102 protein-coding genes, 1 tRNA gene and 4 pseudogenes are annotated in these 91,111 nt (G+C 57.3%); 48 read left to right on the forward strand and 59 right to left on the reverse strand.

Features of this window, described 5'->3' with window-relative positions; translation table 11 throughout:
• The 21 genes from A7D21_RS19245 to A7D21_RS19345 form a co-directional block, all read right to left on the reverse strand.
• The coding region (locus A7D21_RS19245) for a phage tail protein (protein ID WP_171902621.1) at positions 1–336 on the reverse strand (336 nt) is incomplete at its 3' end.
• Positions 329–937, reverse strand: coding sequence for a phage tail protein I (locus A7D21_RS19250; RefSeq protein WP_069552397.1), 609 nt, complete (start codon positions 935–937; stop codon positions 329–331). The genes A7D21_RS19245 and A7D21_RS19250, both read right to left, overlap by 8 nt.
• Position 938: 1 nt before the next feature.
• Positions 939–1,820, reverse strand: coding sequence for a baseplate J/gp47 family protein (locus A7D21_RS19255; protein ID WP_069552398.1), 882 nt, complete (start codon positions 1,818–1,820; stop codon positions 939–941).
• Complete coding sequence (locus A7D21_RS19260) at positions 1,817–2,143, reverse strand: GPW/gp25 family protein (protein ID WP_069552399.1); 327 nt, start codon at positions 2,141–2,143, stop codon at positions 1,817–1,819. Before A7D21_RS19260 ends, A7D21_RS19255 begins: the two co-directional genes overlap by 4 nt.
• Before the next feature lie 5 nt (positions 2,144–2,148).
• Complete coding sequence (locus A7D21_RS19265; protein WP_069552400.1) at positions 2,149–2,427, reverse strand: hypothetical protein; 279 nt, start codon at positions 2,425–2,427, stop codon at positions 2,149–2,151.
• A 57-nt stretch (positions 2,428–2,484) separates the two neighbouring features.
• Positions 2,485–3,018 (reverse strand): phage baseplate assembly protein V, encoded by a 534-nt coding sequence (locus A7D21_RS19270; protein ID WP_069552483.1) that lies wholly within the window; start codon positions 3,016–3,018, stop codon positions 2,485–2,487.
• Positions 3,019–3,047: 29 nt separating this feature from the next.
• A complete protein-coding gene (locus A7D21_RS19275; RefSeq protein ID WP_069552401.1) occupies positions 3,048–3,563 on the reverse strand; it encodes a hypothetical protein in 516 nt (171 codons plus the stop codon).
• On the reverse strand, positions 3,563–4,222 hold the full coding sequence (locus tag A7D21_RS19280) for a hypothetical protein (protein WP_069552402.1): 660 nt from the start codon (positions 4,220–4,222) through the stop codon (positions 3,563–3,565). The genes A7D21_RS19275 and A7D21_RS19280 overlap by 1 nt, the downstream gene beginning before the upstream one ends.
• Positions 4,219–4,539: a hypothetical protein gene (locus A7D21_RS19285; protein WP_069552403.1), complete on the reverse strand. Its 321-nt coding sequence runs from the start codon at positions 4,537–4,539 to the stop codon at positions 4,219–4,221. Before A7D21_RS19285 ends, A7D21_RS19280 begins: the two co-directional genes overlap by 4 nt.
• Positions 4,540–4,541: 2 nt before the next feature.
• A complete protein-coding gene (locus tag A7D21_RS19290) occupies positions 4,542–5,537 on the reverse strand; it encodes a major capsid protein (protein ID WP_069552404.1) in 996 nt (331 codons plus the stop codon).
• Between the two features lie 62 nt (positions 5,538–5,599).
• Positions 5,600–5,938: a head decoration protein gene (locus A7D21_RS19295; RefSeq protein WP_069552405.1), complete on the reverse strand. Its 339-nt coding sequence runs from the start codon at positions 5,936–5,938 to the stop codon at positions 5,600–5,602.
• Positions 5,935–7,071, reverse strand: coding sequence for a head maturation protease, ClpP-related (locus tag A7D21_RS19300; protein WP_069552406.1), 1,137 nt, complete (start codon positions 7,069–7,071; stop codon positions 5,935–5,937). Before A7D21_RS19300 ends, A7D21_RS19295 begins: the two co-directional genes overlap by 4 nt.
• Positions 7,068–8,549: a phage portal protein gene (locus A7D21_RS19305; protein ID WP_069552407.1), complete on the reverse strand. Its 1,482-nt coding sequence runs from the start codon at positions 8,547–8,549 to the stop codon at positions 7,068–7,070. The genes A7D21_RS19300 and A7D21_RS19305 overlap by 4 nt, the downstream gene beginning before the upstream one ends.
• Positions 8,549–8,755, reverse strand: a complete 207-nt coding sequence (locus A7D21_RS19310) for a phage head-tail joining protein (RefSeq protein WP_069552408.1) — start codon at positions 8,753–8,755, stop codon at positions 8,549–8,551. Before A7D21_RS19310 ends, A7D21_RS19305 begins: the two co-directional genes overlap by 1 nt.
• Before the next feature lies 1 nt (position 8,756).
• On the reverse strand, positions 8,757–10,757 hold the full coding sequence (locus tag A7D21_RS19315) for a phage terminase large subunit family protein (RefSeq protein ID WP_069552409.1): 2,001 nt from the start codon (positions 10,755–10,757) through the stop codon (positions 8,757–8,759).
• A gap of 5 nt (positions 10,758–10,762) precedes the next feature.
• Positions 10,763–11,320, reverse strand: a complete 558-nt coding sequence (locus tag A7D21_RS19320; RefSeq protein WP_069552410.1) for a terminase small subunit — start codon at positions 11,318–11,320, stop codon at positions 10,763–10,765.
• 210 nt (positions 11,321–11,530) lie between these two features.
• Positions 11,531–11,821: a phage holin family protein gene (locus A7D21_RS19325; RefSeq protein ID WP_069552411.1), complete on the reverse strand. Its 291-nt coding sequence runs from the start codon at positions 11,819–11,821 to the stop codon at positions 11,531–11,533.
• The gene (locus A7D21_RS19330) at positions 11,814–12,179 is read right to left on the reverse strand and encodes a putative holin (protein WP_025856644.1); all 366 of its coding nucleotides are present in this window, start codon (positions 12,177–12,179) and stop codon (positions 11,814–11,816) included. Before A7D21_RS19330 ends, A7D21_RS19325 begins: the two co-directional genes overlap by 8 nt.
• A gap of 260 nt (positions 12,180–12,439) precedes the next feature.
• Positions 12,440–12,928 (reverse strand): hypothetical protein, encoded by a 489-nt coding sequence (locus tag A7D21_RS19335; protein ID WP_069552412.1) that lies wholly within the window; start codon positions 12,926–12,928, stop codon positions 12,440–12,442.
• Positions 12,929–13,256: 328 nt separating this feature from the next.
• Positions 13,257–15,947 (reverse strand): bifunctional DNA primase/polymerase, encoded by a 2,691-nt coding sequence (locus A7D21_RS19340; protein ID WP_069552413.1) that lies wholly within the window; start codon positions 15,945–15,947, stop codon positions 13,257–13,259.
• Between the two features lie 25 nt (positions 15,948–15,972).
• Positions 15,973–16,203: a hypothetical protein gene (locus A7D21_RS19345; protein ID WP_069552414.1), complete on the reverse strand. Its 231-nt coding sequence runs from the start codon at positions 16,201–16,203 to the stop codon at positions 15,973–15,975.
• A gap of 25 nt (positions 16,204–16,228) precedes the next feature.
• Between A7D21_RS19345 and A7D21_RS19350 the strand changes: the two genes are divergently transcribed.
• A complete protein-coding gene (locus tag A7D21_RS19350; protein WP_069552415.1) occupies positions 16,229–16,552 on the forward strand; it encodes a hypothetical protein in 324 nt (107 codons plus the stop codon).
• A gap of 19 nt (positions 16,553–16,571) precedes the next feature.
• Here the strand turns inward: A7D21_RS19350 and A7D21_RS19355 are convergent, their stop codons facing one another.
• The 3 genes from A7D21_RS19355 to A7D21_RS34505 form a co-directional block, all read right to left on the reverse strand.
• Positions 16,572–16,778, reverse strand: a complete 207-nt coding sequence (locus tag A7D21_RS19355) for a TraR/DksA C4-type zinc finger protein (protein WP_069552416.1) — start codon at positions 16,776–16,778, stop codon at positions 16,572–16,574.
• Positions 16,771–17,259, reverse strand: coding sequence for a phage regulatory CII family protein (locus tag A7D21_RS19360; protein ID WP_069552417.1), 489 nt, complete (start codon positions 17,257–17,259; stop codon positions 16,771–16,773). Before A7D21_RS19360 ends, A7D21_RS19355 begins: the two co-directional genes overlap by 8 nt.
• 139 nt (positions 17,260–17,398) lie before the next feature.
• Positions 17,399–17,596, reverse strand: coding sequence for a hypothetical protein (locus A7D21_RS34505; RefSeq protein ID WP_083272210.1), 198 nt, complete (start codon positions 17,594–17,596; stop codon positions 17,399–17,401).
• Positions 17,597–17,697: 101 nt separating this feature from the next.
• Here A7D21_RS34505 and A7D21_RS19365 point away from each other — a divergent pair, with 101 nt between their 5' ends.
• The 14 genes from A7D21_RS19365 to A7D21_RS19425 all read left to right on the forward strand — a co-directional run bounded on the left by A7D21_RS19365 (position 17,698) and on the right by A7D21_RS19425 (position 26,648).
• Positions 17,698–18,378, forward strand: coding sequence for a S24 family peptidase (locus A7D21_RS19365; RefSeq protein WP_069552418.1), 681 nt, complete (start codon positions 17,698–17,700; stop codon positions 18,376–18,378).
• 137 nt (positions 18,379–18,515) lie between these two features.
• Positions 18,516–18,716, forward strand: coding sequence for a hypothetical protein (locus A7D21_RS34510; protein WP_083272211.1), 201 nt, complete (start codon positions 18,516–18,518; stop codon positions 18,714–18,716).
• Complete coding sequence (locus tag A7D21_RS19370) at positions 18,713–19,294, forward strand: deoxynucleotide monophosphate kinase (protein ID WP_069552419.1); 582 nt, start codon at positions 18,713–18,715, stop codon at positions 19,292–19,294. Before A7D21_RS34510 ends, A7D21_RS19370 begins: the two co-directional genes overlap by 4 nt.
• Positions 19,295–19,305: 11 nt before the next feature.
• Positions 19,306–19,581 (forward strand): hypothetical protein, encoded by a 276-nt coding sequence (locus A7D21_RS19375; protein WP_069552420.1) that lies wholly within the window; start codon positions 19,306–19,308, stop codon positions 19,579–19,581.
• Positions 19,578–19,955 carry a hypothetical protein gene (locus tag A7D21_RS19380; RefSeq protein WP_047541807.1) on the forward strand — a complete coding sequence of 126 codons (378 nt, stop codon included), beginning with the start codon at positions 19,578–19,580 and terminating at the stop codon, positions 19,953–19,955. The genes A7D21_RS19375 and A7D21_RS19380 overlap by 4 nt, the downstream gene beginning before the upstream one ends.
• A complete protein-coding gene (locus A7D21_RS19385) occupies positions 19,952–20,194 on the forward strand; it encodes a pyocin activator PrtN family protein (RefSeq protein WP_069552421.1) in 243 nt (80 codons plus the stop codon). Before A7D21_RS19380 ends, A7D21_RS19385 begins: the two co-directional genes overlap by 4 nt.
• A gap of 54 nt (positions 20,195–20,248) precedes the next feature.
• The gene (locus A7D21_RS19390; protein WP_083272212.1) at positions 20,249–20,596 is read left to right on the forward strand and encodes a hypothetical protein; all 348 of its coding nucleotides are present in this window, start codon (positions 20,249–20,251) and stop codon (positions 20,594–20,596) included.
• A 51-nt stretch (positions 20,597–20,647) separates the two neighbouring features.
• The gene (locus A7D21_RS19395; RefSeq protein ID WP_069552423.1) at positions 20,648–21,469 is read left to right on the forward strand and encodes a YfdQ family protein; all 822 of its coding nucleotides are present in this window, start codon (positions 20,648–20,650) and stop codon (positions 21,467–21,469) included.
• 77 nt (positions 21,470–21,546) lie between these two features.
• Positions 21,547–21,897 (forward strand): hypothetical protein, encoded by a 351-nt coding sequence (locus tag A7D21_RS19400; RefSeq protein ID WP_069552424.1) that lies wholly within the window; start codon positions 21,547–21,549, stop codon positions 21,895–21,897.
• Positions 21,894–22,439, forward strand: coding sequence for a phosphohydrolase (locus A7D21_RS19405; protein ID WP_069552425.1), 546 nt, complete (start codon positions 21,894–21,896; stop codon positions 22,437–22,439). Before A7D21_RS19400 ends, A7D21_RS19405 begins: the two co-directional genes overlap by 4 nt.
• Positions 22,436–24,493, forward strand: coding sequence for a DNA cytosine methyltransferase (locus tag A7D21_RS19410; protein ID WP_069552426.1), 2,058 nt, complete (start codon positions 22,436–22,438; stop codon positions 24,491–24,493). Before A7D21_RS19405 ends, A7D21_RS19410 begins: the two co-directional genes overlap by 4 nt.
• Positions 24,490–25,344, forward strand: coding sequence for a DNA adenine methylase (locus tag A7D21_RS19415; protein WP_069552427.1), 855 nt, complete (start codon positions 24,490–24,492; stop codon positions 25,342–25,344). The genes A7D21_RS19410 and A7D21_RS19415 overlap by 4 nt, the downstream gene beginning before the upstream one ends.
• A complete protein-coding gene (locus A7D21_RS19420) occupies positions 25,344–25,580 on the forward strand; it encodes a DUF4224 domain-containing protein (protein ID WP_025856662.1) in 237 nt (78 codons plus the stop codon). Before A7D21_RS19415 ends, A7D21_RS19420 begins: the two co-directional genes overlap by 1 nt.
• 3 nt (positions 25,581–25,583) lie before the next feature.
• Positions 25,584–26,648 (forward strand): tyrosine-type recombinase/integrase, encoded by a 1,065-nt coding sequence (locus A7D21_RS19425; protein WP_069552428.1) that lies wholly within the window; start codon positions 25,584–25,586, stop codon positions 26,646–26,648.
• Between the two features lie 156 nt (positions 26,649–26,804).
• Here the strand turns inward: A7D21_RS19425 and A7D21_RS19430 are convergent.
• Both A7D21_RS19430 and A7D21_RS19435 read right to left on the reverse strand, forming a co-directional pair.
• A tRNA-Cys gene (locus tag A7D21_RS19430) sits at positions 26,805–26,878 on the reverse strand.
• Positions 26,879–27,090: 212 nt separating this feature from the next.
• Entirely contained in the window at positions 27,091–29,370 is a 2,280-nt protein-coding gene (locus tag A7D21_RS19435; protein WP_069552429.1) for an acylase, read from the reverse strand.
• 237 nt (positions 29,371–29,607) lie between these two features.
• On the opposite strand from A7D21_RS19435, the gene A7D21_RS19440 reads away from it, so the two are divergent.
• Positions 29,608–30,000: a fe2+ zn2+ uptake regulation protein gene (locus A7D21_RS19440; protein ID WP_069552430.1), complete on the forward strand. Its 393-nt coding sequence runs from the start codon at positions 29,608–29,610 to the stop codon at positions 29,998–30,000.
• Positions 30,001–30,027: 27 nt separating this feature from the next.
• Here the strand turns inward: A7D21_RS19440 and A7D21_RS19445 are convergent, their stop codons facing one another.
• Positions 30,028–30,222, reverse strand: coding sequence for a hypothetical protein (locus A7D21_RS19445; RefSeq protein WP_053255884.1), 195 nt, complete (start codon positions 30,220–30,222; stop codon positions 30,028–30,030).
• A gap of 172 nt (positions 30,223–30,394) precedes the next feature.
• Between A7D21_RS19445 and A7D21_RS35835 the strand changes: the two genes are divergently transcribed.
• The gene (locus tag A7D21_RS35835) at positions 30,395–30,532 is read left to right on the forward strand and encodes a hypothetical protein (RefSeq protein WP_167422764.1); all 138 of its coding nucleotides are present in this window, start codon (positions 30,395–30,397) and stop codon (positions 30,530–30,532) included.
• Positions 30,533–30,580: 48 nt separating this feature from the next.
• Here the strand turns inward: A7D21_RS35835 and A7D21_RS19450 are convergent, their stop codons facing one another.
• The 5 genes from A7D21_RS19450 to A7D21_RS19470 are packed head-to-tail and all read right to left on the reverse strand — an operon-like array spanning position 30,581 to position 34,996.
• The gene (locus A7D21_RS19450; protein WP_171902623.1) at positions 30,581–31,330 is read right to left on the reverse strand and encodes an ABC transporter permease; all 750 of its coding nucleotides are present in this window, start codon (positions 31,328–31,330) and stop codon (positions 30,581–30,583) included.
• Positions 31,331–31,347: 17 nt separating this feature from the next.
• Positions 31,348–32,547, reverse strand: a complete 1,200-nt coding sequence (locus tag A7D21_RS19455; RefSeq protein ID WP_069552432.1) for an ABC transporter substrate-binding protein — start codon at positions 32,545–32,547, stop codon at positions 31,348–31,350.
• Complete coding sequence (locus A7D21_RS19460) at positions 32,534–33,337, reverse strand: ABC transporter ATP-binding protein (RefSeq protein WP_069552433.1); 804 nt, start codon at positions 33,335–33,337, stop codon at positions 32,534–32,536. Before A7D21_RS19460 ends, A7D21_RS19455 begins: the two co-directional genes overlap by 14 nt.
• Positions 33,334–34,395, reverse strand: a complete 1,062-nt coding sequence (locus A7D21_RS19465; RefSeq protein WP_069552434.1) for an acyl-CoA dehydrogenase family protein — start codon at positions 34,393–34,395, stop codon at positions 33,334–33,336. Before A7D21_RS19465 ends, A7D21_RS19460 begins: the two co-directional genes overlap by 4 nt.
• A 40-nt stretch (positions 34,396–34,435) precedes the next feature.
• The gene (locus A7D21_RS19470; RefSeq protein WP_053255879.1) at positions 34,436–34,996 is read right to left on the reverse strand and encodes a carboxymuconolactone decarboxylase family protein; all 561 of its coding nucleotides are present in this window, start codon (positions 34,994–34,996) and stop codon (positions 34,436–34,438) included.
• A 102-nt stretch (positions 34,997–35,098) separates the two neighbouring features.
• Here A7D21_RS19470 and A7D21_RS19475 point away from each other — a divergent pair, with 102 nt between their 5' ends.
• The gene (locus tag A7D21_RS19475) at positions 35,099–36,004 is read left to right on the forward strand and encodes an AraC family transcriptional regulator (RefSeq protein WP_069552435.1); all 906 of its coding nucleotides are present in this window, start codon (positions 35,099–35,101) and stop codon (positions 36,002–36,004) included.
• 28 nt (positions 36,005–36,032) lie between these two features.
• Here the strand turns inward: A7D21_RS19475 and A7D21_RS19480 are convergent, their stop codons facing one another.
• Entirely contained in the window at positions 36,033–36,965 is a 933-nt protein-coding gene (locus tag A7D21_RS19480) for a LysR family transcriptional regulator (RefSeq protein WP_069552436.1), read from the reverse strand.
• A gap of 117 nt (positions 36,966–37,082) precedes the next feature.
• On the opposite strand from A7D21_RS19480, the gene A7D21_RS19485 reads away from it, so the two are divergent.
• From A7D21_RS19485 to A7D21_RS19510, 7 genes and pseudogenes are all read left to right on the forward strand, one after another.
• A complete protein-coding gene (locus tag A7D21_RS19485; RefSeq protein ID WP_069552437.1) occupies positions 37,083–38,078 on the forward strand; it encodes an aldo/keto reductase in 996 nt (331 codons plus the stop codon).
• A gap of 143 nt (positions 38,079–38,221) precedes the next feature.
• A pseudogene (locus tag A7D21_RS36650) lies at positions 38,222–39,355 on the forward strand (cache and HAMP domain-containing protein); the annotation flags it as partial.
• A 342-nt stretch (positions 39,356–39,697) separates the two neighbouring features.
• A pseudogene (locus tag A7D21_RS36655) lies at positions 39,698–40,216 on the forward strand (methyl-accepting chemotaxis protein); the annotation flags it as partial.
• A gap of 94 nt (positions 40,217–40,310) precedes the next feature.
• Positions 40,311–40,769, forward strand: a complete 459-nt coding sequence (locus tag A7D21_RS19495) for an SRPBCC family protein (protein ID WP_053255874.1) — start codon at positions 40,311–40,313, stop codon at positions 40,767–40,769.
• 82 nt (positions 40,770–40,851) lie between these two features.
• Entirely contained in the window at positions 40,852–41,298 is a 447-nt protein-coding gene (locus A7D21_RS19500) for a DUF411 domain-containing protein (protein WP_053255873.1), read from the forward strand.
• A 3-nt stretch (positions 41,299–41,301) separates the two neighbouring features.
• On the forward strand, positions 41,302–41,742 hold the full coding sequence (locus tag A7D21_RS19505; protein ID WP_069552438.1) for a YqaA family protein: 441 nt from the start codon (positions 41,302–41,304) through the stop codon (positions 41,740–41,742).
• A 123-nt stretch (positions 41,743–41,865) separates the two neighbouring features.
• Positions 41,866–42,618, forward strand: a pseudogene (locus A7D21_RS19510) (alpha/beta fold hydrolase); the annotation flags it as partial.
• Positions 42,619–42,713: 95 nt separating this feature from the next.
• Here the strand turns inward: A7D21_RS19510 and A7D21_RS19515 are convergent.
• Both A7D21_RS19515 and A7D21_RS19525 read right to left on the reverse strand, forming a co-directional pair.
• Positions 42,714–43,010 (reverse strand): hypothetical protein, encoded by a 297-nt coding sequence (locus A7D21_RS19515; protein ID WP_069552439.1) that lies wholly within the window; start codon positions 43,008–43,010, stop codon positions 42,714–42,716.
• A 642-nt stretch (positions 43,011–43,652) separates the two neighbouring features.
• Complete coding sequence (locus A7D21_RS19525) at positions 43,653–44,036, reverse strand: hypothetical protein (RefSeq protein ID WP_069552441.1); 384 nt, start codon at positions 44,034–44,036, stop codon at positions 43,653–43,655.
• A 1,052-nt stretch (positions 44,037–45,088) separates the two neighbouring features.
• Here A7D21_RS19525 and A7D21_RS19535 point away from each other — a divergent pair.
• The gene (locus A7D21_RS19535; protein WP_069552443.1) at positions 45,089–45,874 is read left to right on the forward strand and encodes a hypothetical protein; all 786 of its coding nucleotides are present in this window, start codon (positions 45,089–45,091) and stop codon (positions 45,872–45,874) included.
• 170 nt (positions 45,875–46,044) lie between these two features.
• On the opposite strand, the gene A7D21_RS19540 is transcribed toward A7D21_RS19535, so the two are convergent.
• Together A7D21_RS19540 and A7D21_RS19545 are read right to left on the reverse strand one after the other, a co-directional pair.
• On the reverse strand, positions 46,045–46,746 hold the full coding sequence (locus tag A7D21_RS19540) for a recombinase family protein (RefSeq protein WP_069552444.1): 702 nt from the start codon (positions 46,744–46,746) through the stop codon (positions 46,045–46,047).
• Between the two features lie 1,250 nt (positions 46,747–47,996).
• Entirely contained in the window at positions 47,997–48,542 is a 546-nt protein-coding gene (locus tag A7D21_RS19545; RefSeq protein ID WP_069552445.1) for a hypothetical protein, read from the reverse strand.
• A gap of 243 nt (positions 48,543–48,785) precedes the next feature.
• Between A7D21_RS19545 and A7D21_RS19550 the strand changes: the two genes are divergently transcribed.
• Positions 48,786–49,712, forward strand: a complete 927-nt coding sequence (locus tag A7D21_RS19550) for an FRG domain-containing protein (RefSeq protein WP_083272213.1) — start codon at positions 48,786–48,788, stop codon at positions 49,710–49,712.
• A 134-nt stretch (positions 49,713–49,846) separates the two neighbouring features.
• Complete coding sequence (locus tag A7D21_RS19555) at positions 49,847–50,185, forward strand: hypothetical protein (RefSeq protein WP_069552447.1); 339 nt, start codon at positions 49,847–49,849, stop codon at positions 50,183–50,185.
• A 35-nt stretch (positions 50,186–50,220) separates the two neighbouring features.
• On the opposite strand, the gene A7D21_RS19560 is transcribed toward A7D21_RS19555, so the two are convergent.
• The 22 genes from A7D21_RS19560 to A7D21_RS19660 form a co-directional block, all read right to left on the reverse strand.
• The gene (locus tag A7D21_RS19560) at positions 50,221–50,976 is read right to left on the reverse strand and encodes a Gp138 family membrane-puncturing spike protein (protein ID WP_069552448.1); all 756 of its coding nucleotides are present in this window, start codon (positions 50,974–50,976) and stop codon (positions 50,221–50,223) included.
• Positions 50,976–51,209 carry a hypothetical protein gene (locus A7D21_RS19565; RefSeq protein ID WP_069552449.1) on the reverse strand — a complete coding sequence of 78 codons (234 nt, stop codon included), beginning with the start codon at positions 51,207–51,209 and terminating at the stop codon, positions 50,976–50,978. Before A7D21_RS19565 ends, A7D21_RS19560 begins: the two co-directional genes overlap by 1 nt.
• 373 nt (positions 51,210–51,582) lie before the next feature.
• On the reverse strand, positions 51,583–53,901 hold the full coding sequence (locus A7D21_RS19575; RefSeq protein ID WP_069552451.1) for a hypothetical protein: 2,319 nt from the start codon (positions 53,899–53,901) through the stop codon (positions 51,583–51,585).
• A gap of 3 nt (positions 53,902–53,904) precedes the next feature.
• Entirely contained in the window at positions 53,905–54,321 is a 417-nt protein-coding gene (locus tag A7D21_RS19580) for a hypothetical protein (protein WP_069552452.1), read from the reverse strand.
• An 84-nt stretch (positions 54,322–54,405) separates the two neighbouring features.
• Entirely contained in the window at positions 54,406–54,744 is a 339-nt protein-coding gene (locus A7D21_RS19585) for a hypothetical protein (protein WP_069552453.1), read from the reverse strand.
• Positions 54,745–54,765: 21 nt separating this feature from the next.
• Positions 54,766–55,149: a hypothetical protein gene (locus A7D21_RS19590; RefSeq protein ID WP_069552454.1), complete on the reverse strand. Its 384-nt coding sequence runs from the start codon at positions 55,147–55,149 to the stop codon at positions 54,766–54,768.
• Between the two features lie 130 nt (positions 55,150–55,279).
• Positions 55,280–55,585: a hypothetical protein gene (locus A7D21_RS19595; protein WP_069552455.1), complete on the reverse strand. Its 306-nt coding sequence runs from the start codon at positions 55,583–55,585 to the stop codon at positions 55,280–55,282.
• Positions 55,585–55,827, reverse strand: coding sequence for a hypothetical protein (locus A7D21_RS19600; protein WP_069552456.1), 243 nt, complete (start codon positions 55,825–55,827; stop codon positions 55,585–55,587). The genes A7D21_RS19595 and A7D21_RS19600 overlap by 1 nt, the downstream gene beginning before the upstream one ends.
• The gene (locus tag A7D21_RS35840) at positions 55,827–56,003 is read right to left on the reverse strand and encodes a hypothetical protein (protein WP_171902622.1); all 177 of its coding nucleotides are present in this window, start codon (positions 56,001–56,003) and stop codon (positions 55,827–55,829) included. Before A7D21_RS35840 ends, A7D21_RS19600 begins: the two co-directional genes overlap by 1 nt.
• Positions 56,003–56,560, reverse strand: a complete 558-nt coding sequence (locus tag A7D21_RS19605) for a hypothetical protein (protein ID WP_069552457.1) — start codon at positions 56,558–56,560, stop codon at positions 56,003–56,005. Before A7D21_RS19605 ends, A7D21_RS35840 begins: the two co-directional genes overlap by 1 nt.
• Positions 56,561–56,594: 34 nt before the next feature.
• The gene (locus tag A7D21_RS19610) at positions 56,595–56,861 is read right to left on the reverse strand and encodes a hypothetical protein (protein ID WP_069552458.1); all 267 of its coding nucleotides are present in this window, start codon (positions 56,859–56,861) and stop codon (positions 56,595–56,597) included.
• Entirely contained in the window at positions 56,861–57,064 is a 204-nt protein-coding gene (locus A7D21_RS19615; protein ID WP_069552459.1) for a hypothetical protein, read from the reverse strand. The genes A7D21_RS19610 and A7D21_RS19615 overlap by 1 nt, the downstream gene beginning before the upstream one ends.
• A gap of 97 nt (positions 57,065–57,161) precedes the next feature.
• Positions 57,162–57,467: a hypothetical protein gene (locus A7D21_RS35440; protein WP_141718249.1), complete on the reverse strand. Its 306-nt coding sequence runs from the start codon at positions 57,465–57,467 to the stop codon at positions 57,162–57,164.
• Between the two features lie 1,399 nt (positions 57,468–58,866).
• Complete coding sequence (locus A7D21_RS19620) at positions 58,867–60,207, reverse strand: hypothetical protein (protein ID WP_069552460.1); 1,341 nt, start codon at positions 60,205–60,207, stop codon at positions 58,867–58,869.
• A 403-nt stretch (positions 60,208–60,610) separates the two neighbouring features.
• Positions 60,611–61,405 (reverse strand): phage baseplate protein, encoded by a 795-nt coding sequence (locus A7D21_RS19625; protein WP_069552461.1) that lies wholly within the window; start codon positions 61,403–61,405, stop codon positions 60,611–60,613.
• Between the two features lie 120 nt (positions 61,406–61,525).
• Positions 61,526–61,804: a hypothetical protein gene (locus tag A7D21_RS19630; protein WP_069552462.1), complete on the reverse strand. Its 279-nt coding sequence runs from the start codon at positions 61,802–61,804 to the stop codon at positions 61,526–61,528.
• 3 nt (positions 61,805–61,807) lie between these two features.
• The gene (locus A7D21_RS19635; RefSeq protein ID WP_069552463.1) at positions 61,808–62,257 is read right to left on the reverse strand and encodes a hypothetical protein; all 450 of its coding nucleotides are present in this window, start codon (positions 62,255–62,257) and stop codon (positions 61,808–61,810) included.
• 35 nt (positions 62,258–62,292) lie between these two features.
• Positions 62,293–62,730 carry a hypothetical protein gene (locus A7D21_RS19640; protein ID WP_069552464.1) on the reverse strand — a complete coding sequence of 146 codons (438 nt, stop codon included), beginning with the start codon at positions 62,728–62,730 and terminating at the stop codon, positions 62,293–62,295.
• A gap of 13 nt (positions 62,731–62,743) precedes the next feature.
• On the reverse strand, positions 62,744–63,139 hold the full coding sequence (locus tag A7D21_RS19645) for a hypothetical protein (protein ID WP_069552465.1): 396 nt from the start codon (positions 63,137–63,139) through the stop codon (positions 62,744–62,746).
• Positions 63,140–63,150: 11 nt separating this feature from the next.
• The gene (locus tag A7D21_RS19650) at positions 63,151–63,987 is read right to left on the reverse strand and encodes a hypothetical protein (protein WP_069552466.1); all 837 of its coding nucleotides are present in this window, start codon (positions 63,985–63,987) and stop codon (positions 63,151–63,153) included.
• Between the two features lie 47 nt (positions 63,988–64,034).
• The gene (locus A7D21_RS19655) at positions 64,035–64,982 is read right to left on the reverse strand and encodes a hypothetical protein (RefSeq protein ID WP_069552467.1); all 948 of its coding nucleotides are present in this window, start codon (positions 64,980–64,982) and stop codon (positions 64,035–64,037) included.
• A gap of 1,077 nt (positions 64,983–66,059) precedes the next feature.
• Positions 66,060–67,646 carry a recombinase family protein gene (locus A7D21_RS19660; RefSeq protein ID WP_069552468.1) on the reverse strand — a complete coding sequence of 529 codons (1,587 nt, stop codon included), beginning with the start codon at positions 67,644–67,646 and terminating at the stop codon, positions 66,060–66,062.
• Positions 67,647–67,731: 85 nt separating this feature from the next.
• Here A7D21_RS19660 and A7D21_RS19665 point away from each other — a divergent pair.
• From A7D21_RS19665 to A7D21_RS19765, 20 genes and pseudogenes are all read left to right on the forward strand, one after another.
• A pseudogene (locus tag A7D21_RS19665) lies at positions 67,732–68,001 on the forward strand (alpha/beta fold hydrolase); the annotation flags it as partial.
• Positions 68,002–68,027: 26 nt separating this feature from the next.
• The gene (locus A7D21_RS19670; RefSeq protein WP_069552470.1) at positions 68,028–68,981 is read left to right on the forward strand and encodes a D-2-hydroxyacid dehydrogenase family protein; all 954 of its coding nucleotides are present in this window, start codon (positions 68,028–68,030) and stop codon (positions 68,979–68,981) included.
• Between the two features lie 433 nt (positions 68,982–69,414).
• Positions 69,415–70,971 carry a glycogen synthase GlgA gene (gene glgA, locus A7D21_RS19675; RefSeq protein WP_078828405.1) on the forward strand — a complete coding sequence of 519 codons (1,557 nt, stop codon included), beginning with the start codon at positions 69,415–69,417 and terminating at the stop codon, positions 70,969–70,971.
• A gap of 19 nt (positions 70,972–70,990) precedes the next feature.
• Complete coding sequence (gene treZ, locus A7D21_RS19680) at positions 70,991–72,736, forward strand: malto-oligosyltrehalose trehalohydrolase (protein WP_069552471.1); 1,746 nt, start codon at positions 70,991–70,993, stop codon at positions 72,734–72,736.
• Positions 72,733–74,817, forward strand: coding sequence for a 4-alpha-glucanotransferase (gene malQ / locus A7D21_RS19685; RefSeq protein WP_069552472.1), 2,085 nt, complete (start codon positions 72,733–72,735; stop codon positions 74,815–74,817). Before treZ ends, malQ begins: the two co-directional genes overlap by 4 nt.
• Positions 74,814–77,582, forward strand: a complete 2,769-nt coding sequence (locus tag A7D21_RS19690; protein WP_069552473.1) for a malto-oligosyltrehalose synthase — start codon at positions 74,814–74,816, stop codon at positions 77,580–77,582. Before malQ ends, A7D21_RS19690 begins: the two co-directional genes overlap by 4 nt.
• Positions 77,583–77,605: 23 nt before the next feature.
• Positions 77,606–77,875 carry a DUF2934 domain-containing protein gene (locus tag A7D21_RS19695; protein ID WP_053255865.1) on the forward strand — a complete coding sequence of 90 codons (270 nt, stop codon included), beginning with the start codon at positions 77,606–77,608 and terminating at the stop codon, positions 77,873–77,875.
• 131 nt (positions 77,876–78,006) lie between these two features.
• Positions 78,007–80,163, forward strand: coding sequence for a glycogen debranching protein GlgX (glgX, locus tag A7D21_RS19700; protein ID WP_053255864.1), 2,157 nt, complete (start codon positions 78,007–78,009; stop codon positions 80,161–80,163).
• A gap of 1 nt (position 80,164) precedes the next feature.
• On the forward strand, positions 80,165–81,163 hold the full coding sequence (locus A7D21_RS19705; RefSeq protein ID WP_069552474.1) for an acyl-CoA dehydrogenase family protein: 999 nt from the start codon (positions 80,165–80,167) through the stop codon (positions 81,161–81,163).
• A complete protein-coding gene (locus tag A7D21_RS19710) occupies positions 81,160–81,918 on the forward strand; it encodes a PIG-L deacetylase family protein (RefSeq protein WP_053255862.1) in 759 nt (252 codons plus the stop codon). Before A7D21_RS19705 ends, A7D21_RS19710 begins: the two co-directional genes overlap by 4 nt.
• Complete coding sequence (locus A7D21_RS19715; RefSeq protein WP_069552475.1) at positions 81,915–82,514, forward strand: SAM-dependent methyltransferase; 600 nt, start codon at positions 81,915–81,917, stop codon at positions 82,512–82,514. The genes A7D21_RS19710 and A7D21_RS19715 overlap by 4 nt, the downstream gene beginning before the upstream one ends.
• Entirely contained in the window at positions 82,511–83,170 is a 660-nt protein-coding gene (locus tag A7D21_RS19720; protein WP_069552476.1) for a glycosyltransferase family 2 protein, read from the forward strand. Before A7D21_RS19715 ends, A7D21_RS19720 begins: the two co-directional genes overlap by 4 nt.
• A 188-nt stretch (positions 83,171–83,358) precedes the next feature.
• Positions 83,359–84,120 carry a PIG-L deacetylase family protein gene (locus A7D21_RS19725; protein ID WP_053255859.1) on the forward strand — a complete coding sequence of 254 codons (762 nt, stop codon included), beginning with the start codon at positions 83,359–83,361 and terminating at the stop codon, positions 84,118–84,120.
• A 306-nt stretch (positions 84,121–84,426) separates the two neighbouring features.
• Positions 84,427–85,047 (forward strand): LysE family translocator, encoded by a 621-nt coding sequence (locus A7D21_RS19730; protein ID WP_069552477.1) that lies wholly within the window; start codon positions 84,427–84,429, stop codon positions 85,045–85,047.
• A 30-nt stretch (positions 85,048–85,077) separates the two neighbouring features.
• A complete protein-coding gene (locus tag A7D21_RS19735) occupies positions 85,078–85,470 on the forward strand; it encodes an ester cyclase (RefSeq protein WP_069552478.1) in 393 nt (130 codons plus the stop codon).
• A gap of 19 nt (positions 85,471–85,489) precedes the next feature.
• Positions 85,490–85,972, forward strand: a complete 483-nt coding sequence (locus tag A7D21_RS19740) for a VOC family protein (RefSeq protein WP_053255856.1) — start codon at positions 85,490–85,492, stop codon at positions 85,970–85,972.
• Positions 85,973–86,076: 104 nt separating this feature from the next.
• Positions 86,077–87,054 carry an alpha/beta hydrolase gene (locus A7D21_RS19745; protein ID WP_069552479.1) on the forward strand — a complete coding sequence of 326 codons (978 nt, stop codon included), beginning with the start codon at positions 86,077–86,079 and terminating at the stop codon, positions 87,052–87,054.
• A 285-nt stretch (positions 87,055–87,339) separates the two neighbouring features.
• Positions 87,340–88,191, forward strand: coding sequence for a 4-hydroxy-tetrahydrodipicolinate synthase (dapA, locus tag A7D21_RS19755; RefSeq protein WP_069552481.1), 852 nt, complete (start codon positions 87,340–87,342; stop codon positions 88,189–88,191).
• Between the two features lie 143 nt (positions 88,192–88,334).
• On the forward strand, positions 88,335–89,711 hold the full coding sequence (locus tag A7D21_RS19760) for a cystathionine beta-synthase (RefSeq protein WP_053255852.1): 1,377 nt from the start codon (positions 88,335–88,337) through the stop codon (positions 89,709–89,711).
• The gene (locus A7D21_RS19765) at positions 89,708–90,874 is read left to right on the forward strand and encodes a cystathionine gamma-synthase (protein WP_069552482.1); all 1,167 of its coding nucleotides are present in this window, start codon (positions 89,708–89,710) and stop codon (positions 90,872–90,874) included. The genes A7D21_RS19760 and A7D21_RS19765 overlap by 4 nt, the downstream gene beginning before the upstream one ends.
• The last annotated feature ends 237 nt before the right edge of the window (positions 90,875–91,111 follow it).

The raw sequence follows: 91,111 nt of genomic DNA on the forward strand, positions 1-91,111 counted from the left end.
ACTCGGCGCGCAGTTAGCCACCGCCACCAGGTCGCCGTCTGCGTCGTACAGACCGATTTCGCGAATCCAGTGCCCACCCTCGTCGGCCGGGATAATCTGCTCGGCAATAATCACCGCCGGGTTCACCGGATCGACCCACACCTGATTCAAGGGACGGCGGCGCCATTCGTTGATCAGGCGAGTCTGTGCTGCACTGGGGATGGGGTCAGTGTTGTTAGCATCACCCACGCCCATGTCAGTGAACTTCCAGGGAATGCCGAGCGCGTCAGCGTTCGCCTGCTTAGCCATTCCCACGTTTGTGAGGATCGCGAAAAACTGCGAATTCGCATCAATCATAATAAACGTCCAGGGTGTCAATAGAGTGTTCGCGTCCGACCACGCCAAAAGCCCCGGTGACCTCAATGTCACGCATGACCGGCGGGTAAACGTCGATTTCGTCGCCTTCGTACAGGGCAACACTGATGTTCAAAAGACCTTGAGTTTCGAGACTGATCGCCAGCCCGGTCAGGTGCCGGCTGACGGGCTTGGCGTCATCAATCAGCCGCTCCAGTTCCTGATACATCTCCTCAGTGATACCGGTGTCGAGAACGCCAACTTTCAACGCGAAGGTGCCAGGGATGCCTTCCGGCACCATCTTGAACCACTCGATAATCTCGATCAGGTAGCCCAAGGGCTCGACCACACGACGCAATGCGCCGATGGTCCCTTTGTGGGCATGAATGTAGTAAGACGCCTTGATGGCCGCGCGCTTGGTCGCTTCAGTCCATCGGTAATCCCAGCGATCCACCGACCAGGCCCACGCCAGATGCGGCAGCAAATGAACCGGGCAGGTATCGGCGTTGTAGAGGTTGCGCAGCGGGGCAATCGTTTTCTCAAAAAAAGTAGCCTCCATGGCCCGTTCCAGTTGCGTGCTGTTGATCGGCAGTAGGCTTTTCATATCAGCCCGCCAGCGTCACGGTGTAACCCGTACAGAACGCCGCCTGCGCCTTGGTCGGGGCCAGGTCCAACCATCCAACCAGTTCGACCCGGGAGACGCCGGCAATGTGTAGCTGTGCATCCACGCCGGATCGTGCTACCTCGACGCCAAGCCGCTTGCGCGGATTGATCCAGGCAGCCAGTCGGGCTTTCGCCTCGACCAAACTGGCATCGGCTTCAGGCCCAGCGCTAGCCATGTGCAGAATCGCGTTAATTTGATAGCGGATCACCTGGGCGCTCTGCACCGTCACTCGATCTCCCACCGGCCGCACGTTTTCATCATTTAGCGCGGCGGTCACCGTAGCCAGCAGTGCGGGGGAAGCCACGCCTTCCCCTTCCAGACCCAACACCGTTACCGTCACGTAACAAGGCGCGGGGCTTTCTGCCGTTGCATCCGCCACCAGACCGGACGCGTTTCGCGCATGCAGGATGTAGCTGTTACGCGGGCCGGCCGTGGTCAGCCCCTCGTAGGCCAACTGAATACGCTCCCGAAACGGGTCGTCGTCCTCCTTGACCTCCGGTACCGGCGGCACCGCCAGCAGATCCTCGGCCTGAATAACCAGGCGCTTCAAATTGACGTTGGCTCCCAAGTGATCGAGGTCGCCACGTATGGCGTGTGCCAGCAGTACTGCCTTGCCGGCGTCATTGACCCGGGCGCGGTTGCCGACCTTGATGTAAGCGCCGACCTCCAACACCTTAACCACTGGGTCGCTTTCAAGCGCGGCGGTCCAGTTGCCACCCATATACCCGCGAAAAACGCTGAGCCCGTCCTGGTAAACCTCTTCGAAGTCCAGCGGCTCCAACACGGTCGGCGCCGGCAACGACGACAGATCCACAATACTCATACGGCCACCTCCAACGTGACGGCGTCGCCCAGGTACTGCCCGACGATCTTCAGATTGATTTGCCCGCCGATAACGGAAACGACGCGTACCTGATCCAGTTTCAAACGCGGCTCCCAACGCCCCAGGGCCCGGGCAACTTCCGCCTGTACAGCGCTTTTCCAGCCCTCGTTAACGGGCAAATCCACAAACCGCCGCAGCTTACTGCCGTAATCCGGCCGATGCCGGCGGCTGCCCAACGGCGTGCCCAAGATGTCTGGAACTGATTGGCGCAAGTGCGCGATGCCGGAAATGGGCTGGCCGGTATGGCGGTCCATTCCGATCATTGTGATTACTCCTTCAATTGCTCCAGATCCGGGTGCGCTTTCAAGAACGCATATTGATCATCGCCACATGCGGTGACGCGACCGGCAATAACAGGAAGCGTCTCGCCGCTGGGCAGGATCAGTGTTCGCGAGGTGAAAACCTTGTCGCGAAAGACACGCGCGGGGCCGATGGACTCCAACGCGTCAGCAGTCGCGGGAAAACCAAGCGGCGCGGGCTTCAAACCCACAACCGCAATCGCTTCGACGGACCCGGCCGAATCGCCATCGGTTCTAGACTTACTCATAAGGCAAACTCCAGGTGTAAAAAAACCCGCACTAGGCGGGCCGTTGGGGGGTTGAAATTAATGCGTGTGGTGATTGCTGTTACCACCGGCGTCAATGATCGCGCCGGCACTGGTGATGCCCTTTGTAACGTGCAATGCACCGTCGATCAGCACCGCCGCTTTCAGATTGATGTTGCCGGTGGTCACGTTCACGGCGCTGTCCGTGATAACCGCCTCTGTACTGGCGACTTTGATGGTCACCGTTCCGCTCGGCAGGGTGATGCTGTAGCTCTTGGCCTGCCAGTCGTAGATCAGCGAGCCACCATCGTCAAAGCGCCAGACTTCCACATGGTCACGGTTATCCGGTGGTGGGCCGGCATTGCCATACAAGCCCGGGATGAAGGTCCCTTGCGCCACGTCACCGCTGGCACTGACTAAAGCCCCCTGCTCACCCATGGAGGGCGCCCGCCAGTGCCTGGCCTTGCCGGCGGCAATACTGTGCCAGCGCACCCAGGCGCTGACCCATTCGCCATCGGACACCCGGCACACCGGCGGCGAGGCGGCCAGGTCGAGCGCCACCACATAACAATCCTTCACCACCCCGGCGAGCATGCGGTCGTGCTGGGCAGTGGCATAGCCGCTCACAAGTCCTCCGCAGGAACAAAGTCCTCTTTAACGTCGTTATTGAAGCCAAACAACAGCATCCCCGGCGGTTGGTCAGGCCAGGGCCATTCCTCGGGACCGACATACACTTGCTGCGTCCACTCCACCAGCCACACCGTGTAGCCATCCAATGCCGGCTGGGTCCAATCCTGCAACGCCTGAACGAACTCTGCTGGCTCGACCGCCAGCCCCCAGGTCTGTGCCCGCAGTTGAACGGCGAGCTGAGTAGCCAACTGCACCGCCTGTTGCTGATGCCGGGGATGAATCGGGTCAACAATGATGCGTGCCTCGAACTTGCACACCAACACGGTTTCACCCGTGCCGATGTCGGTACCCGGTTCAATCTCAGCCAGCTCCAGAAACACAGCCGGCAACGCGATACGATCTTCGATGTTCGGCCAGGCAGTTACGGCCTGAACTCCAGGCAGGTGACTCGACAGGTGTTGCTCTATCGCCTGATATAGCTGATCCAGACTAAAAGGTTCGTCAGCCATTACCCGATCCTCTTGAGGTATTTCTGCAGCTCAAAGTTGAGTTCCTGTTTCAGAATCTCCAGTAAGCGTTCATCGGCCTTTTGTACCCAGCTTTCAAAGTGGGGACGGGCTTGCTCCAGAGAGACCTTCGCCTTTGCCAGCGGAAAGCGACTGCCGTTTTCCGCCACCCATCCCGAACTCGGCCCGCGCCCCGGCGACACCGTGCTGTCAGGGTAATCGTCAGCGTTGAAGTGTTTGCTCGCGGTACGGATCCAGATGTCCGGCTTGTTGCCGTAAACCTTCTTGAGAAACGCACCTTGATACCGCCGCCCCGCCACCGACACACCGCTGCCTGTCTGCCGTGCGCGGCCGATCCGGCTGGACTCGATAGCGTTCAAACCAAACCACAGCTTGCCGCTCGAAGCCCCGCCGGACACCGGGTAACTGCGCAACCGTTGACGCACCGCCGCGACAGCAATGCGCTCTTGCCGACTAACCGCACGGGCGATGTGCGTACGCAGCCACCCCAGCGTCTTGTTGATGGCTCGACGGTGAGCAGTCGCAGCAGCCTTGGGCACCAGCTTGGCAAAGTCCTGAAACGCCTGCAGGTCCGCGGCTGACGACTGGATGGAGATCATGCCGCCGCCAGCCGAGGGCTTGTAGTAACTACCGATGCTCATGGGCGTAACCTCAGGATCAAGGCGACCAGACCGTCGCCACTCGGCTCCAGCTGCAGCAGGTCGTAATCGCCGCCGCCATCCAAAGCAGGCAAGTCGATGCTGACCAATAGCCCTCGTTTCAAGCCTTCCGAATCGCTGACGCGGATCTCAAACCGAGGCTCGCGCAAGCCGGTGTTGAGCTTGCCGAGCTTGGGCTGCAACCAGGGCGCCGCGAACATGCCGAGTACTGGTTCTTCGCGTCCCTCGATCCGTGCGGTATCGCCCAGTGTTTCGAACACCACCGCGTCGATGTCGTCGATCAGTTCGCGGAAGGCCACGGTCACATCTCCAGCAGGATCTGCGCCCGAGGCCGCGTGCACAGGTGCAGCGGGTTGGACTGGGCTTCACCGGCGACACCCTTGTTGAACGGCAGCGGCTCGATCTTGCTGTAGTACGGGATGCCCTGGGTGTTGACCGTTTCCATGTAGTCGGCCGGTGCAAAGCACGATATGTACAGGTCAGGAACGCCCTCGGGAACCAGCAGCGCCTTGTCGTCATGGACGAACGAAACGCCGGCAACCTTGCCGCGATAGCGCTCCCAGACAATGCCACCGAACTCGAAACTTTCACGAGCATCACCGCGCAGAGACGCGGCCTGCATGGTGTTGCGGTAGGTCTCCTTGACCGACTCATGGACGATCAGTTCGTTCCAGAAGTTTTTGCCGCAGAAGGCGCGGGAGCCGGTAGTAGTTACGTTGCCCAGCGCATCCTCCTGCATATCCAAGGCCACGCCACACTTAACACGGACTTCCGTACTCGGGTTACTCAGCTCCATGGGTAACCTCTGTCGCTTAACACCGAAACGATCATAAATGTCCAACAGAACCGTTTTGCCGTCCGCGTCCAGCACCACGCCGTTCATCGCACCCATGCGTTGAAATTCATGGGTGGCATCCAACTGACGGCGTGCCTTACCCAGGTGCTTGTTGACCACGTCCTGCACAGCCTGCAATTCGGTGAGCGTGCCGAAGGCGCGGATGCCCTGGATCTCATCCGCCCTGATGGTGAAGCGTTCGGGCAGGTGCACGGTATTGAACGGAATTAACGTACGCTTAGTAGCGCCAACCACCAGGCCCGAGGTACCGCGCTCGCCCGCTGGCACCAGCGCCAGGGTGTCGCCGTCCTTCTCGATCTGCACGGTCAGCGTGCTGATGCCCTCTTCGCGGAACAGGCCCAGGCTGCTGATGCGGCCTGGCAGGTATTCCTGGTCATTGATTGCAGCGGTCAGCGAGGAGACGCTAAATGCATCGTCTTCAAAAATTGCGATATCGGCCATGGGTACTCTCCAGAAACGAAAAATCCCGCACGCGGCGGGATGGATAAAAGAGGGTGAAAGTCTTAGCGGACGATCACGAAATGGGTAGCCAGGGCCTTTTCAGCGGCAGGATCAAGGCCCGTCAAATGCGCTTCACTGACCTCGGCCTGGCGCACTACGGCGCGACCGCGACGGACCACATCAGACTGCCCCAGTGGGCCGTAAAGAATTGCGATCGCGTTCTCAGAGCCGTCTTCAGCTGTCGGCTGATAGGGTGCGAACTCGCCCGTAGCGGTCACCAATCCGAGGATCTGGCCCGGTTCCAATGCCGGGCCGGCAGCAACGTTGATCGCTTCGCGGGAAATTGTGCCAGGGCCCTCGGACAGCAAAAACTCGCCCGCGTGCATCGATTCAGTTTTCATGCTTTTGCTCCTTTCGAGGTTCCGTTCTGTGCCGCCTGACGGGTGGCCCAGATTGAGTGGGTGTCGACCTGTTTGGCCTTGACCGTTTGGGCCGGGTCATCATCCAGCGGCAGGCTGTTGTTAATTTCAAAACCGCCGCCGCTGCTCACCAGCTTGTCGAACAACCGCGCGCGAACTGCCGCTTCGTCGAGGCCAGCGCTGATGAATTCGCCGGTCAGCTCTGGCAATCGTGCTGCTACGCACAGGCCGTGCAGGGCTTTGGCATTGGTCAGCGCGGCTTGGATCACGGCTTCGCTTTCCAACTTCGTCGCAGCGAGTATCGGATCCACCAGGTTGCTGATGCCCGCCGCCGCACACCCCTTGGTGACCATCAGCGCTAGCCCGGCCGCGTCCAGTACAGGTGCTGGTGGATCGACAGGCTCAGGCAGCTCCACTTCCGGCTCTTCATCAAGCTGGGCGAGCAGTTCGGCCGGGGCATTCTGGAAACGCTGCAGCACACTCCCCTGGCCGAGACAGGCGCTGACCTTGAGGCCGTCGCCGACTTCATCGGCCAAGCCCAGCGCCACCGCCTCGTTGGCCGTGAGCCAGGTTTCAGCATTGACCATGCGCCGCAGCTCGGCTTCGTCGATGTCCGGCGCCTTGGCCTTGTAGGCCGCGATGATCGCCTCCAGGGTCTGGTCCAGCACATCCGCAACACGGCGGAAGTCTTCGGCATCACCACCTGTAAAGGTGTAGGGGTTGTGGATCATCAGCATGGCATTGGCTGCGATCACCACTCGGTGAGCGCCGCACACTGCGACACTGGCAGCGCTCGCCGCCAGGGCATCAATGCGACCCGTGCAGCGCTCGCCGAGGCGCGAGAGCGCGTTGTGGATCGCCAGGCCGTCGAACAAGTCCCCGCCGATGCTGTTAAAGGCAACAATCACCGGTGACGCGCCGTCATCCATGGCGCGCAGGTCCTGAACGAACTGATTAGCGGTGACGCCCCAGGCGCCGATCTCGCCGTACACAAAGATTTCGATGCTGCGTTGCTCGGCTTCGCCGCTGGCCTGGAGGGTGTACCAGCTTTTGTCGGCGACCTTGACCTGCTTGCCCGCCTTGTCATAAATACGAGGTTTCGTTTTTTTGCTCATGGTTGTTCCTTGTCATCGAACTGCTCAATGGCTTCAAGAGTGCTGTAATTGAGACGGAGGTCTGTAGCCCTGGCGAGGTCGGCGGCGTTTTCCGTGTCGACCGTTTCCGCGTCGTAGCCCGTGCGCAACACCATCTCGCTGCGAGAGGCAAAGCCCGCTTTCACTTCCATCTGCCGCGCCTGCACGTCCTGCACCGGCTGGATATAGGCCCAGCCTTGCGGCACCCAACGCGTTCGCAGGTATTCACGCCGACGTTGCGCGTAGTCCTCCAGCACCAGGGCGCCGGACAGCACGGCCATGTCCAGCCAGGCAGCACGCACAGGGCGGCACAGCTGATGCACATAAACGCCGAATTGCAGTTGCTCCAGGCGGCGTCGGAACTCGTTAAGCACCACCCGCAGCGCCCGGTCGTTGACCTCACGCATGTCGCCGGTGAGGATCTCGTACGGCGTGCCCGAACCCGCCGCCGCAGCCATCAGCTGCTGCCGCATGAAGTCCGGGTAGTTGTTGCCGGCGTCCGGGGGTTTGGAGAACTCCACCTCTTCACCTGGCCCAAGCTCCTGCATGGTGCCGGGTTCCAGCGCGACCATCGGTGTGAAGCCGTCGCGGTCGGTGGTCAGCAATTGCCCCGTGACAGGATCGCGTGGCTGCTGCCCACTGTCCGGTGCCGGCCGCTTGATGAAGCCTGCGAACAGATTCGCCACCTCCTGGCGAAACAGCACCGCGTCGTCGTAATTGTCGAGGCTACGCAGCCGCTTCAACACGGGGGCCAAACGCGGCACGCCGCGCAACTGTCCGGGTTCCATTGGTTCGAAGATGTGCAGCACCTGCGTGGCCGGTACACGCACCAACTGGTTGTAACCGGCGTTTAGCGACGATGAGTCGCGTGGGTGCGAGAGATACATCCAGTACGCCACACGCTTACCTGCCGGGTTGAACTCGATTCCGGCGCGGATCACGTTGCCGTTTTTGGCCGTCTCGAACTTGTCGTGGGGAACAAATTCAGGAGCCAGCGCCTGCAGCTGCAGTGGCACCGCCAAGCCCTCACTAAGGCTACGTGGTCGCAACCGCACAAAGCATTCACCGGCGGTTTCAACGGTGCGTGCCACCAGTGCCTGCATGCCGTAGAAGTCGGTCAGCTCATCGGCATCCGCTTCGTCCACCCAGTCATCCCACAGCTGCTGCTGGAGTTTGCGCAGCTCTGCGTCATCCGTGGTCGGCCTGGGCGTGATGCCGGTACCGATCAGGTTGCTGACGCGCTTGTCAATTACGTTGAACGCATACGGATCATTGCGCACCGCCGCCCGCGAACGTGCCCGCAGGTTGCGCAGGGCCGGGGTATTGATGCTGTTGATGCCGTTGTCGGTGGCCTCCCAACTGGCCGAACGTCGGCCCTCACCGGCGCCTTCATAACTGGCCTTGATGTTCGACGGCAGCAAGAATCCGTTACGGGTCAGCGTCGGATAATGTCGGGCCATTAGATTCCCTTGCCTCCGTGGGTAAGCCGGATCACGCGAGAGCGCGGCCCGGCGGCTTGGCTCAGCGACGTGCGGATCTCGTCGCGGGCCTTGAGCAGTTCGTCGATGGAGCGGTACTCCACCGTACGGTCGGTGTAGCGCACGGTCTTTTCACCGCGTGCAATGGCGCGCTCGATGGCGTCGAGGTGCTTCGGGGTAAACGACATATCAGCGTCTCTTCAGGTAGCCGCTGGTGGAGCTGCGGCGTTGTGGGGGGGCGACTGGTCGCGGTTGGGAGACCGGTGCCACGAGTTGCTGCACCGAATCCGGTGTCGCGGGAGCCTGTACGGCAACCGTGACTCGCTCAGCAGCAACCACCTTTTCATCGAATAAACCGGCCTGGGCCAGCGAATTACGCACCCGGTCCCAGTCGTGTTCCTGATACCGGTTGATGCCGAGGTAATGCGCCATTGCCAGGCAATACACCATCAAGTCGAGCGCTTCGTTGCGCTCGGCCTTGCCCTTGATCCATTCGATCCGCTTGTGGCCCCGCACGTACTTGGCGACCTTGCGTTCGGCCACGCACTGGGCGAAAAACTCGTCCGGCAGGTCGTTGGCAAAGTGCAGCGCACCCGGGCCGGACTCGAACGGGTAGCGGTTGTAGATCCAGTCCTTCGCGGTGTCGGTGCCGACAAACCACAACTCGGCGCCGCCGCGTTCGGTCTGGCCCTTCCAGGTCACGTCGACCATGGACGGCCGTTGAGCGATTACCGGCTTACCGGGCTTGCTCGCCCCCTTGATGGCGAAGATGTTGCGCCAGCGCCGAACGCGGCAGAACTGGTACACCTCGTCGGTGTGGTGACCACCGGAGTCGACAGCGACCGCAAGAATGCCCAGGCCAACACCGCAGGGATGCCGGTACCGCTCTTTCAAAAGCTCATCCAGCACCGCCCAGGTGCGTTCGTCTGACGGGTCACCGGCGATCACCCGGTGATCAATGACCCAGCGCTCCATCCCGACGCCCCAGCCCATCGCCATAAACTCCAGGCGGTCGGCCTGTACGTCGACGGCGCCGGTAATCATCATCACGGCGGCGGGCATCGCACCGAGGGAGTACCCTTCTCGGCGCGCCCGCTCGATCAGCACCGATGCCTTGGTCTGCGCTTGCGCGCTGTCCCACACCTTAGCCAGACGGGTGTTGTAGAACACCTGCATGGGCTCCAGGTCGCCCTTGGCCTGGGCCTTTTTCGCCTTCTCGAATTGCTTAGCCAGCGACTTCCAGCCCGTCCAACCCAATGGTGAATACAGCGCGTTGAGGTGGAAGCCGACCGTTTCGCCATCGCCCTTCGCATGGGCGCGCCACTCACCACGGGCGAGCATGTCGCCCTTGTGGTGCTCTTCGATCAACACATCACAGTCAGGCCCGGCGCACTCGTAGTGCACCACGCTGAAGTCCTGGGAGTAATGCAGCCGCTCCCACTCCAGGGTCTGCATGTGCCCGCAGGTCGGGCACGGCACGTAGTAATAACGCTGGTCGCTGCCCTCGAACAGATCATCAATGCGCGAGGCGTCTTTGATCGTAGGCGAGCTGGAAAAGTAGAACTTGGCATTGCGCCCGAACGTGCTGCCACGCGTTTCCGCCAGCTCGATGGGATCGCCCTCTTCGCCGATATCTACCTCCCAACGGTCGATCTCGTCGCCATAAACATATCGCGCAGACAGTTCTGAAAGGTTGGCAGCGGAGCCTGCGGTGGTGACGTAGAGCGACCCACCCTCAAACTCCTTAGTGTCCATGGTGTTGCGTGAGTCACGCGACCGGCTGGAGGCAACACGCTCGCGCAGCACGGGCGTGGCCTTGATAGTTTTGCTGATCCGAGACGACACCCGTTTCGCCAGGCCCAGGCTGGGAAGCAGCGCGAGAATGTTGGACGGAGCCATATGGATTAAGCCGCCGATCCAATTCAACCCGATCTGCGTTTTCATTAACTGGGAGGCGACCATCGTTATCACGCGCTTGCAGGGATGAGCCGGCGATAGGCAACGCATGGGCTCCCGAGCATAAGGGGTACGCGAGGTTCGGTATTGGCCTGGCTCAGCGGCACCCGAGTCGCGCGGGATCCGCATGTATTCGTCAGCCCACTGGTCTATCCAAACGTCCGGATCAGGCTGGAGTCCACGGAAATACGCCTCACGGTACACCTCTGCACCATCAGGAAATTCCGTGTGCATGGGGGTCAACTCATGGTCAGTGCATGTTCAAGGTCAGAGGTAGACATACGTTCAGCGTCCTCCAGCGAACGCCGGATGGCAGCTGTTAAATGCCTTTCGATTATCCAAGGGTCGGTCATTGCAGCCAGCTCTGGCGCAAGCTGTGGGGGCATGCCAAGCAGTTGATCGCGCAGCAGACGGCCCGCATTGTAGGCACCGGTTTCCACTGCTTCGCGATCCACCAGGGTGCCTTGTTGCTTGCGATAGTTGTCTTGCTCCTGCAGAGCAAGGTAGTGCTCTCGCAGAGCGCGGGACTTCTGAAAGTCTACCGCCTGCCCAACTAGCGGCACCGCAGGTTCTTCGGTGGCTATTTTCGCCTCTCGCTCAAGACGAAGCCGGTTATGACGGTCGGCGACAGCGGCTTTACTGGGATCCGCAGACTCCGCCAGCAACGCCTCGGTAGCTTCCAGCTCTACCTTGCCGTCATCGGTCAGCACCAGGCGATCCTGATTCGCCAGCTTGGAAACATAAGATTTGGCCCAGCCACGTCGTGCCGCAAACTCCGTTTTGCTAATTACGGTCATGATGGAATCTCCTGTTCACCCAATGAATCCGGGTAGTTCACCTGTTCACCTCAGTTCACTAAGCTGGTGAACTGTCCGCTAACACTTTCCCGCGGGTTTCATGCCCCGTACCCCTCAAATGCCGGCAGGGTCCCCGGCAACTTTCGGCGCACCATTTTGATGCGCCGCCGAGGGCGGTCAGGTTGAACGCCGCCACCCTGGCCCCCGGCATCAACCCACCCTCCAGACCCGGGAGAGATTGCCCGAACTCTGACAAACTGACCCGACGAATACCGCCAGCAACACCACCAGCGGCCACGAATTCCGAGGCATGATCAACTGTCCTTTGCCGATGTAAACGACTACCGCGCCGGACGCCACCATCACCAACCATGCAAGACAACTCATGTCACGCCGGAAGCGAGCGCCATGGCGGCGGAAGGTAAACAGACGAACGAAGAGCGCCACGCACAACCAGAATGTGGCCTGAGTTAGCACTTCCGCAATCACGTGACTATCCATCCTGCCTCCCATGCGGTTCGGCATCGATACCGCGTCGCTTGATGATGGCGAGTGCGACCGTGACCACCAGTACCGACGCACCGAATGCAGCTGGCCCGGAATGCTTGAACGGCCGAATGCCCCACAACTCCAACTCGCCAAGGCTTGGGGCAAACAGATATCCCATGACGAAGGACACCAGAAGGAACACCACCCGCTTCCAGACCGGCAATTCTTCGGTGGTGGTAAAGAACACCAGGGCACCGGCAAGAGCGCCGATCACAGCAAGCGCATCAATTCCGGTAAACAACCCCGTTACAGCAGCACCGGCACCGCCGGCCACGACAACAGTTGCAGCCGTGCTCGCTGGCTCGCCCATGCTGATAACTCCATTGCAGACACCCATCGGGCAGAAAAAGAAAACCCCGCCGAAGCGGGGTGAAGTGACCGGTTTAGGGAAACCGGATAAAGCGTGCACAGCACGTGCGACGTCAGCGCCAAGGCGCAAATTCCATATCGTGGGGGCTTTTTACCCTGCTCCGGAAAAACCGAAAAGGGGTGTTTTTCGGTTGATACGCTCGACGCACCTTTGACGCACTTTGACGCAGCTTTGAGGCAATCCCTCTAGACGAACGGCAGTTAGTAAGACCTCATGCGGGCCACTGTTGATGCTCGCGTCAGATCAGTTGCCGGCGATTTCACGCGCATATTCCGTGCACGACCTGGCGCACTACGCACGGTCAAGATCACCTGTACCTGCTGGTGCAAAGCGTGGACCCAGTTCCTATACGTCCGATCCGCATCATCACCCAAGCCCAACAATGGCAACTGAGAGCGTACCGACCAGGCAGGCCGAGGCAGATAGCGATTACGCGCCAGTTTTGCGAGCAACGCCCCTTTTTCGGACTGCCGCTCCAGCTCCGCGAGGGCCGCTGCAACCTCCATTGCAGCGTGGTCCATCCCACCACCGGAAGCCATCATAAGATCGCGAGATCCTGGAGTTCCGCGAGGGGCAGAACCGCCCCACTCCATGATCGTCGCCATAGGGCTGCCCAACCCACCGCCATCACCAACCTGGTTGAACTGGTTACCCCAATGCTGCATGAGTTCTTCAATTTCTTCGATCATCACACCTCTCCCCCACCCAAAACCGACCCCAACACAAAAAACGCCGTACCCAACACAAACCCAACACAACTAAAACCTTTTAAAATCAATAGCTTTAAATCAAATGTGTTGAGTGTGTTGAGTGTGTTGGGTTTAACGGTTCTCGCATAAGAAAAAAATCTTGCTGTCGTTGGTTCAAATAACGTCGCCCATGCGCGTGCGCGACGACAAACCCAACACACCCAACACACAAGGCGGGAAGCCGCGAAATAGAAGGACTGAAACTGTGTGAGGTATCGAAAACCAACCCAACACACACCCGACACACCCAACACACTTTTAACCGGACTCATGCTGCAGCCGCCTTGATGTGGTCCCAATTGTCGACGTTCCACCCTGCCAGGCGCGCCGCAGCCCGCCACGCAACCACCGCTTTGCCCAGGTCGGCCGAGCTCAGTGATGGGGGCTGGGAAGCCTGCTCATCGCGGGGAAAGAAGAACGCTCCAAACTTGCGGTTGCTGCCATCGGTCCAGGGGATAGCGCGGGTCTTGTCTACCTCCGAGCCAATGAACAACGAGAACTTCGTCTGGCTCATCACGTGCTCTTTGTTGCGGTGGCACCATTCCAGGAACATCGCGTAGAGGTCGGTGGACAAACAGGCGCCCCACATATCACGCCCAAGCTCGCCGTACTGCCAAAGGAACAGGAAAGTTTGCCAGCTGGCCCGGCTCAACGCCACCAGCCGCTCACGCGCATCAGTGCTTGGCGGTCTGGTGCGCTGGTCGAAATCGCCCAGGTCAACGGCCAACAACCACGCGTACAACGCTGCAACACCACCATTCTCCAGCTCTCGGCCCACCGCTTTCTGGCGCTCCACCGGAAGCGTTTCCATCGGCCATAGCACCAACATTCGCCGGTCACTGGGCGCGATCGGCCAGGGCATAATCTCGTTACTGAGGAACGCGGCGTTCATGTGGTTGGCCTCCTCCCAACCGTTGATGAACTTGGATTCCATGCGCACTGTCTTGCCGGTGACCAGATGCTTGATCTTGCCTACCTGGTTATAACGCTGATCACGACTCACAACCTCTTCAAACACTGCCCAAAGCTTGCGGCTTTGCCAGGCGTTAAAGTTGCTTTCGAGCTGAGTCTGCCCGACCGTGGCCGCGTACTGTCCATAGAGCAAACCGAACGCATCGGCGAACAACAGGCTTTTGCCCGAGCCCTCCATGGTTGAGTGAGCCAGCACGGCCGTATCCATTTTCGCGCCTAGGTGCTGCAAAGGGTACGCCAACCACTTGACCAGCCAATCGCGCGAGGACTGATCGTGGTTGCACAGGAAGGAGATCAACCACCGCAGGTTCTCGCAAGCTGCGTCGTCGCGGCTGGGCTCCATTGGCAGTCCGTCGAAGGTATTGATGTAGACGTTGGGATCCTTCGTCATCGTCGGGTCGAACACAATGTTCTCCACGTCAACGACTCGCCGCTCCGGGCTGTTCAACCACATACCGTACATATCGCCGAGCGCCATCTTGACGGCGCCTTCCGCGATGCGGCGTTTCTTCTCCCGGTCCCACACGTCTTTGGTGCCGTCGATGTAGACATAGCGCTCAATCGGCTCCAAGTTCAGCGCACCGCCCTTCTTGCCCGCCATCTTGCGGGCTTGCTCGATCTCACTAACCTTGTCTACCGAGATCAACTTTTTGCCGGTGTCATCCATCCATTGTTTGGCCAGCGGCTTGCCAACCCGTGCTTCAAACGCGGTTTTCTTCATAATCCGTGACTTGTCGAGGTCCCACACATGGGTGGTGCCCTCGACCAACACGTACCGGCGAAGCACTTGCTCATAGGTCAACGACTCCCCCGCCCCCCCGTCAGCAGCCGGAGCGGCTTCACTGGGCTGCGTACTTGAGTCTTGCTCGCTGGCATCCGCCGATGGGGCCGGGGGAAGATCTTGTGAGTCTGGCCGCGATGCGTGCTGCATACCCAACATCCGAGCTGCGTCCTTTACTGCCTTCGACTGGTCGCCATCGTGGTCCAGCAGGCAAAACACCTCAAACGCGTCATTCTGGTGACCATTAGCCAGCGGATCCGCACCGTGGTGCGAATAGACCTTGCGGTCGGTGACAGTCACACCAGGTAGCCCGGTGCTGCTGTGTGGATATAGCCATTTGTTACCACGCTTGATGTAGTCGTGGGCACGCAATAGCTCTTCCACATCGTGGCACCGATTGAACTCATTGATCACCGAGGGTTTGCCGTCAGCAACTGGAGCACGCTTGATAGGTTTCGCGACGGGCTTCTTCGGTTTGGGCGCCCAAGGGCACGCGGCCTCGGCGCTGCGCTTGAAGACGTCCCAATTCTGCCAAATGTTCAACAGCTCGGTGGTAAGCACGGGCAGACCATCAGCTGCATTCGGCGGAGTTCGCCAGGTGTACGGCTTGCCAGTCCCCGGATGGATTGATGGCGGGAATACGTCCTGCACCAAGCCCGCGCGCAGCTCAAACACCGTGAAGCGCTTGTATTCCTCAGCCTCGGCTTTCGCTGCAGCCTCATCAGCAGTATCACCTCGCTCTTTCGCTGTCTTGGCCCGAGCCATCAATGCCTTGTGAATCGCCCCATCAGGGTCTTTCTCATTGGGCCAGGAAAGCGAGTGGCGTGTCAGCTCGATTTCATCCGGCATTTTGAATAGCACGCGAAACCGCAACGGGTTGCCCACGATGGTTGGATAAACCACCGCCATGGCGTCCAGATCGAGGCCCATCTGGTCGAACAACACAAACCGCGTCCACTGCACATCATCAACGTCCAATGAGCAGACACGGCTTGGCCCGAGCACGACGCCCAGGTTGTGGTTAGGATTACGTTGCCAGAATGCTTCGGCGGCGGCAGGGTCGGTGATGTAACCGCCCGGCTTGTTCCAGCCCATACCCTTCGGTGCCTTCTCGCCCGGGTCAATCGGGACCAGGGCAAGGTTAAAGGTGTCGATGTAGCGGCGAGCCCAGGACGATATCGGCATCCCACTAACCCCCGCACTCATAACGGACGCTCCATTTGCTCACGCGCTACTTTGCTTCGCGTAGCCGCTGTAGTGCTTCGGAAACTGAAATCACTTGAAATCCAACCGGCAAAGAAAAATTCTCGACGTTGGTAAGTACGAGGTCGCCATCCCTCAACGGGCTCCTGCCATCCCAATTGTCCACTACTCGCTTGCCTCCGAACGCGTGCAGGAACGCCTTCGAGTTTCTGGTCTTGCCGGAAGCCTGCGGTCCGGCGATGATCAATGGCTTGCCCATAACGCACCTCAATGGAGAAAAAAATATGCTGAAGGAAGAACTGCGCCACACCCATTTTCCATACTGTATTGCCAAGCAAGAGGACGGTACGTACGTCGTCACCAACCGCAACTACAAACCAATTGGTTTCTTGACAGGCGACTGGGTGGACTACAGCGACAGCCCAATCGGGGTGAAAATCAAAGGCCTCACAGCGAAGGTCGCCGCGAAGCTTGATCATCAGGGGAGAGAGGACCTCGATAACATCTATCTGTACGGCGACGGGTGCACTCCAACGTCGGATAAAAAATCCATGGACGCCTATCTCTCCAGGCTCGCGATACTGATGAAATTGAAAATAGGAAACTGACGCGCGCTGGGAGGTTGAATCACGCACGCTTCACCTCCCTGATCTGCTGGCAACTGACGCAGGTAGCACAGCCCTGAATCGTCTGCTGACGAAGTATCGGGATAGGCTCGTCGCAATCCTCACAGAATTGCGCGCTGACGGAGCATGTCGGCCGAGGACGGCGTGCCAAGGCAAGCTGTCGAAAGTGCTCGGCCGCATCGTTGGCGATATCGATATCATCAGACATTTTGGTGGGCCTCCATCGCTTCCCTGGCCCCTGCCATAATCCCTAGCACCGCACGGATCACATCGGCGCCGTGCTTCTCCAAGCATTCGACCTCGTGCGGTTCCCAGAGGTTGTCTGCCGCACCTTCGTGCATGCTGGAAACAAACAGCCCCGTCTGGTGCAGCACCTTGCTGACAGCCAGCAAAGCCTCCTTGGTCGGCGCCGCGGCTTCCGGCTTATACCAAACCATGCCCGCGGGGCGCATCAGGGCGTCCAACAGCAAGGGATGTGCCGTTAGGCGGATGACCTCCTCCAACTCATCAGGATCAAGCCAACGCTGCTCGAAATCGTGCTTGACCTTCTTCTGCAGGCTGTCGTAATCCATCACCATATCGAGCGCCAGAGCGGTAACACCGCCATGGTAATCATGCGCCGCCCGATAAATTGCCTTGCGAAGTGAAAGAACCGGCGCAATGGCCGGCGACTGTTCTATGCGATTCATAACCGTAAATTCCCCGTTTACGGTCTAGCCATAGAAACGGGCACGCCCTATCCTACGACCACGACCGATGTGCATGTGCTGTGTGTCGTCGTAGCCGGACTGGGGGATCTTTGGTGAGAGGCCCCAGTCCGGCACCCTTTCAAGCTGCGGACTTTAAGCCAGCTGCTTCTTTTTCTTGGGAATAAAGGCTCTCAATGGCCTTTCCCGTTACATACCGAACATCCGCACCTTTGGCTGCCCGATTAATTGTTGGCTGTGTCGTACCCACACGCTCTGCAATGACGCGCTGGGATAAACCAGTGCTCAGTAACTCCGCGAGCATTTGCTGAATAGTCATATCAATCACCGATGCGCTTTCGCATTGACCGCCACAATACACAAACGTATTGATCGATTCAATACACTTAGCGATACGTTTATGAATCAAGGTGAGAAAAAGTGATCGGCGATCGCATTGCTCAGCGTATGAATGAGATGAACTTGTCCGAAGGCGAGCTTGGCCGGCGCTCTGGGGTTCCCCAACCGACGATTCATAGGATTGTGACCAACGCCGTTGTCAGTCCACGCCACCAAAATGTCGAAAAGATTGCGAAGGCTCTCAAGGTCAGCAGCAACTGGCTTTGGAAGGGAGGCGATCAATCAGACCAGGGGGCCAAACACATTAACGGCGGCGCAGTCGCAGAGAATAATGTTGAGCCGGGTCCAACCATCAAAGGATATGTCCCACTGATATCTTGGGTTCAAGCCGGGGCATGGTGCGAAGTTACGGATGTAAAAACGCTCGATGATGCAGAGGTTTGGCTTCCCTGTGCCGCCTCTCACAGCAACCAAAGCTATGCTTTACGCGTGAGAGGACTATCGATGTTCAACCAGCACGAGCGCCGCTCTTTCCGCGACGGCGATATAATTTTCGTCGACCCTGCGAAAGATGCTGAAAACGGATCACTTGTTATCGCAAAACTAGTCGACAGCCAGGAAGCGACCTTCAAGCAACTGGTGATGGAGGGAAGCAGACGCTTTCTAAAACCGTTGAACCCCGCGTGGCCCGAACCAATTATTGAGCTGGGCACAGACGCTACAATTTGCGGAGTGGTGTTCTCCAAGCTCGAAATTTTTTAAGCACTTCTTCAGCGCGAAGGCACGCTTGATGCGTGCCTTTTTTACGCCTCGCTAAAAATCAATTCAAATACGCATTGACTCGATCAATACGTATTTGTATCGTTTGCATCGTTACCTCTCACCAAAGAGTACGAGCCATGCAAACAACACAGCACAGCACCACCCGCTGCCCTGTCTACCTCCACCCGGCTGCGGCGACCAGCCCCGGCGCGGTAGAGCGTATTCAGCGCTGCACCGGCCTGTTGGTCATCGTCAATCTGGGACGCGCCACCATGGCGCCCGCGCCGGTAACAATCGCTACCGATGACCGGGGTCCATGGGGAGGTGATGCAGCATGAGACCGATCCTGATTGGCCTCACCGGCCGCGCTCGATCTGGCAAGACCACTGCCGCCGAACACTTGGCGCGCACTTACCTGCTGGAGCAATACGCCTTCGCCGACCCGCTCCGCGATGGCCTGATGGCAATCTTCAACCTCGACCCGACCGACTTTGAAGGCGATCGCAAAGAGCTGCCGCTCGGCTGGCTGGACCGCTCACCGCGCCAACTTATGCAGTCGATGGGCACCGAGTGGGCACGCAACACCGTGCACCCGGATGTGTGGGTGAAGCTCGCGGAGCAGAACCTCGACTATATGAGTAATGCACTGGGTGCCGTTCTCGGATTCGTTGTCAGCGACGTACGCTTCGAAAACGAAGCAGAACTGATCCGCCGCAGGGGCGGGACGGTCATCCATATCATCCGGCCCAATGCCCTCACGGTGAACCCACACATCAGCGAGGCCGGTATCGCGGTTAATCCCGCCGATTTGACGCTGCCCAACTATGGCACGGTCGAGGCCTTCCTACGCTCGCTGGACGAGGTGTTCCTGACGATTCGCCGCCTGCAGCAACAGTCCGAACATATCTCTGCCTGAGGCCCGCCGTCATGAACCGCACCCTGGATCAAACAGCCGCTTTGCTCGGGCTCAAGCCCCGCGCCTTCCGCACCAGGTTGCGGGAACTCGGCGTGCTGAACTCGTCCGGCGACCTGGCCAGCGCACACCGCGAGCGCGGATACCTGTTCTCCGACCCGCGCAGCCGCTGGAATCCAACACTCCGCAACTACGCCCACTACTCCGTGGTGCTGGTCAAGGAAGCGGGTGTTGAGTGGATCGCCAAGAAGCTGGACATCGCCATCACCAAGAAGGACGCAGCAGCATGAAGACGCCGAACGCCATCAACTCCGCTGTAGGCGCCCTGAAATTGGTGCCGATGTACCTCAACCATCCAACGGTGATCAGTCGCGCCACGCTGATCGGCGCCTCTGCCGAAGCCGTCGCGCTGCTGGAGTCATTGCCCTGCGTGTCGGTCGAGTTGGCCGAAGTGTTCCGCTGCGTTGACGCAGTAATCGCGGAAGGTCAGATCGCCTACGTGACGCCGGTGAAGTGCCCGGAATACCCATACGGCGCTGTCGTCGCAGACGCCGAGGGCAACGTCCTCGCAGCGGCGAAGGGCAAGAGCAAAGAAGGTCTCGCCGAACTGATCCGCCTCAAGCTGGTGCCCCGAAAGGAGGGGCATGGGGAGGAATCCGCGTGACCACCACCCTGGAACAACTCCGGCGCCAGTTCGCCACGCCGTGCCCAACCTTGACCGCCGTGCGTGAACAGTACTTCACGCACATACGCACCGACCGCTACCTGCTGAGCGAAATCAAGGCAGGTCGTATCACGCTGGTGGTGAAGCGGCTGCACTGCTCGGCCCGTGCCAAGCCCGTCGTTTACCTCCACGACCTGGCCGACTATCTCGACGCCCAAGCGACGAAGCAAGCGGCCTGATTCAAACGGTAGCCCCTGCCGACCAGGGGCAACACAGCCAATGAGGCACAGCACATGAATACTAAAGCACGTCCCTTTATGGACACCCTGCGCGACATCGAGGCCGGTGGCCTGCTGGACGAACTCACCGAGGCGCAGCACAGCCTGATCGACGCCATCCGCATGACCGGCAAGGGCGGCGATCTGACCATCAAGCTTACCTACAAGCCTGATGGCGGCGGCCAGATGACCGTGAAGGCCGACGTAAAGACCAAAGAGCCTGTACTGGCGCGCGGAACGTCGCTGTTCTTCCTCACGCCCGAAGGCAACATCACCCGCCGCGACCCACGCCAGCAGGAAATCCCGCTGCGCAGTGTCGAGGATGAACCCGGACCTGGAGCTTTGCGCCAGATCAGCCAGTAACACCCGCCCCACCAACCTCTCACCAAATTTTCACCCACTGGAGCACATCCAATGCAACAAGCCCTACAGCACCTGGTCACCTTGGCTCAGTCCCTCGGCAAACCAATGGAGGTCCCGGGCATCCCTGCGCCGCTGGCACTCCTACCGAACGGGGTCAGCATCGAAAGCCTGGAACACCTGCTGCCCGCGCCTTCACGCATCAAGCAGAAGCTCACCGTGCTGGATGCCGAGTCGTTCATCAGCTACGTGAATCGTTTTTCCACTCAGGCCACGGCGGTGTTTTGCAACGGCCCCGAAGGCCGGACTTTCACGGCAGTCATCGACTACCACAATCCGGCTACACCCGCCTGGCGCGATCATGTAGCGACGTACCGCTGCCCGACCACCGTTGAATGGGGCAACTGGAAGGAAAAGGACCGCAAGCGCATGGACCAGGCCACCTTCGCCGAATTCATCGAAGACAACGTGAAGGACATCACCCACCACCCCGCGCACGAGAACACCCCAAGCGCTGCCGACATGCTCGAAATCAGCCGCACCCTGGAAGCCAAGAAGATCATCACGTTCCGCCAAGGCACCCGCCTCGACAACGGCCAGGTGCAACTGACCTACAACGAAGAGATCGACGGGCGCGCTGGCGAAGCTGGCCAGTTGCGTATCCCCGAAGAGTTCTTCATTGCGCTCAAGCCGTTCCTCGGCGGCGATACCTTCTGCGTGCCCGCCCGCTTCCGCTATCGCATTCAGGAAGGTCGCTTGGTCATGTGGTACGAACTGGTGCGCGCCGACAAGGTGCTCGAAGAAGCCTACAACGCCGTGCGCGCCAAGATCGAGGGCGACATCACCAACGTGCCGCTCTATGAAGCCACGTTCTAACTAACTCCCTGCAACACCCCGTCGTCGTCCTCTCACCAAAACTGTCCGGCGGCGGGCTCTAATGAGGCATACAGCACATGCAAATCGAAACTTACATCATCGTCGCCGGCCTGCTCGTAGGCTGGATTGCGAACGCTTTCTTCCTGATCAAAGCGAGCAAGAAAGCCTTTGCGCGCGGCTTTGATCGTGGCGTCAACCTGGCCCGCGCGCAGCATGCCGCTTCGCCCGCCTGCACCATCGACGACCACAAACTGATGACGAAGATCACCACGTCACTGGGACTAGCCCTGGAAACCTGGCAAGCGTTCCCAGGGACAGAAATCATGGTCGCCAGGGTGAACAAGCAGCGCCGACAGCTGACCGCCTTCGCCGCGAAGATGTGGTCAGCGGCCTACCCTGCACCACTCAATGCGGAGGATGCAGCATGACCTGGATCCTCACCCAAAGCGGCCAGCAGTTCGACCTGCTACGTCCGACCGCATCCATGATCAAGCCGGTGGATATCGCTCACGCCCTGTCGCGCTTGTGCCGATTCAACGGGCACACACGCGCTCATTACAGCGTGGCGCAGCACAGCCTGATTGTTGCCAGCCTGGTACCCATCGAGCACCAGCTGGTGGCCCTACTGCACGACGCGACCGAAGCCTACATCGGTGACATGACACGCCCGCTCAAGGCCGTAATGCCTGAATACCAGTTCGTCGAGAATCAGATCTGGCTCGCCGTGTGCGAGCGGTTCGACATCCAGATCGACCTGCCAGCCTGCGTGAAACAGGCCGATATGGTCGCCCTGGCCACCGAACGCCGCGACCTAATGCCAGAGCACCCCGGCGAATGGGATTGCCTACGCGGCGTCCAGCCGATGAAGGAGACCATCATCCCGTTTTCGGCCGAATCCGCATCAATGATGTTCTTCTCGCAATTGATGACGTCAATGCAGAGCTCTCACCGCCGGAGGTTATCGGCATGACCTCACTCAAGAAACAACCGTTCGACTTCAAAACCCAATACGGCCTGGGCTTCAACGCCCAAGACGATGAAATCGTCGTGGACTTTTTCTGCGGCGGTGGTGGCGCCGGTACCGGCCTGGAGATGGGCCTGGGTCGCCCTGTCAATGTCGCGAAGAACCACAACCCCAACGCTATCAGCATGCACACCATCAACCACCCCGGCGCGGTGCACTACACGACCGATGTGTTTGAAGGCGACCCCGACACCGAGTGCGGCGGCAAGGCCGTGGGCTGGTTCCACATGTCGCCGGACTGCACCCACCACAGCCAGGCAGCCGGCGGACAGCCGCGCAAGCGCGAGATCCGCAACCTTTCGTGGATCGGCCTCAAGTGGGCGGGCATGAACCGGCCACGAGTAATCAGCCTGGAGAACGTGAAACAGATCCTGCAATGGGGCCGCTTGATCGCCAAGCGCGACAAGGCGACCGGCCGCGTGGTCAAGCTCGGCGGCGAGATTGCCGCACCTGGTGAGGTGGTGCCGGTGGGTCAGCAGTTCCTGATCCCTGACCCAAAGCAGCGGGGACGCACGTGGCGCCGCTTCGTGGCCTTGCTGGAAGGCATGGGCTATGTCGTTGAGTGGAGAGTCATCAAGGCCTGCGACTTCGGCGCGCCGACCAGCCGGGAACGTCTGTTCATGATCGCCCGGTGCGACGGCCAGCCGATTGTGTGGCCGGAGGCGACCCACGCCAAGAACCCGGCCAAAGGTCAGCAGAAGTGGAAAACAGCCGCCGACTGCATCGACTTTACCGACCTGGGCAAAAGCATTTTCGGCCGCAAGAAAGACCTGGCCCCGGCCACCCTGCGCCGTGTTGCCAAGGGCATGAAGAAGTTCGTCATCGATAGCGCGGCGCCGTTCATTGTGCCGATTGCCAACTGGTCAGGCGAGACTGTGCAATCCGCCGACGAGCCGCTGCGCACCGTCACCTCCTACCCAAAGGGCGGCGCCTTCTCGGTGGTCAGCCCAATCATCGCACCGGCAACGCACCAGGGCAGCGATCGAATAAACGACCCACTCGAACCGCTGCCGACAGTTACCTGCGCGAATCGCGGTGAGCTGACGCTGATCAGCCCGACGCTGATTCAGTCGGGGTACGGCGAGCGCGCAGGGCAAGGGCCAAGGGTGCCGGGCCTGGATCAGCCGCTGGGGACGGTTGTCGCCGGTGGAGTCAAGCACGCACTGGCTTCGGCCTGCATCGTCCAGGCCGGTCACGGGGAAGGTTCTGGCGCGAACAAACGCCGATCCCACGGGGTGAACGACATCTGCGGCCCGATCGGCACTGTCACTGCCAGCGGTGGCGGGCAATCCGTCAGCGCCGCTGTGATGATCCAGGCCAATGGCGGATTCAACACAACGCACGCCAAGGGCATGCACGAACCCATGACCACGGTGACCAACACCGGCAGCCAGCAGCAGCTGGCGGTGGCGAACCTGGTGCACTTGCGCGGCAACTGCGATGCACGTGACGTGAACGACCCGCTGCACACCATCAGCGCCGGCGGCCAGCACCACGGGTTGGCCAGCGCATTCATGGAGCGGGCATTCGGCAGCAGTGTTGGCCAGGGCCTGGAAGATCCAGCGCCCACCATCACAGCCGGCGGCTGTGGCAAGAGCTCGCTGGTGTCGCTCACCCTGTCGCCCGAACACGAAGCCGGCGCTTTGCGTGTCGCCGCCTTTCTGATCAGCTACTACGGTACCGAGAACATCAGCGCATGCGACTCGCCGGCGCCGACGATAACCACAAAGGACCGCCTGGCCATGGTCACCGTGATGGTCAAGGGAACGCCCTATGTGATCGTCGACATCTGCCTGCGGATGCTCAAGCCGTCCGAACTTTACAAGGCCCAGGGCTTTCCCGCCGACTACATCATCAGCCACGGCGCCGACGGCAAGCCGTTCACCAAGACTCAGCAGGTGCACATGTGCGGCAACAGCGTCAGCCCACCGCCCATGGCAGCGTTGGCCCGCGCTAATGACCCGTGGGAAATCACCCTGCAACAGCGGGAGGCAGCATGACTATCACAACCCCCGTCATCCGCTACCACGGCGGCAAATTCCGACTCGCACCGTGGGTACTGCAGCACTTCCCTGCGCATACCTGCTATGTCGAATCATTCGGCGGCGCCGCCGGCGTTCTTATGCAGAAAAGCCGCAGCTATGCCGAGGTGTACAACGACATGGATGGCGATATCGTCAACCTGTTCCGCGTGTTCCAGGCCGAGCAATCGCGCAACGCCCTGGCCGAGCTGCTCGTGCTAACGCCCTACTCGCGCGAAGAGTTCGAACTCGCATGGGAACCCACCGACCACCAGATCGAACGCGCCCGGCGAACTATCATCCGCGCCCAGATGGGCTTCGGATCCGCAGGTGCGACTAAGGGCATCACCGGCTTTCGCATCGATACCAAGCGCAAATACGGGACGGCACAGTCCCTATGGACTAAATACCCGGAACAGATCGCCGTGATCGGCCAACGCCTGGCAGGCGTACTGATCGAGAACCGCCCCGCGATCGAGGTGATTAAGGCCCACGATGACTTCAGCACGCTGCACTACGTCGACCCCCCCTACATGCACGGCACACGCTACAAGAATGCAGTGTCCGGCCGCTATTACCGCTACGAAATGACCGACGCCGACCACCGCGACCTTATCAACACCCTGCTGGAGGCAGAGGGAATGGTCGCCCTTTCAGGATACGACGGCGAGATCTATCGCGAGATGCTCACCGGTTGGTCGATGAACAGCACTAGAGCGCGTATATCAGCGGGCAGAGGCACCAGCAGCAGGCATGAGTGCTTGTGGCTGAACCCTGCATGCATGAATGCCCTGCATCGGTCAGGCTTACAACTCGGAGCAACCGCATGATGGAATTTCAAAGCGAAACCCTGGCAGACGAAGAGCTGGCCACCATCACCGGCTACCAGATCCCCTCCAAGCAGATCCAGTGGTTGATCGATAACCACTGGGAGCATGTTCTAACCGGCGCCCGGCGCCCGATCGTGGGCCGGGTGTACGCCCGAATGAAACTGGCGGGAGTTACCCCTTCTGCCGTGAACCCAGCGGCCGAAACCTGGACGCTCGACCTAGCGAACGTGAGCTGACCCATGCGCAGGAAGAATGCAGCTAACCTGGACCTACCTCCGCGCATGATCCGCCGCAATGCCACACTCAAGAGCGGCAAAATATGGACGGGCTATTACTACAATGGCAGGGACGCCAATGGCAAACGCAAAGAGATTCCCCTGGGCGGTGATCTCGACCAAGCGAAAGTGGAATGGGCCAGGCTGGAGCGACGAGCACCCCCGAAGCCCAGCCACTTGCTGGGCTTTTTGTTCGACAGGTACGTGAAAGAGATCATCCCCACTAAAGGGCTGCGCACCCAATCCGACAACATGAAAGAACTCAAGCAACTCAGGAAGGCGTTTGAGAAAGCCCCCATTGACTCGATCACACCCCAGGTAGTCGCGCAGTACCGGGACGCCAGGACAGCAAAAGTCAGGGCCAACCGTGAAATCGCGCTGCTATCGCACATGTTTACGATTGCCCGTGAGTGGGGTCTGACCAGCAATGCCAACCCTTGCTTCGGCGTTCGCCGCAACAAGGAGACACCACGAGACTATTACGCCGGCGATATCGTGTGGAATGCGGTGTATGACGCAGCCGTTCAGGAACTCAAGGACGCTATGGACTTGGCCTATCTGACCGGACAGCGCCCGGCTGACGTACTCGCCGTTGCCACTACAGACCTGAACGCCGGCTTCCTAATGGTCAAGCAGGGGAAAACCGCAAAAAAACTCCGACTACGCCTGGAAGATGAAGGCGTGCAATCCGCGCTGAGCGCTTTCTTAATCGACCTGCAGGAGCGACGCGCACTCAACAGCATCAAAACGTCGCGGCTGATCACCAACGCGTCCGGCCTTCGGATGAGCCAGCAGATGCTGCGCAATCGTTGGGATGACGCGCGTGAGAATGCAGCAATCAAGGCTGGCGCCGCTGGCGACAACGCCCTGGCCGTGCTGATCCGCCAGTTCCAGTTCAAAGATATTCGCCCGAAGGCTGCTAGCGAGATCGAACTGACTCACGCCAGCCGCCTGCTTGGCCACAGCACCGAAGAGATGACCAAGAAGGTCTATCGCCGGGTTGGCGAGATCGTCAAACCTACAAAATAAACCCTTAAAACCTTCCCGCACCAGTTACGTTTCCGCATCCCCAACGCCTCCCAATATGGCCGGGGTTGCGGAAACGATCTTAAAAGTTGCGGAAACGATCCTAAATCGCAGGCAATAAAAAACCCCGTAGACCATTGATCTACGGGGCTTTAAGAGTGGAGGCCGAGGTCGGAATCGAACCGGCGTAGGCGGATTTGCAATCCGCTGCATAACCATTTTGCTACTCGGCCTCAAACGATCAATGTCATTACCATCAACATTCACCGCATAAAAACTTGAGTGGGCTATAGAACCCTGCCTCTACTCTAACTCATTGAATACATTGAAGTTTTTAATGCTTCGTTGCGTTCGATGGGCGCCATTATGTACTCATTTGCTTTTTGCTGCAACCCCTTGATTTCAAAAATATTTCGTATTGGCATCAAGGGGTTGCGCACCTGCCCTACTCCTTAATGACGTGCTCATGGTACTGCGGGTCGGCCTTTATCTGGGCTTCGGTGAAGGGCAGTCGGCGCAGCTTTTTCTCGGAGAAGGCTTGAGTCTGGTCCTTCGAGTGTTTCGACGCGGGATTGCTGGATTCGGAGAATGCCAACACGCCCAGGGCTTGGGGGCCTTGGTCGTCGAAGGTGACGATTTGCAGGTAGCTGGTGCCGCTGACCACTTCACGTTTGCCGTCGGCACGCGGCACGCTTTGCATGGCGTTGTAGATGCCCAGTTGCTGCGGGCCACCGTGCATGGGGGTTTGGCCGGAGATTTGGATGTCGCCCCAGCGGCTCAGGCCGTGTGTGCTGACGTCGGCGGTGGAGGCCAGCATGGCTTCGCGCAGGGCGTTGGCGACCGGCTCGCGCTCAATGGCCAGGCCGCGTGGCGTGGTCAAGGGGTGTGCGGGGTCGAAGGCGACGCGCCAGGCGTCAGGGATTTGCTGCAGGTGTTCGACCAGGTTGATGAAGTGCACCAGGCCGATACCGCTGTCGAGGTTGGCGTGCCGGTCCCAGGTTTTCAGGCCGGTGCACAGTGGTTCAAGCGCAGCCGCGTCAGCGCCCAGGTGCTTCGCGCAGAATTCAAGCAGGTCGGGCATCACCAGGCCCGCGAGGTACACCTCGTTGTCCATGACCATGTCTTGCAGGTCGGCCACGCTGATCGGTTGTTGTTCCAGGGACTGCAGGCGCTGCACGGCAAATCGCGCACGGGGGCCGAGGCCGATGTGGTCCTGGCTGATCACCGGGGAGAAACCGCTCAATGGCGCCTTGGGGTTGGCCATCCATGCCGAGTCGTTGGCGTGTTGCACATAGTCGGTACGCTGCAATTGCGGCAGTTGGTCGGCCGCGAAGATGCCCGGTTGCGCCGCCCGCGGGTCGATGTCCCAGGCACAGGCGCTGCGGGCGCCGTCGAGCATGATCAGTTGCAGGCCGGCGCGAGGATCGCTGCATTGCGCAAGTTTGGCGGCGCTGACGTTGGGCACCACCGACAGGTTCATGTACAGGCTCTGGCCCTGGTCATCGGCAGCCAGGGTGTTGACCCACGGGATACCTTGCAGGGTGTGCACCGAGGTTTGCAGCGCCTTGAGGCTGCCGGCGCGGTTCATCGCGTCCCACTGTTGCAGCACGCGGTCATTGCCCAGGTTGGCGTCACGCAGGCTGAACGCGTAATGGTTGTCCCAGTCGAGTTTGCCGGGCCACTGCACCACCGGGCCGAATTGCGAGCTGTAGACCGTATGGCTCACACTTTTGACGCTGCCGTCGGCTTGTTTGACCTGCACCTTGACGGAGGTCTGGTCGAGGGGAATGGACTTGCCATCCAGCACATAGCGCGTGGCATCCTTGGGGTCCAGGGTGAGGCGATACAGCGTGAAGTGCTTGGAGGTATCGACCGTGTGCGTCCAGGCCACATGCTGGTTAAAGCCGATGTTGATCACCGGCAAGCCGGGCAACGCGGCGCCCATCACGTCCAATTGGCCGGGGATGGTCAAGTGCATCTCATAAAAGCGCATGCCACCGGCCCAAGGGAAATGCGGGTTTGCCAACAACATGCCGCGACCATTGAACGAACGGTCACGGCCCACGGCCACCGCGTTGCTGCCCCTGTCCAGGGTGAAGCGCTGCTGGTGGGCGGCGGCCAATTCAAACGCTTTGGTGTTGGACGGTACGCTGGCGGTGGCTTGAGGCGGTGTCGCGCCGACCAAGGCTTCGGCGAATTGGCCGACACCGCCTTCAACCAACAACCTGCGCGTCAGCTTGACCAGGTCTTCAACGTTCAAGGGCCTTACCCACGCCGCCTGGCACTGCGCCGGCGCACCCTGCTCTTTAAGGTAGCGGTTGTAGCCAGCCACATAACCTTCAATACGCTGCTGAATCTGCGGCGGCTGCGCCTTCCAGAAAGCGGCAACGGCTTGCGGCGTATTCAGCCAGGTGAAAAACACATCACTGGCGAGGTTGTTACGCGCTTCCAGGGTCGACTGGTCGGGGCCGAAAAACCGTGCACGCTCACCGTTCACCGTGACCACTTCATTGGCCAGCAGGCACAGGTTGTCCTGGGCATAGGCGTAACCGATGCCGTACCCCAGGCCGCGCTCATCCGAGGCGCGAATGTGCGGTACGCCGAACGTGGTGCGGCGAATATCCGCCGACGTCTGTGCCACTGGCTCCCGCGCCGATGCGGCAACGCTCAACCCCAGCAACAGTCCCGCCACACACGCCCTGGACAACCCGTTGGAAATAATCACGCAAACCCCACAGTCAAATTGAACACCCTCACAGGGGGCTATTCCCCCCACATAGGGACGCAGACAGCCGGGAATAATTTAGACGTGAGCATGTTTATTGGCGGCGATTGACGTGTGACAAACAGGATACCGACAAATTTTCTACATGAAGGACTTCATGATTTCCGTGGCTGGTTCGTCTAATTAACCAAGAGCGCCATCATTTTCCTGATCAGGCTCTGATAAGGAGTTTTTCGCATGTACAACTCGCACCTGCCCACGGACGGACCTTCACCGGCGGCCGACGCCAATTTTGGCGGCGGCGCACACGCGTTCGGCAAAGCGCCGGGCAAGCAGCCCGAGCAACAGGGCAACCAGCGTATTCGCCACTTGCTCAAGTGTTTCGGTTTGCGCACCAGCCTGATTCGGCTCAAGGTCATCGACGCCCTCCTCACCGCTGCCGACAACCAACGCACCCTCGGCGTGCGTGGCGTGCACAGCCATTTGCTGGCGCTGGGCATTCCGTTGTCGTTTCTAAGCGTGCGTGAGGTCCTCAAGCGCCTGTGCGCCGAGGGCGTGATTACCCTCAATGCCGATAAAAGCTACAGCCTCCATGCAGAGGCCGCCAAACTCCTCAACGGGCACGCCTGACGCGCTTGGCCGAATCGCCTGGCGGACTCAGAAGTTAGGCTTGACCTTGCGACGCATGATGCCGTTGATCACCACCACAGTGACCGCAACGGCGATGGCAATGTACTGGAACGTTTTCTCGCTGATGACGCCGGTGTTCTGCAGGTAGGACAGGCCAAACATCGTCCCCAGTACCACCAGAGAAATCAGAATCGAATATTTCAAACGTTGCTTTTGGGTCATGACGGGGTCCTGAAGCTGATAAATGTATCCACTGTGTATCGCCGAGCATGCCAAGCACATACCCGGTAACGGGGATGGCGCGGGGTCGGCAGGGTCCTATGTTACAGGCGCTGAAATTTTTTGGCTTGTTCCACGCCTGATTGAACCTGTCGGTACTTTAGAGGATTTCAAAATGCTCCGTCGAATCACCCTGCTGATTCCATTGCTGATCATGCTGAGCATGAGCGGCTGCTTCTTTTTCCCCCACGGCGGTGGCGGTGGCTGGCACGACCACCGCTATGACGATGGCCACGGCTACGAACGCCGCTGATAGCCTGTGAGTCTCGCTTTGCATTGCGCAAAGCGAGACCCTTGCCGTTCAGCCGGCGTGCACCCATCGCTGGTGCAGCCACCGCGCAAACGCATCCAGGGCAAACCCCAATAGCCCGATCAACAGCACCATCGCCATCAACTCCGAATAGGCCAGGCGATCACGCGTGTCGAGAATGTAATACCCCAACCCGGCACTGACCCCGAGCATTTCGCACGGCACCAACACAATCCACAGAATGCCGATGGCCAGGCGCACGCCGGTCAGCACATGCCCCACTACGCCGGGAATAATCACCCGCCGCAAGGTTTCCCAGCGCGTCGCACTCAGGCTTTGACTCAACTGCAGCCACCGCGGGTCCAACTGCCGCACGCCCGCGGCCGTATTGAGCATGATCGGCCACACAGCGGCAAACGCCAGCAGGAAGTAAATAGGTGAGTCACCCACGCCCATCAACATCACCACGATAGGCATCCAGGACAGCGGCGAGATCATTCGCAGAAACTGAAAGGCCGGCGTGGTGGCCGCCTCCAGGTTGCGCGAGCTGCCCACCAGCAAGCCCAGTGGCACCCCCACCAGTAACGCGAGAAACAACCCGACGAAAATTCGCTTGAGGCTAACCGCGATGTGCAGATAGAGCTCACCGCGCCCAAGCAATTCCCACAGGCTGCTCAAGGTCGCCGCCAGCGAGAAACGTGCCGACAGGCCATCGGCCGCGCCAAACACCTTTACCCCCAGCCACCACAGCACCAGCAAACCTGCCAGGCCGCTTACTCCGAGCAACCAGCCAGGCCATATGACGGTTTTGCCGTTGTTCAAACGCCAATCTCCTCGTGCCGCTCGTAACCGTCCGGCAGGCCGAAGGTCTGCATGCCGCCCACCGACTCGATCGCCTGACGGACAAAACGGTCGTCGACCAGGTCTTTGGCCACGAAGGCCGGGTCCAGATCGGCGAGAAAGCGCTTGTCGCCTTCGATCAACGTGTCCTTCAAGCGCCGCACCAGTTCCTCGGTGTAGCTGGGGAACGGATAAGGTTGGAAGTCGATGCGGTGCTCATCCCAGTTGGCGTGCTGGATCGCGCCGTCGGCGAGGTAAGCGGCGCGGTCGGCAGCCGCCGGCGCGAGGACTTTGCTCAATACTGGTTCAGCATGCGGGGTGTAGCGGTTCGGTCCGTCCTTGGACAGCAGTTTCACCGCCTCTTCGCGGTTATCACGCGTCCACACCTGGGCCTTGACGATGGCATTCACCACCTTCTGCGACCATTCCGGGCGGTTGGTCAGGTCATGCTCGTGCATGAACACCACGCAGCACGCATGGTTGCGCCAGACGTCACCGGTAAATCGTTGCACACGCCCGACCTTGAGGTTTTCCGCCAGCGCGTTGAACGGCTCGGCGACGATATAGCCATCGATGCGTTTGCTGGCCAGGGCCGGCGGCATGTCGGAAGGCGGCAGCACGATCAGGTTGACTTCATTGGCCGCAATCTCAGTACCGGCAGCACGTGCCACGGGCGTCAGGCCGTTGTCGCGGAACAACTGCTGCACCACCACGTTGTGAATCGAATACCAGAATGGAATCGCCACCGACTTGCCGCCCAGTTGCTTCACCTCGGTAATGCCTGGCGACACGGTCAAGCCGGAGCCGCCGACGTGGTTCCAGGCCACCACTTTTGCCGGGACTTTGCTGCCGTAGCGTGCCCACACTGTCATCGGCGAGAGCAGGTGAATCACGTTGACCTGCCCGGAAATAAACGCCTCGATCACCTGGGCCCAACTGCGCAACAGCACAGGGCGCTCGGCCTTGATGCCCTCGGCTTCGAACAGGCCGTTGTTGTGCGCAACCAGCAGCGGTGTCGCATCGGTGATCGGCAAGTAGCCGATCCGCACCGGCGCATCCGGCTCGCTGGCGGCGCGGGCGTGCAGGCTGCTCAGCAGCGGCATGGCACCGGCGGCACTGAGCACGGCGGACAGTTTGAGAAAGTCACGGCGCGAGTGAGTGAGGTCATCCAGACACATGTGAGAACTCCGGTTGTTCAAGAGGGTTGGGTTGAGGGCGGCTCGCCTGCCGTAAGGTTTTCAGAATCTCGATACGCAGTGCGCCGATGGCCTCCACCTGTTCCTCGCGCGGTTGCGGCAGGTCGATGTGCCATTCGCCCAGGGTCCGCGCCGGGCGGTTACCCAGTAGCAGGATGCGGTCGGAAAGCAGCAACGCCTCATCAATATCATGGGTAATCAGCACCGCCGCCGAACCTTGCTCGCGGTTGACCTTGAGCAACAGGTGCTGCATGTCGGCGCGGGTGACTTCATCGAGTGCGCCGAAGGGTTCATCCAGCAGCAACACTTGCGGTTGCCGTGCCAGGCAGCGGGCCAACGCCGTGCGCTGGGCCATGCCACCAGACAACTGCGCGGGGAACTGCTGACGCGCAGGGTGCAGCCCGACCGCCGCGATAGCGTGGTCGACGCGGCGGCGGCGCTCTTCGGGACTCAGCTGCGGTTGGCGGGCGAAATCCAGGCCGAAGGCGACGTTCTTTTCCAGACTCAACCAAGGCAACAGGCTGGGGTCCTGAAAGGCTACCGCGACCCTTGGGTGCGGCCCGTTCAACGGCTCGCCCAGCACCTGCACTGTGCCGCCCTGGGGCGTCTGCAAACCGGCCAGTACGCGCAACAGGCTGGATTTTCCGACGCCACTGGGCCCGAGGATCGACACCACTTCGCCAGGCCGCAATTGCAAGTCGAACCCTTGCAGCACCGGCCCGCTGGCGTAGCCCAGGCAAATCCCCTGAGCACTCAATACCATCGGTGTCATAGATTGGCCTGTCGCTGCAACTCGGTGCGCAGTTGCACCAGGCTTGGCGTGACAATCGGCACAAAGGCCGACTCGCGCCAGCGCCGGGCAAAGCCGCTGCCGTGTGCGGTGAGGTACGCCTTGCCGCCGCTCGCCTGCAGTTCAAGTTGCACGGCGCTGGCGGCTGTTTCTGCCAGGGCAATACGCAGTTTGAACAGCGGCACCGGCTCTGCCGCAAACCGTCCGGCCAGCAACCCCTTTTTCAACTCGGTGACCAGATGGTCCAGCGTTACCCGCAAGGCCTCCAACTCATCACGCAACACCGTGCGGCTCGCGCCCAGGTGGTTGGCCACTTCCGCCAGCGAACGGCGCGCCAGGCCGATGGACATGCCACATTGCAAGCCCAGGAACGCCGGGCGTACTGCCGGCAAAAATTTGCGCGCGTCTTCATGCAGCAACCAGTCACGGCTCAGCTCGACGCCTTCCAGCCCCAGTGCCGCCGTGTTGCTCGATTGCAGCCCCATCAGCTCCAGGTCGCGGGAACGCTGCAACCCCGCCACCGAATCGGGGATCGCCAGGATAAACGGCGCGCCGCCACCGACCTGCTCGATCGCCGCCGCCGCAACAAACCCGTTCTTGCGCAGGTTGGTCACCCAGTGCAGGCGACCGTTGAGGGTCCAGCCGTGGTCGTTCGGCTCGGCGCTGATTTGCAGCGCCTCGATCCCCGAGAGAAACTTCATTGCATTCGACAGCCCCGTGGCGCCGGCCAGTTTGCCGCTGAGCAAGTCCGGCAGCAGCTGCTCGCGCAGCCGCTCATTCGGGCTCTGCAGCAAATACTCGATAAAGGATCGCTGGCCCCAAAAGACAAATGCGGCCGCCAGGGAATGGCTGGCGACATTGGCGATGGCGTCCACCGCACCGGTTACATCGCCGCCCAGCCCGCCGAGTGCTTTCGGCACGCCGATACGTAATACATTCGCGTCTGCCAGCCGTGGCAGCACTTCCTGTGGATCGCAACTGCCCACATCCAGGGCCTGCGCTTGAACATCGAGCCAACGGCTCAAGATTGGGTCAAGCATTCGTGTTTCTCCTTGTTACTGCAGGTGGACCATCGCCTATTCAGCTTGCCGGTTTTTCCCAACGGTATTGCGCCAACTCCGGGTTCAACGGGGTACGGGCAAACACGTTAGCGAAGTTGCACAACGTTGCCAGGCTCACCCCCAAAATAACTTCCAGTGCCTGGCCATCGGAATAACCGGCGGCACGGAATGCCTCGAAGCCGGCATCGCTGACATCGCCGCGGGTGGCGATCACTTCACGGGTGAAGGCGGCGAGTGTCTCATACCGGGCATTGGGCAATTCACCGCGCTGGCGCAACGCATCAATGACGTCTTCCGGCAGCTTGGCTTTGTTGCGGGCAACGGCTGTGTGGCCGGCGACGCAGAAATCGCAGCCGTGGGTGGTGGCGGCAATCAGTTGCACCACTTCGCGGTCGGCCAGGCTCAGTTCAGACTTGGCGTTGAGGCCGGACACCGTGATATAGGTTTCCAGCGCGGCCGGTGCATTGGCCAAGACGGCGAGCAGGTTGGGGATGAAACCCGAGCCCTTGAGGGCGTTTTCCAGGAACGGCTTGGCCGCTTCAGGTGCGGTTTCAGGGGTCAGCAACGGTACGCGGGACATGGAGTGGTCTCCTCATGGGTTGATGGCTCCAGTCTGTTGGTTATAAAAAATCCCCTCAATAGGCTAAAGTAGCGATTACTTGCTCTTGAGTCTTTACGTTAGATGAATTCGTCCAGTGCTCTCGTCGATTGGTTATTAGACAGCCTTGAGCTCAACACCAGTCTGTTCCACGTCGGGCGCTATTGCGGCGACTGGCATGCAAGCACCCATGGCCTGGCCAGCGCGAGTTTCCACTTGATTGTGCAAGGCCAGTGCTGGCTGCATATCGACGGAGAATCCGCCCCCCAGCACTTGAACAATGGCGATGCGCTGTTTCTGCTGCGCGACCTTGAATATCGGCTGTCCGGCGAAGCCACGGCGCAGGGCGCGCAGGAATCTCCACGCCGTGCGATGCTGGCGCTGGATAACGAGGCCAGCGATGGCGTCGGGCTGGTCTGCGGTTTCTTCCACTTCCATTCCGGCCTGTCGGCGATGATTGTCGACACCCTCCCCGCCTGGATCATCCTGCGTGCCGGCGACCCCTCGTTGACCGCCGCGCGCAACCTGTTCGACCTGATCCTGCAAGAATGCCAGCGCACGCCCGCGCCTTCCTCGGCGTTGCTTGAACGTCTTTGCCACTTGTTGTTTCTGTATGTGCTGCGCCAGCAAGTACTCGACAACACCGCCCTCGGCGGCCTGGCGGCATTGGGCCGGCAGCCGGCATTTGCGCACTTGCTGGAACAGCTTATCGCTCGCCCGGCTGAGGCCTGGATCCTGGAAAGCATGGCGGCCTGTACCGGGCTGTCGCGCTCGGCGTTTTTCAAACGGTTTAACGAGTTGTGCGGCCGCTCGCCCGGCCAGGTGCTGTTGATGATGCGCATGCGCCATGCGTGCCAGCTGTTCAAGCAAGACCAGACGGTGGCAGAGGTCGCGCTGGCGGTCGGCTACCAGTCGGTGGCCGCGTTTACCCGCGCATTCCACAAAGTAACCGGGCAACAACCGGGGGCCTATCGCAAGGCTCAGGCCTAGCGTTGCAAGCCATTGCCCGGCCGCAACGTCACTGCTGGCTTGTCTGATCCTGGCGCTGCAGGCCGGTGCCGGGCTGACTACACAGCTCGACCAACCAATCCACGAATACCCGCACCCGTTGCGACAACTGGCGGTGCGGCGGGTACAGCGCGGTGAGTGCCATGGTGGGTACTGGCAGCTGTGGCAGCACCGGCACCAGCGTGCCCTTGGCCAGTTGCTGCATGGCGTGATAGTGGGGAGCCTGGATCAGGCCATACCCGGCTTCGCACGCAGCGAAATACGCGTCGGAACTGTTGACTGCGACGACCTTCGCCAGGTTGACCACGCGCAACTCGCTGCCAACCTGAAACTCCAGGCCGAAGCGTTTACCACTGGCACTGGAAACGTATTCGACCATCTGGTGATGGGCCAGATCGTCCAGGCTCGCGGGCACGCCCATGCGCGCAAGGTAATCGGGGCTGGCCAGCGTGAGCTGATCCATCACCGCCAGGGGCCGCGCCACCAGCGACTCGTCCAGTGCCAGGCCACCGCGCAGCACGCAATCCACACCTTCACGGATCAGGTCCACCGGGCGGTCGTTAAGGCCGATTTCCAGTTCGATCTGCGGGTAGCACGCGGTAAACGTCGGCAACGCGGGGATCACGATAAGCCGGCCGATACCGGATGGCATGTCGATGCTTAACGTACCGCGCGGGTTCTGACGGCGGTTTGAAAACACCGCCTCGGTTTCTTCAAGGTCCGTCAGCAACTGCACACAGCGCTGGTAATACGCCGCGCCGTCCGGGGTCGGATTGACTTGCCGGGTGGTGCGCTGCAACAACTGCACGCCGAGGTGTGCCTCCAGTTGTTTGATCATGATCGTCACCGAGGCACGCGGCAGTTGCAGGCTGTCGGCGGCCTTGGCGAAGCCGCCCAACTCAACGATTCGGGTGAAGACGCGCATGGCGTTAAATCGGTCCAAAGCTGGGTAAACTCCAGGGATTATTTAGAAAATCATAATAGTGATAGCGGTTTTAGCCGCTTTATCCCTGAGTTGTCGAGGAGAACAATGGGCCTTTCCCATCAAGGAGCTCCCCCGATGCACACTCGTCAACTTGGCAAGAATGGCCCTCACGTCTCCGCCATCGGCCTCGGCTGCATGGGCATGACCGATTTCTACACCACCGGCAGTGATACCCAGGAAGCGCTTGCGACCCTGCACCGCGCCCTTGAGCTGGGCGTCACCTTGCTGGACACCGCCGACATGTATGGCCCCTGCACCAATGAAGAACTGATCGGCAAAGCCATCGCCGGCAAACGCGATCAGGTGTTCCTGGCCAGCAAGTTCGGCTTTGTGCGCGACCCGGCAAACCCCGCGGCACGCGGTGTGAATGGTCGCCCTGAGTACATCCGCACGGCGATTGACGGCACCTTGAAGCGCCTGGGCGTAGACACCCTGGACCTTTACTACCAGCATCGCGTGGACCCCGAGGTAGCCATCGAAGAAAGCGTCGGGGCCATGGCCGAGTTGGTCAAGCAAGGCAAGGTGCGTTACCTGGGCCTGAGTGAAACCTCGGCCGCCAGCCTGGAACGTGCCCACAAGGTGCACCCGATCAGCGCCTTGCAAAGTGAATACTCGCTGTGGAGCCGTGACCAGGAAGACAACGGTTGCCTGGAGGCGTGCGAGCGTCTGGGCATCGCCTTTGTACCCTACAGCCCACTGGGGCGCGGCTTTCTCACTGGCACCTTGAAAAGCCCGGAGGACTTCGCGGCCGACGACTATCGCCGCTCCAGCCCAAGGTTCCAGGGCGAGAACTTCGCAAAAAACCTGTTGCTGGTGGATAAGGTGCGGGCGCTGGCCGCCGAAAAAGGCGTTACGGCCGGGCAATTGGCATTGGCCTGGGTACTCGCCCAAGGCGATTACCTGATCCCGATCCCGGGCACCAAACAGCGCAAGTACCTGGAAGAGAACGTGGCGGCCGTCGACATCGTCTTGAGCCCTGCCGAATCGGCAGCGCTGACGTCGATCTTCCCCGCCGGCGCGACGGCAGGTTTGCGCTACAGCGAAGCCTCGATGAGCCTGGTGAATCAGTAGCCGGCGTGACCCGGGCGCCCGCGTGTGGGGGCGCCCGATTTTTCTTGCACCATGGTACCTAAAGGTCCGTCTTACCAAGCCGATAGCCCGATGAAGCTCTAACAAAGCCGCGTCGATAATAAACGCTTCGTAAGGACGACCTCATGCCCCCAATTCGCTCCATTCAAACCCGCTATACCCTGTTTCTGGTGCTGTTCGTCCTGGTGCTATTGGTGCTGACGGTGGTGGGTATCGGCCAGTTGGTGGCCCCCAAGCTACGGCTAACTGAAGAGCAGGTGGTGCTCAACCGCGTCGCTGAGGTGGCCGAACAGATCAAGGGCGAGCTGAACAAGGTCCAGGCCCAGCAACGCAGCATCACCCAAACCATCCCTCTGCTCGACAGCGATGCCATCGACAAAGTCCTGCCCGGCCTGGTGGACCAGTATGGCGAGCTGAAAGTATTCGGCGGCGGCATCTGGCCGCTGCCTAACCAACGTACGCCAGGGCGTAACAAGCACAGCACGTTCTGGCACCGCGATGCTTCGGGCAAGCTGGCCGTCAATACCTTCTGGAACAGCGACGCCGCGCCTAATTACTACGACCAGAGCTGGTACAAAGGCGGCCTCGCCTCGCCGCGCGGGCAATGCGCCTGGGCCGCCGCCTATAAAGACGATGCCAGCCAGGAGCCGCGCACCAATTGCGCCATGGCGATCCAGCGTGACGGCGCTGCCTATGGCGTCGCCACCATCGACGTGACACTGGGGTTCTTCAATGACCTGGTGGCCAACAAAGAGAAAGACATCGGTGGGCAGATGCTGATCGTTGAAGGCGACGGCAAGATCATCAGCAACAGTTCACGCATCAACAGCCCGGTGGTGTTGAAAAACATCAGCGAACTGGCCGGCACCTCGGCGTTTGCCGCTCAGGTCAGCAAAGCCCTCGCTCATCGCGACCAGGGGCTTCAACGCGCTGAGTTCGACAACCAGGGCGTGGCCAGCACCTTCTACCTGCGGGCGATCGAAGGCACCCCTTGGTTCCTCGCCACCGCCTTGCCGACGGCGCTGATCACGGCCCAGCGCGATGACGTGCTCGGCAGCCTGGCCATGCTGCAAATTCCCATGGTGCTCCTGCTGGTGCTGCTGGCGTTCTTTGCAATCCGCCAACTGGTGCAGCGCATGAAGACGCTGAAAACCAATATCGACGCGCTGTCTGCCGGCGATGCCGACCTGACGCGCCGCATTACCATTCGTGCCGAAGATGAACTGGGCGCCATCGGCCACTCGGTGAACCACTTTATCGTCTACTTGCAGAACATGATTGGTGAAGTCACCCAGGCCACGGGGGCCATGTCTTCGGGCCTTGAGCAACTGCAAAAAACCTCGGCGCACACCAACCAGATCCTGGTACGCCACGCCTCGGAGACCGACCAGACCGTCACCGCCATCACCGAAATGAGCTCGACCGCCGACACCGTTGCGCAAAACGCGGCGGAAACCGCCTCGTTCACCCAGCGCGCCAACGAGCACGCCGACCGCTCTCGCGTGGTTGTCGGCGAAGCGTCCAGCAGCGTCAGTGCCCTGATCGGCGAAGTCGCCAGCGCGACCCACACCGTTGAAAACATGCGCCAGGATGCTGCGCGTATCACCGAAACCCTTGGCGTCATCGGCGCGATTGCCGGCCAGACCAACCTGTTGGCACTCAACGCCGCGATTGAGGCTGCCCGCGCCGGCGAGCAAGGCCGCGGTTTTGCGGTGGTGGCCGACGAGGTCCGGGCGCTGGCCGCGCGTACCCAGGCCAGCACCTCACAGATCAACGAGATGCTGGCACGCCTGACGACCGGGGTAAGTTCGTCGGTGGCCGCCATGGAAAACACCCAGGCCAGTTGCCAATCGGCGGCGGATGCTACGGCGCGGGTCAACACCGGGCTTGACGAAATGGCGGGGTCGGTCAGCCATATCAACAACCTCAGCACCCAGATCGCCACGGCCGCCGAGCAGCAAAGCGCGGTGACCGAGGAGATCAACCGCAGCATGGTGCAGATCCGACATATGGTCGACGAGTTGGTGGAAAGCGGCCATGCCACTGAAACCAATACGCAAAGCCTGTTGAATGCGAATGGCCGGGTGATTGCGCTGATGAGTCGCTTTAAAGTCCGTTGATCAATTGCCTCAGTACTCCCGTGCAAAGCGCGGGAGTCGGACTATTCTGACAGCTGCGATAGGGTGCCAATACTCGCCACACAGGAGGTGTGTCATGCACGCTGCTGAGCCTTCGGTCCGCTTAGAACAGATCAGTCAGGAATGCTTTATTCAGGCGCCTCCCGAGGTCGTCTACGACTATGTGACCCAGCCTGATCGCTGGCACGAATGGCACCCCTCTTCCCTCAGTGCCGACACCGGCACCACCGGTTCGCTTGCGGTCGGCGCGCGCTTTAGCGAAATCATCGACTTGCTCGGCGTGCGCGTCCCCATGAGTTATCGCGTGCAGGTAGCCTGCCGCCCCAGTGAATTCAAAACCGTCTTCACCTCCCTGGCCGTCGACGGCACCATTCACTATGTCTTACAGGCTGACAGCGGCGGCACCCGGTTCAAGCGCGTGTTGACCTACGAGACCGAGTTGCAGCTTGCCACCTTGCATGAACGCATGGTCGCCCTGTCAGCCATTGCGCTGGACCAGCTCAAACATCGGTTGGAAAACACTGCCTTCGTATAATTTTGAAACATTACAACCGCGTCCTGCTGGAAAAAGCAGGGAGAATGCCCGGCTTATTGCCCTGCATTCAGTGAGACATCCCATGAAAACCACCTTGCGCCTGGCCCTGCTTTCAGCCCTGTTCACCACCACCCTGGCGCAGGCCGCCGACCTGATTGCCATTGACGTCCATCGCGACGCCAACTGCGGCTGCTGCAAGAAGTGGATCAGCCACCTGGAAAGCAACGGGTTCAAGGTCAATGACCATGTGGAAGCCGACATGAGCGCCGTCAAGCAGCGCCTGGGCGTAGCGCCGCGCCTGGGCTCGTGCCATACCGCGGTGATCGACGGCAAGTTCGTCGAAGGCCACGTGCCCGCCGAGCAGGTACTGGCCCTGCGCAAGCGCGACGACTTGCTGGGGATTGCCGCGCCAGGCATGCCCATGGGTTCGCCGGGCATGGAAATGGACGGCATGAGCGATGCCTATCAAGTCATCGGCCTGACCCGGGAAGGTCAAGACGTGGTGGTGGCCGACTACCCGGCCCGTTGATTGATGCTCGCCGGTTACCTGGGGCTATTTTTCGCCGCCTTCGGTGCAGCCACGCTGCTGCCAATGCAATCGGAGGCGGTGCTGGTGGGCCTCTTGATCAGCGGGCATTACAGTGTGTGGGGGCTGCTGTGCATCGCCACCGCCGGCAATGTACTCGGCTCGGTGGTCAATTGGTGGCTGGGGCGCTCGGTTGAGCGCTTCCAGACGCGGCGCTGGTTTCCGGTCAGCCCACGGCACCTGGAAAAGGCCCGCGTGCATTACCAGCGCTGGGGGCATTGGTCGTTGTTGCTCAGTTGGGTGCCTATCATCGGTGACCCGCTGACCCTGGTGGCCGGGGTCATGCGCGAGCCCTTCTGGCGCTTCCTGCTGTTGGTTACCGTTGCAAAAGGCGCCCGCTACAGCGTGCTGGCCCTGCTGACGGTGAACCACCTGGCAGCCGCATAACCCGGCTTGAATGCCTCTGACGGATCGCTGGCGCAGCGCCGGCCTATCTCGCTGCGCTGCGTTAATCCTCGCTTAATCCCCTCGCCACAGCATCCGGACACTGTTGTTTTCGGAGCCTGACCCATGACGCTGATCCGTTCACTGTGCGCTGCCGGCCTGCTGCTGGGCAGCGCCCTTCCCGCCTTCGCGGCCAGCGAAAGTCCCGCCTACGGCCCTGAACTGCAAGGGTTTCAATACCCCTACCCGGTCGAACACTTCACCTTCGAGTCCCAAGGCAAACCGTTGCAGATGGGTTACATGGATGTGCCCGCCGAGGGCAAGGCCAACGGGCGCACGGTGGTGTTGATGCACGGCAAAAACTTCTGTGCGGCCACCTGGGACGCGTCGATAAAAGCCCTCAGCGCCGACGGTTATCGGGTGATTGCGCCGGACCAGATCGGCTTTTGCACCTCCAGCAAGCCGGATCATTACCAATACAGTTTCCAGCAATTGGCGATCAACACCCACCAACTGCTTGAACATCTCGGCATTCAAAAGGCCACCCTCGTCGGCCACTCCACCGGTGGCATGCTCGCCACCCGTTACGCGCTGCTCTATCCGGCGCAAACCGAGCAACTGGGGCTCGTTAACCCCATCGGCCTGGAAGACTGGAAAGCCCTGGGCGTGCCCTACCGCAGCGTCGACCAATGGTATGCGCGCGAGCTTAAACTCAGTGCCGACGGCATTCGCCAATATGAGCTCAACACCTATTACGTCGGGCGCTGGAAGCCTGAATACGAGCGCTGGGTGGAGATGCTCGCCGGCTTGAATAAGGGGCCGGGGCATACCCAGGTCGCCTGGAACTCGGCGTTGATTTACGACATGATCTTCACACAAAAATCGGCAATGTGGGGATGAATGACGGAGCTTATCCGTATGGGGCGGGACGTTCAACGTGTAGCGGGGTGTTGCGGGGATATGGGCGGTTGGCCCTACTCGTATTTCTTACCAGTGATGACCAATGCTGATGGCCCCCACTGCTTCAAGAAGGTTTCAGACTCAGCACTGGTTACGCACCGGGTCTTAACTTCTATCTTCGGGTCTTTCACGTTGTTCTTCTTTGCGTCCTGCAAAATTTGCTCTGTGGTTTTCCTTTCAATCGAACTGACGCCTGTGTAGCAGCTAACCAACCCAAGATACTGTGTGTCTATCAACTTTTCTTGCTGACAATAGTTTTCATATCCTGTTGCTGAAACACAAAAACTAAACACAACATAAAAGAATCCCATCTACACCACTCCTTGGTTGTCCTAGAAAACAGGTTCACAGCATTCACATCTTTGCACGTAGTGTGTTAGTTGCTGACTAGCTTCAACAGTGATGATAAAAGCCGTCAGTCCAAACCTAGACGCACAATTCCTCAATGTTGCGGCTGTGTTGAAGGTTTTAAAGCTGTACATCTCATAAACGTTTGAATCATATCCCTTCTGAATGTAGACATTGTGGAGTTCATCCATAGTACCTCCTTTCATGTCTGGCACTACGTCGTGCAGTGCCTTGCGACACACACGAAAGGTAAAGCGACACACACAACATGTCAACAAGATAAGAACACAGAACAGACAAAACACAGGTTACAAAAACGAGAAAACCCGCTCATGGCGGGCTTCTGGCAAGCGTATTACAGAGCTATCGTTTAGTCTTGGGAATATGTATGTCTTCAATGCGTTGTGCCTGCTCTGAGGGCACACACGGCCCCACCATGTGAAACACTTCACTACCCGGCATTGTGTTACGCGCATCCTCTGCCGCTTGGTCAATGCACTCCTTGTATGTTGGAAAGTCACCACCTGATTTAGTCATTGGCAGGCATTCGCCAGTGCTAGCTATGCACATAGAAACAAGAAACGAAAACACAGTAATCTCCTACATCAATCAAACTTAGTGAGCTTGTCACGTGCTTTGATAAGGTCAGTCTTCACCCGGTCAAGCTCAACCTGTAGGTGCTGCTCCTGCTCTTCAAGGTTGGTAATGAGGGTTTCAATACTCTTCTTGTACGATGCTTCTACCTCATCAAGCGTAGAGGCTGTGACGATTCTAGGTGATTCCGTCTGTGCTGGTGTATGTGTCGCTGTGCTACCAATACTCTTTGAGGACTTTGGCTTTAACCAACGATCAAGCCCGCCATAGGTGATTTCAAGCTCTGTACCCTTGATACGCTCGTGAAAGCTCTTGCGTGACTCTTTATTGGCTTCAGCCTTACGCCATTCTGCAATGATCTTTGCCTTTACTTCTGGGGATTTTGCCTGTGCCATCGTAGAAGCTCCTGTGAGTGTCACACCCGGATGTTGTGTGAGCCGACTGTAACACACAAAATTGCACACGCACAAATCGAAACCCTCGGCAGCACACTCACATCAACCTTCGGGCGCTGTAGAGACGGGAGTGGTGAACCCTTTATGCCGAATGCCATGTGCACGTTCAGCACGTCTGACAACCAACCTAGCCTCAAGGGACGGGTGCTTTCGTTCGATACTCTCTTCATAGATGTAGTTGGTGTCTTCCCAGAAAAGACAAATCTTGTCTACAAAGTCCTCTAACATCTCTCTAGGGATTTGCATTGACTGCACTGAAGGCGCTTGGTCTGCCAACGTCGAGTGTAAGAACGTGTTATCAGGATCGTGGTACATAGGCCAAGATCATGGCGAACACCCCACAGTCTTGCACTAGAGTTGCCATCACCATGACGACACACATTGCCTACCAACATAAGAAGATCAAGTGACTCAAATGATGCGAATGAAGGGAGAGTGATATCCCGCAACCTTTCAAACACTGTATTCAGTTCATCACCCCAATACACAGTGTGAACAGAGTTCGCACCCCGGCGATTGGATACGGGGAACGGATTTATGCCCAACTCCTGCTGGCAACCTGCTAGGTAGGTTCGTATCTGCTGCTCCCAGAGAGACTGGATTGATAGACAGAACGTCATACGTGTTTTGAAGATCAACTCACTGAGGTCAGAAGTCATGAAGTGGGAAACCGGATCATCTGATTTGTCCCACTCTGCTACCTGAGCATCAAGAGCATCTAGCGAAGGATTTACAACAAGTGTTAAGAAATCCTTTGCAATCGACCCATACCGATATGTGTAAACATCGGCCATGCAGTTCTTCCATGTGAAAATCTCAGACATCACAGCATCCCCCTGATTATTAGCCCTTATACACCAAATAGAAGACTCGCCCTTGGGCCGTCAGTGTCTTAATCGCGTCCAGCCGACAGCTTTCAGCAGCATGTGGATGACTCCACCGAACGTCAGTATCATAAGCAGCAAAGCCCAACATAGAGAAAAGCGAAGCGTATGGACAGGAAGTGGATAATAGGGATTTCAGTAGCAGTTGTTGTGAGCATCCTGATTGCGATCGCACCGTGGGCTTACACATTCGGTAATTCGCCATTCAGTACGAACCCTGCTAACTGGGGAGTATTTGGGGACTACTTTGGCGGCGTGCTTTCCACCATTATCTCTATATTTGGCTTCGCTGCCGTAGTTGCGACTATAAACCTTCAAAGCAAAGGCATTAAAGAGCAACTCGCTGCCATCAGACGAGATGAGCAAGCTAGGGATGACGAGGTATACAACCGACAGGCTCTTCAATGCCTAGAAGAAGCTTTGAGAAAGCTTGATGATCCTATAACTGGCAAAATAAACGACACTAAGATAGGTTGGCTCGATTCTGCGAGACTAATACTAACCGCAGGAGAGCTAGCAAATCGTATACAAAGCGAAAGCATGCGAACGATTTACGCAGCATCCGCAAAATTGATCAGATCAAAGTTTCAGGTCCGGCTTGATCCAAGTACAAATCAGGAAACTCTTCAACCAAGTTATTTCAGTGGGCCGAACTGGGAAGATTTCTACCAAAATCGGGCGACTGGAGGCCTAGAGAAGCACTCTGTCTACATAGTTTATAAGTTCACTAGCTGGGACCCCGACGAAGCTGATGTCCTTGACTCAATCATCGGGAAAATCGATGTAGACAGGATTAGTAAAAGGTACTTCGGAGCAGTAACGTATCTAAGCGATGAAGAGAGAAATTCTCGAAATCCCCCGCCCCGCCGTAAAAAGAGGCCGCAAGGAAGTTAAACTCGGAATTTCGTCAGGAAATATAAGCTGGAGGGGTTGTGATGGGCGCTGTGGGTGTTGGAAAAGCCGGTTTCAAGCGAGGGGTATCAAGCAACAAACGACGACCAAAATGGGAATCGTTCTTAATTCTAAAATAAACCTGAGTGCCCCTGAGAGCCTGCCCAAGCTGTTTACTTCTTGAAGGTGACGTTGAGGCTTAACATAAGACGACGCACTGTTGTGGGAGTCCAAAGGCCACCACGTGAGGTGTGTTTACCCTTACTGTTCAGACAGTCAGCGAGAGACTGAAGTGTGTTACAGCCTTGGTAGAGACACGCCATTACATGAGGGGCTATGCCTTCACGGTGAGCATCAATCTTTTCAGCCTTGATGGCATTCATGTTGTCAGCGTTGCCCTTTGCACGGCCTTTAGAGAGAGCCTGTGAGCGGCGTTCCACTTTGGCTAAGCTCTCTTCACAGCCACTGTCTGCACGCTCCTGTAGAGCCTTGAGGGCGTCCTTTGTACGTTGGCTAATGAATGCACGCTCCTGTTCTGCCAGTGCTGCAAACAAGTGCAGTTGAAACTTGTCAGCTTGCGGCATGGTTGCCACCTTGAAGTCAACACGCTTCATCAGGCTGGCTATGTGCTCAACGTCCCGTGACAAACGATCAAGCTTAGCCACCACCAAGGGCAAACCCTGTGCAATCGCCTTGGAGCACTCAGGACGTTCTAGGGGTGGTGTTGTACCAGAGATTGTTTCAGAGAATTCAGCTACCACAGTCCAGCCATTTTGCTTGGCTGCTGTTTCAATGTACGAACGTTGAGCCTCAAGACCTAGCCCACTCTCGCCTTGACCTTTGGTAGAAACCCTGATGTAAGCCACAACGTTCATTGTCTGTATTCCTGTTCACTCTGTGTGTAGTTGTCATTCTACACATCACAAACACACATGACAAATGTATGAACAACCATTACCAGAAATGACAAAGAAAGATTACACAGTGTGTCGGCTCACACCTACGATCTTATGTCAACAGGATTAATTGTTTGTGTTCTATTTGTTGTGTGTTTGTTGGGAATCCTCTTGACTGGACACACCTTAATGTGAGTGTCCCTTAGGGTGTGTGGACCTTCATGCTCTCGCATCAAGAGGATTACCACTTGAGAGGTAATCCAATACAAACACCTAACATATCCATCACCAGCCAATCAGCGTACCCGCTGGAGCCGCCATAGGCTCAATGGTTTATCTGTTCATTGGAGATGAAGGGGAATACTGCTTATGCCTCGGGGCATGGGGCTGTGACTCTCTGAACGTCCGTTCAGGGGTTATATCATTGAGAGTTTGTCACAACCGCTCTGGACTGAGAGCCTTATAAACCGGGGCTTCCAGCCGAGTGAGACACATTTTTAGTGGACACTATTTCAGAACACCTTACGGCGTCTGAGAGAGAGTTTGCACAGAATGTGGTTGACACGTGCGCTAGGATGTGAATCCGTGGTGACTTCTTCGATTATTTTTCACTTTTGTGCAAAAATCTCTTGCATGTGCAAAATGATCCTGCTTAACAACACAGCACAAAGTGAAACTACCCTCAAGTGTCACCAGCACTGGCAATACGACACCAAGCTAACAAACCTCTCAAACACACTCCCATCAAGATATTCACACTCACGAGGTGGTATCCACAGAAAGGAATACTCTAACAGATAATAGATAGCAAGCTAACGATATTGCTACAGCCTGCCTGATGGATAGTTTTAACAGTAGTATTACTCTCTGAACGTTCGCTCAGAAGCTTAGACGCATTGTGTCGTGAGACACAGTGATAAACCAGTCAAACAAGAAACATAACAACCAACTACTAAATGAGCTAACCGCTCATGGATAGTGCAGAAAGCCTGTCAGGATGACAAAGAGTAAACCCGTGTCGGAACGACACAGAGTAATTATCCTTTGATGTTCTTGTTTTTATTATTTGTTGTGTGGGAACCACATCAGGCAAGAACACTTGAAGTGATATACCACTCTGAACTGACGTTCAGGGAACAGGCTTTTAGGTGCGAACTCAATTTAAACTTTGATATTCTAGCAAACCTATGATCCGCCTTTGATTAGCTCTTCTTATATCCTGCCGTAATTCAAGCAGCGTTGAATTCTTGCCATTCCCACTGTGCAAGCGAGTAGGAAGCGGCCACATCGTCAAGGTCGGGCCAACCCCCGTCATCACGCTGGGCGCGGTCACACTGCGCCTGTAGGCGCTTCACCAAGGCCGGGTTACGGTGGAAGTGTCGTTCTATCCCGCCAATGGCTAGACGTGCAGCAGCAGCAAGGTAGCGGGCTGTACGCTCGCAAATGGGATCACCTGTCAGTGCGCGAAACTTTGCCACCAGCTCAGCAGTGGAAATGACGTTGAAGCAGATAACCTTACGCACATCACGGGGACGCACATTCAACTTACCGCCACTATCACCGACAGCGATATAAAGACCAGCCATCACAGCGTCATCAATGAACGACAGTCCATTAGCCATAGCCATACGGATGAGGTGTGCTTGAGGATTGGGCTTCACTTTGGGCTTGGGGCCGCGCTTGGCCTTGGGCTTATCTTGGGTGTTGTCGAAATCTTGGTTGGCAGCAGTAGTGCCGGGTGCGAGGTGTAAAACGAAGGGCGTAGCAGATTGCATAGGGTTCTCCTGTAGTCAGTTCGGTATGTGGGTCACTTCCTTCGGCGTGTTCGCCGGGTTGGTGTTGATCGCCGGTATTGGCGAGGACGGATTATACTCGCAGATTGCCATCACGTCAATCGAAACATGTTGACGCGGTGTATACTAATACTGTAGCGAACAAACCAACAGGCTAGCCATTGAAGACGCCGCCAAATCGCCAGTACACTGAGGAACGACCAATGGAACTGGGGCCAAGGAACGATGACACCTCTCGAAATACCTTTCAGCACGGCTCGCCAGTTGTTCGACTACGTGACGCCTCTCAATCCAGTATGGGATATAGGCCGCTACATTTTCAGAGGTCAACCGAGCGACAGGTACAAACTCACCCCGTCTGTATGTCGGCGTGGGGCTGGATCATTCGCCTACGGTTCACCAAGAAGGATGTTTGACGCCTCAAGTTCTGGGCAAGTGTCGTTGGAGCTGGACATTCTCAAGAGGTTTTTAGACGGCTGTGACAGGTCTGGGTTGATCGTTCCGGGTTACACAGAACAACTGAAAAGCGTGTTCCACGATGGGCTGGACTCATTCCTAAGCCCTCACATTCCTTGGCCCTCTCCCGACCTTTACGAAATCATGGCTGTTGCACAACACTACGATGTGCCTACTCGCCTATTAGATTGGACAGAGAGAGCTTTTGTTGCGTGTTACTTTGCCGCGTCATCAGCTAACTTTGAGATTGATACTCGAACTGCACGTATCGCCATCTGGGCACTTGATACAACTTATGCCAAACATTGGACGACCGTGAAGGTAATTAGGACACCGGGCGGCACAAGCAAGAATCAGGCAGCTCAGTCAGGTTTGTTTACCACGCACAATGTAAAGGAATACAGCTTTAACGACTTCTACCAAGTGGAAGCTCTAGAGGAAGTGGAAGAGATTTACAAGGTGACTGGTGCTCATAATCCACTCGTCAAGATAACTTTGCCTGTCAGTGAAGCCCCAGACTTATTGAATCTGTGCTCACGATTTGGGGTTGATGGCTCAACATTGTTTCCCGGTTTTCATGGCGTGGCGAAGAGTGTAAGGGATTGGGCAAACGTTGAAGTAGGTGTTAGACCGTCTAGGTCACTTCAAGACGAATGTAACGCTGAAAGTTATGACGATGATCCTGACTTCCACTGAGCACCAAGGAGCCGAGTTTGGCACCAAGCCATGAAATTTCAGTCGAGCCATTGAAAAGCCACTATCCAGCCCCCATGTCTTGGTGACACCGTACCTAGCGGTTAATTGAGCCACACTAAGAAAGGATGCAACGGATGATTAGAGTGCTACTAACCCTCGACCTCATAAAATCAGAAGACGAACGAACGAAGTTCTATGCTTTTTTGAGTGAAAAGGGATGGAAAAAAACCAAAGACGTTGATACCGTTTGGACAATTACGTTCCCAGAACTTAACGACGGCATTGCAAGTTCACGCAAAGAGGCAAAAGTAAAAATCAGAGATATTTTTTATGAAGCCGCTAAAAAACTCAAGCTAAAAGAGATTTCCTACATTGCTCAAATAGGCAATCAGGAATTCATCAGCCGCGTCATCGAAAAGAGAAACGGCGAGTATGGTTGTTTTGCTAGGGAACTCTATCCATCTAAAGTTTAAACTAGGAGAAGCCCGGCGATAAGCGCCGCCGGGCTTCAAGCAGTTGGCAATCCAGATACACCATTACCCGGTGTAACTCCAGCGTGTTTATGTGTATCAAATGGAATCCCGTTGAATGTCCATGTTCCGCTGATAGTGGTGTTGCCTGTCCATGTTGTATTGGCAACATTCACTTTCAGAGAAGAGGCATTGATAGAGACACTGTTGCTTGCGTTCAGCTCAATGTCTTTAGCAATGACTTTCACTGTGAACTGTGAGTTGATTTCAACGTTGCCGTCTGCTTTGAGAGTGAAGTTTACTTCTGCACCAGTCCCTGTGTTGTGGATGATGGTTAGATCATTCGCATCTCTTGGGAGCTTCAAGCTCTGGAACTGCTGAGCGATAACACCCGGTGGAGCTAACCCCGGAAAGAATACAGCGTCCATCTCATCTTTCATTCTGTTGTTAGCTACTTTGGTAGGATTGGAGTTTGAAGCAATCTTGAAGTTATCAAGGCTGTTGTCAGCAACGTCGCACCAACCTTCGTCGCCAACCTTTACCGGAAACAGAATCGCGCTATTGTGAGTTCTGGTATGGGCAATAGGGACATTGAGAATGTGCAAGTCATCCATGTTTTCCCCGTCGTCGGTGTAGCGTTGAATCAAAGACTTCACTGTCACGGATGGAACAGCTGTGTTATTGACGCCAACTACAACAGCGGGAAAGCCTGTTCTAGCGTTGTCGTTGTGGTTATGAATCTCTGTTTTGATAACGTCGATATAGGAGGCATTTGGATAGGTGATGTTGAACATTAAGCCACCTTGCTTAGACGTACTGGGAGCGGAATCTCAGGAAGAGGGAGAGCATTCCCTTTGTTGTCTTGTAGAACAAAGTAGACTCCACCATTATCTGTCTTTGCACGGAACACTTTGGAAGTGTCGTAAACGTCTTGCTCTTGAAGGAACTCATCAGCAGCAGCCTCAGCCTCTGCTTGAGTTTTAAAATGGGATGGGTATGTGATACCCTCAATTATTACTGGGAACATGTTTGATTCTCCTGTGTTTACTTGGATTTGATTGTTGTGTTTGGGCTTGTTGTGATTGCTGGGTTTGCAGTTTGATTGATGTTAATAGGCGAAACACTGTAGATAGCGTCTCGGGCCTTCAATGGGACTTGAATGTCAATGTACTGCTTGAGTTGGTCGTTGCCGTTGTTAATCTGCATCCTGAAAGAATCAGATTGAGCAAGAGACGTTCTTACAATCTCTTGCCTCATCATGGCAATGTCTTGGCTTCTTGTGGTTTGGTACTCATTGAGCGTGATGTGGGCATTGACCGTTAAGATGCAACACCCAATCAGGACAGTGAAACAAGCTGCAAGAAGCCAACCCCAAACTTTGTTATCTAGGGCTGGTGACATTAGTTGCCTCTTGCTTGGGACTGTGTAGCAGCGGCTGTTGCTGGACTCAACTTGTTAACAATGTCCTGCATCGTTCTTTCAGTTTCTCGACGATGATCCTCAAGCACTCCTTTCATTTCTTCAGGAGCAACACCGTTCAGGGTGATTGGTGCTTGGTTGAGTGTGATTGTGTTAACAACGTTGTTATTCACGGCAGAAGCGGCGGCTTGTCCGTTTACAGCAGGTTGAACAAGTGGCGTCTTTGGAGTTGCACCCACCATGTTAGGGAAGGCTTTGGGGCCAGCGTCAGGAGCAACAACAGTATCAAGCTTTGGAATGTCGCTACCATCAGTTAGACGCCAAGGCGCTGTGGGATCAACATTGCCAGCAGGATTAGCCATAGGGCCACCGCCATTACGGTCAAGCTCTCGCCTTGCAACAATGTCTGCACGTTGCTTGTCGTCAACTTCACGCTGTTTAACAATCTGGTCATACTTGTCATCATCAATCTTACCAACAAAGTGCAAACCATCTTGAACCTTGCGTAGTAGGAATGTGATTGCATCAGCAAATGCAGCGATTGCATCAACGACAGCCGTAATCACTCCAATGAGAGTTTCACCTACAGTCTTGAACACACCAACATCATCAGCAATACCAAAGGCTTGCTTGATCGTGTGGTAGTAAGTGGTGAGGCTTGTCCCCAGCTCATCCATTGCAGAGCTGAAGTCTTGCATAAACTTAGGATCAAAGTAGCTCTTACCGTTGTTGAACCAGTTGGCAAGCTCGGTCAAACCTTTAACCATGCCTGTGACAGCCGTAAGAACAGTGTCAGAAGAACGGCCCAAAGCTTCAAACTGTGGCTCAATCGCTTTCAGAAACTCTACAAGGCTGCTGTACAGGGCAGGCATTGTGGATTGCAAGCCAGTGTTATCGAATGCAGAAGCCATGTTTGCTTGGTATTGGTTGCCAATTCGGTTATCCCAAGAATCTTGGGTGTTGCGGGCTTTATCCAACAAACCACCATCATTGGCGTGTTGATCCAATGTCTTACCAAGCTCCATCATGAATCTTGTAAATGCGTCACCACTAATCTTTCTGTCTTGACGATCCTTGCCGAAAGCTTTCAAGGCTTCATTACCAGTTAGTTTGCCACCGGATGCTTTCTGCCAAGCCTCAGCACCAAACTCGTTGGCGTGTGCCCCAAGGTGTTCTGCAATTTGGCCTGTCCATTCTTCAGAGAAGAGTTGACCTTTACCAAGGGCTTGACGCATACCAAGACTAATCTTAGACATGTTTTCGTTAGACAAGTGTTGAGCCTTACCATATCTGAGAATACCTTCAGCAGCGTCAGCAGCTTTATCAACTCCAACTTTAGAAGACAATGAACCAACGATTTTAGCGTAGTCTGCTCCAGTCTCTTTTGTAGATAGTCCTTCTGTTTGTGCGAAGTTCTCATAACGGTTGTTCATACGCTGAGCATTTTCTGGGGTTTTATCACCCACAGCTTGGAACTGCCCAAGGCGTTGGTTTCGAGTGTTGGCCGCTCTTTCAGCAGCTCGGGCAAACCCTGTAGATGCGGCAACGATTGCAGCGAATGCAGCCACTACCAGAGCAGCGGAACCAGCTACAGCGCCCAATCCCATTGCAGCCCTACCCAACCCACCTGCAAGACCTTCCAAGCCTCCCAGAGCGCCTTCAGCACCACCAGTAATGCCACCAGCGAAACGACCAACACCACCAAAACGGTGAATGGCGTGACCACCTACACCAAGCAAGCCACCGCCGTGAGCGGATCGTGGGCCACCGTGGGAAGGAGTGTTCGCCTGTCCTGCTGCACGTCTTGCCGCTGCATGCTGTTGTGCTGCTGCACGGGCTGCACGGATTTGGTGTTGTTGTTGGAGGTTGGCTAGACGAGACTGTTGAATCTGGTGTCCCAAGGCTTGAGCGTGTTGCTGTAGTTGGGCTTTGGCGGCGGCTGCCTGTGTACGTTGTGTTGCTGCTGCCAATTGAGCTTGTTTGATTTGCAATGCAACTTGTTGTTGCTGTGTCTTCAGAGCACCCACTTGGTTGGCGTTGTTGATCTTAGTAAACTTGGCATTCTGTAGCTGTGCTAGATGCTCGGCCTGTGTCCGTGCCTTCTGAGCAACAACCATGTTCTTTGCCGCCTGCCCTGCACTACCTGCACCCGCGTTCTTTAAAGCAGCGGTGATAGCCTTTCCTGTTGCCTTGGCTTGAGCCTCCAACTGTTTCAACAGTGCCTTAGCTTGATGGAATCCTCTTTGGTCAACCTTGAAACTAATCTTGGCCTGCAATTCTCCTAGTTGTTCATCGACCATAACTTATACCTTACGTTCATGAATCAATTGAAGTGCACGGCTCTGCACAGCATCACCAGCTTCAGCAATACCATTCAAAGCTGTCTCAGAATCCAACACACCAGATGTTAGATGCTGGGCCATCACTTCAATGTTTTTAGCATCGTCGGCAGTTGGTGCAATGAAGGCTAGCGCCTGCTCAATAGCGTAAGTGGAACGGATTACACGTTCGTCACTCAACACCTTGTCTGCATACTTCAAATCAGTGTAAGAAGCGTGTTTCAGCACTTCTTCACCAAAGCGTTTGCCGTATTCTTTGAAGTCAATCAGAGACAGGATGTAGTCAACGTCAGTGTGTTGGTTTGCAGCCTCCAAGCCTTGGCGGAATAGCTTCTCTACAAGATCAGAGAAGTAGGCTTGATGTGTACGTGTCATTGTCATTATTTTGTGTCCTTTATAAAGAAAGAGCCGACACGGAATGTCAGCTCTTGAAATTGGGTAAGAAAGGAAAGCTCAAAGCTGTAATCAAACAGCCTTCAGCTTTGCATTCTCTTCTAGTAGTTGTTCCATGCGGATGCGGAAACCTTCAGCTTGCATGTTGGTGTAGAACAACTCACGTTCCAGCTTGTCAGCTTGGCGAGAAAGAGTTTCCAGTTGGTCAACAATCAACTTACGATCATAAGCAACCTTGCGTGCTGCCTCACTACATATAGCGTTCTTTGCTTCCTCTTGCTCAAGTGTGCTCACCAACATCTGTACAGCGTAGAGTTGATCGGTTAGAACAAGATGGTTGATGATGTGGTGATAACTGGATGGTGTTGTGGCTTGATACTTTAGAATCAGTGCGTGTTGCCCGTCTGTCATTGTCTTAATCTCCTGTGTCTCTTATTTGCTGAAGTTGAAGGTCAGCCCTTCTTGTGGCTTCACTTTGCCGTAAGCATCAACACCCTTCTTTTCTTGCACCTCAATAGGAACCAAAGGCACAAACTTAGGGCAGTGTTCATTGAAGAATCTGCGGCAAACATCTTGCACAGTTGGTGTGCCTTTGGCTGGGCGTCCGGGTTTCTTCTTCTTGATTGGTAGTGTAACCACCTCAAAGCCAGCGATTGTTTTAGCTTCTTCAATCATGTGCTCAAGGCGGTGGATGTGGTCTTCTGGAAAGCCACACGCTTTGGCACGTGTTAAAGCTTTCTCAAGTGGGGCGATTATTTGTTTGTAGATGCGAGCAGCAAACTTTAGAAGCTGCTCTGCTGTCATAGCGTTGGACATTATTCTGTTTCCTCTTGTTCGTAACGACGTTTACCGTCCCTACGTTGAGAGCGGTTTTTGTCCTTGTGTTTTGGTTTTGACTTAGAAGGGGCAGCGCCCCATTCATCGTTTTCGTATTGGGCAGTGCTCATTACTTCTTGTATCTCTCTTGCAGCATCTGCATTGTTAGCTCAGCAGATGTTAGCTGCGGTGCTGCCTGTGTGAGCGTTACTGTATGTACAGTTGTCTTAGCTACAGACTTAGCGACTGCATTGGCCTTAGAAGCTTTGGCTTTCTGCACTGTCTCTTTCAGATAGTCTTGCTCTTCAACAAGGACTTTGTAGAACTGAAAGAATCCAGCGTCATCTAGGTTGATGGCTGAAGTGGCGAGCACTTCAGCAACATCAGCGTCAAACAGCTTGGCAATAAGCATCTTGCGGTATTGTTGTTCAGTCATCACTTGGCAGCCTTCAATTCTTCAATATCCTTAACAAGCATTGCTGTTTGTGCAGCACGGCCTTTAGCGATGTCTTGTGTTTGTTTCAAGGAAGACTCCAACTGCTCGACCTTCTTGGAAAGGCATAACTCTTCTGCTGTCGTTGCTTCGATCTTGTCATCCAGTTCTTTAACTTGTTCTTGTAGAAGCTTGATTGCATAGTGCAGTTGGTTAGACAATTGACACAGTTCTCGTTTAGTCATTACTTAACCCCCTTCGGCTTATTCAGCTTGACGGCGAACAGAGGGATAGTGCTTGGAGCTTTTGCAGGTACATAGCGGAACTCTTCAGTCAGTGTGTAGCCGTGGGCCAGATGCTCAATGACTTCGGAAAGGAATTTGTTGATTGTCACTTCTTGGATGTAGATATAGCTAGCCATTACTTAGCCCCTTTCATACGAGCACGTACACGCTTATCAAAATCAGCCTGTGCACGCTGTTCGTCTTCTGCACGTAGTTGAGCAGCAATAGCAGCTTCTTCAGCTTTCAAGGCTTCAGCTTCTTGTGCAAACACTTTCTCGTTGTGAGCGTCAATGTCTGCCGTGTACTGCTCATTCACTTCTTTAGTGATAGTCTTGATATCTTCAGCTTGCTCAGATTCTGGCTTAACGATGTAGAGAACTGCACCAAGCCCAAAAGTTCTAGCAATATCAGAACCGCCAGTGTAGAGCTTTGCACCAGCGTCAATACGAGCTTGAGCAGCATTAAGGGCCAGTTGCAGAGTTGTTCCAACAATCTCTTCCAGAGCACCTAGAAACAGCTTGCGTGGTGTCGTGTAGCCTTTAGCAGCGATATCAATCCCGTTATCAATGTCACGGTTGATCTTGGCGTCATCAACATCATGCTTTGCTACGCGGCTTTTGTATTGAGTCAGTTCAAAGTCAATCAGAGACTGAAGTTCATCTTTGTTTGCTTTGCGGATGGATAGGATAGTCATTGTTTGGTTTCCTTGTATTCGATTGGTTTGGTTATTAAGCAGCGTCAATGGCCGCATAGATTTCTTTGAGTTCTGCTGTTTGTAGCTTGGCTGGCTTTTCCATATACACCACTTGCACAACAGACCAGTTCATATTGCTGGCAGTGATGAAAGGATCAGGAGCACGCTTGTAGCCTTTACTAACAAGGTCGTCATACTTACGGAACATATCTACATGAAAGTTGGTGTAGATGATTTCGTACTTGCCTTGGGCTTCATACTTGGCTAAGGCTTCAGCCTTCAGTGTTTGTGTGTCGGTCATCAGAATTCGTATCCTTGTTCTTTGCACCACTGGGAATACTCTTCAAGCATTTCGTCTTCAGAGTCACCAGCGTAGCGGTTAGATTTGATAAACATGAAAGACTCATGTGTTAGGTCGCCTTCATCCAGAGTGGCAAGAAACTCTGTACGCCACATCTCGTTAGAAAGCTGTGTTTGTGTTCCGATTGCAAAAGTGTTTTCCATTGCTCAAGCCTTCTTGTTCAGGAAGTGGCATTGAAGAACACCGAGGGAGTAGCCAATAGCCAAAAAGGCAAAGCAGAAAACACCTACTGTGATTGGGTCAGACATTTTGAGATTCCTTGTTAAGCAGCTTGTAAAGCATGGATTGTTTTCTGTTCTTACTTTCCTCTGGAGTTTCTAGAATCAATGCAGCTACTGCACCTAGGATTTCAGAATCAGAGAGTTTGGAGATTTGTTGTTTGTAGAATTCGAAGATTGAAGTCTTGGCTTGCTCAATCTCTTTATCAGGGTCTTGGTTGTGTCTGTACGAATGGGAGCGGCAAGAGCTACTGCAAAAACGAGATGTTGAACGTTGTGCAGGGTAAAGCTCGCCACACCACCCGCACACTTTAGTAGTGTGCGCCATGTAGATTGTCCTTGTATGTCTGGGGTGTGAGCGGGAGTGGAACGGTAAAAGATAAGAGCACAAAGAAAAGCAGCACTTAGGCTGCTTCGCTCTGTACAAGGAATTAGTTAGGGTTTCGCACCAGCTACCCTGAAGCTGTGAAAAAGTTGCTGCTCACTGCTTATTGAGTTTTGCCCTGTGCTATCTTGTTGACTCATTGCGAATCAACATGAATCTGAATTAGGGGTAGTGGGCCACACCGTACTACCAAACGGCTCTTTCACCACTAAGCCAAGAACCACCAAGGCCGCTGTGATGTGTGTTCAAGTTACCGCATAAACTACTTGATAGAGTTTTTGAGGATGCTGTGTTTTGTCAGCATTGCGGAAAGACAGGCTATTCATCGCTAACCACCTGTTAGAGCTACTGGAAGACGTCCCCGTCTCGCGATTGCCTCTCGCCAAACAACGTTTAAAAGAAGGCGAGAGAATACAAAAGATGTCCGGGCTTTGAGCACCCGCCCGGAAGGCTTGGAGGCTTGGAGGCTTGGAGGCTTGGAGGCTGTAACATAGTGGGGCTATGTCACATTTGCTCATCACTGGTTGAAGAGGCCAGCGAGGCTACAAGATGTTTAGAAAGGAGGATAACTAAACAAAAAGTATTCAGGAATTTGGTAGCAGAAAAGAAAGCTCTATAACTTTCCCTCTCTACACCTATGTTATATCACAGCTTTGACAGTTGTCTACTACTTTGTGTCACTTTATGCAACTTTTTTGACAACTATTTTCACACTCGTTAATACAACCGCCATTTCTGTTTGTGTATCTGAAACAGGGAGCAGCAAGCTTGTTTGGTTGTTACGGTTTCTGTTGTGTTGTTGTCTCGCCACTTCAAGAGTTAACCCACGCTGTGAGGCTTTCTGCTGCCCTCTACAGGGCGAGAGATGTTTATTCTAAGCCTTGGACTGCTCACAGTTTAGAACTGCTCACACGTTGCCGTGTGCAGCCTCAAGGCTTATCGCATTTGAATGTGATTCACTTTAAAGCTGACTACCCTATCAAACAACAAACAACATAACATTCAAAAAGAGAGTAAGCCTCAAAGGGTTGTCTGCTGTGAACGATGTTCACAGTGTGCCCTTTGGCCTTGTGCCTAATGATGGTGGTTTGTATTGTTTGTTGCTTGAGGGAGTACAGACGACAACGCGGGTTGTCAGGGAATACCACTGTGAACGATGTTCACGGGTTACTACTTGAGGTGTTGTATCACGCTGTGGGTGTAACCTTCAGAGCGGTTATTCTGTGCAGTTTGTCACACTCTGAAATGGCTGGAACCCTTGATTGGCGAGGGTTACAGGGCATATGGGGTACACTTTTAGTGGACAACATTTCACAGCAGATAGAGCGGTATGCCTCAAGGTTTATGCAAAGATATGTTCTGCACGGTCAGACAGGTCACAGAAGTTTGCACCACCAATGAAAGCGTTGTAACCGTGAGCTTCAGCAGCCATACGGACAATCTGAGCTTCAATGCGGGAAGTGCGTTCTGCTTCAGTTTCTGGCAATGGGCAGAAGTCTGCACAATCGTTTTCATCACCGAAGCTAGCAAGGAAAGTTGCAGTGCTGGTCATACGCTTGACATGCTGCTCAGCATCCACAACAAGGCGCTGCACTGCTTCCTGAGCCTTTGTAGCAAGACGTTCTTGGTTACGTGCCAATGTGTCTTGTTGACGAGCTTCAGCAGCTCTCAGAGGTGCACGTAGTTCGAACTTCAGGCAATCAATCTCGTTGTCCATTGCATCGTTCTCAGAAACCATGCCGTGCATTAGATCGAACAGAGTATTCTGTGCATCTCTAGACAAGCCAATGTGTGCAAAGTCACCACGTGTATACTCTCTTGCAATGGATGCGAACTCTTCAAGCTCACAACGAAACTCAGCGTGGCGGATAAGCTCTTTAATCAACATGGCAGAGTTAGACAACTTCTGCCCTTTCATCATTGGTTTGAACTCTGCACGGCTTTGAATAGCTTCAACAGCAGCAATGATTTCAGGTGTCTTAGAAGTGGCGTCATCTAGGATGGCTGCAAACTTATCGTGTTCCTTGTTTGCACGGTCAACCAGCTTATCAAGTTTGGCAAGAGAGGCTTGGCGGCGGGATTCAGTAAGCTTAGCTTTCTTGCAGAAGGCAACGATTGTCTCTGTACCAATGAAATCGAAGATACGATCCAATACGCCAGCTTCATCAGAAGCAACGTAGAGTTTAGGAAGAATATCGGTACGGTACATGAACACACCAGCGTTGTTGCTGTGAGTGTTGGAGTGGCGACGGTTCAGATAGGCAGGAGCAACAATAAGGTTTTCAGCATTCATCAAACCAAGCACTGTTTCATGTTTGGTTGGGGCAACGTGACAGATGTGGAAACTGTCCTTGCCACTCATAACGTTGGCTGTCATACGGAGTTTTACAACGCTGTACAGGTCAACTAGGTTATCAACCGATCCTACAAGGGTGTCAAAGATTGCTAGGGTGCCAGCTCGTTGGGCTTCTCTTGTCAGGAACAGGAAGAAATGGTTAGAGCGTGGGATTGTGAACTCTTTTCTTCTGGAGACATTCTTGTTCAGAGATTTGCACGCTTCAGAGCAGTAGATTGTAGAGGCGTGAGCAGGACGGAATCTGTTAGAGCATCCTGTAGCTTTGCAGCGTACTTGTTTCTTAGCTGGGGATTTCTTAACGGCTGTTTGGGTTGTTACTGTGGTCATTGTTGCTTTCTCCTGTCAGGATCGAAAATTGGGATTTGGTTTTTGCAGCGTTGAACTGTTTGCGGCAGTCAGCAGAGCAGAACGGGTTCGGCTTAGCTTTGGCGTGAGTCGTCCCACAGTTGCGGCAAGTGCAGATTGTTGCGGACATAGAAGTATCTCCTGTGAGGGATGAGCCTAAAGGCTGTGTTTTGGTTTGGGCTTGTGTGTAACTGGTGGTGTTGCGTGGGAGGTACTAACATTGCGTTAGATAAATCCTTCCCTACATGTATATGTTAACACGGAAACTACCCATGTCAACCCTTTAGACAGATATTTAACACAAAAGCAACAACTATTTTCGCACTTCCTTACATGCGAAAGTTAAACAAAAACCCGCTTCAGCATCACACCGAGCGGGTTCCTATCATTTGTCAGGCGGCACGTACTCCAACACACTCTTACCGGCGTAGCTGGATGGTGCATTAGCAACGTTGTCGTTACCTTCTTTGGTTTTGATTTTCCCGTTCTTACGGCCTTTGTTATTCCTGATTTTTACAGCAATGTTTCGAGTGTTGGAATAAACAACCTGCTCAAAAGCCAGTTCAGGGAAAATCCCGTCTCCTGTTTGTGCGTTCTCTTCAAAGGCAACGTTAGTGAAGACACAAGGGCCATAAACACCAACAGTCAATCCGCCTAGCTTCTCAATCACTTGGAACTCTTCCGAGTTTTGCCACATGCTGATTAGCTGACGTTTCACAGCTTGAGAAGACTTAGACTTCTCTTGAGGTGTCAGAATAACTTCAGGGATTGTGTCCCTTGTGAACTGTGCAATCACTTCAGGCAAAAGCTTGTTGATAGAGCCTACAGTGCTAATCTGAACAGGCGTCACAACCTGCGTGTTGTTCTTGTACTGCTTGTCACGTGGCATGTACAAACCATTTGCGTCAGTAGACACATGGTTGCCCGTATCAAAAGAGAAAGCAGGGATTGCACCCAAGGTAGATGGTCGGTTGATATTGAAGTCAGCATCAGACAGAACACCACTGATGGTGTACTTTGGGTTCTCTCTTGTTGTGTGGTCTGTAATCAAACTGCCGTTAGAAAGTGGGTGCTTGGAGATGGCAGAGCTATATTGCTCTGTGATGCGAGTGATTGCATCGAAGTAGATTGCATCAAATGTCTTAGTGAGAATGACGAATCCAGAAAATGAAGCGTCCATATGTTTGTTCCTTATATTGGGCGTGCAGAGGGCCACAAGCCTGATTGAGAGGCTTTGTAGTGTTATTGGTATGCTGAGTTACGTTTGCAGCTTGAGTGGCTGTATGGCTGTGTAAGAGCGTTACACTGTCACTGCTTTGTAGATATCGACCACACGGCCACGGACAATAGTCTTCAAAGGCTTGTCGAGTTGGTCGATATAGGTGATTGGCTGCACTGGCTTAACTTCCCAAGACGCTGGGTTAGCTTCCATCCAATCCAGAGAGCGTACAAAGGCTGTAGCGGCTCGCTGTCTTGCTGGGAGTGTCAATGCTGGGGTGTGTTGCTCAAGAAGGCTCAGAACGCTTTCAAGTAGGCTTGGCGGGTTATGCTGGTCTTCAGCTTGTGTGATTGCTTCCATACGTTAAGCCACAAACTTAAACTTGACGCTCTCAAGCATCTTGCCTGTGTCGTACAACGGACGGTCGAAGCCTTTAGCTGCAATCGTTCTGGCACTGTTGCTACCCGGATAGTTGGCAATCGTAATCTTGATTTCTTCAGCAACGATCTTACCTAGGGTGGCAAGGATGCGGCGTGCATTGCCTGTGCCGTGGATCGTGGCCCGAGCTGCTGCCATGAGTCCTTTAAGCAGCTTTTTGCGTGTCTGCTTATCGTCAAGTGTTTCACGCATGAACGGGCGTTCAGGGTGAAAGCGTGTTCCAAACTCATTGTATGCCGCCACTTGAGCAACTGGCATACCATCGTCATATCTGTCTTCCTCAAAGAATCCTACTTTAACCTTTGTAGCGGCCAGCGTTTTCAGGCGTCTGGCCAGATTGTCGAACCCTCTGAGATTAAGTGTTGTCGTAATCATTAATCTCTCTCGTTGTTGTGGGGGTTGTTGCTGTGTCACTTCCCTTGATTGTTGTTGTATGTTGGGGACACATTGATAATGGGGTTGGCTGTCTGTTGAACATTAACTCCAAGGTTTTTATGAGCCTCAGCGGCTCTGTCTCTCACTAGCTTCATCATTTCCTTTGAATCAGCTTTGAACATCAAGTCTTCAAGCTTACGTGTCACTCTGTCAGTTTCTTGGAGCTGAAGATTAATACGGTCTTCAGATTCTTCTGTCCTGATTCTAAGGCCGGCAATGTCCGTCTTGATTGGCATCAAGCTTTTGTCTACAAGTTCCTTCTGCACAGTGATATTATCGAACTGGTATTGCTCCACTCTTCCAGTCGTTATGAACTGGGGAATGAAGACAATTCCAAGAACCAGAAGCGTTGCCATGATGAGGCCGTGCAGATATGTCATTGGACATTGGAGCGGGGATTGTTTTTCATCCATCTATAGATTCCTATTAGATTGGCCCTAACTGGCTACCCCCATAGGAACGTGTGGAGGGTTTAGGACTGAAGTGGTTAAGGCATTGTTTAAGTTTGCCCATGAATAGCCCCTTGTCACGGCCAGAGAAGACTTCATCAGCAGTGCCAGCAATGCCGATTTGAATAGCTTTGTTCATGAAGTCTTCCACAGCGCCTACAAGAAACATGTTACCGACGTAAGAAACAATCACACTCTCTTTGGTGCGAAACCAGAAGAAGTGATAGTTGGTTACGTCAGGGTGTCTACGCTTGAGCATCATATTGAAGTGTCGTCCAAGACGCTTTAAGTCAATACGACCTTTCAACTCGTAAACTACAGAGTGAAACCCTTCTTTCTGAAGAGTCTCAATGTGTCTTTTGATTGTTGGCATTGGGCCTCCTGTTATTGGTTCTTCTTAGCCTGTCGCACAGACTCTTTGTGCATCTCGCAAGAATCAAAGTATTGCTTAATGGCAATCTCGTTAGCGTTGTAGGCGTCAGCAATGTTTAGCACAGTTGCAAGCTCTGAATATGTGGCTAGCGGTGTTTCACTACGCAAGATGCTGTAAATGATGTGTGGTTGGCTGAAACCTGCTGCCGACCTTTCCATAGACCTTGGTGGAGCAATACCGCCGCTGTCGTAGTTCTCAGGAAGAGAGAAACGAACTACGCCCCACACTGGTGCAACGTTGTGTTCAACAAAGGCGTAAAGCATCTGGGTAATCTCAGTCATTGTAAGAGTGGTGATATCAAGGGGCTTATCATCTAAGGTGATGTACTTGAAGAACTCACCAAACACAGCTTCATAATCTGTAGCTGCCTCTTGCTTGTCTGTAGCCTTGTAATCAATAGCGTAACTCGCTGGGGCTTGAATGCGAGTTTCTGCAATCTCTTGAACCTCTTCTCTGTCTTCCAGCGTCTTACCTGCCAACACTTCTCTAACTGTAAGCTCCTTCCCTACAGGGACAAAGCTTGGAGGTTCGTATACTTGAAATGGTGCACTATTGTTTGCAACACGACCCATGAACATAAGCAATGCTAGGAGTTGACAGTTAATAGTTGCAGAGAATGGGAAAAGCCCTCTGTGCCTGAGAGAGTATGTACCCTCCCGCATGATGAGGATGAACGCACTGATTGCTGTAGCGTAGTTTTCGATTAGCTCGCAACCCTCTGTTGCTGGGTGATGCTTAATTTTGTAGGTCTTACCGTCATTGACGAACTTCTTTGTACTGATTGGCATAAAGCCTCCTGTTTTGTTGTAGCTTGGGCAAGCTATTTGGTGGGTTGTTAAAGGACAGTGATATCACTGCTATTCATCTCAGAGCATTGACATTCTGCATACCAATCATTGCCGCGAGTGTCACCATTAAAACGCACGCTGTCGATTCTGTAGAATCCATTGATATTGTCGGATTCCAGTTTCACAACGGTACTTGGCAGAAGAGCAGCATCTAGCAGCACCTTGAACTGCAAGCCGTATCTAATACGCTTGTCTTTCTTGGGTAGCTTGGTTTGTTTCTGCGTTCTGAATGGGGTTTCAATCATCCCTGTTTCAGAAGAGATAACTGGACACAGCACTGTAGACTTAGTATCCGGCCCATTTACATCTGTTACTGTCAGGACGTTATTAGAGACGTGATACTCAAGACCATAAGCCTTTGTCAGTTTATCCAACACTTCCTTGGGAGTACCGGACAAACGCCAGCCTTGCACAACTGGGCTATTAAGGTTTGTACCCACAATAGAGCCACGGGATACACCGGGCATATTGTCTGCGATTGTGCGCAGAACGTCTTCTACCGTCTGACCATTACTGACGATTGCACTAAGACGGGCTTTTGTGAGGTTGACATATCCGTCACCAACAATCAGTTGTGTGATTGTGTCTGCTCCACGCTTGATAGTGGATTGCTCAGTGACGTTGCCACTTACAAGAAGCTTGCGGCCCTCTTCATTCCTGTAGCCGACAGACAGAGACACTTCTAGATAGTGACTATCAAGAAGTCTTTCTTGCTCAGGGTTTAGGTTGTAGATTTCGATGGAGGCAGAGTTGCCATTGTTGTTCTTGTGGTCAGAGGTTTTGCTAACGTCGAATGTGATACGGAGAGAATCAGAGCCATAACCAGAACCTTCAATCTCGATTCCTTGGCCTTTGTTGTAGTCACCAACAGTTAATGTGTAAAGCCTTTCAGACTTGCGGGTTAGCTGGGGATCGGTGTTTGTAGTTGTCGCCATAGTTGGGTTCCTTGATGTTGTGGGCGTAGGGCTTGCACGATTGTTTGAACGGACATAATCAGAGCCTTGTGGTTGTGGTGGTTGGTGCGGCAGGACTTACCAGTACAGAAAACCTTACGGACTGTCTTGCATGGCATGGTGCACCCACAGTGTTTGCACTTACGTTCGGTGATAGTCATTCTGAATGTTCCTTTGAAATAGATAGTTGTGACACTTAGGTTAACGGTATTAATCATCAGGCATGAAAAAGGCCACGCTGTGGTGGCCCTTTCAAACGCACTTGCCCAATGCAACACAACCAGTGAATCCAGCAACAAATACTTCTACCTAATGTGTACACCAGTATAACACGGTTATCACATTTACACAAGACATGTCAACACACTTATGTGACAAATTGACAAAAATAAAGCCCCAGAGCGTGAGCAATGTGGCTTCATGGTTTCCACAACATTGGAATCTGTCTCACTGTATTAGTGTTAGATTTTTTACACACTCAAGGCAACAACCACAGAGAAGGAGGGATAGCAGCCATTGTCAAGAGTGTGAAACAAGGTACGCACCAGACCGCTAGGTCAGATGGTTTGAATATGGGGTTATCAGTAAGAGGATAACTCTTTGTCATCCTGACATATAGAAGCAAGATCAAAAGCAGAAGCTTTTTTCTGTGTAGACATTGTTATGTGTTAGCTGTGTGTCATACAAAGCAGTGCTGGTGCAGAAGACGTTAAGATCAACAGCCGCCCTTCCTGTGGGAGCGTATCACTTCGCTACACTCAGTGTATGGGTTGACCGGGGTTTGTGTCAAGACAATTTACACACACTTCGCAATATTCTGTGTGCAATGCTTCATAGAGTGCATATGTGTTGCCTGTGTAGACCTGCAAGCTCCTGAGAGCGCGTATAGGGCGCTTTAACTGTCTTAGGCAAGCAGACGTACTAGCAAGCTCACACAAACCCCTATACAGCCCAATAGAAGCCATAACGCAAAAAGCCACATGGAGGGGCTGTATGACTTGAGAATGTGAAAGCCTAAAGCTGGTATTCCAAAAGGCTTAAAACGCCTCTGATGACTTCTCAGGAGCTTGGAGCCACACCTTTGAAGTTTACCAGCTTCACCCTTTCGAGCTTCCCGGCGAGTCCTGACATTACGTCTATTGGCTCGCTCTTCTTGGCAGTTTTTCTAGGCTCCTGTCTAACAACTGGCAGCTTCAACATCTGGCCTTGTGGGTTGACCACCTTATGCACGTCCTCAGACCGCCCCCAACCCTCATAGATGAATGTCCCGGCAGACGTATCAATCGTCTTGTTGACATTGCAAACAATCTTGTACCCAACCGACTGAAGCAAAGCGTTGGCCTTGAGCGGGTCTAACATGATGTCTGTCATGTTAGTTATCTGATCTTTCACAGTCACACTACGGTGTTGCAATGACTTCTTTTCAGACTCCAAGGAACGTCTTTGTGCCTTCAGCTCATTCAATGACACAATCAACTCTTCTACGTCATCAACCTCAGCAACAGCCCTTGCCACTTTCGTAATCTTCACACTCAAATCTTTCAACTCACCATCAATCACAACTTCACGCTTCTGACTATCTGTGAGTATCTGCCCTTCTAGAGCGTGCTTGATGTGTTTCCAGCACGACAATTGGAAAGCGTAGGCAATCACACTCTCTGGAATACCCTTGCTGTTAGAACACGCTGTGGAACCTCTACGGGCACGGCTTGAACATTCCATCACAGGAGGTGGAATAGCTCCCTTTGTCCTTTTCCTATAACTCTTTGTGTTGAAGTTCTTACCACATTCACCACACACAACCAATCCTGTATATTTGTGTTTGATTGGTGCGGTACGTGGTGAAAACTTACCTTCCATACGCTTTTGCACACGATAGAACAGCTCAGGCTCCACAACCACTGGATACACATCTGGGATGCCCTGCCACTCACCTAACACAGTGCGGTTTGTCATCCAACGTTTGACAGTGCTGGGGGCCATACGTGCCAACAGAGGATTTGTATTGCCTTCAAAGATTCGCTCAAAGATGCGACGTTCTCCAAGGCCGCTGGCGTAGTCTTCAAATGCCTGTTTAACCAACGGGGCAATCTCAGGAATCAACTCACCTTCTGAGGTTAACCACACAGGCGTGTGACGCTTAGGTGTGACTCCTGCCAATGCCAGTGTGTTACGGCTCTTGTAACTGGCTTTCATACGGACACTGAGAGTTTCAGAGTAGTTAAAGGCAGCCTGCACCTTACCAACGAGAATGTAGAAGCTGCCGCCCCTCAAAGACTCTTGTGTGTACACCTGATTGTCATCAAGCGTCACAAGCGACACACCAGCATTCAAGATGTTAATCAGCACACCCGACATAATGCCCGGCTCCATACGTCCTGCACGGTCGATAGCCTCAACCAACACAACGTCACCAGCACTGATAGCGCCTTGCTCAATCGCTTCTAGGAGTTTGCCGAAACCACTTTTAAGGTGTCTGCCGCTACGGCCAGAGATACCCAAGTCTTTAAAGGACAGCTCACGGTTTAGGGTGAAGGTTGGGTTGGCTTCGGCCCAACGGTCTAGCATGGCTTGCTGTCGCTCAAGGCTGCTGCCCTTTTGCTGCTTGCCGGTACTGAAGCGGATGTAGGAGTATGCGTTGTTCACTTTAACCACCGTGTTTACTGGGGCTTGTGGCCTCTGGGGGCCATTCTACCACTGGTGTGGAGTAGAACCCCACATTGCGTAATGCTGGACCCAGCCGGTGTACTACGAGTTCAAGGATTTGCAGATGCCCACCCTGCTGCTGATCGGCACGGCCGACACCACCGCCATCGGCAGCGATATCGCACCGCCTGCGGTCAAGGCCAGGCTCGGTCACTATGACGTGCTCGGCAAACAGGTGGCCAAACTGATCCCCCACGCCACCCTGGTGGAATTCCCCGGCCTGGGGCATGCGCCACAGATGGAAGAACCGGCGCGGTTTCACCAAGCGCTGTTACAGGGCTTGAATGCCCTTTAATCCAACCTTTTTCGAGGCACTCGTGAATGTCGGTACAGATCGCAGTCATTGATGATTGGCAAAATGTGGCCAGTGGCGTGGTGGATTGGTCGCTGCTGGCGCCCGTCGGCGACGTGCATTTTCTTCACGACTACCCGGCGGATACCGCCACGATGGTCGAGCGTTTGAAGGGGTTCGAGGTAATTTGCGTCATGCGCGAGCGCTCCACCTTCGATAAGGCCCTGCTGCAAGGCCTGCCGAATCTGCAATTACTGGTGACTGGCGGCATGCGCAACGCCGCCATCGACATCCCTGCCGCTAAGGCCCTGGGTATCCAGGTCTGCGGCACTGATAGCTATAAACACGCGGCCCCGGAACTGACCTGGGCGTTGATCATGGCCTCTACCCGCAACCTGCTGGCCGAAGCCAACTCGCTACGAGAGGGTGGATGGCAGGTTGGCCTTGGGGGTGATCTGTATGGCAAAACCCTGGGCGTGCTCGGGCTGGGCAGCATTGGCCAGAAGGTCGCGAAATTTGCCCAGGTATTTGGCATGCGGGTGATTGCCTGGAGTGAAAACCTCACCCCTGAACGTGCAGCCGAGTCAGGCGTGACCTGGGTCAGCAAGCGTGAACTGTTTGAGCAGGCGGATATCCTCACCGTGCACCTGGTACTCAGCGACCGCAGCCGTGGCCTGGTGGATGCCCTGGCATTGAGCTGGATGAAACCGAGCGCGCGCCTGGTGAATACAGCGCGCGGGCCGATTGTGGATGAACAGGCGCTGGTGCAGGCGCTGCAAGCCGGTCGATTGGCAGGGGCCGCACTGGACGTATATGGCGAAGAGCCGCTACCGGCCGAGCATCCGTTCCGGCGCTTGCCGAATGTGCTGGCGACGCCCCATGTCGGGTATGTAAGCGAGCAGAATTATCGGCAGTTCTATCAGCAGATGATCGAGGATATTCAGGCGTGGGCAAAAGGCGCGCCCATTCGCGTGCTGGGCTGACGCACCAATCAGGTGCATACGCACCCCTATGGAGAGGGCCCTTGCTCCTCTCCACACCCATCGCGCTGAGCCCCTGAATCAGCGCAGGCTGGCAAACTTGCCTATCGTTACAAGTTTTTTGTCCTACAAAATTCCCACATAAACCGTACAGCTTCTTGGATCTGGCCTAGACTCATGACCGATGGGTCCGTTCCAAAACAAAAACCCCGCAAAAAATCGAAACTTTCCAACTCTGCCGTAGGTCCAGTTTTTAAGGGAGGCGAGTGCACGCGGCTCACGCCAAATGCCCGTCCATCCAATCTTTTTTAGCAATCAGTGCAACTGGCATACGCCTTGCCAGTTTGTACAGTGCTTGTGCGCCTGGCCGCAGGATGTGGCCAATCGGAGCCGATGGCAGCGGGCCATTAGCCGACCAAATATGTGGGAGAGAACTATGATCAGTGCCGCTGTAGATACTCAGGGAGAGCGTTTTAGTCAGGTGGCAGGGGGACCGACTACGTTGGCCGACCTGCCCAATACTGTGCGGCCGATCGTGAGTCAGAACCCTAATCGCAAGAAAGTCCTGTTTGTGACCTCGGAATTTGCCGACCTGGTGAAAACCGGCGGCCTGGGCGACGTGTCCGCCGCCCTGCCCCGCGCCATGGCCCACTTGCATGATGTGCGGGTATTGATTCCGGGCTATCCGCAGGTAATGGAAAGCGACAACCCGATCCATATCATTGGCGAGCTGGGCGGCCACGCGGCGCTGCCGCCCTGCAAGATCGGGCGCATGGACCTCAAGGACGGTCTGGTCATCTACGTGTTGATCTGCCCTGAGCTCTATGAGCGTGAAGGTACGCCCTACGGCGCCAATAACGGCCGTGACTGGCCGGACAACCATATCCGCTTCGCCCGCCTGGGCCTGGCCGCCGCTGACATCGCCGCCAACCTGGCGCAGATCCACTGGTGCCCTGACCTGGTGCATGCCCACGACTGGCCTGCCGGGCTGGCGCCCGCCTATATGCACTGGCGCGGGTCGCGTACGCCAACCCTGTTCACCATTCACAACCTCGCCTATCAAGGTGTGGTCAGCCTGGCCTCCACGCCTGAGCTGGGTATTCCGCCGCATGCCCTGCAACAGGAAGGCATGGAGTTCTACGGCAAAATGTCATTCCTCAAGGCGGGCATGGCGTACTCCAGCCACATCACCACGGTGAGCGCGACTTACGCCCAGGAAATCACCACCCCGGAATTCGGCTGTGGCCTGGATGGTTTCCTGGCCAGCAAGACCCAGCAAGGTCTGCTCAGTGGCATTCCCAATGGTATCGATGAAAGCTGGGAAACCTCGACCGACACGCACCTGACCCATAACTTCAATATCGGTGACTGGGCAGGCAAAGGCATTAACGCCGCCCACGTGCGTGAACTGTTCGGCCTGGCCGACTCTACCGGTCCACTGTTCGCCGTGGTCTCACGCCTGGTGTATCAAAAAGGCCTGGACCTCACCGAAGCGGTCAGCAGCTTTATTGTCGAGAACGGTGGCCAAATCGCGATTATCGGCCGCGGCGAACCGGAAGAAGAGCAAGCCATGCGCGAACTGGCCTTGCGCTTCCCCGGCCAGGTCGGCGTGCGTATTGGCTTCAACGAAACCGATGCACGGCGCATGTTTGCCGGCAGCGACTTCCTGCTGATGCCGTCGCGCTATGAACCGTGCGGCCTGAGCCAGATGTACGCGCAACGCTTCGGCTCATTGCCGGTGGCGCGCAATACCGGCGGCCTGGCAGACACCATCGAGAATGGCGTCACCGGGTTCCTGTTCAATGAATCCACGGCGCAGAGCTACGAAGAAGCGTTGAGCCGCGCGTTCAGGGTATTTGCCAACAAAGGCCTGCTCAATGCCATGCGCAGCCGCGCCATGACTCAACCTTTCAACTGGTGCCAGGCGGTAGAACCCTACGCCGAACTGTACGAACAGCTTGTCGCCAAGGCGCTGGGGAAATCGGCTAAATAATCAAGGGAGGGCTTCATAGATGCCGTCACGGAATCTGGAAACCTGGCCCCACGGCGCAATCATGTTGGACGCGCAACACACGCGTTTTGCCTTGTGGGCGCCAGACGCGTTTTATGTCAGCGTTGAATTGGAAGACGGCAAGTCTATCGCCATGCTGCCCCAGGCAGATGGCTGGTTTGAAGTGGAGGTGAAGTGCCCGGCGGGCACTCACTACCGCTATAACATCGACGGCGAAACCGATGTACCCGACCCGGCATCCAGGGCGCAAGCCGACGATGTGCATGGTTGGAGCGTCGTCGTCGACCCGCTCGCCTATCAATGGCGACACCCTAACTGGCAAGGCCGCCCCTGGCATGAGGCGGTGATTTACGAGCTGCACGTTGGCGTACTGGGCGGGTACGCCGCTGTTGAACAGCAACTGCCGCGCCTCGCCGAACTGGGCGTGACCGCGATTGAATTGATGCCCTTGGCGCAATTCCCCGGCGAGCGCAATTGGGGCTACGACGGGGTTCTGCCCTACGCGCCGCATTCTTCCTACGGCTCCCCCGAACAGCTCAAGGCCCTGATCGACAGTGCTCACGAGCATGGCCTGGCCGTGATCCTCGATGTGGTCTACAACCACTTCGGCCCCGATGGCAATTACCTGGGCCAATACGCCAAAGGCTTCTTCCAGGAAGCGGTGCACACGCCCTGGGGCGCCGGGATTGATTTCGATCGCCGTGAGGTGCGCGACTTCTTCCTCGACAACGCGTTGATGTGGCTGTTGGAATACCGCTTTGATGGCCTGCGCCTGGATGCGGTGCACGCCATCGACAATCCGGGGTTCCTCAAGCAATTGGCACACCGCGTGCGCCAGCAGGTGGACAGCGGTCGCCATGTCTGGCTGGTCCTGGAAAACGAACTCAACCAGGCCAGCCTGTTAAAGCACGATTTCAATGCGCAATGGAACGATGACTTTCATAACGTCCTGCACGTATTGCTGACCGGCGAAACCGACGCCTACTACAGCGACTTCGCCGCAAACCCGACCGACAAACTGGCGCGCTGCCTGGGCGAAGGGTTCATCTACCAAGGCCACACCACGCGCCATGGCCATGAGCGCGGCGAACCGAGTGGTGACCTGCCACCGAGCGCCTTCGTGGCGTTTTTGCAGAACCACGACCAGATCGGCAACCGCGCCTTGGGCGAACGTCTGCACCAGCTGTGCTCGCCCCAGGCGCTTAAGGCGGCGACCACCTTGCTGCTCATGTCGCCGATGATCCCCCTGATGTTCATGGGCGATGAAACCAACGCCAGCGAACCCTTTCTGTTTTTCACCGACCACCATGGCGAACTCGCGCAAGCGGTACGCGAAGGCCGGCGCAACGAGTTTGCCGACTTCGCCGCGTTTGCCGATCCGCAACGCCGCGAACGCATACCCGATCCGAATGCGCTGCCGACCTTTCGGCAATCGGCGCCCACGTTTACCGAGAACGCGCACGCCCAGCTCTACCGCCAGCTGTTGAGCCTGCGCCACCAGCATATCGTGCCGCACTTGCCGGGCAGCGTTCCCCTTGGCGCAGAGGTGCTGGCTGAAGGCGCCGTGACGGCGCGTTGGCGCCTGGGTAACGGCAGCGTGTTGCAAATTGACTTGAACCTCAGTGCCACACCGCTGGATCACCCCGCGCCGCACCACCTGTTATTCGAAACGCATGCTGCTGATGGGGCGCACCTGTCGCCGTTCAGCGCACGCGTCGCCTTATCCCCTGTTGGAGAGCACCCTTGAGCGAAGCGAAACTGGAAATTCTCGCCAGCCGTGCGGGCCTGGCCGTCGATTGGATCGATGCAAACGGCCGCCTGCAACATGTCAAACCCGCTGCCCTGCGTGCCGTTCTCAAAGGCCTGGGCCACCCGGCCGATACCGACGCCGAGATCGATGCCAGCCTGCTGGAACTGGAGCGGGTGCAACAAGACAAACACTTGCCGCCGCTGCTGACCGTCGACACCGGCGATGGCCTGGATCTGGCGCGCTACTTCGCCCCGGACACGCCCTGCCGCGTGAGCCTGGAGAACGGCGAAACGCTGGAGCTGCGCCTGGATGGCAACGCGGTACTGCCCGGGGTCATCGCGCTCGGCTACCACCAGGTGCATATCGACGACCAGACCTTCACCCTGGCCGTAGCCCCCACCCATTGCTACAGCGTGGCGCAAGCCACGGACAGCGAACCTGCCCGCGCCTGGGGCCTGAGTGCCCAACTGTATTCGCTGCGCCGTCTGGGCGATGGCGGCTTCGGTGACACGCTGGCCCTGGAACACCTGGCACGCAGTGCCGCCGAACGCGGCGCCGATGCCTTGGCAATCAGCCCGATGCACGCGATGTTCAGTGCCGACACAGGGCGCTACAGCCCGTATTCACCGTCCAGCCGGCTGTTCCTGAACAGCCTGTATGCATCGCCCGCCTGCATTCTCGGCGAACGCGAAGTGCGCAACGCCATAGAGGCCTGCGGTCTGGCCGATGAGCTGCACACACTCGAACAACACACCCTGATCGACTGGCCCACCGCCGCCAAAGCCAAGCAACAGCTGTTGCGCGCCTTGTATGAAGATTTCCGTCACGGTGAGCACCCACAACACGCCGACTTCCTGAGCTTTCGACAGGCAGGCGGCGAAGCCCTGGAAAACCACTGTCGCTTCGAGGCCGTGCAGGCCGCTCGCGCCGCCGCCGGGGAAGACCTCGACTGGCGGCACTGGCCCGACGCATGGCGCACCCCGCAAAGCCCGGCGCTGGCACAGTTCGCCGAGGAAAACCGCGATGAGATCGGCTATTTCGCCTTCGGCCAATGGCTGATCGCCCGCTGCCTGGAGCGCGCCCAACAAGCCGCCCGTGGCAGCGGCATGGGCGTCGGGTTGATCGCCGACCTGGCGGTTGGCGCGGACGGCGGCGGCAGCCAGGCCTGGAGCCGTCAGGATGAGCTGCTGGCCGGCCTGACGGTTGGCGCGCCACCAGACATCCTCAACCGCGCCGGACAAGGTTGGGGCATCTCCGCGTTTTCCCCGGAAGGCCTCAAGCGCAACGGCTTTCGCGCCTTTATCGAAATGCTGCGAGCCAACTTCGCCCACGCCGGCGGGTTGCGTATCGACCATGTCATGGGCCTGCAACGCCTGTGGGTGATTCCGATGGACGCTTCGCCGCGTGAAGGCGCGTACCTGTATTACCCGATCGACGACCTGCTGCGGCTGCTGGCATTGGAGTCGCAACGTCACAAGGCGATTGTGCTGGGCGAGGACCTCGGCACCGTGCCCGATGGCCTGCGCGAAAAACTCATCGGCCGTTCGATTCTGGGCATGCGCGTGTTGCTCTTCGAACAAGGCCACGACGGCCAATTCAAACCCATCCTTGACTGGCCGGACAACGCCCTGGCAACCACCAGCACCCACGACTTGCCGACGCTCAATGGCTGGTGGCACAGCCGTGATATCGAATGGAACATCCAGTTGGGCCTGATCGATGCGCCGACCGTGGAGCAATGGAGCGAACACCGCCTGCGCGAACGCCAGGCACTGCGCCAGGCCTTGAGCCAGGACCCGCAGAACTTTGTCGATGAAATTCGCAATGACACGGACCACATGATTGACGCCAGCGTGCGTTACCTGGGCCACACCCGTGCGCAGCTGGTGCTGCTGCCGTTGGAGGACGCCCTGGGCGTCGAAGAACAAGCCAACCTGCCTGGCACACTTGATACGCACCCTAATTGGCGACGTCGCCTGCCGGGTGAAGCGGCAAGCCTGCTCGACAATGCAGGCGCTGCCCGCCGCCTCGAACTGCTGGCCGTCGCGCGTAACCAAGCCCGTGAGCGTGACCGATGAAAGCCTTACCCCTGCGCGCCACCCAGCGCCTGCAATTTCATAAAGACTTCACCCTCGATGATGCGGTGCCGTTGGTGCCCTACTTCGCCCAATTGGGCATCAGTCATCTGTACGCCTCACCGCTGCTCGCCGCCCGCGCCGGCTCCATGCACGGCTACGACGTGGTCGACCCGACCACCGTCAACCCCGAGCTGGGCGGCGAACCCGCTTTGCGCCGTCTGATCGCCGCGCTGCGTGAGCACGACATGGGGCTGATCCTCGACATCGTCTCCAACCATATGGCCGTCGGTGGCGCGGATAACCCCTGGTGGCTGGACCTGCTGGAGTGGGGCCGCTTAAGCCCCTACAGCGAATTCTTCGATATTCAGTGGCATTCGCCTGACCCGCTGCTCAAAGGCCAACTGCTGATGCCATTTCTTGGCAGCGACTACGGCGAAGCCTTGCAAACCGGGACCCTGACGCTGCATTTCGACGCCGCGCACGGTGCGTTCTACGTTGAGCATTACGAACACCGTTTCCCCATCTGCCCTCGCGATTACGCGGTAATTCTGGGCACCGATGCAGTGCTCAAGCCGCTGTCCGACCGCTTCAATGCCCTCGCCTATCAAGACGACGCCTACGCCGAAGCGGCGTGGCTCAAGCAGGCGCTGGCCGAACGCGCCACCGCGGACGAGGTGCTGCACGCCATCGAGCACAGACTCAGCGAATTCGACGGGCGCCAGCCTGACGGCTTTGAGCGCTTGCACCAACTGCTTGAGCAACAGGCCTACCGCTTGGCCAGTTGGCGCACTGCGGCGGACGACATCAACTGGCGGCGCTTCTTCGACGTCAACGAGCTGGGCGGGTTGCGGGTCGAACGCAGCGCCGTGTTCGAAGCCACCCATGGCAAGATTTTCCAGCTGATCAGCGAGGGCCTGGTGGATGGCCTGCGCATCGACCATATCGACGGGCTGGCCGACCCACGCGGTTATTGCCGCAAGTTGCGCCGTCGCGTGGATTCGCTGTCACCCGAGCGGCACTTGCCGATCTTCGTCGAAAAAATCCTCGGCGAAGGCGAGACCCTGCGCGAAGACTGGCAAGTGGACGGCACCACCGGCTACGAGTTCATGAATCAACTGTCGTTGCTGCAACATGCGCCCGAGGGCTTCGGCCCCCTTGCCGACTTATGGACCCGCCACAGCGAACGGCCCTCGGCGTTTATCGAAGAGGCCTGGCTCGCGCGCCAGCAAATCCTCAATGGCTCGCTGGCCGGTGACTTTGAAAGCGTGGCCCAGGCCCTGCTGCAGGTAGCCCGCGATGATGTGATGACCCGCGACCTGACCCTGGGCGCGATCCGCCGCGCGTTGCAGGCGCTGATCGTGCACTTCCCGGTGTACCGCACCTACATCAGTGCCCGCGGCCGCAGCGAGCGTGACGATGTGTTTTTCCTGCAGGCACTGGCCGGTGCCCGAAGCACCTTGAGCGAAGCTGACTGGCCGGTGCTCGATCACTTGGAAAAATGGCTCGGCGGCCAGCCTTGGCGCCAGCGCCCGGTGGGCCGTGAGCGCAAGATCCTCAAGCATGCCTGCGTGCGTTTCCAGCAACTGACCTCACCTGCCGCCGCCAAGGCCGTGGAAGACACCGCGTTCTATCGCTCGGCGGTGCTGCTGTCGCGCAATGATGTGGGCTTCAGCACCGAGCAGTTCAGCGCGCCGGTGGACGAGTTCCACGCCGTCAACCAGCAACGTTTGCAGACGTTCCCGGACAACTTGCTGGCCACCGCCACCCACGACCACAAGCGCGGCGAAGACACCCGTGCGCGTCTGGCGGTACTCAGCGAATGTGCGCCGTGGTACGTCGAGCAGGTCGAGCACTGGCGCACCCTCGCGGCGAAATTGCGCGACGACGCCCAAAGCCCTTCGGCCGGCGATGAACTCATCCTCTACCAAGTGCTACTGGGCAGTTGGCCGCTGGACCTCGACCTTGACGTTGAGGACTACCAGCAACGCCTCTGGCAATGGCAGCAAAAAGCCTTGCGCGAAGCCAAGTTGCAAAGCAGCTGGAGTGCGCCCAACGAGGCCTATGAACAGGCCGTCGAAGCGTTTCTGTCGCGGCTATTGCTCAGCGAGGAAGGCCACGCACTGCGTACCGCCCTCGCTACCGCCGCCCAGGCCATCGCCGCGGCCGGTGCCGTGAACAGTCTGGCGCAGTCCTTGCTTCGCCTCACCGTGCCGGGTGTGCCGGACCTGTACCAGGGTGATGAGTTCTGGGACTTCAGCCTGGTGGACCCGGACAACCGGCGCCCGGTGGATTTCAACGCACGGCAACGCGCGCTGAACACACCAGCGGACATCGGCGAACTGTTGTTCAACTGGCGCGACGGGCGTATCAAACAAGCGCTGATTGCCCAGGTGTTGGCCCTGCGCAAGGCCGACCCCGAGATCTTTCGGCACGGCCGTTACACGCCACTGGAAGTCACCGGCAAACACGCGGACCACGTCGTCGCGTTCTGTCGCGAGCATCAAGGCAAACAGCTGCTGGTGGTGGTGCCACGTTGGTCCCATCGCCTGCTGGAAAATAGGCCTGAAAAGGGTCCGCAGCCCCACGTCAATGCGCAGGTTTGGGGCGATACGCGGGTGAAATTACCATTCGCCGCCACGACACAAAACTGGAAGGGACTTTTTCATACAGGCGCAGTCACACCAAACAAGGAGCTGTTGATCAGCACTGCGCTGGGGGATTTCCCGGTCAATGTCTTTATCAATCCTGATGATCAAGAAAGCTGAAATTTTCTGTGAGGAGCATTGTGATGAGTACTGAAGACAAACGCATTCGCGAGTTAGCGCATCAGATCTGGGAGTCTGAAGGCAAACCCCATGGGGAGGACGCGCGTCATTGGGAAATGGCCCGCAAACTGGCCGAAGCCGAAGCGCTGACGCCGAGCAAGCCCAAGCCCGCCGCCAAACCGAAAACCGCCCCCAAGCCTGCGCCAAAACCCAAGCCTGCGGCCCCGGCCGCCGGCAAACCGGCGCCCCCGGCGGCTAAAAAGCCGGCAGCACCGAAGAAGCCCAAGCCTTAAGCCACTTTGTCTAATGAGCCTCCTTCCGCGTTGTCGGCGGGAGGTCATTTTCACTTTCCACTGCGTCAGCTGAACGATCGTCGGCACGGTCGCGCTCGGCCCGAAAAAAGACCCTTTGCAGGAGCAACTCAATGAGCAAGCCCGACAACACCCAACCGACGCCGGAAAACGAGCCGTCGCGGATTCGTGAAGGTTTGCCCTTCCCCCTCGGCGCCACCTGGGACGGCTTGGGCGTTAACTTCGCGCTGTTCTCGGCCCACGCCACAAAAGTCGAACTGTGCCTGTTCGACGACACTGGCGAAGTGGAACTGGAACGCATCGAACTGCCCGAATACACCGACGAGACCTTTCATGGCTACTTGCCCGACGCCCATCCTGGGCTGATTTACGGCTACCGCGTGTACGGTGCTTACGACCCGGCCAACGGCCACCGCTTCAACCACAACAAATTGCTGATCGACCCCTATGCCAAACAGCTGGTGGGCGAACTCAAATGGTCCGAAGCCCTGTTCGGCTACACCATCGGCCACCCGGACGACGACCTCAGTTTCGACGAACGCGACAGCGCGCCCTTCGTGCCCAAGTGCAAAGTCATCGACCCGGCGCACACCTGGGGCAACGACCAGCCGGTGCGCGTGCCATGGGATCGCACGATCATCTATGAAACCCACTTGCGCGGCATCAGCATGCGTCACCCTTCGGTGGGCGAGTCGGTGCGTGGCACCTGCGCCGGGCTGATGGAAGAGGACGTGCTCAAGCATATCCGCCAGCTGGGCGTGTCGTCGGTGGAACTGCTGCCGGTGCATGCATTCGTCAACGACCAGCACCTGCTGCAAAAAGGCATGACCAACTATTGGGGCTATAACAGCATCGCCTTCTTCGCGCCGGACCCACGCTACCTGGCCAGCGGCAAAATCGCCGAGTTCAAGGAAATGGTCGCGCACCTGCACGAAGCCAAGCTGGAGGTGATCCTCGACGTGGTCTACAACCACACCGCCGAGGGCAACGAACGCGGCCCGACCCTGTCAATGCGCGGCATCGACAACGCTTCGTACTACCGGCTGATGCCTGACGACAAGCGCTTCTACATCAACGACTCCGGCACCGGCAATACCCTGGACTTGAGCCACCCGTGCGTACTGCAGATGGTCACCGACTCCCTGCGTTACTGGGCCACCGAGATGCACGTCGACGGTTTCCGCTTTGACCTGGCGACGATTCTCGGCCGCTACCGCGACGGCTTCGACGAGCGCCACAGCTTCCTCGTGGCCTGCCGCCAGGACCCGGTGCTGCGCCAGCTGAAAATGATCGCCGAGCCCTGGGACTGCGGCCCCGGCGGCTATCAAGTGGGGAATTTCCCGCCAGGTTGGGTGGAGTGGAACGACCGCTTCCGCGACACCGTGCGCGCTTTCTGGAAAGGTGATGACGGCCAGTTGGCGGACTTCGCCGGGCGCATGACCGCCTCCGGGGAAATGTTCAACCATCGCGGGCGCCGGCCTTACAGCTCGGTGAACTTCATCACCGCCCACGACGGTTTCACCCTGCACGACCTGGTGTCGTACAACGACAAACACAACGAAGCCAACGACGAGGACAACCAGGACGGCAGCAACAACAACCTGTCCTGGAACCATGGCGTCGAAGGCCCCACCGACGACCCGGAGATCAACGCACTGCGCCTGCGCCAGATGCGTAACTTCTTCGCCACCCTGCTGTTGGCCCAAGGCACGCCGATGCTGGTGGCCGGCGACGAATTCGCACGCACCCAGCACGGCAACAACAATGCCTATTGCCAGGACAGCGAGATCGGCTGGGTCAACTGGGATTTGGACGACGACGGCAAGGCGCTGCTCAAGTTTGTAAAACGCCTGATCAAGTTGCGCATGGCCTATCCGATCCTGCGTCGCGGCCGCTTCCTCGTGGGTGATTACAACGAAGATATCGGCGTCAAGGATGTCACCTGGCTTGCGCCGGATGGCAACGAGATGAGCACTGAACAATGGGAAGACAGCCACGGTCGCTGCCTGGGCATGTTGATGGATGGCCGCGCCCAGGAAACCGGGATTCGTCGCCCGGGTGGCGATGCGACCTTGCTGCTGGTGGTCAATGCCCACCACGACATGGTGAATTTCCGCCTGCCGCCAGTGCCTGAGGGCGAGTTCTGGACCTGCATGCTCGATACCAACGACACGGCGGTGCGTGGCCAGGAACGCTTTGATTTCGAACATGAGTACGCTGTCACTGGGCGCTCGCTGTTGCTGTTCGAACTGCAGCACGACGAGGTGTGAAATGGCCTTGCATGGATTCCTTCAAGGCAACCGCAGCTATGCGAATACGCAGGCGCTGGGGGCTGCCCTGAGGGCGCTTCAGGAGGAAGGCCTGGACCAACTGCCGTTGCCTGGCAGCGGCCAGACGTTGGAGCGCTTCAGCCGGCTGGCACAGGTGGCAGGGCATGACCTGCGCCTGTGCAAGCTGTTCGAAGGCCACACCGATGCGTTGGCGATCATCGCGGAACTCGACAGCCCCTTGCCGCCCCTGGGCAGCGTTTGGGGCATGTGGGCCGCCGAGCCACCCACCGCTAAGGTTCACGTGCGCCGTGACGGCCATCGGCTAATTGTCGATGGGCGTAAAGCCTGGTGTTCCGGCGCGGCCGTGGTCAGCCATGGCTTATTGACGGCCTGGGATGAAGACCATCATCAGCAACTGGTCGCGGTAGAAATGGACCAGCCTGGCGTGAAGGTGACGGACGAAGGGTGGAGCGCGGTCGGTATGGCGGCAACCGCCAGCGTCGAAATCGTCTTCGACTCGGCACGCGGCATCGCAGTCGGCGGCCCGGGCGATTACGTGTCGCGCCCGGGCTTCTGGCAGGGTGGCGTCGGCATCGCGGCGTGCTGGTATGGCGGCGCCCAACGCTTGGCCGAGGTGCTGCGCGAGCAATGCAGCAAGCGGCCCGAACCGCATGCCCTCGCCCATTTGGGCGCGGTCGACAGCCTGCTCAACAGTGCGGCCTGTGTGCTGCGTGATGCCGCTGAGCAGATCGACCGCGAACCTCGGGCGAATGCTCGGCCGCTGGCCCAACAGGCACGCGCCTGCATCGAAGATACCGTCGAGCAGGTGATCCGCCATGTGGGGCGCGCGGTCGGTGCGGGGCCGTATTGCAAAGACGCGCACTTCGCGCAGTTGATGGCGGACTTGCCGGTCTATGTGCGCCAGAGCCACGCCGAACGTGACCTGGCCGCCTTGGGCGAGCTGGTGCTCGAACAACCTACAGGGAGGTGGCTGTTGTGAAACCCAACCCGATCGTCGGCCAGGGTACGCCGCTGCATCAGTGGCAAGCCTCCTCTCATATGGCTGAGCTGCCACACATCAGCATTGAACAGTTGGTGCCCGCAGGGCATCGCGCTGTGATCATCGCCCCGCACCCGGACGACGAAGTGCTCGGCTGTGGTGGCTTGCTGCAGGGTTTGGCGGCGCTGGGCCGGCCGCTGCAGTTGATTTCCGTGACCGACGGCAGCGCCAGCCATCCTGGCTCCACCCGTTGGCCGGTGGCGCGTCTGGGCGTGATACGCCCGCAGGAATCGGCGCAGGCCCTGCACCGCCTGGGCGTGCCGCTGCACAGTTTAATCTGGCTGCGCGCGGGGTTCACCGACAGCAAGGTGGCGGAACGAGAAGAGGCGCTGAGTGCGTTTATCCAACGCTACCTCAAGCCCACCGATGTGGTGTTCACCACTTGGCGCGAAGACGGTCACTGCGACCATGAAGCCGTCGGCCGGGCCAGTGCAAAGGCCGCCCTCGCGGTGGGCGCAACCCTCTACGAGTTGCCGGTCTGGACCTGGCACTGGGCAACCCCCGAGGACAGCCAGGTGCCATGGCACCGTGCCCGCAAACTGCTGCTGACGCCCGAAGCGGTGGCGCGCAAGCGGCACGCGATTCACGCCTTTGCCAGCCAGTTGGAGGGTGACCCGCAAATCGGTCTTGCGCCGGTGCTGGCGCCCTATGTAGTGGAGCGCTTGCTGCAACCTTTTGAAGTGGTGTTTGTATGAGTGTGGCCACGCCGTATTTTGATCAACTGTTCGCGGGCAATGACGACCCCTGGGCCTTTCGCCACCGCTGGTACGAGCAACGCAAACGCGCGCTGACCGGCGCGCTGCTGACCCGCCCCCGCTATGCCTCGATTTTTGAACCCGGTTGCGCCAACGGCGAACTGAGTGCCGAGTTAGCGCTACGTTGTGAGCGCCTGGTGTGCTGCGACACCGCCGCTGCCGCCGTCGCGCTGGCGAAAACCCGCTTGCTGGAGTTCCCCCACGCCCAGGTCTACCAGGGCCGCCTGCCCGACCAATGGCCGACAGGCCGGTTCGAACTCATCGTGCTGAGCGAGCTGTGCTACTACCTCGACGCCGATGACTTGCACCGTCTGATTGACTGCGTCCTCGCTTCACTGACGGACAACGGGCAGTTGCTCGCCTGTCACTGGCGACCCATGATCGAGGGCTGCCCGCACACCGCCGACCAGGTACATGCCGTACTGCAACAGCGACTGGACATGCCCCACGTCGTGCACCATCACGAAAGTGATTTCCTACTCGACCTGTGGAGCCGTGACGGCACCTCGGTCGCCAGCCATGAGGGCTTGCGATGATCGGCATTCTGATCCCGGTACATAACGAAGAAGCGTTGCTGGCCGAGTGCCTCAACGCCGCAATGATTGCTGCAAGCCACCCCGGATTACTCGGTGAACCCGTGCAGATCCTCGCAGTGCTCGACAGCTGCAGCGATGGCAGTGCGGCGATTGCCCAGGCGTATCCGGTGCAGTGCCTGCCGGTACACGCGCGCAATGTCGGGCACGCGCGTGGGGTGGGTGCGCGGCATTTACTCAATCAAGGCGTGCGCTGGATTTCGTGTACGGACGCCGATAGCCGTGTCGCCCCCGACTGGTTGGTGGCGCAATTGGCGCTGGGCACCGACGCGGTGTGTGGCACCGTGACCGTCGACGCCTGGAGCCAGGGCTTCGGCCCTGCGGCGCAAATTCGCTACCACCAGGCCTATGAGGCTCGCGACGGCCATCGCCATATCCACGGTGCCAACCTGGGTGTCAGTGCGGGCGCCTATGTGCAGTCCGGTGGCTTCGAGCCGCTGGCCTGCCACGAAGATGTGCAACTGGTGCGCAACCTGGAGCGGTGCGGCGCATCCATCGCCTGGAGCCACACGCCGCAGGTCACTACCAGCGCGCGCCTGGACTGCCGTGCCCAAGGCGGTTTTGGCGATTATTTGAAAAGCCTGATGCAGGCCACTTGAAAAAATCGACATTGCACGATGTAAAAGCGCCGAATCCTTGTCTATGCTGAAACCGCCTTGCTGCCATCCAGGGTTGGATGGTCGCCGTTCACCGCAGCGGAGCCTGCGGTGAAACAAGACAGCTGATTATAAGAAGTCGTCTCCGCAGTGGGCACGACCCAGCATCAATCCACAAGGACGTACTACTCATGAAGCCTGCCTCCTTAAGCGAGGGCCGTCGCGGCCCTGCGCAAATCTGGAACAGTGCGCCCCAGCTGGCGCAAATCCCCGCCATCAACCCTTCTTCACTGGTGCCCCGCGGGGCGCGAGTGGTGGTTATCGCCCCCCATCCGGGTGACGAGGTATTGGCCTGCGGGGGCTTGCTGCAACTGCTCAGCACCCTTGAATACCCCCTGCTGTTGATCTCCATCACTGATGGCAGCGCCAGCCATCCAGGCTCTAACCTGTGGCCGGCGAGCCGCCTGAGCGTGATTCGCCCGCAGGAAAGCGCCGAGGCACTGCGGCGCCTGGGGATGCCGTTACACAGCCTGAAGTGGATTCGTGGCGGCTTTTGTGACAACGCCCTCGGCGTCCGCGAGCAGCCACTGAGCCAGTTTATTGCGCGCTACCTGCAACCCAGTGATGTGGTCTTCACCACCTGGCGCCACGACGGCAACGATGACCATGACGCCGTTGGCCGCGCCAGTGCCAAAGCCTGCACACTGACCGGCGCGCGCCTGTACGAGCTGCCGGTCTGGGCGTGGCACTGGCCGGCGCGCGAAGGCTCGGTGATCCCTTGGCAACGCGCGCGTAAAATTCGCCTGGACACCTGGAGCGTTGCCCGCAAACTGCACGCCGCCCATGCGTATGCCAGCCAATTGGACGGCGACCCGGAAATCGGGCTGGCGCCGATACTCGCCCAGGATTTGCTGGAGCGCATGCGCGAGCCTTACGAAATCGTGTTCACCTGAGTGATGGCTAGGTATCGCACGGTGAGTGATGGTGAGTGCCCACGCCTATGCCGGTTGCGGCAACATCGCTGACAGCAACCAACGCGCGTATTGCGAAGCCAAAACCGGTGGCCAAAGCTGTAGCAACATTCGCGACAGCACCTAGCGCAATGCCTGCGAGGCGATGAAGCGCTGATCGCAGCCCACGCGGGGCACGCCGCACTTGCTCGGCGCGGGCCCCGCGGCACTGAATGCCTCGGTTGTTATCACGCCTGCCCTTCTCTTACGCTTGTGAGCACCTCAACCCGAGTCGCTATCGGAGCACACATGGACTTTGCCACCCTCTGCCTCTTCCTCCCGGCCTGCTTTGCCCTGAACATGGCGCCCGGACCGAACAATTTGCTGTCCGTCAGCAACGCCACGCGCTATGGCTATCGCACCTCTTGCCTCGCCGGCATTGGCCGCTTGCTGGCCTTCGCAGGCATGATCGCCCTCGCCTCAGCCGGCCTGGCGGTGGTACTGCAAACCTCGGAGCTGTTGTTTTACGCGCTCAAGATACTGGGGGCGGCGTACCTGTTTTATCTGGCGTTGCAGTTGTGGCGGGCTAATCCGGCGGCGCAGCCTGAAGCGGCTACGGCCAAGGTGGGATTGTGGGCATTGGCGCGTCAGGAGTTTCTGGTGGCGGCGGGCAACCCGAAAGCCATCCTGATCTTCACTGCGTTCCTCCCGCAGTTCGTGGTGCCCGGCCAACCGATCACGCCACAGTTCGCACTGCTGGGCGCGATGTTCCTGATGCTCGAATGGATCGCCATCAGCGCCTACGCCTATATGGGCCTGCACATGCGCCGTTGGTTCGCCGAGCCACGTGGCCAGCGGGTGTTCAATCGCTGCTGTGCGGGGCTGTTGTCGGCAGCAGCAACGGTGTTGTTAATGGCACGCCGGGCCTGAGCCGTATCGCCTATTACGGAGTGCGCATTGATGACCAAAACCGAACTCGCCAACTTCTACCAGGGCTACATCGCTTGCCTGAACCGTGAGGACTGGGACCGGCTGGGCCACTTCGTCCATCCGGATGTCACCTACAACGCCCGCCCGATCGGCCTCGCCGGTTACCGCGCCATGCTGGAACGGGATTTCCGTGAAATCCCCGACCTGGTGTTTCGCATCCAACTGTTGGTCGCCGACCCGCCCACCCTCGCCAGCCGCTTGAATTTCAGGGTCAGCCCCAGGGGTGAGTTTTTCGGGCTGCCGATCAATGGCAGGACGGTGAGCTTCGATGAGAACGTATTCTATGAATGCGTCGACGGCAAAATCGCGCACGTCTGGTCAGTGATCGATAAGGCGTCGATTCAGCAGCTGCTAGCTGGATAACACACCGTGGAGACCCAAAATGAACAACAAAAATACGCTGTGCCTGTGGTTCAACGGCACCGCGCTGGAAGCCGCGACGTTCTATGCCCAGACCTTCCCGGACAGCGCCGTGAAGGCAGTACACCATGCCCCTGGCGACTATCCCAACGGTAAACAAGGCGACGTGTTGACCGTCGAATTCACGGTCCTGGGCATCCCCTGCCTGGGCCTGAACGGTGGGCCGGCGTTTCCACACACTCAGGCGTTTTCATTCCAGGTGGCGACAGATGACCAGGCGGAAACCGACCGCTATTGGCACGCCATTATCCAAAACGGCGGCCAGGCCAGTGCCTGCGGCTGGTGCCAGGACAAGTGGGGGTTGTCCTGGCAGATAACGCCGCGCGTGCTGAGCGCTGCGGTGACCCATCCCGACCCGGCGACGGCCAAGCGTGCGTTTGACGCGATGATGACCATGAGCAAAATCGACATTGCCGCCATCGAGGCCGCCGTGGCCGGGCGCTGAAGGCCTGCAAAGATCGCGGGTGGGCGCGGGCGTGAGCGCTCCCACAGACATCGGCGTTCTGGCATCCTGACCGCCCCAAGTCGTCAAACGCGAGCGGTAGGCCCATGAACCACGGCGTCAAACTTGAAGCACGCACTGTCCCGGTCCCGCAGTCGATCAGCCCTGAAGCCCAAGCGACCCTGCAACGCCTGGTTGGCGCGGACGGCGTGCCGCTCAACGCGCTGCACGCCATGCCCGCGCCCGACGACCACGACGGCTGGCGCCGCCTGCAAGCCGCCGTTGCCGAGCACTACGCCAGTGTCAACGCCGGGCAGGCGGCGGCCCTGCGCGCCAGCCTGCACACCATCACCGTAGAAAATGCCACTGTGCACGTGGCCACACCGGCGACTGAGAGTGAGTTTGCCTACATCGACCTGCACGGCGGCGCGCTGGTCTTCGGTGGCGGGGAAAACTGCCGCATCGCCGCAGGCAAGCAGGCCGATTTGCACAACATGCTCTGCTACGGCATCGATTACCGCATGCCACCCGAGCATCCTTACCCGGCCGCGCTGGATGACTGCATGGCCACCTACCGGCATGTGCTGCAGCACCACGCCGCAGAACACATCGTGATTGGCGGGCGTTCGGCCGGCGGCAACCTTGCGGCGGCCCTGGTGTTGCGCGCCCGTGATGAAGGTTTGCCACTCCCGGCGGCGCTGGTGCTGCTGTCACCGGAGGTGGACCTGACCGAGTCCGGTGACAGTTTCCAGGTCAACCGGACCGTCGACGTGATACTGCCTAACCCGTTGATGGGCACCAACCTGCTATACGCCAACGGCGCCGACCTGACTCACCCGTACCTGTCGCCACTGTTTGGCGATTTTGCACCCGGCTTCCCGCCGACCTTCCTGCAAAGCGGCACGCGGGACCTGTTCCTGTCCAACACCGTGCGCCTGCACCGCGCCTTGCGCCAGGCGCGGGTGCCGGCGGTGCTGCATGTGTTCGAGGCGATGCCCCATGGCGGTTTCATGGGCGCGCCGGAAGATGCGGAGTTGGCCGCCGAGGTCGCAGAATTTGTGCGGATGCAGCTGCAGCGGGGTTGACACATTCAGTCACACGCCCTGAAGATGGAGGCCTTATTCAGGGTGTGTTACCTCATGTCCGCATCGTCTTTCGCTAACGTTTCCGTCATTGGCTTGATTGCCAAGGCGCAAGCGTGCGTTGCGCACACCCTCAAATCGAAGAAACAGTCGCTCATGTGACCGGGGCGCGCTGTCCCGTCAGATGAGCTGACTGGACATTGAGCGCAACGGACCTCCCTCCTCTTTGCACAATTGCCTAGGCCCTTCTGACGGTGACTCCAGCGGTCAACTATCAGGAGAAAGTGCATGTCATCGTTTCAAGGTATCTGGGTTCCCGTGGTCACGCCGTTTCATGACGGCGCCATCGATTTTATCGGCCTGCGCCGGCTGATCAGCCATTTGCTCGACAAGCACGTGGCCGGGATCATGGTCTGCACCACGACCGGGGAAGCCGCCTCGTTGAGTCGTTCCGAACAGCTGGCGGTGCTGGATGCCGTGTTGCAGCAGGTCCCGGCGCAGCGCGTGGTGATGGGCCTGTCGGGCAACAACCAGATAGAACTGCTGCAGTTTCAGCGCGAGATCCTCACGCGCCCGGTGGCCGGCCTGCTGGTGCCGGCGCCGAGCTACATCCGCCCTTCGCAGGCGGGCCTTGAAGCGTTTTTCCACACCGTGGCCGATGCGTCCGGCGTGCCGATCATTCTCTACGACATTCCCTACCGCACGGGCGTGACCTTCGAACAGGCTACGTTGCTGAGCATCATCAAGCACCCGCGAATCGTCGCTATCAAGGATTGTGGCGGTAACCTGGCCAATACCCTGGCGCTGATCGCCAGTGGCGAGGTGGCGGTGTTGTGTGGCGAAGACATGCAGATTTTCAACGCGTTGTGCCTGGGTGCCAGCGGTGCGATTGCGGCCTCGGCGCATGTGCAGACCGCAGACTTTGTGGCGCTGTGCCAGCAGGTGCGGGATAACCAACTCGTCGAGGCCCGGGCGACTTTTTTCACGTTACTGCCACTGATCAACACTCTGTTTATGGAGCCCAACCCGGCGCCGGTCAAGGCTGCGCTGGCCCTTGAAGGGTTAATCGGCAGTGAGCTGCGGGCGCCGATGCAAGCCGCCAGTGCACGGGTACAGCAGGCATTACGCCAGCTGCTGTAAAGAGCCGACCCGGCTCATGCGCCAAAAAAAGACATCCAGCGGACCGCCCGGTTGCGACCGGCGCGATCCCGGCCTATGTTCCAAGCCATGCTGTGCATTTCTGCTGTGCCTCCCTTACACCTAATCCGTGCCCAGGTGATGACATGCCCACGCTTTCCCGCCCCGCCGTACTGGAACTGATCGGCAACACGCCGTTGGTCAAGGTCAGCCGTTTTGATACTGGCCTGTGCACGCTGTTTCTCAAACTTGAATCGCAAAACCCTGGCGGCTCGATCAAGGACCGTATCGGCCTGGCCATGATCGACGCCGCCGAACGCGACGGCCGTTTGCGCCCCGGCGGCACCCTCATTGAAGCCACTGCCGGCAACACCGGGTTGGGCCTGGCGCTGGTGGGCCGGGCCAAAGGCTACCGCGTGGTGCTGGTGGTGCCCGACAAGATGTCCACTGAAAAAGTGCTGCACTTGAAGGCGATGGGCGCCGAAGTGCATATCACCCGCTCCGACGTCGGCAAGGGCCACCCCGAGTATTACCAGGATGTTGCCGCGCGCCTGGCCAAGGACATTCCCGATGCATTCTTCGCCGACCAGTTCAACAACCCGGCCAACCCGCTCGCCCACGAAACCAGCACCGCCCCGGAGATCTGGGCGCAAACCCAGCATGATGTGGACGCGATTGTGGTGGGTGTCGGTTCGGCCGGCACCCTCACCGGCCTGACACGCTTCTTCAAGCGGGTGCAACCGGACCTGGCCATGGTGCTGGCCGACCCGGTGGGCTCGGTCATGGCTGAATACAGCCGCAGCGGCCAGCTGGACACGCCAGGGTCGTGGGCGGTGGAAGGCATCGGCGAAGACTTCATTCCATCGATAGCCGACCTTTCCAGCGTGCGTCACGCCTATTCCATCAGCGATGAAGAAAGCTTCGACCACGCCCGCCAGTTACTCAAGGCCGAAGGTATCCTGGGCGGCTCGTCCACCGGCACCCTGCTGGCCGCCGCCCTGCGCTATTGCCGCGAACAAACCACACCGAAACGGGTGGTCACCTTCGTCTGTGACACCGGCACGCGCTACTTGTCGAAGGTCTACAACGACCAATGGATGAAGGACGCGGGCCTGCTCCAATACAAACACTACGGCGACTTGCGCGACCTGATCGCACGCCGTTTCGAAGACGGCCGGGTGATCAGCGTCAGCCCCGACGACACCTTGCTCACCGCCTTCCAGCGCATGCGCCTGGCGGACGTTTCACAGCTGCCGGTGCTGGTGGACGGCCAGCAACTGGTGGGGGTGATCGATGAGTCCGACATCCTGCTGGGCCTGCACAATGACGCCGCGGACTTCTCCATGACCGTCGCCAGCGCCATGACCGCCACCGTGCACACCCTCGCCCCCGGCGCCAGCCTCGCCCAATTGCAGGCGGAACTCGATCGCGGCCTGGTCGCCATCATCGCCGACGCGGCGGGCTTCCACGGCCTGATAACCCGCGTCGACTTGCTCAATCACCTACGGAGATCCCTTGCATGAGTCAGCCCGATAAAAGCGCCTTTGCCACCCGCGTGATCCACGCCGGGCAATCACCCGACCCGACCACGGGAGCGCTGATGCCGCCGATCTATGCCAACTCCACCTACCTGCAAGACAGCCCCGGCGTGCACAAGGGCTTTGATTACGGTCGCTCGCACAACCCGACGCGTTTTGCCCTGGAGCGCTGCGTCGCCAACCTTGAGGGCGGCAGCCAGGCGTTCGCCTTCGCGTCCGGGCTGGCCGCGATTTCCAGCGTGCTGGAACTGCTGGATGCCGGTGCGCATGTGGTGTCCGGCAACGACCTGTACGGTGGCACCTTCCGCCTGTTCGACAAGGTGCGCCAACGCAGCGCCGGGCACCGTTTCAGCTTTGTCGACCTGACAGACCTGGCGGCGTTCGAAGCGGCGTTGCAGGACGACACGCGCATGGTCTGGGTCGAAACCCCGAGCAACCCGCTGCTGAGCCTCACCGACCTCAGCGCCATCGCGCGGATCTGCCGTGAGCGTGGCATCCTCTGCGTGGCTGACAACACGTTCGCCAGCCCGTGGATTCAACGCCCGCTGGAATTGGGGGTCGACATCGTGGTGCACTCGACCACCAAATACCTCAACGGCCACTCCGACGTGATCGGCGGCATCGCCATCGTCGGCCACAACCCGGCCCTGGCCGAGCGCCTGGGCTTCCTGCAAAACTCGGTCGGCGCCATCGCGGGCCCGTTCGATGCCTTTTTAACCCTGCGCGGCGTGAAAACCCTGGCACTGCGCATGGAGCGCCATTGCAGCAACGCCCTGGACCTGGCGACCTGGCTGGAACAACAGCCGCAAGTGTCACGGGTGTACTACCCGGGCCTGGCGTCGCACCCGCAACACGCGCTGGCGCGTCGGCAAATGCGCGGGTTTGGCGGGATGATTTCAGTGGACTTGAACACAGACCTGGCTGGCGCTACGCGCTTTCTGGAGAACGTCACGATCTTCGCCCTGGCCGAGAGCCTCGGCGGCGTGGAAAGCCTGATCGAACACCCGGCGATCATGACCCATGCCAGCATCCCCGCAGCGACGCGGGCGCAGTTGGGCATTGGTGATGGGTTGGTGCGATTGTCGGTGGGGGTTGAGGATGTGGAGGATCTAAGGGCCGACCTGGCCCAGGCGTTGGCGCGTATCTAACCCGATCGTCGAACCATGAATAGCCCGCTCCCACCGTTGGCTTAGCGTCAGGCCGAGGTGACGGTGGCAGCTGCGAGTTTGGTGTTGGCGTGATCCAACGGCAATACTCGGTCAAGTGTGGGAGCGGGCTTGCTCGCGAAAGCGCCGTGTCAGTCAACTGATGTATCAACTGACCCAACGCCTTCGCGAGCAAGCCCCGCTCCCACCGTTGGTTTAGCGTCAGGCCGGAGTGATGAA

The organism is Pseudomonas sp. AP19 (genome assembly GCF_001728855.1).
GTDB lineage: Bacteria > Pseudomonadota > Gammaproteobacteria > Pseudomonadales > Pseudomonadaceae > Aquipseudomonas > Aquipseudomonas fluorescens.

Coding starts and splice junctions, on each gene's coding strand:
- A7D21_RS19325 (WP_069552411.1), bottom strand. CDS start 11,821: ATGGATAGTCACGTGATTGCGGAAGTGCTAACTCAGGCCACATTCTGG.
- A7D21_RS35840 (WP_171902622.1), bottom strand. CDS start 56,003: ATGGCTAGCTATATCTACATCCAAGAAGTGACAATCAACAAATTCCTT.
- A7D21_RS19605 (WP_069552457.1), bottom strand. CDS start 56,560: ATGACTATCCTATCCATCCGCAAAGCAAACAAAGATGAACTTCAGTCT.
- A7D21_RS19655 (WP_069552467.1), bottom strand. CDS start 64,982: ATGGCGACAACTACAAACACCGATCCCCAGCTAACCCGCAAGTCTGAA.
- A7D21_RS19395 (WP_069552423.1), top strand. CDS start 20,648: ATGCAACAAGCCCTACAGCACCTGGTCACCTTGGCTCAGTCCCTCGGC.
- A7D21_RS19280 (WP_069552402.1), bottom strand. CDS start 4,222: ATGAGCATCGGTAGTTACTACAAGCCCTCGGCTGGCGGCGGCATGATC.
- A7D21_RS19550 (WP_083272213.1), top strand. CDS start 48,786: ATGACACCTCTCGAAATACCTTTCAGCACGGCTCGCCAGTTGTTCGAC.
- A7D21_RS19600 (WP_069552456.1), bottom strand. CDS start 55,827: ATGACTAAACGAGAACTGTGTCAATTGTCTAACCAACTGCACTATGCA.
- A7D21_RS19725 (WP_053255859.1), top strand. CDS start 83,359: ATGAAGCCTGCCTCCTTAAGCGAGGGCCGTCGCGGCCCTGCGCAAATC.
- A7D21_RS19760 (WP_053255852.1), top strand. CDS start 88,335: ATGCCCACGCTTTCCCGCCCCGCCGTACTGGAACTGATCGGCAACACG.
- A7D21_RS19260 (WP_069552399.1), bottom strand. CDS start 2,143: ATGATCGGAATGGACCGCCATACCGGCCAGCCCATTTCCGGCATCGCG.
- A7D21_RS19250 (WP_069552397.1), bottom strand. CDS start 937: ATGAAAAGCCTACTGCCGATCAACAGCACGCAACTGGAACGGGCCATG.
- A7D21_RS19305 (WP_069552407.1), bottom strand. CDS start 8,549: ATGGCCCGACATTATCCGACGCTGACCCGTAACGGATTCTTGCTGCCG.
- A7D21_RS19405 (WP_069552425.1), top strand. CDS start 21,894: ATGACCTGGATCCTCACCCAAAGCGGCCAGCAGTTCGACCTGCTACGT.
- A7D21_RS19350 (WP_069552415.1), top strand. CDS start 16,229: ATGCTGAAGGAAGAACTGCGCCACACCCATTTTCCATACTGTATTGCC.
- A7D21_RS19310 (WP_069552408.1), bottom strand. CDS start 8,755: ATGTCGTTTACCCCGAAGCACCTCGACGCCATCGAGCGCGCCATTGCA.
- glgA (WP_078828405.1), top strand. CDS start 69,415: ATGATCAGTGCCGCTGTAGATACTCAGGGAGAGCGTTTTAGTCAGGTG.
- A7D21_RS19585 (WP_069552453.1), bottom strand. CDS start 54,744: ATGACAGACGGGCAACACGCACTGATTCTAAAGTATCAAGCCACAACA.
- A7D21_RS19690 (WP_069552473.1), top strand. CDS start 74,814: ATGAAAGCCTTACCCCTGCGCGCCACCCAGCGCCTGCAATTTCATAAA.
- A7D21_RS19255 (WP_069552398.1), bottom strand. CDS start 1,820: ATGAGTATTGTGGATCTGTCGTCGTTGCCGGCGCCGACCGTGTTGGAG.
- A7D21_RS19505 (WP_069552438.1), top strand. CDS start 41,302: ATGCTCGCCGGTTACCTGGGGCTATTTTTCGCCGCCTTCGGTGCAGCC.
- A7D21_RS34505 (WP_083272210.1), bottom strand. CDS start 17,596: ATGACTATTCAGCAAATGCTCGCGGAGTTACTGAGCACTGGTTTATCC.
- A7D21_RS19355 (WP_069552416.1), bottom strand. CDS start 16,778: ATGTCTGATGATATCGATATCGCCAACGATGCGGCCGAGCACTTTCGA.
- A7D21_RS19645 (WP_069552465.1), bottom strand. CDS start 63,139: ATGCCAACAATCAAAAGACACATTGAGACTCTTCAGAAAGAAGGGTTT.
- A7D21_RS19560 (WP_069552448.1), bottom strand. CDS start 50,976: ATGTTCAACATCACCTATCCAAATGCCTCCTATATCGACGTTATCAAA.
- A7D21_RS19340 (WP_069552413.1), bottom strand. CDS start 15,947: ATGAGTGCGGGGGTTAGTGGGATGCCGATATCGTCCTGGGCTCGCCGC.
- A7D21_RS19265 (WP_069552400.1), bottom strand. CDS start 2,427: ATGAGTAAGTCTAGAACCGATGGCGATTCGGCCGGGTCCGTCGAAGCG.
- A7D21_RS19730 (WP_069552477.1), top strand. CDS start 84,427: ATGGACTTTGCCACCCTCTGCCTCTTCCTCCCGGCCTGCTTTGCCCTG.
- A7D21_RS19370 (WP_069552419.1), top strand. CDS start 18,713: ATGAGACCGATCCTGATTGGCCTCACCGGCCGCGCTCGATCTGGCAAG.
- A7D21_RS19620 (WP_069552460.1), bottom strand. CDS start 60,207: ATGACCACAGTAACAACCCAAACAGCCGTTAAGAAATCCCCAGCTAAG.
- A7D21_RS19545 (WP_069552445.1), bottom strand. CDS start 48,542: ATGCAATCTGCTACGCCCTTCGTTTTACACCTCGCACCCGGCACTACT.
- A7D21_RS19455 (WP_069552432.1), bottom strand. CDS start 32,547: ATGTGTCTGGATGACCTCACTCACTCGCGCCGTGACTTTCTCAAACTG.
- A7D21_RS19720 (WP_069552476.1), top strand. CDS start 82,511: ATGATCGGCATTCTGATCCCGGTACATAACGAAGAAGCGTTGCTGGCC.
- A7D21_RS19745 (WP_069552479.1), top strand. CDS start 86,077: ATGAACCACGGCGTCAAACTTGAAGCACGCACTGTCCCGGTCCCGCAG.
- A7D21_RS19735 (WP_069552478.1), top strand. CDS start 85,078: ATGACCAAAACCGAACTCGCCAACTTCTACCAGGGCTACATCGCTTGC.
- A7D21_RS19695 (WP_053255865.1), top strand. CDS start 77,606: ATGAGTACTGAAGACAAACGCATTCGCGAGTTAGCGCATCAGATCTGG.
- A7D21_RS19360 (WP_069552417.1), bottom strand. CDS start 17,259: ATGAATCGCATAGAACAGTCGCCGGCCATTGCGCCGGTTCTTTCACTT.
- dapA (WP_069552481.1), top strand. CDS start 87,340: ATGTCATCGTTTCAAGGTATCTGGGTTCCCGTGGTCACGCCGTTTCAT.
- A7D21_RS19610 (WP_069552458.1), bottom strand. CDS start 56,861: ATGACCGACACACAAACACTGAAGGCTGAAGCCTTAGCCAAGTATGAA.
- A7D21_RS19345 (WP_069552414.1), bottom strand. CDS start 16,203: ATGGGCAAGCCATTGATCATCGCCGGACCGCAGGCTTCCGGCAAGACC.
- A7D21_RS19410 (WP_069552426.1), top strand. CDS start 22,436: ATGACCTCACTCAAGAAACAACCGTTCGACTTCAAAACCCAATACGGC.
- A7D21_RS19595 (WP_069552455.1), bottom strand. CDS start 55,585: ATGACTGAACAACAATACCGCAAGATGCTTATTGCCAAGCTGTTTGAC.
- A7D21_RS19380 (WP_047541807.1), top strand. CDS start 19,578: ATGAAGACGCCGAACGCCATCAACTCCGCTGTAGGCGCCCTGAAATTG.
- A7D21_RS19670 (WP_069552470.1), top strand. CDS start 68,028: ATGTCGGTACAGATCGCAGTCATTGATGATTGGCAAAATGTGGCCAGT.
- A7D21_RS19555 (WP_069552447.1), top strand. CDS start 49,847: ATGATTAGAGTGCTACTAACCCTCGACCTCATAAAATCAGAAGACGAA.
- A7D21_RS19575 (WP_069552451.1), bottom strand. CDS start 53,901: ATGGTCGATGAACAACTAGGAGAATTGCAGGCCAAGATTAGTTTCAAG.
- A7D21_RS19330 (WP_025856644.1), bottom strand. CDS start 12,179: ATGGGCGAGCCAGCGAGCACGGCTGCAACTGTTGTCGTGGCCGGCGGT.
- A7D21_RS19715 (WP_069552475.1), top strand. CDS start 81,915: ATGAGTGTGGCCACGCCGTATTTTGATCAACTGTTCGCGGGCAATGAC.
- A7D21_RS19290 (WP_069552404.1), bottom strand. CDS start 5,537: ATGGCCGATATCGCAATTTTTGAAGACGATGCATTTAGCGTCTCCTCG.
- A7D21_RS19525 (WP_069552441.1), bottom strand. CDS start 44,036: ATGGCACAGGCAAAATCCCCAGAAGTAAAGGCAAAGATCATTGCAGAA.
- A7D21_RS19460 (WP_069552433.1), bottom strand. CDS start 33,337: ATGACACCGATGGTATTGAGTGCTCAGGGGATTTGCCTGGGCTACGCC.
- A7D21_RS19390 (WP_083272212.1), top strand. CDS start 20,249: ATGAATACTAAAGCACGTCCCTTTATGGACACCCTGCGCGACATCGAG.
- A7D21_RS19500 (WP_053255873.1), top strand. CDS start 40,852: ATGAAAACCACCTTGCGCCTGGCCCTGCTTTCAGCCCTGTTCACCACC.
- A7D21_RS19315 (WP_069552409.1), bottom strand. CDS start 10,757: ATGCACACGGAATTTCCTGATGGTGCAGAGGTGTACCGTGAGGCGTAT.
- A7D21_RS19765 (WP_069552482.1), top strand. CDS start 89,708: ATGAGTCAGCCCGATAAAAGCGCCTTTGCCACCCGCGTGATCCACGCC.
- A7D21_RS19590 (WP_069552454.1), bottom strand. CDS start 55,149: ATGTCCAACGCTATGACAGCAGAGCAGCTTCTAAAGTTTGCTGCTCGC.
- A7D21_RS19420 (WP_025856662.1), top strand. CDS start 25,344: ATGGAATTTCAAAGCGAAACCCTGGCAGACGAAGAGCTGGCCACCATC.
- A7D21_RS19470 (WP_053255879.1), bottom strand. CDS start 34,996: ATGTCCCGCGTACCGTTGCTGACCCCTGAAACCGCACCTGAAGCGGCC.
- A7D21_RS35440 (WP_141718249.1), bottom strand. CDS start 57,467: ATGGCGCACACTACTAAAGTGTGCGGGTGGTGTGGCGAGCTTTACCCT.
- A7D21_RS19275 (WP_069552401.1), bottom strand. CDS start 3,563: ATGGCTGACGAACCTTTTAGTCTGGATCAGCTATATCAGGCGATAGAG.
- A7D21_RS19495 (WP_053255874.1), top strand. CDS start 40,311: ATGCACGCTGCTGAGCCTTCGGTCCGCTTAGAACAGATCAGTCAGGAA.
- A7D21_RS19485 (WP_069552437.1), top strand. CDS start 37,083: ATGCACACTCGTCAACTTGGCAAGAATGGCCCTCACGTCTCCGCCATC.
- A7D21_RS19295 (WP_069552405.1), bottom strand. CDS start 5,938: ATGAAAACTGAATCGATGCACGCGGGCGAGTTTTTGCTGTCCGAGGGC.
- A7D21_RS19615 (WP_069552459.1), bottom strand. CDS start 57,064: ATGGAAAACACTTTTGCAATCGGAACACAAACACAGCTTTCTAACGAG.
- A7D21_RS19625 (WP_069552461.1), bottom strand. CDS start 61,405: ATGGACGCTTCATTTTCTGGATTCGTCATTCTCACTAAGACATTTGAT.
- A7D21_RS19445 (WP_053255884.1), bottom strand. CDS start 30,222: ATGACCCAAAAGCAACGTTTGAAATATTCGATTCTGATTTCTCTGGTG.
- A7D21_RS19515 (WP_069552439.1), bottom strand. CDS start 43,010: ATGGGATTCTTTTATGTTGTGTTTAGTTTTTGTGTTTCAGCAACAGGA.
- A7D21_RS19535 (WP_069552443.1), top strand. CDS start 45,089: ATGGACAGGAAGTGGATAATAGGGATTTCAGTAGCAGTTGTTGTGAGC.
- A7D21_RS19375 (WP_069552420.1), top strand. CDS start 19,306: ATGAACCGCACCCTGGATCAAACAGCCGCTTTGCTCGGGCTCAAGCCC.
- A7D21_RS19740 (WP_053255856.1), top strand. CDS start 85,490: ATGAACAACAAAAATACGCTGTGCCTGTGGTTCAACGGCACCGCGCTG.
- A7D21_RS19630 (WP_069552462.1), bottom strand. CDS start 61,804: ATGGAAGCAATCACACAAGCTGAAGACCAGCATAACCCGCCAAGCCTA.
- A7D21_RS34510 (WP_083272211.1), top strand. CDS start 18,516: ATGCAAACAACACAGCACAGCACCACCCGCTGCCCTGTCTACCTCCAC.
- A7D21_RS19540 (WP_069552444.1), bottom strand. CDS start 46,746: ATGAACGTTGTGGCTTACATCAGGGTTTCTACCAAAGGTCAAGGCGAG.
- A7D21_RS19465 (WP_069552434.1), bottom strand. CDS start 34,395: ATGCTTGACCCAATCTTGAGCCGTTGGCTCGATGTTCAAGCGCAGGCC.
- A7D21_RS19640 (WP_069552464.1), bottom strand. CDS start 62,730: ATGGATGAAAAACAATCCCCGCTCCAATGTCCAATGACATATCTGCAC.
- A7D21_RS19335 (WP_069552412.1), bottom strand. CDS start 12,928: ATGATCGAAGAAATTGAAGAACTCATGCAGCATTGGGGTAACCAGTTC.
- A7D21_RS19705 (WP_069552474.1), top strand. CDS start 80,165: ATGGCCTTGCATGGATTCCTTCAAGGCAACCGCAGCTATGCGAATACG.
- A7D21_RS19440 (WP_069552430.1), top strand. CDS start 29,608: ATGTACAACTCGCACCTGCCCACGGACGGACCTTCACCGGCGGCCGAC.
- A7D21_RS19320 (WP_069552410.1), bottom strand. CDS start 11,320: ATGACCGTAATTAGCAAAACGGAGTTTGCGGCACGACGTGGCTGGGCC.
- A7D21_RS19580 (WP_069552452.1), bottom strand. CDS start 54,321: ATGACAATGACACGTACACATCAAGCCTACTTCTCTGATCTTGTAGAG.
- A7D21_RS19635 (WP_069552463.1), bottom strand. CDS start 62,257: ATGATTACGACAACACTTAATCTCAGAGGGTTCGACAATCTGGCCAGA.
- A7D21_RS19650 (WP_069552466.1), bottom strand. CDS start 63,987: ATGCCAATCAGTACAAAGAAGTTCGTCAATGACGGTAAGACCTACAAA.
- A7D21_RS19425 (WP_069552428.1), top strand. CDS start 25,584: ATGCGCAGGAAGAATGCAGCTAACCTGGACCTACCTCCGCGCATGATC.
- glgX (WP_053255864.1), top strand. CDS start 78,007: ATGAGCAAGCCCGACAACACCCAACCGACGCCGGAAAACGAGCCGTCG.
- A7D21_RS19475 (WP_069552435.1), top strand. CDS start 35,099: ATGAATTCGTCCAGTGCTCTCGTCGATTGGTTATTAGACAGCCTTGAG.
- A7D21_RS19565 (WP_069552449.1), bottom strand. CDS start 51,209: ATGTTCCCAGTAATAATTGAGGGTATCACATACCCATCCCATTTTAAA.
- A7D21_RS19400 (WP_069552424.1), top strand. CDS start 21,547: ATGCAAATCGAAACTTACATCATCGTCGCCGGCCTGCTCGTAGGCTGG.
- treZ (WP_069552471.1), top strand. CDS start 70,991: ATGCCGTCACGGAATCTGGAAACCTGGCCCCACGGCGCAATCATGTTG.
- A7D21_RS19300 (WP_069552406.1), bottom strand. CDS start 7,071: ATGAGCAAAAAAACGAAACCTCGTATTTATGACAAGGCGGGCAAGCAG.
- A7D21_RS35835 (WP_167422764.1), top strand. CDS start 30,395: ATGCTCCGTCGAATCACCCTGCTGATTCCATTGCTGATCATGCTGAGC.
- A7D21_RS19270 (WP_069552483.1), bottom strand. CDS start 3,018: ATGCTCGCCGGGGTGGTGAAGGATTGTTATGTGGTGGCGCTCGACCTG.
- A7D21_RS19415 (WP_069552427.1), top strand. CDS start 24,490: ATGACTATCACAACCCCCGTCATCCGCTACCACGGCGGCAAATTCCGA.